The following is a 93,851-nucleotide window of genomic DNA, read 5'->3' on the forward strand; positions in this document are numbered from 1 at the left end:
CCGCCCAGCGAACCCGCACTCCCCAGTCGTTGAGCTGGTCGCGGCGCCGGTGCAGGACGTCGCGGTTGAAGCCCATCAGGAAGCGGACCTCGTCGGGCGAACGCTTCCAGTTCTCGGTCGAGAACGCATAGACGCTGAGGTGCTTGACACCGATCTGGATGGCCCCGGCGACGACGTCGAGGAGCGCGGCCTCGCCCGCCTTATGGCCTTCGACCCGCGGGAGCCCGCGGGCGTTCGCCCAGCGGCCATTGCCGTCCATCACAATCGCTACGTGCTCCGGAACGACCTTGGCGGGCAGCGCAGGCGGGTACTGTCCGGTCCAGTCGAGCGGGCGGAAAGCCACCGCGTCCTTGTGCGTGAACGGCTTCGGCGCGAACGGGTTCAGGGAAGGCTTCGGGGTCATCGACTGACGTGCTCCAAGGATCGGAGGCCCCGGCCGAGGTGCCACTGCGTGTATGCGGCGACGACTCCGTTGGCCTGGTTCCTGGTCTGTTCTGGCATGGATTCGGCCTGTTCCCAGTCTCCGGCGAGCAGGGAGCCGAGGAGAAGGATGGTCGCCTTGTCGAGCCGGGGCGAACCGGGGGCCGCGCAGTCGTCGCAGACGATTCCGCCCACCTGCACGACGAGCGCGGAGTGGTCGCCGAGTGCGCCGCAGCGTGCGCAGCCCTGGAAGCTCGGTGCCCAACCGGCCATCGACAGGGCGCGCAGGAGGTAAGAGTCGAGGGTCAGGCTCGCGCCGTGTTCCATCCGGGAGAGCGAGCGCAGCGCCCCGACCAGAAGCAGGTACTGCTGCAGGGAACCTTCCGCTTCGGTGAGCTTGTCCGCCGTCTCGACCATCGCGCTCGCCGCGGTGTAACTCGCATAGTCCCCGGAGATCAGGGCGCCATACGAGCCGATCGACTCGGCCTGGGTGACGATGTCGAGGCTGCGGCCCTCGTAGAGCTGCACGTCCGCGACCATGAACGGTTCGAGCCGGGCGCCGAATTTGGAGGCTGTGCGGCGGACGCCCTTGGCGACGGCACGGACCTTGCCGTGCTGGCGGGTGAGCATGGTGACGATCCGGTCGGCCTCACCCAGTTTGTGGGTGCGCAGCACGACGGCTTCATCACGGTAAACAGGCACGTCCCATTCTCCCACCTGGGCGGGCGTTGCGGGTCCGGTTCCGTCCGGCGCGCCGGTCGTGCGGGTTCCTGCCGGAACGGGCACCGTCCACGGTCAGGAAACCCTGCTGCGGGTGGTTTCATTGGAGAATGCCTCCCATCCTGTTCACGATCCCGCTCTGGATCGACCTGACGGCGGTCGCGATCGGCGCGATCCAGGGGGCCATGTTCGCCGGACGATTCACCGATCGCCGCTTCGACCTGCTCGGCATCGCCATCATCGGCGTCACGGTCGGCCTCGGCGGCGGACTCCTGCGCGACATCCTGCTCGGCGGGGTACCCGCCGCCCTGCAGAGCAACTGGTACCTGCCGATCGCGGGTGGATCCGCCCTCCTGGGCATGCTGTTGCAGAGTCTCTTCAATCGCCTCGGCCCATTCATCATCGCGCTCGACGCCGTGACGATCGGCCTGTTCGCCGCCCTCGGGACGAGCAAGGCGCTCGCGCACGGCCTCCCGGAGATTCCGTCGTTGTTCGTGGGCGTGATCACGGCCGTCGGCGGTTCGGCCCTCCGCGACATGATGCTCAACGTACCGATCGCCGTCATGCACGTCGGTTCGTTCTATGCCATGGCCGCCGGATTCGGCAGCGCCCTCCTCGTCGTGCTCTTTGAACTGCACGTGGACATCACGATCGCGGCGATCGCCTGCGTGATCGTGACCACGGTCATGCGGATCCTCGCGGCCCGGTACGGCTGGAGCCTTCCGGAACAGCGTGCGATCGGCAGCTGGCCGCGCTGGCGTCGTCGTGTCCGCCCGGTCACCCTCCGTCGCCGCCGAACCCACGACTGACTCCCCCTCCCCACCCACAGGGCGTCGGACGGATGGCGAAATCTGCCGGTATTCCCTCTCGCATTTGTGGGCCCGCGGGGCGACACTAGTGAGAAGAACTCACATGTCTGGAGGATCCATGAATATGCTGAAGTGCAACTCGCCCGATCCGATGCCGGTGCCCAGCTTGATGCCGGTCCTGTCCCGCGGCAAACACCGCACGCCGCGCTCCGGAGCCTGCTTCATGGAGTTCGCGTCCTACCTCGCCGGCGAGGCGTGGAGTGACCATCCGGCGTGCACGCACCCCCTGGTCGCTTCCCTCGCCCGCATGGTCAATGACTGCACGTCGGACAGTTCCCGTGCCCGCCTGGTACCCCTGATCCCGTCCGTCATCGGCCTCAAGGGCGACAACCCCCGGGTGCGGCTACTGATCGCGGTCAGGGCGGCGACCGCGGCGCTCCCCGTGAGCAGCTCGGATCACCAGCGTGCCCTTGCGGTCGGGATCCTGAACTGTGAGCGCCAGTTGGAGGGGCTCGACGGCGAATTGCCCGAAGGCCTCGAGGCCCGCATCCGCACCGCGTTTGATGCGGCGCCGGAGACCGAGCGGTGGGCGCGCGAGTTCATCTCCTCGATGGGGGCATGGTCGCGCACCAAGTTCACCGATCGCACGGCGGAGACGATCATCCGGGTATCGGTCCAGGGCATTGCAGAAGCGTGCACCCCGAACCCCGACGACCGGCTCTTCGAGTTGCTCTCCGGGGTGATCGAGGACGCCACCCGGGTGCTGGCTCCGGTTGAAGCCGAGCCCGCCCCGGTCGCTCCCCCGGTCGACCGGCGATCCGACAGCGCCCGGCCGGTCCCGGCTCACGCCCGCGGCTGACGCAGGCTGATCTCCAGGCCCAGACAATCGGGGCGATCTGCCAAGTGGCGGATCGCCCCGATTGTCTGTCTTGACGTCTGTGTGGCCTTGATTTCGGAGGTCGTTTTGACTTCGGTGCTGTCGTGACCGCTGTGATGTCCTGACCTCTGTGCTGTCGTGACCTCTGTGCTGGCCGTGGAGCGGCTAGGCCGGAACGCCTGCCAGGGCGAGGTCGCCTGCCGCCGCACGGATTCCGCGGTTGACGGCGGAGACGACGGCCTTCAGTGAGGCGGTCGAGATGTCGGCGTCGATGCCGACGCCCCAGTAGCGCCGGCCGTTGACGTCGAGTTCGACGTAGGACGCGGCGAGGGCGTCTCCGCCGGCGGACATGGCGTGTTCGACGTAGTCATAGAGGGTGATTGCGATGCCGCGCTCCGCCATGATGCCCAGGAACGCCGCGATCGGACCGTTGCCCGCGCCTTCGACGCGCTCGACCCCGTCGTCATCCCGGAGGTCGACGGTGAGGTCGACGCGGCCGCCCAGGTCGCTCGACGTCCGGGTGGAGAACAGTTCGAACCGGCCCCACTTGTCGTCGGGGTGCCCACTGGAACTCGGCAGGTACTCGTCGTTGAAGATGTCCCAGATCTGTTCGCTCGTGACTTCGCCGCCCTCGGCGTCCGTCTTGGACTGGACGACCCCGGAGAATTCGATCTGGAGCTTGCGGGGCAGGTCGAGGGCGTGGTCGGTCTTGAGGAGGTAGGCGACGCCGCCCTTGCCGGACTGCGAGTTGACCCGGATAACGGCTTCGTAGCTGCGACCGAGGTCCTTCGGGTCAACGGGCAGGTAAGGCACCGCCCACTGCAGTTCGTCGACGGACCGGCCTTGCGCCGCGGCATCCGCCGCCATGGCCTCGAAGCCCTTCTTGATGGCGTCCTGGTGCGAGCCGCTGAAGGCGGTGAAGACGAGGTCTCCTGCCCAGGGGCTGCGTTCGGGAACGGGCAACTGGTTGCAGTATTCGGCGGTCCGCTTGACCTCGTCGATGTTGCCGAAGTCGATCTGCGGGTCGATGCCCTGGGTGAACAGGTTGATGCCGAGGGCGACGAGGTCGACGTTTCCGGTGCGTTCGCCGTTGCCGAAGAGGCAGCCTTCGATCCGGTCCGCGCCGGCGAGGTAGCCGAGTTCCGCCGCCGCGATCGCGGTGCCGCGGTCGTTGTGCGGGTGCAGGGAGATCAGGAGGTTCTCACGCTGGTCGAGGTGCCTCGACATCCATTCGATCGAGTCGGCGTAGACGTTCGGGGTGGCCATTTCGACGGTCGCGGGCAGGTTGATGATGACCTTCCGCTCCGGGGTCGGCTCGAGGACAGCGATGACCTGGTTGCAGACCTCGACCGCGAATTCGAGTTCGGTGCCGGTGTAGCTTTCCGGAGAGTACTCGTAGTAGATCGTCGTGCCGGGCACGGTCGCTTCGAGGGCGCGGCAGGTGCGGGCCCCGAAGAGGGCGATGTCGATGATGCCCTGCTTGTCCTCGCGGAAGACGACCTCGCGCTGCAGAACGCTCGTGGAGTTGTAGAGGTGCACGATGGCCTGCTTGGCGCCGGCGATCGATTCGTAGGTGCGCCGGATCAGGTGTTCCCTGGCCTGGGTGAGTACCTGGATCGTGACGTCGTCCGGGATGGCGTCCTCGTCGATGAGGCTGCGCACGAAGTCGAAGTCGGTCTGGCTGGCCGACGGGAAGCCGACCTCGATCTCCTTGTAGCCCATGCGCACGAGCATGTCGAACATGATGCGCTTGCGCTCCGGGCTCATCGGGTCGATCAGCGCCTGGTTGCCGTCGCGCAGGTCGACGGCGCACCAGCGCGGCGCGACCTCGATGTGCTTCGAGGGCCAGGTGCGATCGGGCAGGTCGACCGCGAACTGCTCGTGGTACGGACGGTACTTGTGGATCGGCATCGTCGATGCGGACTGGGTGTTTCTCATGGTCGTGATCTCCTCGCTGGGGTTGGGATAGCCAACAACAAACGCCGCGACGAGGGAGGCCTCAGATTAGGACTCGTCGCGGCAGCGAAGGAGGAGCTGACCGAACAACACACAGGAATGCTAACACCGATTCGCGGCCGGCATCCTGAAAATCGGCTGAAGCGGCACACGACGGATGCCGCGCACCCGCCGAGTGCGCGGCATCCGCCCTGGGGCAGCCAGCTTCAACCGGCCGCGAGGGCCGCGACCGGCGGTATGGACACCGCCCGGCGGGTGGGCAGGATCGTCGCGCCAACGGCGAGAACGGCGGTCCCTGCCACGCAGAGGGCGACAAGCACCCAGGGAATCGACGGCGCCACCAGGCCCGCATGGGTGACGGAGCCGAACAGCGATTGCGCTGCAGCCCAGCCGTATGCGACTCCGAGCACGAGGCCGAGCGCGACGGCCGCGACGGTCATCTGCACGCTCTCGGCGAGGATCATCGCGCGCACCTGCCGTCCGGTGAAACCGAGGGCCCGGAGCAGACCGATCTCGCGGGAACGCTGCAGCACGCTCAGCGCCAGGTTGTTGACCATGCCGATCGCGGCGATCAGCGCGCTGAAGCCGACGAGCACCGAGATCACGGCGAGGCTGGTCGACAGGGTCTCCGAGATGTCCGCGCGCGCAGCGGGGTCTTCCATCAGCGGCTGCATCATCGTTTCGAAGGTCGAGCCTGCCACGGCGAACATGGTGATGAGCGTCACCCCGATGACGAGTCCGATGGTGGTGCGGGCGGCACGCTCCGGATGTTGCCTCGCGTTGGCGACGGCGAGCTTTGCCGGTGCGCTGCCGCCCAGGAGCGCACCGACCAGGCTCAGCATGGGAGGCATCACCAGGTGCGACCCCAGCGCAAGGCCGGTGAACGAGAGCAGCCCCCCGACGAGTCCGAGCAGGACGCCGTATTCGGTGACCTGCCCGACCCAGACTCCCCCTGCGAGGAACAGCACGCCCGTGGCCATCAGCACGATCGAGAACACGGTGCGGACCGGGCGCCTGGTCGACTCCTCGAGGGAGCGCTCCTCTGCCGCGCCGACGGCCTGCATCGGGCTGACGGCGAGCACCCGGCGAGACCCGACCCACGCAGCGCACCAGGTGGACAACACGACGATCACGACGGGCAGGGCGAGCAGGGGCTCGAGGAGCTGGTAGCCGAGATCGGGGATCAGCGCGGCGCCGAAGGCGATCCGGACCCCGACGAAACTCAGCAGGATGCCGACGACGGCGCCCAGAACGGCTCCCGCGAGCCCCACCTTCAGCCCGTCGAGGGCCACGGCGCGGCGCTGGTCGCCGGCGCTCGACCCGATCAGGCGCATGAGCGCGATCGTGCGGGTCCGACCGGCGATGACGGTGGCCACCGTGTTGGTGGTCACGATCGCACTCACGTACACCGCAATCGTGATGAACAGGAATGCGACGATCGATAGGGCGGAACGAACCGCGGACAGCTGGGACAGATCATTGCCGCTGACAACCGTGGCGAGCACGCTCGTCGTCTCCAGGAGAACGACCCCTAAGGCCGATGCGAGCGCCGCCACGAGCAGGCTTGCCCCACGGCCGGCGTGCCCGGTGGCGCGGGCAGTTTCGCTGCCGCTCATGCGCGCTGCTCCATGCCGAGCATGATGCCGGAGATCTCTTCCGCGGTGGATCGTTCCCGGTCCTCGACGACCCTGCCGTCGGCGAGGAAGAGGATGCGGTCGGCGAAGCTCGCCGCGATGGGGTCGTGGGTGACCATGGCGATCCTCTGGCCGTAGCCGGTGCTCGCCGCCTTGAGCAGGGTGAGCACTTCGCGCCCGCTCCGGGAATCGAGGTTTCCGGTCGGCTCGTCGGCGAAGACCAGTTCGGGCCGGGTGGCCAGCGCGCGCGCGATGGCCACTCGCTGTTGCTGGCCACCGGACAGCTCGTGCGGGCGGTGGGTGAGCCGGTCGCCCAGGCCGAGGGAGTCGGTGAGCTGGTCGATCCAGTCCTTCTCCGCCGCATCCGGCCGCCGCCCGTCGAGGGCGAACGGCAGGGTGATGTTCGCCCGCACGTCCAGCGTCGGGACGAGGTTGAACGACTGGAAGATGAAGCCGATCCGGCGGCGGCGCAGGACCGTCAGTTCCGAGTCGCCCAGGCCGGTGATCTCGGTTTCACCCAGCCAAACCCGACCGGAGCTTGCCTCGTCCAGTCCCGCCATGATGTGCATCAGGGTCGACTTGCCGGAGCCACTCGGCCCCATGATCGCGGTGAACTGGCCGCGACCGATTCCGATGGACACGTCGTCGAGCGCCGCTACCGAGGTGGTGGCTGATCCATAGTTTTTACAGAGGTTGGTGACTCTGGCCGCGAGGCCGAGTTCTGCAGATGTGATTTCCATGCTTCAACGTTAGGAATCGCTCCCCCAGCACCGCATCGGGCAGCAGAGGTATCCCGGACACCGAGGGGATGACTCCCGGCCGGACCGGGTCATCCGCTCGTTACTCCGTGAGGCCGTGCTGGAAGGCATACACGACGAGCTGAACCCGGTCGCGGAGGATGAGCTTCGAGAGGATGCGGCTGATGTGCGTCTTGACGGTGGCCTCACTGAGGAATTCCCGCGCCGCGATCTCCGCGTTGCTGAGGCCCAGGGCAGCGAGGGCGAAGATGTCACGTTCGCGGCTGGTCAGCGTGCCGAATGCCTCGGGTTCCACCGGTTGCGCGGGGGCCGGTGCGTCGAAGTGGGCGAAGAGTTCGCGGGTCGCCGACGCTGCGATGACGGCGTTGCCGGCGTGCACGGTGCGGATTGCGGCCAGCAGGAACTCGGGATCCGCGTCCTTGAGCAGGAAGCCGCTCGCCCCGCCCCGGATGGCGCGGCTCGCGCTTTCGTCGAGTTCGAAGGTCGTGAGGACGACGATGCGCGGCGGCATCGCGCCGGCGGCCTCCGCCGCGGCCAGAATGGCGATGGTCGCGTCGATGCCGTCCATCACGGGCATTCGGATGTCCATCAGGATCACGTCCGGACTGACCGCGGCGGCCATGGAGACGCCCGCAGCACCGCTGCCCGCCTCGCCGACGAACTCGAGGTCGGGCTGCGAGGACACCAGCATCCGGATCCCGGCACGGAAGAGCGCCTGGTCGTCGACCAGGGCGACACGGATGCGCGGGACGTCCGCCGCCGCGACCTCGCTCATGCTCGCACCTCGGGTACCGGTGCGGGGAGCACGCCGGCCGTTTTCGTGGCCGTCGGCAGACGTGCGGCGACGCTGAAAACCCCTCCTATCGGCCCGGCCGTCAGACTACCGCCGGCGAGGAGCGCCCGCTCCAGCATCCCGGGCAGGCCGTGGCCGTTCTCCGCGCGCGGGGCCGGCGCCGCCGGAAGCCGCAGGGCATTGTCGATCGTCACAGCGACCCAGTCGGGGGTCCAGTCGAGACGGAGGGCCACGGTCCGGCCGGTGTCCCCGTGCCGGAGGGCGTTCGTGAGCGCCTCCTGCACGATCCGGTAGACCGCGAGCTGGGCGCCGGAGCCGAGGGCGGCGGGTGTGCCGGTCGTCGTCCAGTCGATGTCGAGTCCCGTCCCGCGCATCTGTTCGACGAGCCGGTCGAGGTCGGCGAGCACGGGTTGCGGTCCGGTGACCGAATCCTGGCGCAGCCGGGCGAGCAGGATCCGGACGTCTCCGAGGGCCTCACGCGCGGTCGTGGAGATCGTGGTGAGCGCCTCGTCGACGGCCTCGGGGTTCTGCAAGCGTGCGTAGCGCGCTCCGTCGGCCTGGGCGATCACGACGGCCAGCGAGTGCGCGACGACATCGTGCATGTCCCTCGCGATGCGGTTGCGCTCCTGCTCGACGACCACGGCCCGCTCTGCCGCCCGCTGCTCTTCGAGGGCACGGTATTGGGTGAATTTGCTCTCCCTCGCGGTCTGCCGGGTGCGCTTCAGCAGGCCCAGGGTCCAGGACAGGCCGAGCACGGCGAGGCTGACGAAGGACAGCATCGCCGTCGACCACGCCAGGGCGCCGATGGTCCCCTGCGCGAGCGCTGTGCCGAGGTATGCCAAACCGTGCTGCGCGACCGCGAGGTACACCCCGGCCACCACGGCGCCGACGCCGACGGAGATCAGGCCGGCCCTGCGCGTGGCGGGTCCGGCATAGGCCGCCGTGACGTAGAGCACGGCCAGGACCGCGACGTCGCCGCCGAGCACCGGCTCGCCGGCCAGCATCTGCACGGCCGCGGCCAGCCACGCGAGGGTCAGGGCCAGGGCGGGCGAGAACCGGCGCACCGCGAGAGCCGCAGCGAACGTGATCAGGACGACGACGGTCGCGGGGCTGCCCGAGTCGGCCAGCAGGAGGAGAAGGAAGAAGAGGCCGGCGATGACGATGTCGAGGGCCAGCGAACGACGGGGAATGTCGCGAATCCAGCGGTACCGCGCCGCGCGCGTGGACACTCCCGGCTCGGTCATCCTCCCAGCGTACGGCTCTCCGCGCGTCGGGCAGGGGCGGCGGCCGAACCCCATCCGGAAGAACACCCGAAATCCTCCGTGCGATGTACGCGCGAGCGGTCTGATCGGGTCAGGCAGGGTCGACCCAGGCCAGGCCCGGCCTGTTAAGGTCAGGTCAGGCCAGGCTCCTGGCGAAGGCGAGGGCCTCCCGCACCGAGAGGGCCGGCAGGTATGCCCGGGCGAGTGCGAGTCCGATCGCGGGGAGAGCGACCGGGTCCGGGTATGCCATGAAGAGCGGGTGAAACTCGGGCTGGAACTTGCGCTTGAAGGCGAGAAGCGAGCGGAACCCGTATACGGGCTCGAGGCTACGCCCGAGGAAGTCGATGAACCGGGAGGCCAGGCTTGACGCCCGTTTGTCCCCGTCACCCGAACCGGTCTGGGCGAGCGGGGCCGCGGAGAGGCTCAGGAATTCGATCTCGGGCTGTTCGCTCATCTGCCGGGCAGTCTGCGCGATCAGGAACTCCATGACACCGTTCATGCTCTCCGGGCGGCGCCGCATGAAGTCGAGCGTCCAGCCGATCACCTGCCCGTCCCGATAGCTCGGGAGCCAACTGGTCACGGCGTGCACGACATCGCTCTCGTCGATCGCCAGCATGAGCCGGACGGCCGGGTCGCGGAGCTCGTCGAGACCGCCGAGGGTGAATCCGAGTTCGGGGAGCTCCTTTTCCTGCACCCAAAGCTCCGAGATCTCGGCGATCTGCACGCTCTCGAGCACGGGCAGCGCCCGGTAGCTGGTCCATTCCGCGCGCACGCCCGCGCGTTCCGCCCGGTTGATCGACGAGCGGATGTCCTGCCACTTCTTCCCGGTCGTGTCCCAGGTCTTGGGCCTCAGGATCGTCTCTTCGCCGATGCCCATGGTCTGCCAGCCCATTCGCGCGAAAGTCGCCTGCCAGCTGCCGTGCAGGCTGTAGAAGACCGGGACCCAGCCGTGGTCGTCGCACATGATGGCGAAGTCGGCGATCGCACGCGCGGCGTCTTCGACGGGTCCGACCGGCTCGGTCGTGGTGATCGCCACGCCGGTCTCCACCCGGTACGCGATGGCGGTCGAGCCGGAGGCGTTGAACCAGAGCGAGTTCCCCTCCCACGTGGTCATGTATGCGAGGGACCCGCCGCCTCCCTTGGTGAGGATCTCCCGGAGCCGCGCTGCATCGTCGCTCAGGCCACCGGCGACGGTGCTGCGCATGCACTGGATCGCACCGATGATGACGATCGTCCAGAACACCGGCCCGACCCACTGGTAGAGCAACGTCGACGCCCAGTCGGTCGGCAGGAACGAGAGTCGTTCGAGACGCAGGAATCCGACAGGGATGAATCGCTCGGGGACGTCGCTGATGAGGTCGACCAGGGAAACGGCCGGGGTGAATCGGTCGCTGAGGGCCAGTCCGCCGATGACGTACGCGGCCGCGAGGGCGAAGAAGGAGACCACGGTCGTCAGGAAGAAGCGGCGCAGCCGGCCGGGCCTGCTGTGCACGGGGAAGCGGCGCAGGTTCACCACGATGAGCACCGCGGTCGCGAGCGGAACCAGCACGGAGACGACGAGCACGACGGCGACCTCCCAGTACTGGAAGGACCGCCAGTGCCAGACGTACGGCTGGCCGGAGATGGGCAGGAGGCCGTAGTACCAGGCGCCGAGGACGGCCATACCGGCGTTCACGACGATCGCGAGCCAGGCCGCGAATCGTCTCCCCCGCACGATCCCGAAGGCGGCGACGATCAGGGTGAGGAGCGGCAGCAGCGAGACGAGCACCGGCCCCACGCCGGCGACGCGCTCGAGAGTCAGTTCGTGCACGCACTGCCTGGTGATGTCGCCCAGGAGGCACCGGTCCACGACATCGGTGACGGAGGGCACGTCCTGGGTGAGCAGGAGCCCGAGCGGTGCGAGCAGGCCGAACCGGGTTCCAGAGAAGATCGTGATCACCGGTCCGACGGCAAGGATCCCCAGCACGGAGGCGAGAAGTGTCCGCGTCTCGCGATGCGAACTGCGGCGCCAGGTCAGGTCGATCCGCCGGGGCCGGAAGACGGCCCCGAGCGCCAGCCCCGCGAGGGCCCCGAGGAGGCGGTAGAAATCGGAAGGCTGGCCGGAGTAGAGCACGAGCACGAGGGCGACCACGAGGGTGAAGACGCGAATGCGTCGCCGCCAGAGCGGCCCTGCGAAGCTGCTCGCCGCCATGATCGTGCCGAAGATCGGCGTGAACGGGTCGAGCGCCCAGAGCTCGCTGACGCCCCTCGACCACATCTCTCCGGTCGCGACCCCGGCATCCTGAAGCAGGAGACCGATCCCGGTGCCGAGGATCGCCGTCGACAGGAAGGCGACGACCGTTCGGCCGCTCCCGAGAAGATGCTCGGCATAGCCGAGGACCACGAGAGTCGCGAGGATCGCGAGCAGGAGTTCCGCGAGGTTGTCCACGAGGAACACGCTCGTGATCGGAGACCACCAGTGCCCGCTGTCGATGACCGATTCGTAACCGGTCCCGAACCAGAGCCGGATCCACCGTGACGGACCCTGCACGATGCCCGTCGCGAGGGCGAGCGCGACCAGGATGACCGCGTAGCCGAGGGACACTGGCTGCTTCCTGAGCCGCCGCCAGACGACTCGGCCGGTGAGGACGAGACCGGCTCCGGCCCGGGCAAGCCGCCCGGCTTCTGCCGTTCCGGCAGGACTGTGCGGGCCTCCTGTGGACGTCGACGTCGTACTCACGGCGTCACCGCGAGTCCGGTCCGGGCAGCGATGAGCGGCAGGGCGGTCGTCCAGGCGAATTGCACGGTATGCCAGTCGTGTGCGGTCCCCGGTGAGACGATCAGGTCTGTTCCTGCGCCGGCGGCGGTCGCCGCCGCGTCGAGGGTGTTGGCCCAGGCCAGGAACCGCGTGTCACCGGCGCCCACGGCGAAGATGATGTGCAGGTTCGAATAGGGGGCGTGCGCGGCAAGGACGGCGGCTGGCGCGGCGGCGGCGTACGCGGCGGAATTGCCGGCGAATCCGGTCTGGACCGTGTGGGCGGCATCCCCGTTCCTGGGCGCAAGCTCGCCGGAGATGTCGAGAATGGTGCCGAAGAGCTCCGGATGCGCGGCACCGAGCTGGATCGAGCAGGTGCCTCCCTGGGAGAACCCCGCGATGGTCCACCCGGCCGGGCTCACGGCGACGGAGAAGGTAGACCGGATCCAGGCCGGCACGTCGACAGTGAGGTAGGTGGCACTGTTGCCGAGTGCTGAGTCGACGCACATCGGGTTGCGGTCCGCGGCCCCCAGCTGATCGGGAACGACGATGATCGGCGTCTCGCCGGAATGGGAGGCGGCGTACGTGTCGAGGATGGTGTCGAGTTTTCCGGCAGTGAAGACGTCGGCCGGTGTCCCAGGCTGACCGGAGAGCATCACGACGACCGGGAGCACGGGCGGATGTGCAGTACGTGCGGCGGCGGGCAGGTACACCATTGCGGGGCGCGCATCGAAGCCGGACACGGTTGCCGGAATCGTAACGGTCCCGACGCTTCCAGAGATCTGCCCGACGTTGCTCGCGGTCACTCCGCTCCCGGAGAAGTCGAGTGCGCCGTAAAGCGGAACGCCGAGCGCCGCCCGCACCGTGGTGTACTGACCGAAGTCGGCGTTGACGCCCGCGGCCGCGGAGAGGAGGCAAAGCGGGATCACGGCGATCGCGAGGCCGCGCCGCCAGCCGCGCCCGGCCAGCGTGTTGATCGCAAGGCCGATCCCGGCGAAGGCGGCCACGACCCAGCCGCGGGTCACCATCGACAGGGACACCCCGAACAGGTCCCAGACATCGCTTGTCAGCCAGGCGAGGACCCAACCGAGGAGCGCCCCTGCCGACAGGCTCACGGCGACGCGGAAGAAGGCGATCCCGCTGTACCGGCGGGCGAGCACGAGGACGATGGCCAGGGCTGTGAGGACGTAGAGCACCACCACGACGGGTCCAGCAACGATGCTGGTGTCAAGCAATGCAGCCATTTCGGTTTCCTCCCTCCCTACCCTCACACTCGGAGGCGGGCCCGGCCCGCCAAACCGCCGGGTTCTGAGGAAGGCTTCAGGGAATGGTGCTGGCGGGCACGCCCTTCCCCAGCAAAGGGTCAGGGCGCGGCACGATCAGAAGCCGAGGCGGCCGAGCTGCTTCGGGTCGCGCTGCCATTCCTTGGCGACCTTGACCCGCAGGGAGAGGAAGACCCGCTTGCCGACCAGGGGTTCGATCTGCTTGCGCGCGCGCACCCCGACGTCCTTGAGCCGGCTGCCGGACTTACCGATGATGATGCCCTTCTGGCTGTCCCGCTCGACGAACAGGTTGGCGTAGACCTCGACCAGTTCCTGATCGTCCCGTTCGATGATGTCGTCGATCGTCACGGCGATGGAGTGCGGCAGTTCGTCGGTGACGCCCTCGAGCGCCGCCTCACGGATGTACTCGGAAATGCGCGATTCGAGGCTTTCGTCCGTGACGGCATCCGCCGGGTAGAGCGGGGCGTCGGAAAGCGGCAAGAGGCGCAGGAGCTCGGCGGCGAGGATGTCCAGCTGGATGCGGCTCGTCGACGAGATCGGCACGATCGCTTCCCAGTCCCGGAGCGCGGACACCGCGAGCAGCTGGTTGGCGACGCTCGTCTTCGAGGACAGGTCGATCTTGGTCACGATCGCGACCTTGCGGGCCCGCGGGAAGTTGTCGAGCTGCTCGTTGATGAACCGGTCTCCCGGGCCGATCGGCTCGTTGGCGGGGATGCACAGGCCGACCACGTCGACACCGGCGAGCGTGGACTGGACGAGGCTGTTGAGGCGCTCGCCGAGCAGGGTCCTCGGCTTGTGGATGCCGGGCGTGTCCACGAGGATCAGCTGGCCGTCCTTCTGGTGCACGATCCCGCGGATGGCCCGCCGTGTCGTCTGCGGCTTGGAGGAGGTGATGGCGACCTTCTCGCCGACCAGGGCATTGGTGAGGGTCGACTTGCCGACGTTGGGTCGACCGACGAACGATACGAACCCCGCCCGGAAATCATTTTCTGTGGTCATGACCGTTTACTCCCTCATCGTCCGTCACTCCGAGGAATGCGGCCTGCGCCTCGATCAGCGCTTCGTCTCGTTGGACCAGCACTGTGCTGATCCGTTTGCGGCGGCCCTCCGTGCGTTCAGCGGTGAGGACCAGCCCGCTCGTGCGTGCGACCGACCCGGCTACGGGCAGTCGTCCGAGGGCCTTTGCCAGCAGTCCGCCGACCGAATCGACCTCGTCGTCGTCGAGTTCGAGGTCGAACAGTTCGCCGAGTTCATCGACCGGGAGCCGGGCGCTGACCCGGAACCGGCCGTGGCCGAGGTCTTCAACCTCGACGACGTCACGGTCGTACTCGTCGGAAATGTCGCCGACGAGTTCTTCGATCAGGTCTTCAAGCGTGACCAGGCCCGCTATGCCACCATACTCGTCGACGACCATGGCAAGGTGGTTCGACTCGAGCTGCATCTGCCGGAGCAGCTCGTCGACCTTCTTCGACTCGGGGACGAACACTGCGGGCCGTGCGAGGTCGCCGACGGTGAGGCTCTCGATGTTCGGCGGTCGCTCGTAGACGAGCCGGGCGACGTCGCGGAGGTAGACAATGCCCGTGACGTCGTCGACTTCGCCGTCGATGACGGGCACCCGGGAGAAGCCCTTGCTCAGGAACAGTCCCATGGCTTCGCCGAGGGACGCGCCGACCTCGATCGTCACCATGTCCGTGCGCGGAATCATGACCTCGCGCACGACGGTGTCGTTGAACTCGAAGATGGAGTGGATGAGTTCCCGGTCGTCCTCTTCGAGCACGTCGAGCTCCGTTGCCTCGTCGACCATGCTGAGCAGCTGGTCCTCGGAGGTGAAGGTGGCGAGACGCGTGCGCCCGGGGGTGACCCGGTTGCCGAGTGCGACGAGGGCGTTCGCGATCGGTCCGAGCAGCACGCGCAGGAAGTGCACGAGCGGCGCCGTGCCGGTGAGCAACCCGACAGGGTGCGCCCGCCCGACGCTGCGCGGGCTCGCACCGACCAGGACGAAGGAGACCGCCGTCATGAGGGCGGCCGACAGGATGAGGGCGAGCCAGAGTTGTTCGATCGTCGTCGCGAAGACGAGGGTCACAAGCACCGCAGAGGTCGTCTCGGCGATGATCCTCATGAAGCTGATCGCATTGAGGTGGGCGCCGGTGTCCGCGGAGATCGCGCGGAGGGACCGCTTCGCCCGGTGGGTCTCGGCGAGTTCATTGATGTCGACCCGGGAGAGGGCGAGGACGGCGGAATCGACGGCGGCCATCAGGCCGCCGAAGGCGACCAGGACGATGGCCGCCAGGAGAAACCACCCGATGCTCATCGGGTTCGGCGGCGTTCCTGCATGGCGAAGCCGATCAGGATGTCGCGCTGGATGCCGAACATCTCCTTCTCCTCTTCGGGTTCGGCGTGGTCGAAGCCGAGGAGGTGCAGGATTCCGTGCGCGGTCAGCAGGAGGAGCTCGTCGAGCGTCGAATGGCCGGCCGTCTCCGCCTGACCCTGGGCGACCTGCGGGCAGAGCACGATATCGCCGAGCAGGCCCGCGGGCGTTTCGGCGTCCTCGGTGCCCGGCCGGAGTTCGTCCATCGGGAAGCTCAGCACATCCGTCGGCCCCGGCTCATCCATCCACTGCACGTGCAGCTGCTCCATCGCGCCCTCGTCGACGAGGAGGATCGCGAGGTCGGCGTCCGCGTGCACGTGCATGGTGTCGAGGGCGAAAGCCGCGAGGCGCTGGAGCGCGACCTCGTCGACCGGGATGTTCGATTCGTTGTTGATTTCAATGCTCATGAGGGTCTCCGTTTCGGAAAGCGGTCGCGGATGCCGCCGGGGCGTTCTGGGCCGCGTTTGACGAATTCGTGGGCCTGTTCGCTTTCGATGCGCTGGGCCTGCCTGAGTGCGTCGTATTCGGTCCAGGCGTCGACGATCCTGCCGACGAGGGAATGGCGCACGACATCCGCGCTCGTCAGGCGCACGAAGCGGATGTCGTCGACCGCGTCGAGCACCCGGGTCACGAGCCGCAGTCCGCTCGTTCCGGCCGGCAGGTCGATCTGGGTGACGTCGCCGGTGACGACCATCTTCGACCCGAAGCCGAGCCGGGTGAGGAACATCTTCATCTGTTCCGGCGTCGTGTTCTGCGCCTCGTCGAGGACGACGAAGGAGTTGTTCAGGGTACGGCCACGCATGTAGGCGAGCGGGGCGACCTCGATCGTGCCTGCCGCGAGCAGTTTGGGCAGGAGTTCCGGCTCCATCATCTCGCCGAGCGCGTCGTAGAGCGGACGGAGATAGGGGTCGATCTTGTCGGTCAGGGTGCCGGGAAGGAAGCCGAGTCGCTCCCCCGCTTCGACGGCCGGGCGGGTGAGGATGATCCGCTCGACCTCCTTGCGCTGCAGCGCCTGCACGGCCTTCGCCATGGCGAGGTAGGTCTTGCCGGTTCCGGCGGGGCCGATCCCGAACACGATCGTGTCGGTGTCGATGGCGTCGACGTATTCCTTCTGGCCGATCGTCTTCGCGCGGATGCTCTTGCCCCGTGAGGTGAGGATCGGCGGCCCGAGACGGACGGAGGGGCTCGAGGCGCTGTCTTCGCCGAGCATCCGGGCGCTCGACACGACCTCGGCAGGGGCGAGGTCGCGGCCCTCGCGGATCATCACGAGCAGTTCTTCGATCAGACGCTGGGCGGCGGCGACCTGGGTCGGCTCGCCGGAGAGCGTCATCTCGTTGCCGCGGACGTGCACGCTGACCGCGGGGTGTTCCTTCTCGATCGCTCCGAGCAGCCGGTCCTGGGCTCCGAGGAGGCGCACCATGGCGACCCCGTCGATGAGGATCCGGGTGTCGACGGTCGCCGCGGGAGGCACGGCACCGGACGGCTCCGACCCGGGGAGCCCGTCGCCTCTGAACTCAGACGGAGCCAAGTGTGCCCTCTCCGAGTGAGCCGGTCGCCGGGTCCGTCGCGGGCTTCTGGGCGAGCACGTGGGCGTGGACGTGGAACACGGTCTGGCCGGCGGAGGCGCCGGTGTTGAAGACGAGGCGGAACTGGCCGTCGGAGAGGTCGGTGGCGACCTGTCCGGCCACCGCGACGAGCTCGGCGAGCAAGCCGGGATCGCCGGCTGCGAGTTCGACGACATTGCGGTACGCCTCGGTCTTCGTCGTGACGACGATGTGCACGGGGGCCTGCGGGTTGATGTCCGTGAATGCGATGATGCGGTCGGTCTCGGCGACGATGGTCGCCGGGATTTCCCGTGCGACGATGCGGCTGAAGACGGAGGGTTCTGCGCCGGTTTCTGACATGGTCCTATCTTAAGCGGCAGGTCGCCCGGCAGGGGTCACCAGCGGACGGTCACCAACGGGCGAGGGCGGCGTTGAGCAGGGCGAGGGCGGCCGGCCCCGCCGTCGAGGTGCGCAGCACGGTGTCGCCGAGGCGCACCCGCACGGCACCCGCGGATTCCAGCAGCTCGAGTTCCGAGGCCGCGATGCCGCCTTCCGGGCCGACGACGAGCACGATGTCCCGCGCCGCTCCTGCCTGATCGTCGGCCCCGGCGTCGTGCGCGGGAAACCGGGTCAGCCGGAGCTCGGCGGTGGGCTCGAGGAGCAGCATCCGGGTGTCCCGCGCCAGCACGACGAGTTGTTTGGTGCTCGTGAGCTCTGCGACCTCGGGAAGCCAGGCCCGGATCGACTGCTTGGACGCTTCCCGCACGATGGCACGCCAGCGATCCCGGCCCTTGGCGATCTTGGGGCCCTCCCACCGCGTCACCGAGCGGGACGCAGCCCACGGGACGACACCGTCGACCCCGAGTTCGGTCGCGGCCTGCACGGCCATCTCGTCGCGGTCGCCCTTGGCGAGTGCCTGCACGAGGCGGATGCGCGGGCTCGGCCTCTCGATGTTTCGTGCGCCGTCGATCCGCAGGGCCAGCCGGCCGGGCTCGGCGTCCTCGACGGTCGCCTCGAGGAGCAAGCCGGACCCGTTTCCGGCGAGCAGGTGTTCCCCCGGCCGGACCCGGCTCACGGTGACCGCGTGCCTGGCCTCCGCACCGATGATGGTCGCGAGGGCCCCGACGGGGCAGTCCTCCGCCCGGAGGGACTCGTCGATGAAGAAGTGAGCCATTCGGTTAGACGCGGAACCGGTCGCGGAGCTTCGCGAAGAGTCCCTGCTGCACCGCACTGAGCGCGGGCGCCGGAGACTTGTGCCGCGCGGCGAACTGTTCGATCAGTTCCCGTTCCTTGTGGTCGAGCTTGGTCGGCGTCACGACGTGGATTCCGACCTTCAGGTCGCCGCGGCCGTTGCCGCGGAGGCGCGAGACTCCGCGGTCCTTGACCGTGATGACCTCTGAGCCCTGCACTCCGGCACGGATCTCGACGGTGATGTCGCCGTCGAGGGCCTTGACCGTTGTCGTCGTGCCGAGGATCGCATCCGTCATGGGCACGTCGAGGGTGCAGAGCAGGTCGTCACCGTCGCGGCTGAACACGTCGTGGTGGCGAACCTTCATCTCGAGGTACAGGTCGCCGTTGGGGCCGCCGGCGGGGCCGGCTTCTCCGCTGCCGGGCATCTGCAGGCGCAGTCCGGTGTCGACGCCGGCGGGGATGTCGACGGGAACCGTGCGGCGCGCGCGGACGCGGCCCTGGCCCTGGCAGGTCACGCACGGGGTGGCGATGATGGTGCCGAAACCGCGGCAGGAGCCGCACGGGCTCGACGTCATGACATTGCCGAGCAGGGAGCGCACGGCGCGCTGGATGTTGCCGGTGCCGTGGCAGATGTCGCACGTGACGGGGGCGGTGCCCGGCTGGCAGCAGGTGCCGCTGCAGGTCGGGCAGACGATGGCCGTGTCGACCTCGAGGTCGCGGTGGGTTCCGAAGATGATCTCGTCGAGGTCGAGTTCGACCCGGATCAGCGCGTCCTGGCCACGTTCCCGGCGGGATCGGGGCCCGCGGCTTCCGCCGCCGCCCCCTCCGCCGAAGAAGGTCTCGAAGATGTCGCCGAAGTTGCCGAAGTTGCCGTCGAAACCGGCGTTTCCGCCCGTTCGGCCGTTGCCGCCGTGGTCATAGTTCTCACGCTGCTTCGCGTCACTCAGCACGTCGTAGGCGTGGGTGACGTGCTTGAACCGCTCCGACGCATCTGCGCCGGGGTTCACGTCGGGGTGGAGCTGGCGGGCGAGGCGGCGGTACGCCTTCTTGATCTCGTCGGTGGAGGCATCGCGTGCGACGCCGAGTACTTCGTAATGGTCAGCCAAAGCTGGCTCTCCTAGGTCTGTTTTCGTAGGTGTGCGGCGTGGGGGCTGGTCGGGAGACTCGCCTATTCGAGCAGGCGGGACAGGTAGCGGGCGACGGCACGAACGGCCGCCATGTTGTTCGAGTAATCCATCCGGGTGGGGCCCAGGACGCCGAGGCGGGCAAGGTCTCCACCCTGCGAGCTGTAGCCGCTCGTCAGCACGCTGGTCTCGGAGAGGCCGAAGGGGGCGTTCTCCCTGCCGATACTCACCGACACCCCGTGCTGGTCTGTGGCCATCTCTCCGAAGAGGCGCAGCAGGACGACCTGCTCCTCGATGGCCTCGAGCACCGGGTAGATGCTCCCGGTGAAGTCTTCCTCTGTGCGCACGAGGTTGGCGGCTCCCGCCATCACGAGCCGCTCCTGCCGGTTCGCACCGACCTGGTCGCGGAGGGTGAGGGTGACGAGGGACACGAGGTCGGGTTGCTCGCCGGCCAGGTCGGCGGCATCCGTGAGCACGGTCGCTGCCGCGCTCATGCTGAGGCCCACCACGGCGGCGTTGAGACGGGCGCGGAGACGGACGAGCAGGTGTTCCTCGAGCGGCCGGGGAAGCTCGATCACGCGTTGTTCGACCCGGCCGGCATCCGTGATCAGCACGGACAGGAGCCGGGTCTCCGAGAGCGGTACGAGCTCGATGTGGCGCACCTTCGCGCGGGACAGCGAGGGGTACTGCACGAGCGCGACCTGGTGGGTGAGCTGGGAGAGGAGCCGGACGCTGCGGGCGAGGACCTCGTCGAGGTCGGCGGACTGCCCGAGGAACGTTTCGATGGCCTGGCGCTGCGCCGCGGACAGCGGGCGCAGATCGGCGAGGTGATCGACGAAGAGGCGGTACCCCTTGTCGGTCGGGATCCGCCCTGAGGAGGTGTGCGGGGCGATGATGAGCTCCTCCTCCTCGAGGAGAGCCATGTCATTGCGAATGGTCGCCGCGGAGACGCCGAAGGAATGCCGGTCAACGATGGTTTTTGAGCCGACGGGCTCGCGCGAGGCGACGTAGTCTTGGACTATGACCCGCAGAACTTCGAGGCTGCGATCCGAAACCATGACTGAATCGCCTCCTTTCCGGGTGACTGGGTGCCGGCGACTTTGGCACTCACAGCGTTTGACTGCCAATCATATCGCGACACACGGGGACACCCCCATTGCTAGCGGATCATTGGGCGCAGTACCTTGAGTCTTGTAATGGTCCCCCATCCGCATGGAAAGGCACGATGATGAGCAATTCAACCGGTAACAGCGGCGAAGATCCGAACCTGGGCCAGCGGCCCCCGCAGCAGCCGTACCAGCCGGCGGCACCCACTCCCGTTGCCGCCGTTCCCCTCACCGAGACCGAGGACCGCCAGTGGGCGTCGTTCGCGCACCTCGGCGGCATCATCAGCTTCCTGCCGTCGCTGATCATCTGGCTCGTGTTCAAGGACCGCGGTCGCTTCACCGACCAGGAAGCGAAGGAGGCGCTGAACTTCCAGATCACGATCGGGATCATCTACGTGATCGGCTGGATCCTCACGGTCGTCCTGATCGGCGGCCTGATCAACCTCGCGGCGTTCGTCGTCTCCATCATCTTCTCGGTCCTGGGCTTCCTGAAGGCGAAGGACGGCCAGGCCTACCGCTACCCCTTCGCCCTGCGTCTGATCAAGTAGCCCGGCGCACGGCGGAACCCACAAGCCCGGAGTACCTCGCGGGACCAGCACAACCGACAACGCGCACAAGGAGCCCGAATGTCTACCACCCCACCCCCCGCCAATTCCTACCAGCCCGTCACTCCGATGAACCCGTCGGACGAACGGCTGTGGGCCACCCTGATCCACGTGGGCGGAATCCTCTTCGAATTCCTGCCTGCGCTCATCGGTTACCTCGTGCTCAAGGACCGCGGCCCGTTCATCCGGGCACACGCGGCGACGGCGCTCAATTTCCAGATCACCCTGCTGATCGCGTACGTGGTGGCGAGTATCCTTCTTTTCGCGTTCATCGGCCTGCTGCTGCTGCCGGCGATCTGGGTTCTCAGCGTTGTGTTCAGCATCCTCGCCGCCCTCGCGGCCAACAAGGGCGAGTACTACACCTACCCGCTCACCATCAAGTTCGTCAGCTAGACCGCAGAACCTTAGTCCGCGAGCAGCCGCCGCACGACGGCGTCCGCGAGAAGCCGCCCTCTCCTGGTCAATTCGACCGTCCCGGAGAGGGCGGCTTTCGCGTTGATGAGCTCATCGGCGATGAGACCGGCAACCTCGCGGCGACCGAGCTGCGAGAGCGTGTCGATCCGGATACCCTCCCGGATGCGGGTGAGCAGCAGGACTCTCTCGACCTCCCGGGTGGTCGCGTCGAGGGTTTCCCGCCCGGCCGCCGGCGAATCACCGGCGAGCATCCGGTCTGCGTATGCCGAAGGGTGCTTGACGTTCCACCAGCGCACGCCGCCGACGTGGCTGTGCGCACCGGGTCCGACCCCCCACCAGTCCTGGCTGCGCCAGTACGCGAGGTTGTGCCTGGACCGGTGTGCGGCATCCGTCGCCCAGTTGCTGACCTCGTACCAGCCGTAGCCGGCGGCTTCGAGGAGCTCGTCGGCGAGTTCGTAGTACTCCGCCTGGGTGTCCTCGTCGACGGGCGCGAGCTCGCCGCGGCGGATCTGCCTCGCGAGCTTCGTGCCGTCTTCGACGATGAGCGAGTATGCGCTGATGTGGTTCGGGGCGAGCCCGATGGCCTGCTCGAGGCTCGCACGCCAGTCGGCGCGGGTCTCCCCCGGTGTGCCGTAGATCAGGTCGAGGCTCACGTCGAGGCCGGCGTCGCGCGCCCAGCCGGTCACGAGCGGGATCCGCTCCGGATCGTGGGTGCGCTCGAGGGTCGCGAGCACCCGGGGCACGGCGGACTGCATGCCGAACGAGACCCTGGTGAAGCCGGCGGCGGCGAGGGCGTCGAGGTAGGCGGCGTCGACCGAGTCCGGGTTGGCTTCTGTGGTCACTTCGGCGCCGGACTCGAGGCCCCAGGTGTCGCGGACGGAGTCGAGCATCCGCACGAGGTCCGCGGCGGGCAGCAGTGTGGGGGTGCCGCCGCCGAAGAACACCGTCGCGGCTTCCCGGTCGGGAACCCCGGAGTCGCGGAGGATTCGTCCTGCGGACTCGACCTCGGCGACGGCCTGTCCGGCGTAGTCATGCTGGGAGGCTCCGCGCAGCTCTGTCGCCGTGTAGGTGTTGAAGTCGCAGTAGCCACAGCGCACCCGGCAGAAGGGCACGTGCAGGTACACGCCGAAGTCGCGCTCGTGGGCTCCCACGGCGGCGGATGCCGGGAGCAGCCCGTCGCGCGGGGCGGGGTCGCCGAGAGGCAGGGCGCTGCCCACCGTCAGACCGCGCCGACCGGGTGCAGGGCGCGCAGGTACCTGGCGGTGAACTTCGCCTGCTGCAGCCGGACGACCGGCCAGGCGAGCCGGTAGAACCAGGTACTCGGGCGGGAGAATGCCCGGATCGTCAGCCAGACGGAGTCGTCGTCGTGTCGTTCGACGATGAACGCTTCCTCGCCGCTCGCGGGGTGGCCGGGCAGGGTGCCGTAGCCGAAGCCGATCCGGTCGGCCTCGTCGATGACGTAGACGACGCGCACGGGCGAGTCGACGGTGAACGGGCCGACCGCGACCGAGAGGCGCGCGGACATGCCGTTCACGATGTACGGCGTGCCGTCGTCGGCGAACGTCGCCTCGTCGACGGGATGCGCCTGGTTCGTCGACGGGGTGCCGTCCTGGTCGAACACGATCCCGGTGTACTGCACGCCGGTGCCAGGGAGGAGGTCGGTGACGGTCATGCCGCTGCCGAGCTGCACCCCCCAGGTCATCAGGAGCGCCGCGGCGGTGCGGAACCGTTCAGCGCCGCTGCCGAGGCGCACGGTGCGTTCGAGCGGCCGGTAGCCGCGGGGCGGGTAACGGAGCAGGTCGGGGGCGAGGGTGCCGCCGATCGCCGTGTACGTCACGGCGGCGTCGGTGAAGGTGGACCGGCGCATCCGCCTACTTCTTCTCTTTCTTGGCCGGCTCGTCGCCCGAGAGCGCGGCGATGAAGGCCTCCTGCGGCACCTCGACGCGGCCGACCATCTTCATGCGCTTCTTGCCCTCTTTCTGCTTCTCGAGCAGCTTGCGCTTGCGCGAGATGTCGCCGCCGTAGCACTTGGCGAGGACGTCCTTGCGGATCGCGCTGATCGATTCGCGGGCGATGATGCGTGCGCCGATCGCGGCCTGGATCGGAACGTCGAACTGCTGCCGTGGGATGAGCTTCCGCAGCCGCCCGGTCATGAGCACGCCGTAGTCGTAGGCCTTGTCGCGGTGCACGATGGCGCTGAACGCGTCGACCTGTTCGCCCTGGAGCAGGATGTCGACCTTGACGAGGTCCGCCTCCTGCGAGCCGATCGGTTCGTAGTCGAGCGAGGCGTAGCCGGCGGTCTTGCTCTTGAGCTGGTCGAAGAAGTCGAAGACGATCTCGCCGAGGGGCATCGTGTAGCGGATCTCGACCCGGTCCTCACCGAGGTACTCCATGCCGAGCAGGGTGCCACGACGGCCCTGGCAGAGTTCCATGATGACGCCGACATAGTCCTTGGGCGCGAGGATCGCGGCCTTGACGATGGGCTCCTCGACCTTGGCGATCTTCCCGTCCGGGAACTCGCTCGGGTTCGTCACGGTGACAGTCTTCTTGTCGTCGGTCGAAACCTCGTAGATCACGCTCGGGGCGGTCGTGATCAGGTCGAGGTTGAACTCGCGGTCGAGGCGCTCGGTGATGATCTCGAGGTGGAGCAGGCCGAGGAAGCCGCAGCGGAACCCGAAGCCGAGGGCGACGGATGTCTCCGGCTCGTAGACGAGGGAGGCGTCGGAGAGCTTGAGCTTGTCGAGTGCTTCGCGGAGGGCGGGGTAGTCGCTGCCGTCGATCGGGTACAGGCCGGAGAACACCATCGGCTTGGGCTCGGTGTAGCCGGGCAGGGCCACGGTCGCGGGGCGCAACGCGGTCGTGACGGTATCGCCGACCTTGGACTGGCGGACGTCCTTCACGCCGGTGATCAGGTAGCCCACCTCGCCGACGCCGAGACCCTTGCTCGGGGTCGGTTCCGGGCTCGTGACGCCGATCTCGAGGATCTCGTGGGTCGCCCGGGTCGACATCATCTGGATCTTCTCGCGCGGGCTGAGCTTGCCGTCGATCATGCGGACATAGGTGACGACGCCGCGGTAGCTGTCGTAGACCGAGTCGAAGATCATGGCGCGGGCGGGGGCGTCCGGGTCTCCCACGGGGGCCGGGATGAGCCGGGTAGCGCGGTCGAGCAGCTCGGCGACGCCGATGCCGGTCTTGCCGGAGACGCGCAGCACGTCTTCCGGCTTGCCGCCGATCAGGCTCGCGAGTTCCTTCGCGTACTTGTCCGGGTCCGCGGCGGGGAGGTCGATCTTGTTGAGCACCGGGATGATCGTGAGGTCGTTCTCGAGGGCGAGGTAGAGGTTCGCGAGCGTCTGGGCTTCAATGCCCTGGGCCGCGTCGACGAGCAGGATGGCGCCCTCGCACGCAGCGAGGCTCCGGGAGACCTCGTAGGTGAAGTCGACGTGACCCGGGGTGTCGATCATGTTGAGCGCGTAGGCCTGGCCGTCGAGTTCCCACGGCATCCGCACGGCCTGGCTCTTGATGGTGATGCCGCGTTCGCGCTCGATGTCCATGCGGTCGAGGTACTGGGCCCGCATCAGGCGGTCGTCGACGACGCCGGTGATCTGCAGCATCCGGTCGGCGAGGGTGGACTTGCCGTGGTCGATGTGCGCGATGATGCAGAAGTTACGGATGAATGCCGGCGGTGTTGCGGCCGGCAGGAACGCCGTGAGGGGTCTGGGTGACATGATCCGGTAATTCTCCCATAGCTCGGGCCCGCCGCGGATTTCGCCCGGGGACAATGCGTCGCGCGCGAGTATGCTCTCCCGTTATCGACCGGTCGCCCCGAACGTCGGGAGGAACGATGACGGAAGCCACCCCGCTGCTGTTCGTGCACGGCATCCGGGCCTCGCGCACCATGTGGCGGCAGCAGCAGGCGCGCCTCAGCGAATCAGGACATCCATCGCTGGCGATCGATCTGCCCGGCCACGGATTGCGCAGCGACGAAGAATTCACGGTCGCGGCGGCACTCCGGGCGATCGACGAGGGTGTGACCGCACTGGGCGGCCGGGTGCTCCTGGTCGGGCTGTCCCTGGGCGGGTACTACTCGATCGCATACGCCGCCGCCCGTCCCGAACGGGTGATCGGCCTCGTCGCGGCTGGGTGCAGCTTCGTTCCGGCCGGGCCGGGGCTCGCAGCCTACCGGAGCCTGGCCCGGGCGATCCGTCTCCTCCCCGACCACGGCCTGTGGCTGCACACAACCCTCGTGCGCGTCCTGCTGCCCCGGGAAGGTGCGCTCGACGCCCTCGCCGGCGGGGTTCCGCTCGGCGTCATGGATGCCGGACTCGGCGCGACGGCTACGCTGAACCCGCTGCGGAGCCTGGCCGAATACCCGGGGCCGGTCTGGCTAGTCAACGGTGCCTTCGACCAGTTCAGGTTGCACGAGAAGCGATTCCTCTCCGCGTGCAGGGACGGCCGTCTCATCATCGTCCCCCGGGCAACGCACCTGGTCTGCCTTGCCCAGCCGGAACGCTTCGCGGCCGTGCTCGCCGGGGTCCTGACCCGGCTCCCCTGACGTTCCCCGACCCGATTATCGACCGGACCGATTAACTGGTATCGTTGCCTGTTGGCTTGCGTGTTGGGTCCCACCCCACCACGATTTTGCCGTACGGCGCCCTCTACCGCCACGCGGCCCATCCGAACAAGAACCTAACGAAAGCGTATAAACGTGGCAAATATCAAGTCGCAGATCAAGCGAATTGGCACCAACAAGAAGGCCCAGGAGCGCAACAAGGCGGTCAAGAGCGAGTTCAAGACCGCCGTTCGCGCTGCGCGCCTCGCTGTCACCTCCGGCGACAAGGACAAGGCTGTCGCCAGCCTCGCGATTGCGTCGAAGAAGCTCGACAAGGCCGTCAGCAAGGGTGTCATCCACCGCAACCAGGCTGCAAACAAGAAGTCGGCGCTCGCCAAGTCCGTCGGCGCGCTCGTCTAGTCTCCGCATCACCCGGCCGAATTTCCGGCTCGCGAAAAAGCCCCCGCCTACCCGGCGGGGGCTTTTTCGTGTTGTGCAGTCAGCGCACGGACTTGCGCTCGTAGAGCGCCATCGACCAGGCGTAGCCGACGAGAGCCAGAACGGCGCACCATCCGATCGCGAGCACCGGGTTCCAGCCGGGCAGGGTGCCGAGGAGCAGCCCGCGCAGGCTCTCGATGAACGGCGTGAACGGCTGGTACTCTGCGAACCACTGCAGCCACCCCGGCATCGAGGCCGTCGGCACGAAGCCGCTGCCGAGGAGCGGCAGGAGGGTCAGGAGCAGGGGCAGGTTGCTGGCCGTCTCGACGGTCTTCGACTGCATTCCCATCGCGACGCCGAGCCAGCTCACCGCGAACGAGATGAGCACGATCAGGCCTGCCGCCGCGAGCCATTCTGCCGGGCTCGCCGTGGGCCGGAATCCGATCAGGAGGCCGACGCCGAGCACGAGCGCGACGGCGATGACGGCCTGGAGGGTGTTGCCGACGACGTGTCCGGCGAGGACCGCGGCCCGCGAGATCGACATGGTGCGGAAGCGCGCCGTGATTCCCTCCGTCATGTCCATGGCGACGGTGATCGAGGTGCCGCCCGCGCTGCCGGCGATCGTGATGAGGAGGATTCCGGGCATCACATAGGCCAGGTAGGCGTCGCGCCCGCCGGAGGGGTCGACGCCGGGCAGGCCGGCCCCGAGCGTTCCACCGAAGACGAACACGAGGAGCAGCAGCGCCACCACGGGTCCGAGGATGGTGAACAGCGAGAGGCCGGGGTAGCGCACCATGTGCAGCAGATTGCGCTGCAGCATCGTGATAGTGTCTGCGATCACATGCGACCTCCGGCCAGAGGCCGGTGCGTGCGTGGCGGTGAGTGTGGTCATGACTCCGTTCCCTTCGTTCGAGCCGGTTCGGCCTCAGCGGCCCGCGCGGACCGGGCGGACCGGGCGGACCGGTTTGTGGTGGCGGTGAGGGCGAAGAAGACGTCGTCGAGATCAGGCGTGTGGATGCTGAGGTCCTCCATCTCGACGCCTGCGTTGTCGAGGCGGTCCAGGATGCCCCGCAGCGCGCCGACCGTGCCGTCGCCCGGCACCGTGAGCGCGAGCCCTGCCTCATCGCGAGTGGAGTCGCCGAGCAGCCGGGCGGCGGCGTCGAGCGCCGCGGCATCCGTGAATCGCAGCCGGATGTGCCCGCCGGGGACGAGGCGCTTGAGCTCGTCCGGCGTGCCGTTCGCGACGATCCGGCCGCCGTCGAGCACCGCGATGCGGTCGGCGAGCTCATCGGCCTCGTCGAGGTGCTGGGTGGTGAGGAGAACCGTCGTGCCGTCCGATACCAGGCCACGCACGATGTCCCACATCGTGTGACGACTGCGCGGGTCCAGGCCGGAGGTCGGCTCGTCGAGGAAGAGCACCCTCGGCGCCGCGACGAGGGTCATGGCGAGGTCGAGGCGGCGACGCATCCCTCCCGAGTAGGTCACGAGCGGCTTCCGCGCGGACTCGACGAGGTCGAACTGCTCGAGGAGTTCCGCCACCCGCTGGGCCCCGCGTTTCGGCCCGAGGTGCCGCAGCCTCGCCATCAAGCGGAGGTTCTCTTCGCCGGTGAGCAGGCCGTCGACGGCCGAGAATTGGCCGGTGAGGCCGATCGCGGCGCGCACGCCGTCATGGTCGCGCACCACGTCGCAGCCGTTGACGACGGCGGTGCCGCCGTCCGGTCGCACGAGCGTGGACAGGATGTGCACGGTCGTGGTCTTGCCCGCGCCGTTCGGGCCGAGCAGCGCCGTGACGGTGCCCGCCTCGACGCTGAGGTCGACCTGGTCGAGCACGGTCTTTCCGCCATAGGCCTTACGGAGCCCCTGGACGTCGATCGCCGGTCTGGTCATGTCTGTCATTCCCTTCTGCTGGTTGACTGCCCTGCTGTTTCTGTTGCTGGGTGCTGTGCTTCACCGGGTCAGCGGGCCCGTTCGACGGCAATGTCGCCGAAACGGGTGCGCGCACGGACCGAGACGGTGTGCTCGGCGGAGTCGGGAGCCCGGTCGCCGGCCAGTTCGTTGTGCACCCGTCCTTCCTTCGTGGCGAGATCGAGCCAGGCGGGGATGCCCGGTCGGACGCCGACGGTCACCTGGCCGAAGCCGCTGTCGAGCTGGACCGAACCACTCGACACCTCGTGCAGGTGGATGCTGCCGTACGCGGTCTTTGCCGAGACGGAGGCGAGCGCCGTGGTGATGTCGAGGTCGCCGTAGGAGAGCTTCGCCTCGAGGTCGCCGCCCGATTCACCGATCAGGATGCTGCCGTGCGACGCCTTGAGCACGGCGTCTCCGGTGACGGTGCCGATCCGGATCTGACCGTGGTCCGCCGTGATGTCGATGCCGCCGTCTGCGGTGGTCACCGACGCGTTGCCGTGGGAGGCGCGGAGCCACAGGTCGCCCGTGGCGTCGAGGTTCACGGCGCCGGTCGACGCCTTGACGCGGGTCGCGCCGAGCCGGCCGACGGTTCGCACGCCGCCGACGCTGATCTCGACGGTCAGCCGCGAGCCGGTGGGCAGCTCGACCTTCACGTCGACGGACTCGGTCGGGCCGATGACGCTGAAGCGGGGCTTCGGCCCGGTGATGGTCAACCGGCTGCCGTCGAACTCGACCCGGGTCTCCTCCGCTCCCCTGCGATCGACGGCCTTCGCCGGGTTTGTCGGCGCCACCGTCACGATGGTGTCGGGGCGGTCGCCGGCGAGCACCTCGACGATGCCGACGGGCAGGTTGATGGCGAGGTCGATGGGGCCGGGGGTACTGTATGCGGGCATGCTGGCGCGTCCCTTTCTGTGGGCTGGTGTGAGACCGGTGCGTGTGTGTGGCGCGAGTCCGGTGTGTGTGGTGCGTCGGGGTGATGCTGGTGGATGCCGGGGCCGGGCCGGTCAGCGCGCCCAGCCAGCGAAGTTGTCCCCGGTGCGCAGCGTGCGTTGCGCTGAGCGGCGCTGCCGGGGCTGGAGGGCGGCCGCGATCGCGCGGACGAGCCAGGTGTTGACAGAAAGCCCGTCGGCCGCCGCCGCCTCGTCCACCCGGGTCTTGAGGGCGTCCGGGAGGCGGAGCGTCGTGCGCGAGGTGCTCGTGTCGTCGAGGTCGACGGCGGCGGGCTGACGTTCCTCGGCGTCGGACTCGGAGTTCGGCTGGGTGACCACGAACTCGATCTCGCGGCCGCGGAGCCGCAGGTCGACCGAACCGGGCGCGAGGTCGCGGGTGATCTCGCCGACCGCGGCCGACAGGACGTCGAGGAGCACGAGCCTCGTCGCGGCATCCAGTCCGGCGGCGAGCCGTTCCGCGACGGCACGGGTGTCCTCCGCGCCGTTCGCCGCGGTCTCCGCCAACTGGCGCTGCAGGTCGGTGACGTACTGTCCGAGTTCCATGTCACCATGGTGACACCAGCGTGGTGTCATGTCAAGCGATTATGGTGTCACACTGGGAATGAAGCCGTTACGGGCTGGCAGGGGTACGTTGGCAGGTCAGTCCTCGCCGCGGCGGGCGATGACCCCGATCAGGCGTTCGAGGGCGAAAACGGGATCCCGTTCGGCGCCCTTGACCGCGGCATCCGCTTCGGCGAGGGCGACGATGCACCGTCCGAGGCCCTCATCTGTCCAGCCGCGGAGGTCGCGCTGGGCGCGTTCGACCTGCCAGGGCGCCAGGCCGAGCTGGCCGGCGAGCTGGCCGGACCCGCCCCGGGCACCGTAGACCTTGGCCATGGTGCGGATCTTCATCGCGAAGGCCGCGACGACGGGCACCGGGTCTGCGCCGGAGGTGAGCGCGTGCCTCAGAATGACGAGAGCGTCGCCGTACTTGCCGGCGATCGCCGCGTCGGCGACCTTAAACGCGTTCGCCTCGACGCGGCCGCCGTAGTACCGGTCGACCGTGGTCTCCGTGACCTCGGAGGTCGAGTCCGCGATGAGCTGCTGGCACGCAGCAGAGAGTTCGGCGAGGTCCCCGGAGAAGGCCGCGACGAGGGCGCGCAGGGCGCTGCCGCTGACCCGCTTGCCCGCCGTGCGGAATTCGGCCGCGGCGAAGTCGTGCCGGTCGGTGTCCTTTTTGAGTTCGGCGCAGACGATCTCGATGCCGCCGCCGAGGCCGGACCGGATGGTGTCGAGGAGCTTCTTGCCGCGCACGCCGCCCGCATGGCGGAGCACGACGTAGGTGTCGTCCGCGGGGTTCTCGAGATAGTCGAGGGCCTCGGCGAGGAAGGTGTCGCTGCACTTTTCCACATTCGTGACCCGGATCAGGCGCGGTTCGCCGAACAGCGACGGGCTCGCCATCGTGAGGAGTTCACCGGGCGCGTAGCTGTCTGCGAGCACGTCGCTGATCTCGAGGCTCGGGTCCTCGAGCTTGAGGAAGTCACGCAGCTGCCGGATGGCCCGTTCGGCGAGGAAGGTCTCGGTCCCGGAGACGAGCACGATGGGCGCCGGCCGGACCTCGTGCCAGGCGAGTTGCGGGATCGCGACGGCCTTGCCGGCGCGCGCGGTCTTGGCGGGTGCTGCGCTGCGGACGGCCACGCGAGTCCTCTCCCCTGACCGGCTCAGGGGCGGGCTCAGGGTTTCCAGCCTAACCGGCACCGGGGACACTCACCCTCGGCACGTGATCGGCGTCAGCCGCCCTTCTCCGTCCAGACAGCGAGGGCGCCTCCCCCGGCGGCGTCCGGCGCGACGACCGAGAGCCCCTGCCGGTCGGTGCGCACGGCGAGGGTGCCCACCGAGCGGAGCAGGTCGAGCAGGGAGACGGTCGGGTGACCATAGCGATTGTCGGCGCCGACGGAGATGAGGCCCACCGTTGCGTGCAGCTCGGCATAGAACTGGGGGCTTTGGTCGCGGCTGCCGTGGTGGGCGACCTTGACGACGTCGACCCTGCCCGGAGCCGACACCCGGTCGAGCGCGTCCTGGGCGTCCTCTCCGAGGTCGCCGAGAAAAACCGAGCGGATGCCGCGCCCGTCAAATTCGATCGTGACGCTTCCCGGGTTACCGGTCTGCATCTCCGATCCGCCGCGTACGGGCCAGAGCACGTCCCAGCGCAGGCCGCCGAGCGTGCCCGCGTCGCCTTTCGCTGCCTGTCGGACCTCGGCGCCGCCCTCGGCGAGCCGGGCGTGCAGACGCTCGTCCTGCGCGTTTTCGGGGATGCCGACGAGCGCGGTGCCGACCCGGCCGATCACGGCCGCGATTCCGCCGATGTGGTCCATGTCGTAGTGGGTCAGCACCAGGAGGTCGATGCGGTCGATCCCGAGCGAACTCAGGCAGCGTTGCAAGGGCTTCGGGTCCGGTCCGACGTCGACGAGCGCGAAGCGGTCCCGGTCAGCCCCGTGATCCCTCACGACGACGGCGTCACCCTGACCGATGTCGCACGCGGCGATCTGCCAGTCGGCGGGAAACGTCACGGCCCGGCCGACGGCCTGTCCGATCAGGGTGCCCGCATACCCGCCGACGAACAGCACGAGCACGACGAGCGCGGCCGCCGACCAGCCATCGAGGGCCGAACGGGTCCGGCCGGTTCCACCTGCACGCGGCCGTCGAGGGCGCCGGGCCCCGCTTCCCTCACCCTGCCGTGATCGAGACGTGCCGTCGCGGCCAGGGCGGAGGCCGAGGCCGCGCTCCCCGATTCCGGCCCGCGCCCCGGTCGCTGTGCCCCGGCGAAGGAGCAGCACGAGCACTGCCGCGGTGAGGAGAACGGTGACGGCCACACCGAACGGCCCGCCGACCCAGGGCAGGCTGCTTCCCGGCAGCGCGGCCGTGGTCCGCGCGACGGCCGCGATCCAGGCGGAGGGAACCCACGCCGACCAGAGCACGACGCCCGCCAGGCCGGGAAACCAGCCCAGGAGCAGGCACGCGGCGAGGCCGAGGACCGTTCCGAGCGGGGCCGCCGGTTCTGCGAGCAGGTTGGCCGGCACTCCGTAGAGCGGAAAGGTGGGGCTCAGCAGCACGAGCACGGGCTGGCAGGCGAGCTGGGCGGCGAGCGGAATCGCGATCACGGCCGCGAGCCCGGTCGGAAGCCACCGGGCCAGGGACCGGGTCAGCGGGCCGGCGAGCACGAGAAGACCGCCGGTGGCGAGCACGGAGAGCGCGAACCCGTAGCTTCGGGAGAGCCAGGGGTCCGTCGCGAGCAGCACGACGACGGACAGCGCGAGCAGGGGCAGTCCGCGACCAGGCCTTCCGACGCCCACTCCGATGAGGAGCACCGCCGCCATCACCGCGGCGCGCAGCACGCTCGGTTCCGGGGTCACGAGCACGACGAATCCCACCAGCGCCGCGAGCGACAGGGTGATCCGCGCGCCACGACCGAGTCGGAGCCGGCCGAGCCGGAACCGACCGCCGAGCAGCATGATGATCGCGATCAGGACCGCGCAATTCGCGCCGCTGACCGCGGTCAGATGGCTGAGCGCGCTGATACGTCGTGTGTTACCGTCATCATATGAAGGCCATCATCTACACCAGACAGTCGCTCGACAAGACGGGCGAAGAGGCCGGCGTGACTCGCCAGCTCAAGGATTGCCGTGCCCTGGCGAAGCGTAAGAAGCTCGACGTGGTAACGGAACTCAGCGACAACGACATCTCAGCGACAACGGGCGTTCGGCGTCCCTCGTTCGAGAGTCTCCTTCAGATAGTTGAGAGCGGCGGCGCTGACACGGTTATCGTGTGGCACCCCGACCGCCTCTATCGCAAGCTCACCGACCTCGTGCGGATTACAGAGGTTGCCAAGCGCCACGGGCTCACAATCGTCTCTGTCCAAGCGGGCGACGTTGACCTGAGCACCCCCACGGGCCGCATGGTCGCTGGAATTCTGGGCTCCGTTGCCACCCAAGAGGGCGAACACCGAACCGAGCGCCAAAAGAACTCCTATAAGCAAAGGGCCGAGGCCGGAGAGTGGCACTTCTCCCGTCGCCCGTTCGGTTACAAGCGCGAGGGCGGCAAGGTCGTGCAGGTGCCCGAAGAGGCCGAAGTGTTGAGCGACGTTCTGATCCGCTACTACGCGCAGGCCACACCGCGTCACGCGATCATGCGCCACCTGAACGACCTAGGCGTTCTGACGCCCGTAGGCAAACCGTGGGGCATCATCCAGGTCCGGGACCTTCTCACGAACAGTCGCTACGCGGGCATATCGTCCTACAACGGCGTGGAGGTCCAAAAGAAAGGCGCGTGGGAACCGATCGTGGACGAGGCCACATGGCGTTCGTGGCAGAGCGGTGCCGCTAAGCGCAAGCGCAAATCCACCTTCACAGCCGCCAAGTACCTTCTCACGGGCATCGCGCGCTGCGCCGAGTGCGGAAGCGTCATATACGTGAAGCACCGCGGCGACTCACAGCGGTCGTATTTTTGCAGCGTGAACGGATGCGTTCAGCGGTCAGTCGTTAAAGTCGATGAAGTCGTGGAGAGAATCATTGTCGCCCGGCTACAGCTGCCCGATGCCGTCGAGTCACTGCGCCCGAAGGCCGCGCCCATGGAGCACTTATACGCCGAGCGTGAGGCGGCTCAATCGAGACTCGATGATCTTGCCGAGTTGATTGCAGACGGCACCCTGACGGCTCAGGCGGTAAGGGATGCTGCGAAGCCGCTACGGGCGAAGATCAAACGCATTGACGAGAAGACCGCCGCGAGCGATACCGCAGCAGCCATCCCCCTCGACCTGCTCACGGGCGACATACCGGCCAAGTGGGCGGCGCTCACGCTTCCCGCAAAGCGCGCCGTTGTCCGAGCACTTCTCGCGGTGCGAATTTCCAGACAGGGAAACACGCGAGTGTTTGACCCCGAAACTGTAGCTATCGAGTGGCTGTCATAGGTCACTGGTAGTTATGAAAGAACCCCCGGACTGCGCTAGAAGTCCAGGGGTAACCACCGATACACAAAACGAAAAGGAATATCGATATGAGTATCACTGTAAACCACAAGCCCCTCACCGAGACCACCCACGACGCAGCGCTCGCCGACGCCCAGAACACGCCCTGTGGAGTCGAGGGTTGCAACGGGTGGGCGCACGACCCGAACGAGTCCGACAGCACCAAGTGGTCGCACGAGGTCGTGAAGGAAAAGTTCGACGGCAGTACCGTCGAGGCGACCATTTGGTCGAGCAGACACGGGGTCGTCGGGGATATCCAGTACGAGGGCTACGGCGAGATGACCGCCGCCGACTTCCGCGCCGAGGCCGACAACTACGAAGCGTTCCCTGCATGGCTCCGCAGCATGGCTGACCGCATGGACACGCTGAGCGCGCAGGCGTGGATGGAAGCGCACCCTAACTGGGACACGATCCGTGTGTCGGAAATCATGAGCACCGTCCCGCTGTCAGTCGTCGTGTTGATACTTGCACTGATCCAGACCGCAGAAACCGCCTGACCCAAGCTCGACAACGCCCCGGCCTGCGAGAGTAGGCCGGGGCGCACAACGCCGGAGAGGGCCGATCTAAATGAATGATCCACTGAGTGGCAAGCGTCCAGGTTCCCGTAGGTACAGCGTATCGGCGCAAAAGGCGAGGCGGGACGGGCACGTTTGGGTGGGCGAGCGCGACGCTAAGGGAACCCCCATTCTCGAGGACGATGCTGTCGGTATCGACTTCATTTGTCGTAATGGGCATGGAATCCTCGGTCAGTTTCGAATGTCGACGATGCCGGGCAGCGCTCGCACCGTGTTCACCTATGCACTGCCGGACGGGACCACGCCATCCGACCAGGGACGACCACAAGGCAAGCAAAAGGCTCTCCTGATGTGCAATAAGTGCCCCACGGATCGGCAGATCACCGAGGCCAAGATCGAAGAAGCGTTAAACGAGCTTTGGAAACCGAATTCCCGGCGCGTCGTGTCCTACGAGGTGTGAGCGCTAGTGCTAGGTTGTACTTGCAAGACCGGGGCGTCGAATACCCCGAGATAAACAAGTTCGGCGCTAAAAGCTCGCGTGAGTAGCAGGGCGTAGATTCACACGCCCCTGCGAGGACTCCATGAGTGACTGGACAAAGACGCGATCCAAGATCGCGCACACGATCAAGAAGAACCCTTCCGCCGACACTACGGAGCTGCGACGACAGCTCAAGGCGGAGCGCCTTGAGGAACACGTCGCCCGCGTAGTCGCCTCGGCTCCCCCGCTCACTCCTGAGCAGCGAGACCGGATCGCGGCTCTGTTGCGCCCGTCTGTCGGTGCATCCGCGTGAGCGCAGAGAAAAGCTGCCCCACGGCAAATGGAGCGGCCCAAGAGCTCACCAACGCAACCACTGTAAGCCTAAAGCCGGATCAGTCCAACCCGGCAAAACCCGTGACACTCATCGGCGCAAGCGTCGAGAATCGCCTAGCCGTCGAGCTGGCACGCCTGCAGAGCGACGAAATCAACCTCGACGACCTCACCGGGGCGCTGCAAGGATTCGTGCTGCATGGGCACCGCCTCGCGCTCGCCTCACTGCTGCCCGAGTACACCCGCCTCGAGACTGCTCTCGCCCAGGCTAATGCGGATGCGGGGCGCTACTACTCGGCGCTCTTTAACCCTCGCCAGCCGATCAAAATCGGCCCGTCACGCGCCGATCTGGAAATCACCCGCGCCGAGATCTACTCAGGCGGTGCACGATGAGCGCCGTCGGTTCCGTCGGTTCCGTCGGCTCCGTCGATTCAATGGAGAGGGTGCTCGACGATGTGCGCGGCTGGCTCGCCCGGTTCGTATGCGTCATGGAGGACCGGGACCTAGACCTGCTCACCCTCTGGGCAGCGCACACGCACCTATGTTTCGAGACGTACTCAACCCCGCGCCTCGTGCTCGACTCCCCCATGCACGGCTCAGGCAAGACGACCGTGCTCGAGCACCTTTCACGTCTCTGCCTCAACCCCGTGCAGGCTGCATCGTTGTCCTCCCCCGCGCTCCTAACGCGGATGCTCAACGCGGGTATGCGAACGATCCTTATCGACGAGGTAGATCGATCGTTGGACCCGAAGAAACCAGGCGTCGAAGACCTCATCGCGGTACTCAACTCCGGGTACAAGCGGGGTGCAACTCGACCGGTACTCGTGCCGGCAAAGGGCGGCACCTGGGAAGTCTCGGAGATGTCTACCTTCAGCCCCGTGGCAATGGCCGGCAACGCCCCTGCGCTCCCCGACGACACGCGCTCGCGCTGTATCCGTGTACTGCTCCTGCCTGACCTCGAGGGCGTCGTCGAATCGTCCGACTGGGAAGAAATCGACGAGGACGCACAAGCGCTAGGGGCGCGTCTAGCGGCTGCAGCAGAGGTAGTGCGGGAGACGGTCAGGTCCGCTCGCCCATCGATCCCAGAGGGCACCATTGGGCGCATCAAAGAGCGTTGGTATCCAATCAAGCGCGTCGCTTCATCTGCAGGGGAGAAGTGGGCATCTATCGCGGACGAACTCATCGTGCGCGACATCGAGGCAACCGCCATGGACAAAGAGGACGGTATCGCAAACGTGCCTCCCGCCGTCTCTCTGATTCGAGATGTCTACGCGGCATGGCCCGACGACGCCGGCTTCATCGCCACAACGGATCTTGTCTCGAGGCTCATCCGTCACAACCCCCTCATGTGGAGCTCCGAGAGTTTCTTCGGAAAGGACCTCACCGTGCAGCGACTGGGCCGAATGATGGTTACCGGATTCAAGATCCACTCCCAGCGGCAGGGTGACAGCGCGCGGGGGTATCACCGGGCAACCCTCGCTGCAGCATGGCGGCGCATGGGCGTTACCCCTCGCATTCAAACCGACGGAACCGCCAAGACCGACGGAACCGACGGGATGCAACTCAGCCACCCCTCACAGGTCACGAACGAGGCCGAGGGGCTGGCCTGCCGAGTGTGTTCGCGCCCGCTTATGGCTCCACAATCCCGAGCGGTTGGTATCTGCGGCATGAGAGACGACGACCACCAGGCAGCACGGCAGGCGGTGGCCGCATGACCAAGGCAACGGATGCGTTCGAGCGCCTGCAGTTCGCCATGTTCACCACCGATCCCGCTTGCAAGGACGACGACCGCTTCATCTCGGATGTCGTACCCGCGGCAACCCTCGCGCCCATCTGCCGCACATGCCCCGTGTACGACCTCTGTGCAGCCTATGGGGAGCTCGACCGCCCCAAGGCTGGCATCTGGGCAGGCAAGCGATACAAGACGAACACCAAGAAAGGGAACTGAAAATGACCGAACAGCCGCACGACATCGACCCCCGCCTCGTCAACAAGGTGCTGCAACGGGTGCTCAACCTCGTCGCGCTCGACCAGGAGCAACTGCAAGTGTTCGCGGTCATCCGCGGGCTAGCTCTCGAGGATGCCGCGAACACTTCGCCCAAGGTTCGCGCGCACTACCTCGACGAGTCCGTGCGTGCCCTGGCTTGGATCCTCGATCCTGAGCCCGGGCGCACGGCCGAGGTGGACTTCGTTTCCAAGCCCGAGACCGTCTTCGTCTACTCGGACGAGTCGAAATGACGGGCGCGGCGACGAGTTTTCCGGTATTCACCACGGCATCCGGTAGAATCAGCGTAGCTGGTTTGTTGCGACACTCGCCCGGAGGGGCACCGCGAACAGGTCAGGCTCACGCCCCCGAGATGCCGTGGATTCGGTTACCGGGTACGACAGGCCGCGTTGGATGACGCCTAAGGCCCGCCGCTTACCTTCCATCCACACCAGCCGAGGCCTGCCCGGCGAATCTCCCAGGAGTACACAGCATGACTACTGATCCTTCCCTTTACGAAGCAACACTGCTCGAACAGCGGGACGCCGCCAATGGCCTCGTCACGGAGCTTGCAGCTCGAGCGCAGAAATTTGACCGCCAACTCAGCGCTAACGAAACACGCGACCTCGACGACGCACTGAGGACCGAGGCCACGCTCACCGGCCGGATCGAGGAGAATCGCGCCCAGATCGCCCTGGCCGTTGCCAACGAAAAGCGCAGGGCTATCGTCGACATCGCTAAGACAGGTCGTTTCAACGAGTCTCGATCCGGATACGAGTACCAGACGCAGACCAACGACGGGGGCGTGTACGTCCAGAACGGACGAGAGTCCTACTTCAAGGACCTCCTCGAGGCCCGTAGCGGCAACAGCGGAGCCTGCGAACGGCTCGACCGCCACTCCCGCCAGTTCAACGACACGCTCCGGCAGAAGAACATCACCGAGCTGCGTGCCATCAACACCAGCGCAGGCTCAGGCGGAGAATTCGCCCCGCCGCTCTGGCTGATCGATGACTACGTCGCAGCGCTTCGCCCGGCCCGGGCAACGGCGGATATCCTCACCAAGCTCGAGCTGCCCGGCGGCACCGACATCATCAACATTCCCAAGGTCAACACCGGCACCGCGACCGCCCTGCAGGTCACGCAGAACACCGGGATTCAGCAGACCGACCTGACCTCGACCACCGTTCCCGCGAGCGTGTACACGATCGCAGGCGGTCAGGTACTCTCGCTGCAGCTCTTCGACCAGTCGCCAATGGCCGGCACCATCGACCGGGTCATCCTGGGCGACCTGATCGCGGACTACGCCCGACAGGTCGGCAACCTCGTCCTCAACGGCACCGGCACCGCACAGCCCTACGGGTTGCTGAACCTCCCCGGCACTACCGCAGTGACCTACACCGACGCCGCCCCCGCATTCATGGGCGTGGGCAAGCTCTACTCCAAGATCGGTCAGGCAGTGCAGGCCGTGCAGACAGCCCGGTTCCTGTCCCCGACACACATCGTCATGCACCCCCGCCGCTGGGCATGGGCCGCAGTCCAGGTCGACGGGGCCAACCGGGCCGTGATCCTGCCCGCAGCAGGCGGACCCCTCAACGCCTCCGGCATCAGCTCCACCGGTGCTGCGCAGGGCGTCGTCGGTGAAATGTTCGGCCTCCCGGTCGTTATCGACCCGAACGTGCCCACCAACCTGGGCGCGGGCACCAACCAGGACCCGATCCTCATCGTGAAGGCCGACGACTCCTGGCTCTACGAATCGAGCATCCGGGCCGAAGTTTTCCCGCAGACCTACGCCAGCCAGAACAGTCTCTACGCCCGCGTCTACAACTACATGGCACTCGCTCACAGGCTCCCGCAGTCCGTCGCCGTCATCAACGGAACGGGACTCATCACCCCCACCTTCTAGCCCACCCGCCAGGGGTGTGGACCCACGGGAATGATCCCCCGCCACACCCTTACCGGGTTCCCCGCGTCAACGTCACGAAGCCACGCCCGGACACCGTGTGGCCTAGAACGAAGGTGGCCGAGAGCATCCCTCTTTGCTGCTCTATGACACCACCTGCGCACCGCACCACCAGACAACCCCGGCCCACCACACAGCGGGCCGGGGTTGTCTATATCTACTCGCGGAACACACGCCACCACCTACCCCGCCACACACGCCCAGCACAAGGCACGGGGTGTGGATAAATACAAGCGCACCCCGCCACGGCAACGGCGCTCACACGGGGCGCACATGGGCTGTCAGAGGCATGCGAGGGGTAGGGGCTCGAAAAGTCCAGCGCCCTAGGGGCGCACAGGACCCGCGTCAAGAAAAATCCCCTCCGAGTGGCCCCGGCGTCACGTGACATGTCACGCTAACGACGTCGCCACCCGATACCGTGACACGCGAATAGCCCGATAGGACAGAAGTACGCCCATCTCACCGCTAGTTTGGAGTCACCCTCAACCAGTGAAAGGTGCGATATGAGCGAATGGTTCAAGCTCGATACAAAAAAGCGAGACTCGGCGATAGTGACGACTCTGAAACTTCGGTTTCCGGAGGCTGCGGAACGAGGGTTAAACTGGGATGAGTCGCGATGGTCTGCAGCCTGGATAGACATCGTGACGGGCAACCTTGTCCTCGTGGAGCCGGTTGGAACAGGCCCGCTCGAGACGGGCACCGTCAGCGCGAACCTTTGGGTCGCTGCGACGGAAACGCATGTCCCGTTGACCTTCGATCGATCACTGGGATATTTCGGCATTATCGACGAGGGCAAAAACGTCCCAATGTTGAACGAAGTGCTGTCTGCGACCACTGAACTCGTCATCAAGAAACTCTCTCTGCCCGTCCAATAGCAGGACGAATACCGCGCCGATTGACCTCGGGCGACGGAGAGATCGGCGTCAACTCCACAGCACCAGAACATGACCTGAACAAATGCGGTTTACAAGTATTCCGCACGATATGACCGTCACCGAAGTACTCCACTAGTAGGACGGTATTCGTGTCGGCAGTATCCTACGGCCACAGCGCCGCCGAACTCTGCTCGTCCAGCATCTCAGCGCAGAACGTCGGGTAAGTCTGCACGAAACAACGGCCCGCCCCGCGATATGCGAGACGGGCCGTTTTGTATGTGATCTAGGAAAGAAAAGGCTTTATGACCGACCAGATGCTGGCAAAAGATCCAAGAAACACCCCTAGGCCGATGAAAAAGAAGTCCCGCCTCGCGGCCTTTGGTCGGTCAAGTGTCGTGCGTTGAAGACTTTCCACCATGACATTGAATTTTCCGATGCTCACCTCTTCGTCGACGCCCGTACCCGGCGCGCTCTTGTACCGATTCGCATCGCTGACGGCCGTTTGATACAGGCCCCACAAGCCGAATATCGGCAATAGAAATGAAACAACGTAGAGGCAAATGATCGTGCAAATATCCCAACTCATGGTTCGGACTATATCGACCCAGATCACATGCATTTCTAGTGGTCCCGAATCACATCTTCACCAACCGACATACCGGGCACTCCCAAACCGTTGCCCTCACCTTCTCCACGGGCTCCATGGGTACCAGACAGTATGGGCAATTCGGCGTGTCCAAGTAGTCGAGGTCATCCATGCCCACAGTATAAACATGCGGCGCAATAGCGGTTAGTAACGACGGATTAGCGCGCTGGACTTCATCGCCGCGTCGAGGTCGTCGCCGACGGCGCTCATGTCCCCGATTGCAAGCCCGGGCAACAGCGCTCCCCCGTCTCCCGGCAGCTCCTCGGCCGCGGCGGCGAAGCGCGAGCGCAACGCATCCGCCCAGTCCAGCCACCACGGCGCCGCGGCGACCGGCACCGGTCGCCCGTCGCCGAAGACCAGAAGCGCGGCGGCGTCTCCCGGTTCCGTGGCCACGAGTGTCGCATCCAGGCTCACGGTCGCGCCGATCCGCAGGCCGTCCGCCGCTGCCGCAGCGGCGAACACGAGGACGGGCACGGACAGTCCCTCACGCGCCCCGGGAGTCACCGCCGCTGTCGCAGTCGATGTCGCTGCCCGTGCGGTCACCGTACGCACCGCGACGAGGGTGCCCCTGAACCGGATGCGCCTGCTCCCGGCGTCTGCACCGCCGACGGCGTCGGAACCTGTGCCGCCGAAACCCGACAGGGCCGGAGCGCTCGCCGGAACCGAACGGACCACGATCCGGGCCGTGACGGTCGAATGAGTCGCGGCGATGCCTGCGATCTCGGCAGGCAGGCGGTCCGTCGCCGCGACCGCGACGAGCGACGCCAGGAGAGCCGCGGCCGTCACGCAGACCAGGACGGTTGCGGCCAACGACACCCGGGCAGCACGCCATCCGGTCGTGCGCCATCGCGGCGCGCGTCTCCAGGCGGGCGGGTCGGACTCCCTGTCGGACTCCCTGTCGGACTCCCGGGAGGAAGCCGGGCGGGACGCCGGACGGGAGTGCTCCCTGTGCGCCGCGGAGACCGCGTCCGCGGCGATGGAGATGGCGACGGCGACGGCGATCGCGGCCACGAGCGCCCACAGGAGTGTGGCGACCCGCCCGGCGAACGCCGGGGCACCCGTGAGCCACCAGGCCGTCGCCCAAGCCAGTGCCGCAGGCGCGACCAGCCGCGCATCCGTTCCCGCCGAGCCTGCCGGACCTGCCGGACCTGCCCGACCTGCCAGACCTGCCGCGGACCTCATTCCGTCACGACCTCGCACCGTCACGCCCTCACACCGTCACGCCCTCACACCGTCACGAGGTCTTTCAGGGCCTCGAAGGTCTTGTCCCCGATGCCTGTCACGTTCCGCAGGTCTTCGACGGAGGCGAACGGACCGTTGGCGGACCGGTAGTCGACGATGCGCTGCGCCATGGCCGGTCCGATCCGCGGCAGCGCATCCAACTCGGCCGCCGTCGCCCGGTTGAGATTGACCTTCACGGCGGGAAGCCCGGCACCGCCACCCGAACCTGCCCCGCTTCCGCCGGGGCCACCCGTTCCAGCCGCACCGCCAGGCACCGTCTCACCGATCGCGGGCAGGTAGACCTGTTCGCCATCCGCGAGCGGCCTGGCGAGGTTGGTCCCCGCCGGATCAGCCGCCGCTGTGAATCCCCCAGCTGCGGACACGGCATCGACCACGCGAGCACCGACCGGCAGTTCGAACAGTCCCGGCCGGAGAACGGCGCCGAGAACATGCACGAGGATGACGGGGGCAGTGGTGGCCCCCGGAAACGGCGAGGCCCGCGAGGTTCCGGAGCCGGCCGCTCCGGACGCGGGACCGGACGCGCCCGAGTTGGTGCCGGGCGAACCGGACGGACCGGACGCTGAGCCGGCGCCTGGGGAGGCTGTCGACGTTCCGCGGCCCCCGGCTCCGCTCGGCGCGGGGACGAGCACGTGCTGTCCGGCCTGCGGCCCGATCGCGGTGACGATCACCGCAATGAGGAGAGCGGCGAGCAGGAGCACGACCGCCGCGCCCAGGCCGATCCGGAGCCGAGCCCGGTTCGGCCGGCGGGCAGCGGGCGCGAGCGTGTCGAGCGGCGACATGCGGCCACGGAACGGGTCGGCCCCGTCGGCGGGCGCCCGCCGCTCGACGTGCCCACGGTCGCGATCCAGGCCGGAATCACGGCCGGAATCCATGCCGGAATCGTGGCCATGTTCTGGCTCTGATTCCCATTCCGGCCAGGCCGATGGCCCTGGAGTCTCCATCCGGGCAGGCTAAGCGCGCCACCGGGCGGGGCGCCGCTCGAGGACCGGACCGGTGGACAACCGGCCCGGCCCCGAGCCTGTCGAGGGCCCGCCAGGCGCATCGGCGGGCGCTCCGAGAAGCCTCAGGGCCCTTCAGTGCCCCAGGGCTTCCCGCCGTCAGGAGCTCAGACGGGCTTGGTGACGATGCTCACGAGCTTCGGCGCCCGGACGATCACGTGGACGATTTCCCGGTCCCCGATCGCGCGAATGACCGAAGCGGACGCCCGGGCGAGGCCCTCGAGGTCGTCAGCGGCGATCTTCGGCGAGACCTCGAGGCGCTCGCGCACCTTGTTGTCGACCTGCACGATGGCCGTGACGGATTCCTCGACGAGGAGCCGCGGGTCGGCCTTGCGCCACTGAGCGAGCGCGACGCACGGCTCATAGCCGAGGCGCTGCCACATGTCCTCCGCCGTGTACGGCGCGAACAGGTTGAGCGCCATGGCGGTCGCCTCGGCGGCCTCGCGCACCGCGGCATCCGCCGGGCCTGCGCCCGTGTCGATGACCTTGCGGGTCGCGTTCACGAGCTCCATCAACCGGGCGACGACGACGTTGAACTTGAACGATTCGATCAGGCCGGGCGCGTCGGCGAGGAAACGGTGCGTGACGCGGCGGAGGGCCGGGTCGCCGGTCTTCCACAGCACGTCCGGTGCGCTTGTGACGTCCTTGGCCATGCGCCAGGCGCGGGCGAGGAACTTGGCGGAACCGACCGGGGACACGTCGGCCCAGTCGATGTCGTCCTCCGGCGGGCCGGCGAAGGCCATCGTGAGGCGCACGGCGTCGACGCCGAACTGGTCGATCTCCTCGGTGAAGTAGACGAGGTTGCCCTTGCTCTTGGACATCTTCGTGCCGTCGAGGATGACCATGCCCTGGTTGAGCAGTGCGGTGAACGGCTCGGTGAAGGTCACATAGCCGAGGTCGAAGAGCACCTTGGTGATGAACCGGGCGTACAGCAGGTGCAGGATGGCGTGCTCGACGCCGCCGACGTACTGGTCGACGGGAGCCCACTTCTCGGCTTCCTTCGGGTCGAACGCCTGGGTGTCGTCGTTCGGGTTCAGGAACCGGAGGAAGTACCAGGAGCTGTCGACGAAGGTGTCCATGGTGTCCGCGTCGCGGCGGGCCGGGGTGCCGTCGATCGGGTTCGGGACGTTGACCCAGTCCGTGGCGCCGCCGAGCGGGGAGGTGCCCTTCGGCTTGAGGTCGAGGCCCTCGGTCGAGGGCAGCAGCACCGGCAGCTGGTCTTCGGGCACGGGGATCTCGGCGCCGTCCTGGCCGTGGATGATCGGGATCGGGGTGCCCCAGTAGCGCTGGCGGGAGATCAGCCAGTCGCGCAGCCGGTAGTTCTTGGCGGACCTGCCGGTGCCGTCCTGGGTGAGCTGTTCGACGATGCGCTTGATCGCGTTGTTCTTGCTGAGCCCGGTGAGTGCTCCGGAGTTGATCAGGCGGCCTTCCCCGGCCAGCGCGACGCCGGTTTCAGCGGGGTCGAGCGGCGCGGGAGTGGTTGGCAGCTCCTCCGTGCCGTCGATCATGCCTGGGGTGATCACGGGCAGGGTGCCGGTCAGGGGCGCCGTCGTGTCCACGACGACCCGGACGGGCAGGCCGAACTTCAGGGCGAAGTCGAGGTCGCGCTGGTCGTGCGCGGGGACGGCCATCACGGCGCCGTGGCCGTAGTCCGCGAAGACGTAGTCCGCTGCCCAGATCGGCAGGCGTTCGCCGTTGACCGGGTTGATCGCGTAACGCTCGAGGAAGACGCCGGTCTTGGGCCGGTCGGTGGCCTGGCGCTCGATGTCGGTACTCTTCTGCATCTGCACGAGGTAGTCCTGGAAGCGCTCGCGCACCTCGGGAGTGGAGTCGGCGACGAGCTCGGCTGCGAGGTCAGAGTCCGGGGCCACGACCATGAAGGTCGCGCCGAAGAGCGTGTCCGGGCGGGTCGTGAAGACGCTCACGACCGCCTCTCGGCCCTCGATGGCGAAGTCGACGTCGGCGCCGATGGAGCGGCCGATCCAGTTGCGCTGCATGTTGAGCACCTTGGCCGGCCAGGTGCCTTCGAGCTGGTTCAGGTCGTCGAGCAGGCGGTCGGCGTAGTCGGTGATCTTGAAGTACCACTGGGTGAGCTTCTTCTTGACCACGATCGCGCCGCTGCGGTCGCTCGTGCCGTCCGGAAGCACCTGCTCATTCGCGAGCACGGTCTGGTCGATCGGGTCCCAGTTGACCCAGCTGTCCTTGCGGTAGGCGAGGCCCTTCTTGTACAGCTGGAGGAACAGCCACTGGTTCCACTTGTAGTACTCGGGGTCGCTCGTGTGCAGTTCGCGGGACCAGTCGAAGGAGGCAGCGTAGAGCTTCATGCTCTTCTTCTGCTGGGCGATGTTGTCGTAGGTCCAGCCGCGCGGGTCGATGCCGCGCTTGATGGCGGCGTTCTCCGCCGGGAGCCCGAAGGAGTCCCAGCCGATCGGGTGCAGCACGTTGAAGCCCTGCTGGCGCCAGTACCTGGCGACGATGTCGCCGAGCGCGTAGACCTCGGCGTGGCCCATGTGCAGGTCGCCGGAGGGATACGGGAACATGTCGAGCACGTACTTGCGCGGACGGGTGTCGTCGGGGTCGCTCGTGCGGAACGGTTCGAGCTCGTCCCAGATGGGTTGCCACTTCGCCTGGATCGCGGCGAAGTCATAGACGTCCTCGTCGATCTCTACGCCGTATGGGGTGCGGTCGTGCTCGTGTGCCACGGGACTCTCATTCTGGTGATTCGGGCGTGAACGCTTCACGGTCCAAGCTTCTAGGTTACTCAACCCGCGCTGGTAACGAGGTCAGGGTCGCAACCCAGCGCAGCCAGGAGCGCCGCGGCCTTGATCCGGGTCTCCTCAACCTCCTCCGCAGGGACGGAGAGGGCCGTGATTCCGCCGCCGGTTCCGATCGAGGCGCCCGACGGGTCGAGCACGATGCTGCGGATCACCATGGCGAGGTCGACGGCGCCGTCCCGGCCGAAGTAGCCGAAGGCACCGGAGTAGATGCCGCGGGGACCGTCCTCGAGTCCGCGGAGCAGGCTGACGGCGCTCCGCTTGGGCACCCCGGTCATCGAACCGGCCGGGAAGCACGCTTCGACGGCATCCGTGCCGGTCAGCCCTGCGGCGAGGCGCGCCTCGACGGTGCTCACGAGCTGGTGAACGTGGGCGTAGCTCTCGATGTCGAGGAGGCGTGTGACGGCGACGGTGCCGAGTTCGGCGACCCGGCCGATGTCATTGCGCATCAGGTCGACGATCATCAGGTTCTCAGCGCGTTCCTTGTCGCTCGAGCCGAGTTCGGCGCGGAGGCCGGCGTCGGTCGCGGGATCCGCGGAGCGCGGCCTGGTGCCCTTGATCGGCGTGGTCGAGAGGCCGCCGTCGGCCCCGACGGCGAGGAACTGTTCGGGAGAGGCGCTCAACAGGGCGGTGGAACCGAAGCGCAGCAGGCCGCCGTGGTGGCTCGGGCTGCCTGCCCGCAGGCGGTGGTAGGCCAGGACGGGGTGCGGGCGCACGTCGACGGTGATCTCGTTGGTCAGGCAGAGCTGGTAGGCGTCTCCCGCGGCGATGAAGGCCTGGCAGCGTTCGATCAGTTCGGCGTAGCGGGCTGCGTCGTGCCGCCACCGGGCGCGGGGCGGTGATGCCGGGTGCTCGCGCGTGGCATCCGCCGTGGTCACGGCAGTCACTGCAGTCACGGCAGTCGTTGTGGTCGCTGTGCCGACTGCCTGCAGCGGATGCCGCGCCGCACGAGTACTTTCCCGGTGCGCCCGCACGGTGCGGGCCCAGTCCTCCGCGAGCCCGACCGGCTCCCCCGGCTGCCTGCGGGCGAGCAGGGTGACGGTGCGGTTCTCGTGGTCGAAGGCGAGCATCCGGTCGATCTCGAGCAGGGCCGCGTCGGGGTAGGGCGAAGACGGTTGCGGCACGCCGAGGGTCTGGGCACCGAGCTCGTACCCGAGCCAGCCGACCCAGCCGAGGTGGAAGCCGCCCGGTCGCCGGCTGCCTGGTTCCGGATCGTCTGACTCGTTCGCCTCGTGCGGCTCGTTCGACTCGTGCGGCTCGGACGCTCCTCCAGACGCGCCGATGGGCGCAGCGAGGTCGTCCCGGAGGAAGTCGAAGATCGTGCCGCGGCTCGTGACCGGTGCCGCGAGCGGGTCTCCGGGCACGGTGACCGTCACGGTTCCGTCTGGCACGGAGGCGCTCACGAACCGGGAGCGTTCGGTCGGCCCGGCGAGGTAGCTGAAGCCGGTGCGTGCGCCAGGGCCGGCATCGAGCCAGATGGAGTGTCCGCTCTCGCGGTATAGCGCGTCGAAGGCCTCTGCCGGGTCCCACCAGCCTGCCAGTTCCCAACGTCGGTGGTCGCCCCGGCCGGGACTGCGGCGAGGGCGGGAGGATGCGGACACGCCCCTAGCCTAGGAGCCCGCCGTTTCTTCGCGGCACTGCGGGCGTCCCGGCCCAGTGTCAGGAGTCTTCTGAGCGGGTTATCCACAGGTCTTGTGCGGGGCGTGCGGATGCCGGTGGCATGTCGGTGGTCATCCGTAGAGTTCCCGGCATGACAGCTGATAATTCCTCAGAACCACTCATGGACAGCACGGCGGAACCTCCGCCCGGGACCCCTCCCGACATCCCTCCCGATAGCTACCTCAAGGCACAGCACCTGAACATCGTGGAGCCGTCGCTGGCCGAGGTCTATGACGCGATCCGGGACGCGGACCGCGAAATGAATCGGGCCGCCGCGAAGCGGGCCGACGCGATCTATACCGCCCAGCGGGTGCTGGCCGATGTCGGCCGGGCCCGCGCGGAAGCGGCAGAGCGCGCCGGTGGGAGACGCCCGCTGTGGTCGCCGGAAGAGGCCACGAAGGAGGAGTTCGCCTGCGAGGTCGGGGCCCTGCTCCGGTTGCCGCGGCGCACGGCCGAGACCTTGATCGAGGCCAGCCGCACCCTCGCCGAGGACCTCCCCGCCACCCGGGAAGCCCTGTCGTCCGGGTCGATCAGTTACCGGCTCGCCCAGGTCATCATGGACCAGGCCTGGGGTATCCGCATGGGAGATGACCCGGAGGCGGCCGCCCGGGCCCGCGCGGTGTTCGAGGACGTGCTTGTGCCGGTCGCGGAGGTGCTGACCGTGGCGAAGCTGTCCGACCGGGCCCGCCGGGTGCGGGAACGCACCCACCCGGAAACCATCACCGCGAGGCACCAGAAAAGCGTCGAGGACCGGCACGTGGTCTTCCAGGCCCTCAACGACGGCATGGCGTCCCTGTATGTGACCGGGGACGCCGAGAAAGTGCAGGCCGCCTACCACCGCACCCTCGACACCGCCCTCACCCTGCAAGGGCCGGACGAAACCCGCACGCTGACCCAGATCGCCGCGGACGTGCTCACCGACGTCCTGATCGGCGGCGTCACCCCGGACGGACTCGGCCAGGGGGTGGCCGCGCAGGTGAACGTCACCGTTCCCGTCCTGACCCTGCTCGGCAAAAGCGCGGAACCCGGGTACCTGGCCGGGTACGGACCCATCGACCCCGACACCGCCAGGCGTCTGGCGGCCGGGGCACCGAGCTTCACCCGGCTCCTCACCCACCCGGAAACCGGGGTCGTGCTCTCGATGGGACGCGACACCTACAAGGTCCCGGCCGCGCTCAAGAAATGGCTCGAGGTGCGGGACGAAACCTGCACCTTCCCCGGCTGCCGCCGCTCCGCGAAACGGTCTGACCTGGACCACAGCGTCGAGTGGCAGCACGGCGGCGAAACCGACGCGATGAACCTCGCCCACCTGTGCCCGTACCACCACGCGGTGAAGAGCTACACCCGGTGGACACCAAGACACCTCGGCGACGGTCGCATCGAATGGACCTCACCGGCCGGATACCGCTACATCGTCGAACCCTCCGCCGACATGAGACCACCCCGGAAACCCACACCCGCACCCAAACCCCCGGTCCCGGTCGTGGACGTCTGGAACCTCGACCCCACACCCAACGAGCCCGACAACCCGACACCCTTCTAACAGAGGCGTTCTACCGGAGGCCTGGGGCGTTCTCCGGGACGCACAGGCAGGGCCTGCACGTCCATACCCACAGAGTCAGGCGGGAAGGGTCACCCGGGCGGTGATGAGCTCGTCCGGCACCGGGGTATGCGAGATGAGCAGGACCGCTCTGCCGTCCTCCGACGCCGCCTCGAGGATGTCCCGAACGAGACGGTCGCCTTGGGCCTCGTCGACGTTCGCGGTGGGTTCATCGACGACGAGCACGGGGAAGTCCGCCAGGAGTGCCCTGGCGAGGGCGATCCGCTGGGCCTGGCCGCCGGAGACGAGTGCGCCGCGTTCACCGACCCTCGCATCGAGGCCGCCGCGCTGCGCGGTCCAGTCGGCGAGACCGACCCGGTCGAGTACGGCGAGCAGGTCGTCGTCGCTCGAGGTTTCCCGGGCGAAGAGCAGGTTCTGGCGGATGCTGTCGTCGAAGAGCCAGGGTTGCTGCTCGCACAGCCCGACAAAGCGGCGCACGGCGGAGGGCGTGAGGGAGTTCGCCTCGACTCCGTCCAGCGTGTACGAACCGGTGTAGTCGAGGAAACGGACGAGGACCTGCGCGAGCGTGGTCTTGCCGGCCCCGCTCGGGCCTGCGAGGTGCACGCGCTCACCGGGGCCGAGGCGCAGGGTCACGCCGGAGACGCCGGGCTCGGTCGCGCCGGGCCAGAACGCGCCGACGCCGGTCAGTCGCAGCACCGGCTGTGCGGAGACGGCGGATGCGACAGCGGGTGCGACAGCGGGTGCGACAGCAACCGCCGCGGTATCAGCGTCGCGCTCGATCGGGATCTCCCGTGGGACCGTGGTCGGCACGGCGTCCGCAACGCGTTCCGCACTCGAACGCACCTGGCGCCAGGCGCCGAGGGCGGCGGGCACGACCGCGAAGACCTCGAAGACCGCCATCGGGACGAGCACGATCACGGCGAAGTCGGGGCCGGGCAGGCTGCCACCCGAGAGCCCCCCGAAGCCGGCGAGCAACGCGGCGACGGTCGCGGCGCCGGCGAACAGGGAGAGCACCGCGCCCTGGATGCCGACGCCGACGGACCGGCGCAGGGTCGCCCTGCGCAGCCGGTCGTCCGCAGTGGCCAGCCCGTCGAGACGGGCATCGAGCACGCCGAAGGCCGTGAGGACGTCGATGTTCTCGACCAGTTCGAGTACCCGGTCGGCAAGGTCTCCGCGGAGCGGAGCGAGCTCGCGCTCGGAGCCGGCGGCGACGCTTCCCGAGGCGGCTGTGCCGAGCACTCCGGCGAGCACGAGGCAGACCGCGAGTCCGAGGGCCGCGAGCGGCGAGAGCAGCCAGACGCCCGCGACACTCAGTACCGCGAGCACCCCGGCCGTCGCGAGCGGCTGCACCACTCGCAGAGGGAAGTCCTGCAGGTCGTCGACGTCCCGGACGAGCCGAGTGAGCAGGTCGCCGCGGCGGGTGTTCGCGAGCCCAGCGGGGGCGAGCGGGAGGATACGTTCGAAGACGCCGACGCGGAGGGCGGCGAGCTGGCGGAATGCAGCATCGTGGCTCGTGAGCCGGTCGAGGTAGCGGAACGCGGAACGGCCGAGGGCGAAGGCGCGCACGCCCACGATCGCCACGGACAGGTAGAGGATCGGCGGCTGTTCGGCGGCGCGGGTGATCAGCCAGGCGCTCGTCGCGAGCAGGGCGACGGCCGAGAGGGCGCTCGCGACGCCGGCGGCCAGCCCGGGCAGGAAGCGGCGCGCGGGCGGCTGGGCCAGCCTGAGGATCGCGCGGACCCGGGTGGGGGGCAGGAACTCAGACATGGGCGTCCTTCCCCAGTGACACGACGGATGCCGGGCTTGCGGCCACCGGGACGACAGACAGCACGAGGTCGGCGGCTTCGACGACGGCCGGGCGGTGGCTCACAACGATCACGATCGTTCCGGCCGCCGCGAGCTCTCGAAGTCCCGCGATCAGCCGGCCCTCTGCGGCCTCGTCGAGGGCGGAGCTCGGTTCGTCGAGGACGAGCACCGGGCATCCGTCCGACAGGGTGCGGTAGATGGCCCTCGCCGCGGCAACGCGCTGCGCCTGCCCACCCGAGAGGCCGTCCCCGTTCACGCCGAGGGCGGTCGCCGGCTGCAGGTCGCCGCCGCCGGCGAGGTCGAGTGCGCGAGCCACCAGGGCCCGGTCGACGACGGGGGCGCCGAGCGCCACGTTGTCCGCGATGGTCCCCGAGAGCAGTCCCGGCCGTTGGCCCGCCCAGGCGAGCCAGGGTCGTGGCCCACCGGGCACGAGGGTCGTGTCGCCGAGGGTGATCGAGCCGGTGTACGGCACGAAGCCTTGGAGCGCCGCCACGAGTGTCGACTTGCCGGCGCCGCTCGGCCCGGCGATGACCGCGAACCGGCCCGGTGCGACCGTCGCGCTGAATGCGGGGAGAGTCACGTTCGTGCCGCGGCGCACGGTGACCCCGTCGAAGCGGAGCGATCCGGCCGGCGTCGTGGCCGGTGCGTGCGTGGCCGGCGCGGCGGCATCCGCCGGGTCTGTCGCCGTTCCGACCGCCATACCGCCCGCCGGACCGCCCGCCGGACCGCCCTCGATGATCAGGAAGACTTCTTCCGCCGCGGCGAGCCCGTCGGCGGCGGCGTGGAACTGCACACCGATCTGGCGCACCGGGAGGAATGCCTCAGGCGCGAGCAGCAGCACGAAGAGCCCCACGCCGAGGCCGAGCGACCCGTCGACGAGCCGCAGGCCGATCGACACCGCCACGAGCGCGACCGAGAGGCTGGCCCCGAGCTCGAGCACGAAGCCGCTCAGGAACGACACCCGGAGCACCTTCATCGTGCGCACGCGGTAGTCCTCGGTGATCGTGCGCACCCGGTCCGTCTGCCGGCGTTCCCTGCCGAAGATCTTCAGGGTGCCGAGGCCGCCGACGAGGTCGAGGAAGCCGACGCCGAGCCGCTGCAGCGACTCCCACTGCTGCTTCTGCACGGCCTGGGTGGCCTGGCCGATCAGGATCATGAACAGCGGAATGAGCGGGAGCACGATGATCACCGTGATGCCGCTCGGGAGGTCCTGCCAGAGCATCACGAGCACGAGGATCGGCGTGGCGATCCCGGCGAGCAGCAGCTGCGGAAGGTACCTGGCGAAATAGTTGTCGAGGGCGTCGAGCCCCTGGGTCGCGAGGGTGGACACGCGAGCGCCCTGTTGGCCGGCGAGCCAGTCCGGCCCGTGCTCGGCGACGCGGCGCAGCACCCGGGTGCGCAACTGGCTCTTGACGGATGCCGCGCCGCGGCTCGCCGCGACCTCGAGCAGCCAGACCAGCGCGGCCCGCAGGACCACGACGGCGGCGAGACCACCGACGTACGGTGCGAGCTCCGCCTGGCCGTGGCCGGCCACCGCGAGCGTGATCACCTGGCTGAGCAGCCAGGAGAACGCGATCACGACGAGGGTCTGCGCGAAGCCGAGCACCGCCCCGATGGCCAGGAACCACCGCGCGGCAGAAGCGTAGCGGAGAAGCCGGGGGTCAAGGGGACGCATGTGCTCGTTCTGTTCGATAGCGGTGCCGGACCGCGGGCGTGCGGGTCGCTCGGACCGGCCGTGCCTCGGGACGGGCAGATAGGTCGGGGGCCCCCCGGTGCGGCGGGTTGGGGGGGGGCCCCCGGACGCTCCTAGAGCGCTGCGGCTTCGATGCTACTGCGACTGACCCGCTTGCGCAGAACCCAGTAGGTCCAGCCCTGGTACAGGAAGATCACCGGAGCTGCGATCACCGCGGTCCAAGTCATGACCTGGAGCGTGTACGGCGTCGAGGAGGCGTTGTCGATCGTGAGGCTGTTCGCGGCGTCATTGCTCGCCGGCATCACGTCCGGGAACAGTGAGGCGAACAGGGTGAGCACGGCGAGGCCGATCGTCGCGGCCATGAGCGTGAACGCCCAGCCCTCCGATCCGCGCAGGTTGAGCAGGAAGGACCCGATCAGGGCGACGGCCGCTGCCGCGGCGAACAGTGCGGTGAAGAGGCTGCCGAAGGCGAGCACGGTCCAGAGCAGGAATGACGCGGCGACGACGATCGTCACGAGCCCTGCCTTGGTCGCGAGCTTGCGGGCACGGAGGCGGATCTCCCCGTCCGTCTTCAGGGAGACGAACACGACGCCGTGGGTGAAGAACAGGAGCAGTGTCGTCACCCCGCCGAGCAGTGCGTACGGGTTCAGCAGGTCGAAGAAGGTTCCCGTGTAGTTGTGCCCGGCGTCGAGCTGGACGCCCTGGACGACGTTCGCGAATGCGACACCCCAGAGCAGGGCCGGAATGGCGCTTCCGACGACGATCATGCCGTCGAACCACTTCTTCCACTCGGATTCCGGCCGCTGGTGCCGGTATTCGAAGGAGACGCCGCGCACGATGAGGGCGAGAAGGATGACCAGCAGGGCGAGGTAGAAGCCGCTGAACATCGTCGCGTACCACTCGGGGAACGCGGCGAAGAGCGAGGCGCCCGCGACGATCACCCAGGTCTCGTTGAGGTCCCAGACGGGGCCGATCGAGTTGATCAGCACGCGGCGGTCGGTGTCGTCCTTGCCGAGGAACGGCAGGGACATGCCGACTCCGAAGTCGAAACCGTCGAGGACGAAGTAGCCGATGAACATCACGGCGATGATCCAGAACCAGAGAATGTTGAGTTCCATCAGTTGCTCCTAGTAGACCGTGACGCGCTGGGGGGTGACGCCGGTCTCCGCGTCCGGCACCGGGGCATCCTCTGGGCCCTTGCGCACGGCGCGGGTGATCAACCGGAATTCGACGACCGCGAGCACGCCGTAGACGAGGGTGAATGCGATCAGGGAGATCAGGATGGTCAGGCCGGTCACGTTCGGCGAGACGCCGTCCTGGGTCTTCAGGAGCCCGAACACGAGCCAGGGCTGGCGTCCCATCTCGGTGAAGATCCAGCCGACGCTCATCGCTGCGAGGGAGAACGGGAAGGACCAGATGGCGACCTTCCAGATCCAGGTCGCCTTGGGGCTGCGGCCCTTCCGAGTGAGCCAGAGGCCGACAACGGCGACCAGGATGTGCGCGATGCCGAGGCCGATCATCCAGCGGAAGGCCCAGTAGGTGACCCAGATCATCGGTGTGTAGTCCCCGGGCCCGTACAGCGTCGTGTACTGGTCCTGCAGGTTGTTGATGCCCTCGACGGTGCCGTCGAGGGTGTGCGTGGAGAGGAACGAGAGCAGGTAGGGGATGCGGACGGAGAACAGTTCGCTCACGCCGTCCGGGGTGCCGAGGGTGAAGAGCGAGAAGGACGCGTTGGCGCCCGTCGCCGTGTGGTACATCGCCTCGGCCGCGGCCATCTTCATCGGCTGGGCCTTGACCATCGCGAGGCTCAGGGAGTCGCCGAAGAAGGTCGTCAGGGCGCCGGAGATGACCATCATCCACAGGCCGAACTTGAGCGCAGGGCGCATCGTGTCGACGTGCTGCTTGCGGTAGAGGTGGAAGGCGGCGACCGAGATGATCAGGCCTGCGGACACCATGAAGCACGCGAAGATCGTGTGCGGGAAGGAGGCGAGGGAGATCGGGTTGGTCAGCAGGGTGCCGATGTCGGTCAGCTCGGCGCGGCCGCGCTCCTCGTTGATCCGGAAGGCGATCGGGTTCTGCATGAAGGCGTTCGCGGCGAGGATGAAGTAGGCGGAGGCGATGGACCCGACCACGGTCAGCCAGATCGTCGCGAGGTGCAGCCCCTTGGGCAGCTTGTCCCAGCCGAAGATCCACAGGCCGATGAAGGTCGCCTCGAGGAAGAATGCGGTGATGCCCTCGAAGGCGAGCGGGGCGCCGAAGACGTCACCGACGAAACGGGAGTACGTCGACCAGTTCATGCCGAACTGGAACTCCTGCACGATGCCCGTGACGACGCCCATGGCGAAGTTGATCAGGAACAGCTTGCCGAAGAAGTGCGTGAGCTGGAGCCACTTGGTCTTGTCGGTGCGCACCCAGGCCGTCTGGAAGATCGCCACGGTCAGCGCGAGGCCGATCGTGAGCGGGACGAACAGGAAGTGATACACCGTTGTGAGTCCGAACTGCCATCTCGATAGCAGCAGCGGGTCAAGCCACTCGTTCATGCGCCCTCCCGGCGATCGTCATTTCTACGGTACGTAGAAAACATACACTTCTACGGGCCGTAGAAGAAGACGAATCGGCATACTAAACTCCCTGACTATGGGAAGCCTCGGTGCGCTGGAGAGATTGTTGATGGATGTCCTGTGGGACTCCGGCGAATCGCTGCCCGCGAACGAATTGCGTGACCGCCTGCTCACACCGGCGACGAGTGCCGCCAAGTCCAAGCCGCTCGCCACCACAACCGTGCTCACGGTGCTGTCCCGGCTCGAGACCAAGGGCTTCGTCGCCCGTGACCGGGGCAACCGCCCACATCGCTACCACGCGGTGACGACGAGGGCAGAACACACCGCCGGCCTGATGCACGAGGTCCTGGGGTCAGCTCCGGACCGCCAGGACGCGCTCGCGCGCTTCATCGGAAGCGTCAGCCCCCAGGAAGCGGAGACCCTGCGACGACTCCTCGAGCCGATCACCGTTCACCCGAAGTGACGGGGCCCCGAGCGGAACCACGGTCGCCATGCTGATCACAGCGCTCTGCCTCGGGCTTCTCGCGGTCGTGCTGGCCTGGCCGGTTCCGGTGCTGCTCGCGCGGGCGGCCTGGCCGGCGGGCTCCCCCGGCGTCGCCCTCGTGCTCTGGCAGTCGATCGCCCTCGCGGGCGGGCTCGCGATGATCGGGGCGCTCTTCGTCTACGGGCTGATCCCGTTCGGTGCGAACCCGGTCGCCGGCATCCGTTCGCTGGCAGACCACCTCGTGACGGGCTCTGTCCCGGCGGGCACGTCACTCGATCATGTGCTCGCCCTCTGCGGTGCCCTGCTGCTCGGCGGCCATCTCGTGCTCAACCTCGCGGTGACGTTCGTGCACGCCGAACGACAGCAACGCAGGCACCTCAACCTTGTGCGACTGTTGAGCGAGCCGCTCGAGGGACGGCCGAGCACCCGGGTCATCGACCACGCCGCTCCCGTCGCTTATTGTCTGCCGAGCGTGACGCACTCGGCGACGGTGCTCTCCCGCGGCCTGCTGAGCCTGCTCGACGCGGATCAGGTGCTGGCCGTCGTGGCGCACGAGGAGGCCCACCTCGCCCAGCGGCACCACCTTGTTCTCGTGGCGTTCAAGTCCTGGCACAACGCCCTTCCGTGGTTCCCGATCGCGAACCGGGCCGAGAACGCCGTCGCCCTGCTCGTCGAAATGCTCGCGGACGACCAGGCCAGGCGGGCCGTGGACGACCACACCCTGGCGACGGCGATCGCGCTCGTGGGCTCCGCCGGACTCGGCCGCGAGCCAGAGGCGCGGTTCCCCACCGAGGCAGCGGATGCCGCGGCGTTCGTTTCCTCCGACCGTCCCGCCGATCTCGTCACGCCCCGGGTCCGCCGACTGCTGGCCCCGCCGCCCCGACTCTCGACAGCGGCCTGCGTCGCCGTTGTCGGCTCTGCCGCCGCCCTCCTCGTGCTGCCGACCCTGCTCCTCGCCCAGGCCTGAGCGTCCTTGACAGAGAAATGACCGCCCCGGGGGGGGGGGCAGCCGGGCGGTCATGGGTCATTCCTGTGGTGTCGGTCAGGCTAGAACAGCTTGGCCTGTGCGAGCCACGCGGAGGCGATCTTGTCAGCCGACTCCTTGTCGTTGACACTCTGGGCGTTGAGGCTCACGAGGTCCGCTGCCGTCATCGCCGCACTGATCTTGTTCAGAACGCCGGTCGCCTTCTCGTCGACCTTGCTCGAGACGATGGGCACGACGTTGTCTGGGAAGAACAGTCCGTCCGGGTCGGCGAGGGCGACGAGGTTGTTCGACTTGATGTTCGGGTCGGCCGTGTAGATGTTGGCGAGCTGGATCTTGTTGTCGACGAGCGCCTTGACCGTGAGCGGTCCGCCGTTGTCCTCGACGGGAACGAAGCCGGCGATCGTGATGCCGTACTTGTCCTTGAGCGCCGTCGGCCCATAGGGACGCGTCTCCAGTTCCGAGTTGCCGCCGACCGTGATGGGCTCTGTGACGTTCTTGAGGGACGCGATGTCGGTGAGCTTGTACTTGTCGACAAAGGCCTTTGTCGCAGTCCACGAGTTCTGGTCGCTCGCATCGGACCTGTTGAGCGCGGTCAGACCGCTGGGGAGCACCTTGACGAGCTGGTCGTGCACCGCATCGCTCGTCCCGCCGGCCGCGGCCTTGTCGAGCGCCTGCAGCAGGCTGCCGGTGTACTCGGGGAAGACGTCGATCGACCCGGACTTCAGCTCGGGGAGGTAGACCTCGCGCTGCCCGATCCGGAACTGGCGGTCGACGGTGAAGCCGTTGGACTCGAGCGCCTGGGCGTAGATCTCGGCGATGATCTCGTTCGAGTAGTAGTCCTGGGAGCCGACGACAAGTGTCGTCGGTGCGCTCGACGCGCTACTTCCGGTGCCCAGTGGGTTACTGGACGCACACCCTGCAAGGGCTACGACGGCCCCAACCGCGACCGCGGCGACTGCCGCGAGCCGGCCTTTTTTCGCTGTGAACATTGTCAGATTCCTTTCGTGATGGCGGGTTCCATCCCCGGGCGACGTCGGGTCGACGCCTTCCGGTCGACTGGCGGGCGTCCTGCTGCGACGCCGCGGGGCACGACGAGTTTCTGGAGACCGGCGAAGAGGCCCTCGAGCACGAGGGCGAGCAGGATCACCAGGATCGACCCGCCGAGCATCTGGGCGTAGTCGTTGGTCTTGAGCCCGGCGAAGAGGAACCGGCCGAGCCCGAAGTCGGCGACGTATGCGGCCAGGGTGGCCGTTGCGACGACCTGCAGGGTCGCTGACCGCAGCCCCCCGATGAGCAAGGGAAGTCCGAGGGGTATCTCGACGTGGCGCACGATCTGCAGCTCGGTCATGCCGACGGCCCTCGCCGCGTCGATCGTCGCGCGGTTGACCGCCTCGAACCCGGTGTACGCGCCGGCGAGGATGGGCGGGATCACGAGCACGGTCAGCGCAACATAGGGGGCGCCGAGGCCGATTCCGATCCAGAGGGCGACGAGGGTGAGCAGGCCGAGGGTGGGGATGGCGCGCAGCCCGCCGGAGGTCTCGACGGCGATCCCCCGGCCACGCCCGGTGTGCCCGATCAGGAATCCGATCGGGATGGCGATGACCGAGGCGAGCGCGAGGGTCACAGCCGTGAAGAGGAGCTGCTCGCCGAGCCGGGTCGGGATCCCGGTCGGGCCGGGATAGTGCGAAGGGTCGAGGAGCCACGCGACGGCATCCGTGAAGTAGTTCATGCGGTACCCCGGACGACTGTCATCGGGCCGAGCGCTGCGACACTCGCCGGGCGGATGCGCCGGATCCGGCGGGTCCACGGCATCAGCACCCGGCCGAGCAGCACGACCGCCCCATCGAGCACAAGGGCGAGCAGCACCGTTGCCACGATGCCGGTGATGATCTCGACCTGGATGCCGCGCTGGAAGCCGTCGGTGAACAGGCTGCCGAGGCTCTTTGCTCCGATCACGGCGCCGACGGTCGCGAGGCTCACGGTACTGACGGCGACCACACGCACCCCGGCGAGGAGCACGGGCCCTGCGAGCGGGAGTTCGACGAGCCAGAACCGGCTCCAGGCCGAAAAGCCGACGGCGGTGGCGGACTGGCGCACGTCGGGATCCACGGATGCGAGCCCGTCGGCGACGACACGCACCATGAGCGCGAGCCCGTAGAGGGTGAGGGCGGCAATCAGGTTCGCGGGCGAACGGAGGCTGGTTCCGATGATCACCGGCAGGATGAACAGGAGCGGCAGGGAGGGGATGGCGTAGAACAGCCCCGCGATCGAGAGGATCGCCCCGCGGGTCGGCCGGTACCGGTTGGCCAGCCAGCCCAGCGGGAGAGCGATCACGAAGCTCAACACGATCGGCGGCAGGCTCAGCACGATGTGATCGAGGGTGCGAAGCCAGACCAGGTCGAGATTCGACCAGAGCCAGGTCACAGTGGCGGTCCTTCCGCCGTCACAGCGAGCGAATCACCGGACAGCGCCCGGCCGGACGAGCCGGTGCTCGAGCGCTGGCCGACGAGGACCCCGGCGGGCCTCCCGTCCGCGTCGACGAGCACGTCCGAGCCCTCCTGGCTTTCGATATGCAGGGCGCGCTTGCCCCGGTCGGCGCCGATGAAGCTCGCAACGAAGTCGTCGGCCGGGTTGGCGAGGATCTCGGCCGGGGTGCCGAGCTGGGCGATCCGGCCGCCCTCACGCAGGATGGCGATCTGGTCGCCGAGCAGGAAGGCCTCGTCGATGTCGTGGGTCACGAAGACGACGGTCTTGCCGAGTTCATGCTGCAGCCGGATGAGCTCCTGCTGCAGCTCCGCGCGCACGATCGGGTCGACGGCGCCGAAGGGCTCGTCCATCAGGAGGATGTTGGGATCGACGGCGAGGCCGCGGGCCACGCCGACGCGCTGTTGCTGGCCGCCGGAGAGCTGGCTCGGGTACCGGTCGGCGATGGAACGGTCGAGCCCGACGGTGTCCAACAGGTCGAGGGCGTCCGCCCTGGCCTTCCGGCGTGGCACGCCGCGCAGGAGGGGCACGGTTGCGACGTTGTCGACGACCGTGCGGTGCGGGAGCAGGCCCGAATTCTGCATGACGTAGCCGATGCTGCGCCGCAGCTTCACGGGTTCGAGGGACGCGACGGAGACGCCGTCGATCTCGATCGTGCCGGACGTCGGATCGACCATGCGGTTGATCATCCGCAGCAGGGTGGTCTTGCCGGAGCCGGAGGACCCGACGAGCACGGTGGTGCGGTGCGAGGGAAGCGTGAGGCTGAAGTCGTCGACCGCAAGGGTGCCGTCCGGGAATTCTTTCGTCACCGATCGGAACTCAATCATGGAAGTGGCCCATTCCTCGCTTGAAGTCGAATCAACACGTGCCAGCGATCTCCCACCCAATCAGGAAAGCCGCCGGATGCCAAGCTCTACTCAGCAGATTCCAAGACTGGGACCCCGGCGCCGTCCTGCTCGAGGTCTTCGCCGTAGTAGCCGGCGAGGTACACCTCGATGACCCGTCTCGCCTCTGCGATGTATCGTTCGTCGCCCAGGACGTTGGACTGGAACCCTCTGGACAGGACCGCTGCGGCCATCTCGACCATGACCTCGAGCCGGAACAACAGCTCCGGCCCGTACGGGAGGCCGAACCGTTCGGAGAGAACGACCGCGAGCTGGCCGGCCAGGAAGCCGACCTCGATCCCGTCGGCCGGGCTCGCGGAGCTGATCGGCAGTCGTTCCCGTTCGGCGAAGTGCATGATCCGGAAGCCCGGTTCCGTCCGGTACATTTCGACGAATGCCGTGATGGCACAATCGATCGTCTCCCAGGCGGTCTTCGGGTCTGCAAGCCTGATGTCCCTCGCGACGCGGAGACGATAGCGCTGGATGGCCCGCTCCCGCAGGGCATGCAGCACTGCCACCCGGTCGGGGTAATAGCGGTACACGGTTCCGATGGATGCCCCCGCGCGTTCCGCGACCATCGCGGTTGTGATCCGGTCGAAACCCACCTCGTCGACGACGATCGCCGTGGCATCGAGCAGCCCGGACAGGCGTGCCGTGCTGCGTTGCTGAATGGGTTCGATCCGGACCTGCGCGCCGGCCTCAACGATGTCCCCCTCGAAAAGGTCACTGAGTGACAATTGTCCTCCTTGAAGTAGGTCCCAATCCTACGGGTCTTGACCCGCGGGCTGTGCCAGATCCGGGCCCGGCATCACCTGGTCCACCCGAAAGGGGCCGCACATGACAAACTAGGAGGTGTGCCGAAGCCTTCCAGAACGACGAATACGGGCCGACCTGCGAAAATGATGCATCGCGCAGCACGGATCGAAGACTGGATGCACGAACGTCGTGAACGCAGCGCCCGCAGACGCGGCTATCTGCCGACGGTCATTCCCTACGCGGGGTACGGCAGCACCGAATGGGTGCGCATTCTCTGCCGGGTGCTGCTGGCGAAGCCGACCCGCGCCAAGAAGGCCCTCACGCGCAGGCGCTGGCGCGCGGAACGACGCGAGGCCGGCATCCGTGGGTGGCGCAGTTTCACGGCCGTTCCCGTGCACGACGTCACCGTCACGATCGAGATCAACGGCTTCACCCACCAGGTGAGCGCCGACCGCGGCGGCGTCGTCGACACGGTCATCCGGCTGCCGCTCACGCCGGGCTGGCAGGTCGCCAGGCTCAGCACGGACGCCTCGGCTCCCGTCGACGCGCCGCTCTTCATCGTCGCCCCGCAGGTCGATCGCGGCATCATCTCGGACGTCGACGACACCGTGATGGTCACGACGCTCCCCCGGCCGCTGCTGGCCGCCTGGAACACGTTCGTGCTCGACGAACACGCGAGGGTGCCCACCCCGGGCATGGCCGTGCTCCTCGACCGTCTCACCGTGACGGCGCCGGGGTCCCCGGTGATCTACCTGTCGACGGGCGCCTGGAACGTCGCGCCGACCCTGACCCGTTTCCTCTCCCGCAACCTCTACCCCGCCGGCGCACTGCTGCTGACCGACTGGGGACCCACCCACGATCGGTGGTTCCGCAGCGGCACCGACCACAAGCGCGCCAACCTGCGCCGCCTGGCCCTGGAGTTCCCCGGGATCCGCTGGATCCTGGTCGGGGACGACGGCCAGCACGACGAGGACATCTACAGCGAGTTCCAGCGCGAGTTCCCCGGCAGTGTCGAGGCGGTAGCCATCCGCGAGCTCTCCCCGAGCGAGGCCGTGCTCGCCGGCCGACGGGCGAAGGATGCCGCCCTCGAGTCCACCGATCCCCGCTGGGTCTACGGGCCGGACGGTGCGAGCCTCGCGAGGCAGCTTGTAACGCTCGGGCTACTCCCTCCCGGTGCGCCCATCGCCTGAGCCGGCCGGAATCGGGGGCCGAACTTACTCAGCCGCCGACGTCCGGCAGGGGAGGTTGGAACGCCGCTGTCGCGAACTCGACGACGAGGACACCGAGCGCGATGCCGGCGAGGGGGGCGACCCACGCCCAGCGGCGCGTGGTCGGGGCCGCGAGGAGGGCGAGTGTCACGATGAAGCCCAGGATTCCGACTCCGGCGATCGAGAAGATGCCGAACCCGGGGCTCGAGCCGAGTTTGATGAGCTCGTCCTTGCTGCTCACCTCCCCGCCTCCCGGAATCGACGCGGCGAAGGCGTATGCATTGCCGACCAGCTCGAAGACCAGGGCCACGCTGGCGAGGAAATGGACGAGCACGGCGGCGGCCGCTGCCACGATCCACTTCACTGTGCTGGGTGCTGCCTGCTGTCGCGTGCCGGTCATGATCTCGACCCTAGGGGTGGAGGCAGCAGAATGCGAGTGACGGAAGCGGCTTCGCGCGGCGGGACCGGCGCCGGGGCCATGACCTGACCCGGGAACGACTAGGCGCGGAGCCGGTCGAGGCCGCGGTTAACCTGGCGCGCCCAGAGCGGTCCGCGGTAGAGGAACGCCGTGTAGCCCTGCACGAGGGTCGCCCCCGCGTCGAGCCGCTCGGCGACGTCGGCGGCGGTCTCGACCCCGCCGACGGAAATCACGCACAGGCCGGCGGGAACGCTCGCCCGGATCAGGCGCAGCACCGCGAGGGAACGGGCCCGGAGCGGGGCGCCCGACAGGCCGCCTGCCCCGATGGCCTCGACCCGCGCGGCATCCGTCGTGAGACCCTCGCGTGAAATGGTCGTGTTGGTCGCGATGATTCCGTCGAGGCCGAGCCGTACGACGAGTTCGGCAATGCGGGTGACCTCCTCGTCACGGAGGTCCGGAGCGATCTTGACGAGCAGGGGGGTGCTCCCGGATGCCGCACGGACGGCGGTGAGGAGCGGGGCGAGCTGATCGAGTTCCTGCAGGCCGCGGAGGCCGGGGGTGTTCGGTGAGCTCACGTTGACGACGAGGTAGTCGGCGAGCGGCGCGAGGGCCCTGGCGCTCACAAGGTAGTCTGCCGTGGCGTCTTCCACAGCGGTTGCGCGGCTCTTGCCGATGTTGATGCCGAGCACGGGCCGGCCGGCGACGGCGCGCACCCGGGCGAGACGCACGGCAGCGGATGCCGCGCCCTGGTTGTTGAAACCCATCCGGTTGATCACGGCGCGGTCGGGGATCAGCCGGAAGAGCCGCGGCTTCGGATTTCCCGGCTGCGGCAGTGCCGTGATCGTGCCGACCTCGACGTGGCCGAACCCGAGCCTGCCGAGGCCGATCACGGCGAGACCGTCCTTGTCGAAGCCCGCAGCAACGCCGAACGGGGAATCGAAGCGCAAGCCGAGGGTCAGCACGGACTGGTCGGTTCGCGGCCGGGTGAAGCGGTGAGTGAGCCGGCCGAGACCGATTACCGGGAGGAGCCGGATCACGGTGAAGGCCAGGTGGTGGGCGCGCTCGGGGTCCAGCCGGGCCAGCACATGCCGGAAGAAGAAGGGATACACCGGCTACAGTTCGGGCTCGTCGTCGAGGGCCTCGATGCGGAGGCTCTCCCGGTGTTCGCTGCGGAGCTGGTCGATCGCGCTCTCGAAGTCTTCGAGGGAGTCAAAGGCGCGGTAGACGCTCGCGAAGCGCAGGTAGGCGACCTCGTCGAGTTCCCGGAGCGGCGGGAGGATCGCGAGGCCGACGTCGTTCGCGGCGACCTGGGACGCGCCGGTCTGGCGGATGGTCTCCTCGACACGCTGGGCGAGGAGGGCGAGATCGGAGTCGGTCACGGGTCGACCCTGGCATGCCTTGCGCACGCCAGTGACGATCTTGTCCCTGCTGAACGGCTCGACGACGCCGCTGCGCTTGACGATGTTGAGGCTCGCCGTCTCCGTCGTGCTGAAGCGCCGACCGCATTCGGGACACTGGCGGCGGCGGCGAATCGAAAGTCCGTCGTCGCTCGTGCGCGAGTCGATGACTCGGGAGTCCGGGTGGCGGCAGAACGGGCAAAACATCGTGCTGCCAGCCTAGTGCCCCTTTCCGGGGGATTCGCCGTCGGCCCGGGCGCGTCGTTTCACACGGTCGGCCCCACGTCCTGACGAATTCGACGGAGATTCTGTCTGAAAGACCCCGAACGAGCGCTCCCAGGTGCTCTTCGGGCAAAATCTCCGTCGAATTGGTTCGGGTCTGGTCGGCTCGGGTCTGGTCGGTTCGGCTCTGGTCGGCTCGGGTCAGGCGGGTCAGGCGAAGCGGGCGGTCACGGCTGCCCCGTGCGCCGGGAGGTCCTCGGCGTCCGACAGCGCCGCGATGTTGGCGGCGACACCGCGGAGGGCGTCCCTGCTGTACTCGACGACCTGCTGCGGGCGGAGGAAGGTGTACGCCCCGAGGCCGGACGAGAACCGGGCCTGGCCGCCGGTCGGCAAGACGTGGTTGGAGCCGGCCGAGTAGTCGCCGAGGCTCACGGGCGAGTTCGGGCCGAGGAAGATGGCGCCCGCGTTCTCGATGAGCGCGAGTTCGACGTGCGGGTCCCTGGTCTGGATCTCGAGGTGCTCCGGGCCGAAGGCGTTGCTGAACGCGGCGGCGGCGGCGAGGTCGTCGACGAGCACGATCGCGGACTGGGTTCCGGAGAGCGAAGCGGTCACCCGCTCACCGTGGGGGGTTGTCACCGCGAGCACGGCGAGTCGCGCAGTGACGGCGTCCGCGAGCTCGGCCGAATCGGTGACGAGCACGGCTGCCGCGAGTTCGTCGTGCTCGGCTTGGCTGACCAGGTCGGCCGCGACGAGCAGCGGGTCTGCTCCGGCATCCGCGATCACCAGGATGTCGGTGGGACCGGCTTCCGAGTCGATCCCGGTGACGCCGCGCACGAGCCGCTTGGCGGCGGCGACGTAGACGTTGCCGGGGCCGGTGACGAGCTGGACGGGGTCGAGGCCGAGGCCCGGCACCCCGTACGCGAAGGCGCCGACGGCTCCGGCGCCGCCCATCGCGTAGATCTCGGTGACGCCGAGGAGACCTGCGACGGCGAGGATTGTCGGGTGCACTCGTCCGCCGAAGGCCTGCTGCGGCGGGGACGCGAGGGCGATCGAGGTGACCCCGGCGACCTGTGCCGGCACGACGTTCATCACGACGCTCGAAGGGTAGACGGCCTTGCCGCCGGGCACGTAGAGGCCGACGCGACGGATCGGCTGCCACCGCTGGGTGATCACGGCTCCCTCGGCGATCGTCGTGGTCACGCGCGGCGGTACCTGGGCCTCGCTCGCGAGCCTGACCCGGCGGATGGTCTCCTCGATGGCGGTGCGCACCTCGGGCGAGAGCGCGGCGAGTGCCTCGGCGATGTCGCTCTCGGGGACCCGGAGCGCGTCAGGGCGCACCCGGTCGAGCCGTTCGGCCTGGTCGTAGAGTGCCGCCTCGCCGCGCGCACGCACGTCGGCAATGAGCTCGGCGGCCACGCTGCTCGCGGCCGTCACATCGGTGACGGCGCGGGGAACGGTGGCGAGCAATTCGGCCGGCGTCGGCCGGGTGCCTCGTAGGTCAAGTCTCTGGATCATGTCTGACCAGCCTAGCCACCAACATCCATCACACGGGAATAGGGTGGCCTTCACAGACCTTGGGGCAAGTGACATGAACGAACTGAACGACATTCGCGACGCGCCGAGCGTTCCCCGGCTCGAGGGCGATCCGAACGCCCCTCTTGATCTCGCCGCGTTCAAGCAGGCATTCCGGCGCCACGCGGCCGGAGTCGCGTGCGTGACGGCCCGGCAGGCCGACGGCACGCCCGTCGGCTTCACGGCGACCTCCCTCGCCTCGCTGTCCTCGGTGCCGCCGCTCGCGACCTTCAACATGGCCCGCACGGCCAGTTCCTGGCCTGCCATCGCCGAAACGGAGCGCGTCGTCATCCACACCCTCGGCGCGCGCAACCGTGCCCTGGCCGAGCGGATGAGCGGACCGAACGCCCTCCGCTTCGTCGGCGACCACTGGCATGAGGGGCCGCACGGCCTGCCCGTCCTGAACGACGTGACCAGCTGGATGGTCGGTCACATCGTCGACCGGGTGACCGTGCACAACGGCGCCGTGATCGTAGTTCAGATCGAGGAGGGCGGCCTCGGCGACGAGGATGAGGCGTTGCTCTACCACGAGCGGATGTACCGGGTACCGGGGCCGGAAGCGGCGCTCTGAACCCGGGCGCGCAGCCCGTCGTCAGGGTCAGGCGTCGTCGCGGCCGGCCGTTTTGCGGTCAGCGGCCTTCGGGGTCGCCGCTTCCCGGGTGGCCGCTTCGCGCTTGAGCGCGCGGAGCCGCTGGCGTTCGGCCTCGACGACCGCAGCCTGCTCCGGGGTCGGAGCCGTGCCGCCGAGATGGCGCGGCTGCCACCACTGCCCGGTACCGTCGACGGGATACCCGGCCTGGAGTTCGTCGACCATGGCCTGGAGCGTACCGTGCAGCTGCCCGGTGAGTTCGACGGCGTCCCTGGCAGGGTCGAGCACGAACGGCGCGCCGAAGGCGAAGCGGATCGGCACGCCGTAGGCCTGCCGCAGGGTGGGCTTGTGATTCTTGGTGAGCAGCCGGTGGCCGCCCCAGACCGCGACCGGGATCACCGGGACGCCGGCTTCCCTCGCCATCCGGACCGCGCCGGACTTGAGCTCGCGCACGGTGAAGGACGCGTTGACCCCACCCTCGGGGAAGACGCCGAGAATTTCGCCGGCCCGAAGGGCTGCGACGGCCTCACCGTAGGCCGCGGCCCCCGCCTGCATATCGACACTGATGTGGTGCATGCCGCGCAGCAGCCAGCCGACGACGGGCTTGTCGAAGGCGCCCTTCTTGGCCAGGAAGCGGATGTGGCGGCGGTTGTGTAGCCAGGCCTGCCATTCGACGAGGGCGAAGTCGGCATAACCGAAGTGGGTGATCGCGAGGACAGCTCCCCCGGTGTCGGGCAGGTTGTCGAGGCCGGTCGCGGCCGCCTTGATCCGGAAGGCCCCGAAGATGCCCCGCCCGGCCACGATCGCCGGGGTGTAGAACGGTTCGCTCGTTCGACGTGTCATGGTCCAAGGCTATGCCGGTGCGCATAGCCGTCCAGCCATGCGCCGCCTCAGCTGAGGCAGAACGGGCCGAGCAGGCTCTTGAGCTCGCCGAACAGGTCCGCGCTGATCGTGACCTGATACGGCAGCTCGAAAACACGGGCCGAATCGTTCTTGATCAGCTTGAGCCGTACCTCGGAGGACCCGCGGTGCCGGATCAGCACGTCGCCGAGCGCCGTGACGGTGTCCGTCGTCGCTCGCGCCTCTGTGAGGGTGATCGCGAGGGTGCCGGAATCTCCGGTCTGGCCCAGGTCGGGCGCGAAGAGGCTATAGGCGTGGATGTTCATGCCGTCGTCCCGCAGGCTCACCCGCCCGCGCACCACGACGATCGAGTCGTTGATCAGCGCGGGCGCGAACTCCTGGTACGCCTTGCCCATGAACATCACGTCGATGTCGCCGCCGAAGTCCTCGACCTGGATGATGCCGTACTGGTTGCCGCTCTTCTTGGCGATCCGGTGCTGCACGCTCGTGATGAGTCCTGCGATCGTGACGGTGTCGGCATCCTGGGTCTGCTCGGAGGCCAGAAGGTCGGCGATCGAGGTCGACGCGTGCTTTGCGAGCGGGATCTCGAGCCCCGCGAGCGGGTGGTCGGACACGTAGAGGCCGAGCATGTCGCGCTCGAAGGCGAGCTTCTCCTTCTTGCTCCACTCCGGTCGGTCGGGGACCTGCTCGGTCTCCTGCGGGTCGTCGAAGAGGCTGTCGAAGTCGAAGCCGACCATGCCGTGTTCCTCGTCGCGCTTGATCTTCACGGCGGACTCGACGGCACCCTCGTGGATCTCGACCATGGCCCGGCGGGTCGCCCCGAGGGAGTCGAACGCGCCGGCCTTGACGAGCGATTCGACCGTCCGCTTGTTCGCGACCTGGATCGGCACCTTGCGGAGGAAGTCATGGAAGGACTCGAAGCGGCCCTTCTCGTCGCGGGAGGCGCGGATCGCGTCGACGACGTTGAAGCCCACGTTGCGCACGGCGCCGAGACCGAAGCGGATGTCCGGACCGACGGCCGCGAAGTAGCCGATCGACTCGTTGACGTCCGGCGGGAGCACCTGGATGCCCATTCGGCGGCACTCGTTGAGGTAGAGCGCGAGCTTGTCGCGGGAGTCGCCGACGCTCGTGAGCAGCGCCGCCATGTACTCGGCCGGGTAGTGCGCCTTGAGGTAGGCGGTCCAGTAGCTGACCACGCCGTACGCCGCGGAGTGCGCCTTGTTGAAGGCGTAGTCGGAGAACGGCAGGAGGATGTCCCAGACGGTCTTCACCGCCTCCATGGAGTACCCGTTGGTCTTCATTCCGGCGGAGAACCCGGCGAACTGCTTGTCGAGCTCCGACTTCTTCTTCTTTCCCATGGCCCGGCGCAGCAGGTCGGCCTGGCCGAGCGAGAAGCCGGCGAGCTTCTGCGCGATCGACATGACCTGTTCCTGGTAGACGATCAGGCCGTATGTCGTGCCGATGACGTCCTTGAGAGCTTCCTCGAGTTCGGGGTGGATCGGGACGATCTCCTGCTGCCCGGTCTTCCGCAGCGCGTAGTTGGTGTGCGAGTTCGCGCCCATGGGGCCCGGACGGTAGAGCGCGATGACCGCGGAGATGTCCTCGAAGTTGTCGGGTTTCATCAGGCGGAGCAGCGCACGCATCGGGCCGCCGTCGAGCTGGAAGACGCCGAGGGTGTCTCCGCGGGCGAGCAGTTCGTATGCGATCGGGTCGTCGAGGCCGAGGTCCTCGAGCACGGGCCGGTGGCCGCGGTTGACGGCGATGTTGTCGAGGGCGTCGTCGATGATGGTGAGGTTGCGGAGCCCGAGGAAGTCCATCTTGATCAGGCCGAGGGACTCACAGGCCGGGTAGTCGAACTGGGTGACGATCTGGCCGTCGGCCTCGCGCTTCATGACGGGCACGATGTCGATCAGCGGGTCGGACGACATGATCACGCCGGCCGCGTGCACGCCCCACTGGCGTTTCAGGTTCTCGAGGCCGAGGGCGGTGTCGAAGACCGTGCGGGCTTCGGCATCCGTCTCGATGATCGCTCGGAAGTCGACGGCCTCGCGGTAGCGCGGGTGGTCCTTGTCGAACATGCCGGTGAGCGGCATGTCCTTGCCCATGATCGGCTGAGGCATGGCCTTGGTGAGCTTGTCGCCCATCCCGAACGGGAAGCCGAGCACCCGGCTGGAGTCTTTCAGCGCCTGCTTGGCCTTGATGGTGCCATAGGTGACGATCTGGGCGACGCGCTCGGAGCCGTACTTCTCGGTCACGTAGTGGATGACCTCGCCGCGGCGCCGGTCGTCGAAGTCGACGTCGAAGTCAGGCATCGAGACGCGGTCCGGGTTGAGGAACCGCTCGAAGATCAGGCCGTGCACGAGCGGGTCGAGGTCAGTGATGCCCATCGCGTACGCGACCATCGACCCGGCTCCCGAGCCACGCCCCGGGCCGACCCGGATGCCGTTCGTCTTGGACCACATGATGAAGTCGGCGACGACGAGGAAGTAACCGGGGAAGCCCATCTGGGCGATGATGCCGACCTCGTAGTCCGCCCGCGTGCGCACCTCGGCGGGAATGCCGTTCGGGTACCGGCGGGCCAGACCGAGCTCGGTCTCCTTGACGAACCAGCTTTCCTCGTTCTCGCCCTCCGGGGTCGGGAAGCGGGGCATGTAGTTCGCCTGGGTATCGAACTTCACCTCGCACCGCTCGGCGATCAGCAGTGTGTTGTCGCACGCCTCCGGGTTGTCGCGGAAGAGGTGCCGCATCTGGGCAGCGGTCTTGAGGTAGAACTCGTCTGAGTCGAACTTGAACCGGTTGGGGTCGTCGAGCGTCGACGCCGACTGCACGCAGAGCAGGGCGGCGTGCGCCGTCGCGTCGTGGGCGTGGGTGTAGTGCAGGTCGTTCGTGGCGACGAGCGGGAGGTTGAGTTCCTTGGCGAGGCGGAGCAGTTCGCTCATGGTGCGGCGCTCGATGTCGATGCCGTGGTCCATGATCTCGCAGAAATAGTTCTCGGGGCCGAAGATGTCGCGCAACTCCCCCGCCGCCTTCTTCGCCTCCTCGTACTGGCCGAGGCGCAGACGGGTCTGTACCTCGCCGCCGACGCAGCCGGTCGTGCCGATCAGTCCGTTCGAGAACTCGCTCAGCAGCTCGCGGTCCATCCGGGGCTTGAAGTAGTACCCCTCGAGCGAGGCCTTCGTCGAGAGCCGGAACAGGTTGTGCATGCCCGCGGTGTTTTCGGCGAGCAACGTCATGTGCGTGTATGCGCCGCTGCCGCCGACGTCGTCACGGTTCTGGCCGCTCGTGCCCCATTTGACCCTGGTCTTGTCCCGCCGGTCGGTGCCGGGGGTGATGTAGGCCTCTGTGCCGATGATGGGCTTGATGCCGGCGTCCGTCGCGGACTTCCAGAAGTCGAACGCGCCGAACATGTTGCCGTGGTCCGTGATGGCGACCGCGGGCATGCCCTGTTCGACGGCCTCTTTGATCAGCGGCTTGACGCGGGCGGCCCCGTCGAGCATGGAGTATTCGCTGTGCACGTGCAGGTGCACGAAGGAATCGTTCGATCCGTTCGCGCTAGTGGTATTCGACACGGATGCTCCGGTAGATGGTGGGTTGTGGTCCTAGCCTAGACATCCCTGAGCACGGTCAGGGCATGCTCGAGGTCCGCGGGGTACTCGGCGGAGAAGGTGACCCATTCCCGGGATTCCGGGTGGAAGAAGGCAAGCTGTTTGGCGATCAGCCACTGCCGGGTCAGGCCGAGCCTGGCCGTGATCGAGGGGTCTGCGCCGTACATGGCGTCGCCGACGCACGGATGCCGCTGGGCGGCCATGTGAACCCGGATCTGGTGGGTGCGTCCCGTTTCCAGGTGCACTTCGAGCAGGGACGCCGAGGGGAAGGCCTCGAGGGTTTCGTAGTGCGTGACCGAGTCCTTGCCGCCGGCGATGACGGCGAATTTCCAGTCTGAGCGCGGGTGCCTGCCGATGGGCGCGTCGATCGTGCCCGCGCTCGGGTCGGGGTGGCCCTGCACGACGGCATGGTAGATCTTTTCGACCTCGCGGTCGTGGAAGGCCTTCTTGAGGGCGACGTAGGCCGTCTCGGACTTCGCGACGACCATGAGGCCGCTTGTGCCCACGTCGAGGCGGTGCACGATGCCCGCACGCTCCGAAGCGCCGGACGTCGCGATCCGGTAGCCGCCTGCGGCAAGGGCGCCGAGGACCGTCGGGCCGGTCCAGCCGACGCTCGGGTGAGCGGCGACACCGGAGGGCTTGTTCACGACGACGATGCTCTCGTCGTCGTAGACGATCGTGAGGTCGGGAACCTCGATCGGCACGATCTCAAGGGCGTCCTTCGGCTGCCAGTTCACCTCGAGCCAGCTGCCTGCGTGCAACCGGTCGGACTTGCCGACCACGACGCCGTCGATGGCGACACCACCGGCTTCGGCGACCTCGGCAGCGAAGCTGCGGGAGAAGCCGAGGAGCTTGGCGATGCCGGCGTCGACGCGCACGCCGGCGAGGCCGTCCGGAAGGGGAAGGGAACGGGTTTCCATGGGGGAATCAGGGTGCTAACTGGGTGGGTGTTGCGGGAGTGCCGTCTGCGGCCACGGGCGGTGCCGTTCTGGGGCCGGGATCGGCCGCATCGGCCGAATCGGCGCCAGCGATGGTGGCATCGGCGGGCTCGGCCGGTTCGCGCACGGACCGGCGACCGTCGAGGCCGATGCCGCGGATGGTAAGGATCATGAAGATCACCATGCTCGTGACGATCGACGCGTCCGCGACGTTGTAGATCGCGGGGATCAGCCAGGGGGTCGTGATGAAGTCGACGACGTGGCCCAGTCCGAAGGACGGCTCCCGGAAGAGACGGTCGGTGAGGTTTCCGAGCACGCCGCCAAGGAGCAGTCCGAAGACGAGCGCCCACGCCAACGAACGGATGCGCCCGGCGAAGATCACGATGAACACCACGACAGCGGCGGCGATGATCGTGAAGATCCACGTCATGCCGGTGGCGAGGCTGAACGCCGCGCCCGGGTTCCGGACGAAGTGCCATTGCAGCACATCCCCCAGAACCCGGACGGTACTTCCTTCGGTCAGGTAGCTGACGACAAGGAACTTGGCCGTCTGGTCAAGCGCATAGACGCCCAGCGCGGCGAGGCCCAGAACGATGAGCGCGCTGGATCGCCCTTTCGTTCGGACCTTAGGAGCCAAAGCCCTGGTAGCTAGGCTTCTGCGCGCTCTCGGCGCCGACCGGTGAGGCCGCATCGAGGTCGTGCAGCTGGCCCTCGATGTAGCTCTTCAGCTTCTGGCGGTATTCGCGCTCGAAGGTGCGGAGCCCGTCGATCTTGTCCTCGAGGACGGAGCGTTCCTTGTCCAGGATCGTGTTCTGTGCGCGCTGCTTGGCTTCGGCCTCTGCAACGAGGCGGGCCGCCGTTGCGTGGCCCTCCGCGATGAGGGCGTCGCGCTTCTCGGCGCCTTCCTTGACGTGTTCCTCGTGCAGGCGGCGGGCCAGCTGCAGCAGGTTCGTGGTGCCGGCGGTCTCATCGATCGGTTCGGGCACCGGCGCCGCAGCGGCGACAACGGCGGGAACGACGACGGGCGCGGGAACGACCTCGGGAGCCTTGACGTCTTCGACGGGAGCGACAACGGGGGCGCTTCCGGCCTCGGTGCTGACACCGGCGCGGAGTTCCTCGTTTTCGGCGGTCAGGCGGCGAAGCTCGACGACGACCTCGTCGAGGAAGTCATCCACCTCGTCCTGATCGTATCCTTCACGGAACTTGGTCGACTGGAACCGCTTGTTGACTACATCTTCCGGAGTTAGCGCCATGGCTTTCCACCCTTAAAACTCAGTTGAGAACTTTTTGTCGAACGAATAGTTGACGCTACCGGAATGTGCGTGGTGCACACGCGCACCCGGGACGCCTCGATCAAGAATACATGCCGCACTCCGGAACGGACGCGAGAACCTACCGGATGGCTCCGACGATGCCCATAGCGACGATGGTGCAGAGCATGGTCAGGCTCCAGCCGAAGTCGAAGGCGATCGGGCCCACGCGCAGTGGCGGCAGGATGCGACGGAAGAACTTCACCGGCGGGTCTGTGACCACGTAGATGAATTCGACGACGACGAGCGTGGCTCCCTGCGGTCGCCAGGAGCGGTTGACGCTGCGGACGAGGTCGACGATGAAGCGTCCCCACATCACGAAGAAATACAGCAGGAGCGCGTAATAGAGGATCGAGGCGAACAGTGTGACGACGAACACGGCCGAGACTATGACTGCGCGAAGAAGGACGACTCCGTGTCGGACTCCTCGGCGGCGTTGTCGCCCGAGACGACGATGTGGGACGGCGACAGCAGGAACACCTTCGCGGTGACCCGTTCGATCTTGCCGTAAAGGCCCTGGGAGAGGCCGCTCGCGAAGTCGATGAGCCTGCGTGCGTCCGCATCGCTCATCTGGGAGAGGTTGATGATCACGGGAATGCCCTCGCGGAAGGACTCCGCGATCAGCTGGGCGTCGCGGTACTGGCGCGGGTGGACGGTGAGGATTTCATTCATTTCGGAGGCAGCCACATTCTTGGGAGTGGAGGTCTTGCGCAGCGGGGTCACCGGGGCGCGGCCATTGGTGCCGTGAGAGCCCTCGACGCGTGTCGCGGACGGACCGGTCTGGTGCGGCGCGGCGGTCTTCGGCAGCGCGGAGTTCGAGACGGCAGTCTGATCGGCCGCGGGTGGGGCGACGGGCGCCTCGTACTCCAGCTCTTCGTCTGCCAGCCCCAGGTAAACCATGGTTTTCTTGAGCGGGTTGGACATCTCGACCTCCGTGTTGGTGATTCTTCGTACTCAGATTAACCGAGAATCGGGCGATTCCCGGTGATTGCGGTGCCAATTCGAAGGTGTGTCGCCCCTTCGCGGATGGCTTCCGGATAGTCCTGCGACATGCCCATCGACAGGAATCGCGCCTCTGGTGCGACCCCACGGATGCCTTCACCGAGTGACCGGACCCTGGCGAACTCCGCTGCGGGTTCGGCTCCGAGCGGAGCGACGGCCATGAGCCCCAGAAGGCGCAGTCCCGGCGTCTCGAGCACGTGCTCGACGAGGGCGTCGAGCCCGGAGGGATCGACCCCTCCGCGTGCGGGGTCGTCCGTGAGGTTCACCTGGATGAAGCAGTCGATCGACGAGTCGCCGGAGCCGAGAGCGGCCGCAAGGGACTCCCGGTCGACGGAGTGCACCACGTTGGCGTACGAGCGCACCTGCCTGGCCTTCTTACCCTGGACCTGTCCGACGAAATGCCAGGTGAGATCCCGGCCGGCCAGCGCAATGGCCTTGCCTTGGGCCTCCTGGTGGCGATTCTCGCCGAAGTCGCGCACGCCGAGCCGGAGGAGTTCCTCGATCAGCGTGACGGGATGGAACTTCGTCACGACGATCGTCGTCACGTCGGCAGGGTCCCTGCCGGCGTTCCTGGCGGCCGCGTCGACCCGTTCCCGCACGACGTCGAGCCGTCCGGCGATGCCGGACGGCTCTGGACGCGATTCGGTCACGATGGGTTACTTGAGGAAGTCGGGGATGTCCAGGTCATCGGGGTCTTCTTCGAAGGCAGGGTCGGCGACGGCCGTCCCTGCTTCACCGGCAGACCAGGTCGCAACGCTCGGCTCGTCCGTGCCGAAGACGCCGGCTGAGCCACTGGTTGCGGCATCGGCCGTCGCAGAAACGGCACCGGCGGCGACGCCGGCCGCCACGAGGTCCGCGTGGCGAACCTCGACGGCCTTGACGCCGGGTTCGCCGCCGTCGAAGCCGGCTGCGATGACCGTCACCCGGACCTCGTCACCGAGGGTGTCGTCGATGACGGCACCGAAGATGATGTTGGCTTCGGGGTGCACGGCCTCCTGGACAAGGCGGGCCGCATCGTTGATCTCGAAGATGCCGAGGTTCGAGCCACCCTGGATCGAGAGGAGCACTCCGTGTGCGCCGTCGATGGATGCCTCGAGCAGGGGCGAGGCGACGGCCAGTTCGGCCGCCTTGATGGCGCGGTCTGCACCGCGTGAGGAGCCGATGCCCATGAGCGCGGAGCCCGCGCCCTGCATGACCGACTTCACGTCGGCGAAGTCGAGGTTGATCAGTCCAGGCGTCGTGATCAGGTCGGTGATGCCCTGCACGCCGGCGAGGAGGACCTGGTCGGCGGTAGCGAAGGCCTCGAGCATGCTGATGCCGCGGTCGCTGATTTCCAGCAGCCGGTCGTTCGGCACGACGATGAGCGTGTCGACCTCGTTCTTGAGGGAGGCGACACCCGCCTCGGCCTGCGCCTGGCGGCGCTTGCCCTCGAAGCCGAACGGCTTGGTCACGACGCCGATGGTGAGCGCGCCGATGGACTTCGCGATGCGGGCGACGACGGGTGCGCCGCCGGTGCCCGTGCCGCCGCCTTCGCCGGCGGTCACAAAGACCATGTCTGCTCCCGCGAGGGCTTCTTCGATTTCTTCGGCGTGGTCCTCGGCGGCGCGACGGCCCACCTCGGGGTCCGCGCCGGCGCCCAGGCCGCGGGTGAGGTCGCGACCGACGTCAAGCTTGACGTCGGCGTCGCTCATCAGCAGCGCCTGGGCATCGGTGTTGATGGCGATGAACTCGACGCCACGGAGGCCGAGCTCGATCATGCGGTTGACAGCGTTGACGCCGCCGCCGCCGATTCCAACAACCTTGATGACAGCGAGGTAGTTCTGGTTTGTTGTTGACACGTCCGGCCTCCGGTGGAACCCTAAACCTCTGGTCGAAGTTTAAAGTTATGCTGAGTATGCAATTCCTGATTTCGAAGGTAAGCGCCACGCATCCCCCTCCGGGGAGGCGCGCCCGCGTGTCGCGAACAACGCGGGAAAAATACCCTGCCCACATGCGCGGCGCGGGAGGACTCGGGTTCGCGGGCGGGACGACACTGGTCCGCGGGCGACGGATGACCCACGGCTCAGCGCAGGACGGCGCTGTCCGGAGAAGAGACGTCGTATTCCTTGACGGTGCCGACCGGATGGCTCACGATGAGTGCGGCGAGCACCACGGCCTTGTATTCCGACCGTTCCGCGCTCCCCCACACCACCCGCGCCCCGCCGGTCAGGACCAGCGTCACGTCGTCGGTCGTCGCCGCCGTGACCGTGTCGAGCTGCTGGCGCACGGCAGCCGGGACGGCAGCGATGACGGCCGTCGCGGCCTGGAACCCGGCACTGCCGACGCCTGCCCTCGCGTCGATCACGGGATAGCCGACCACGCGCGCCGTACCGCCCTGGATCACCACGCCCGCCGCATCGACAAGGTTGAACCCGCCGGGAACGACGACTGTGCCGACGGGCGTCCGTTCCACGATCCGGACCACGAGGGTGTCCGGCGGCCGGCTTTCCGTCACATAGCTCTGGATCAGGGGGAAGGTTCCGAGGTCGGCGCGAATCCGCGCGAAGTCCACCAGGGGCAGCGGGGTGCCGAGCTGGTCGCCGAGCGCAGCCTGGACCTGGTCGGCGGAGATGCGGCTGGTGCCGACGACCTCGACCGTGCGGAGCGCCATCAGCGGGGAATAGGCGCCGACGAGCACGAACCCGACGAGGGCGGCCACGGTGCCGAGCACGGTGAACCAGACGGTGCGGCGACGGCGCGAGCGCCACGTGAAGCGGCGCACTTCCTCGCGTTCGTAGCGCTTGCGTGCGCGGCGGGCGGCGCGGAACCTGCGCCTGGCCGTAGCGGGGGTCAGCGCGGGTTCTGCGCGCTCACCGGCCTGCCCGGCGATGACCGGTTCCGCGTCGGACGCGCGCGCCTTCGGCACCCGAACGCCCGGCGTCTTCGCCGGAACGGTCGCGATCGGTTCGGTGACCGGATCCGCCGGTTGGGCCCCCGGCGTATGCAGCGGAGAGACCGAGGCGAGGTGCGGCTGTTCGGGCTCGTGTTTCGGGAGTGTGATCGGTTCGGTGCGGGTGCCGTCTGTGGTCCCACGGCTGCGCGCGGTGGCGGCGGAGGGAGGGGCGGAGTCCGCTGGACGCCGCGACGAGCGCTTCGTGCCCCGGCCGCCGGGGGTGGCTGCAGCGCCGGGCGGTGTGCCGCCCCTGGTCGGCGGCTGCTCCGGCCGGTCGAAGCCCTCTGGTCGCCTCATTCCCCGGGGTTATCCCTGGGCCTGGACGCGGTTGCCGAGCGATTCGAGCAGTTGGGGGACGATCCGGTAGACGTCGCCGCAGCCGAGGGTCACGACGAAGTCGCCCGGTCGGGCGATGCGAGCCACGTAGTCTGCGGCCTCCTGCCAGTCGGGAACATAGGCGACCTTGGACCCATCGTGGAATTTTCCGGAGACGAGGGCGCCGGTCACGCCGGGTTCGGGATCCTCGCGGGCGCCGTAGACGCCCAGCACGACCGTCTGGTCAGCGGTGCGCTCGAGGGTGTCCGCGAACTCCTGCGCGAACAGGCGGGTGCGACTGTACAGGTGCGGCTGGTGCACGGCGATGATGCGCCCGGTCCCGACGACGGTCCGTGCGGCGGTGAGTGCGGCCGCGACCTCGGTCGGGTGGTGGGCGTAGTCGTCGTAGACGCTGACGCCGTCGACGGTGCCGTGCAGTTCGAAGCGGCGCTGGGTGCCGCCGAAGGTCGCGATGGCCGCGAGCGACGCCGCGGGGTCGTAGCCGAGTCCGACGAGCACGGCGAAGGCGCCCGCCGCGTTGATCGCGTTGTGCCGGCCGGGGATCCGCAGGGTCGCCGAGTAGTCCTGGCCCGCGTAGGCGACGGAGAAGCTCACCGGACCGTCTGTGACGACGGAGTGCACCCGGAACGTCGCGTCCTCTGCCTCGCCGAAGGTGACGACGGTCTGGCCGGTGAGGCTCGCGATGACGCGCACCGCGCCGGGGTCGTCTGAGGAGATCAGGACGCGTTCGGTCGCGGCGTGGGCGAACTGCACGAAGGCGGCTTCGAAGGCCTCGAGGGACCCGTAGTGGTCGAGGTGGTCGGGGTCGACGTTCGTCACGAGAGCGATGGCCGTGTTGTACAGCAGGAAGGAGCCGTCGGATTCGTCGGCTTCGACGACGAACAGGTCGTCGGTGCCTGCACCCGCGGAGACGCCGAGCGATTCGATGACGCCCCCGTTGACGAAGCTCGGGTGTGTGCCGAGGCCGAGGAGGCCGGTGACGATCATCCCGGTCGAGGTTGTTTTACCGTGGGCGCCGGCGACGGACACGAGGCGGTGCTTCTGGATGAGCCAGGCGAGGGCCTGGGCCCGGTGGAGCACGGGGAGGCCGCGCTCGAGAGCGAGGACGTACTCGGGGTTGTCCTGCCACAGTGCGCCGGTGACGACGAGGGAATCGGCGTCGCCCACGTTCTCGGCCGCGTGGCCGATCGCGATCCGGGCGCCGAGGGCGCGCAGGGCGAGTACGTTGTCGGACTCGCGCACGTCGGAGCCGGTGACGGTGTGGCCTGCGGCGAGGAACAGCCGGGCGATGCCGCTCATTCCGGAGCCGCCGATGCCGACGAAATGAACCGTGCCCAGGTCCGCGGGGATGACGAGGTTCAGGTCGGGCTTGATCACGTGGTGCCGCTCTTCTCGGTGTCGAATCAAAGTGTCGGAATCGGGTGGTGCGGCCTCTACGTTACGCGCCGCGACGGGGGATCGCCGGATTGACGCCCCGGCCTGCTCGCCCGGGTGCCGGATAGGTCAGGGTCGCGGCCGGGCCGTCGTCAGCGCCTCGCGGACCAGCTCGGCCATCCGCTCGGCGCCGTCGAGCACGCCGACGGATGCCGCGCGCTCCCCCATGGCCAGCACCCGGGGTCGGTCGGAGAGGAGCGGAACGAGCTCATCCGTCACCCAGGCCGGCAGGAAGGCCGCATCGTCGACGAGGATCCCTCCGCCGGCCGCGACGACGGACGCCGCGTTGAAACGCTGTTCGCCGTTTCCGACCGGGTACGGCACGTAGACGGCCGGGATGCCGAGCGCGCTCAGCTCGCAGACGGTCCCCGCGCCGGCCCGGGAGACAGCGAAGTCGGCAATGGACAGGGCGAGGTCCATCCGGTCGCAGTATGCGATCATCCGGTAGTGCGGGATGCCGGGGTCTGACACTTCGGCTTTCTGTCCGGTGATGTGCAGGACCTGCCAGCCGGCCGCCACCAGTGCCGGTGCGGACTGTACGATCGTGCCGTTGAGGCGGCGCGCTCCGAGCGACCCGCCCGTGACGAGGAGGGTCGGGCGGCCGGGGTCGAGGTCGAAGAAGCGCAGCGCCTCCGGCCGGGATCCTGCGCGGTCGAGGTTCTGAACCTCCGGCCGCAGCGGCATTCCGACGACCCGGCCGTGGCGGATGCGGGTTCCGGGGAAGACGACGCCGACCCGTGTGGTCAGCCACGCGCCGAGGCGGTTCGCGAGGCCGGCACGGAAGTTCGCCTCGTGGATGGCGATCGGGATGCCGGCCCGGCGGGCGGCGAGGTAAGCGGGAGTCGACACGTAGCCGCCGAAGCCCACGACGACGTCGACCTTCCTGGCGCGGAGCACCGCGGCGAGGTCGGTGACCGCGCGGTTGAATCGCGGCAGGAACAGCACGGCCGCACGGTTCGGCCGGCGAGGGAACGGGAGGCGCGGTACGAAGATCAGCTCGTAGCCGCGGGCGGGCACGAGGCGGGCCTCGAGTCCCTCGCGGGTGCCGAGGACGATCATTTCTGCTTCGGGTTCGCGGGCGCGGATGGCGTCTGCGACCGCGAGCAGGGGGTTGACGTGGCCGGCGGTGCCGCCGCCGGCCAGGAGGTATGTGGTCACTCGGATGCTCGTCTCGGTTCCGGCCGTGCGGCCGGGTGCTGTGTGCCCGCCGGGGTGGGTCCGGCCGGTTCATGGTGTGCGCGGGCGAAGGACAGCACGATTCCGATCGCGATCAGGGTCGAGAGCAGGGCTGTGCCTCCCGCGGAGACGAGCGGGAGGGGCACGCCGAGGACAGGGAAGACGCCGAGGACGACGCCGATGTTGACGAGGGCCTGGCCGATGACCCAGACCATCACGGCGGCCGTCGACACGCGCGCCTGCACGCTCGTGCTCGACCGCATGATCCGGAGGAAGGCGAACGCGAGCAGGATGAACATGGCGAGCACGACGATCGCGCCGATCAGGCCGAGCTCCTCGCCGATGATCGCGAAGATGTAGTCGTTGTCTGCTGCGGGCAGCCACGACCACTTGGCCTTGGAATTGCCGAGCCCCACCCCGAAGATCCCGCCGTTGGCGAGGGCCCAGGTGCCGTGCAGCGGCTGCCAGCACGCAGCGGAGATGGTTCCGGTGTGGTCATCGCAGCCGGTGTTGAGGAAGGAGAGGATGCGGGTCATCCGGTTCGCGCTCGAGATCGCGACGAGCACCCCGGCGACGGAGCCGATCAGGAGCGGAAGCGCGAGCATCCGCAGCCGGACACCCGCGAAGAAGAGCGCACCGAAGAGGATCCCGGCCATGATGATGACGGTTCCGAGGTCGCCGCCGATCAGTACGAGCATGATCGATCCGCCGCCGACGCCGAACACGGGAATGTAGACGTGGCGCCAGTCGTCGAGCAGGTCCTGCTTCTGGGAGAGGATCATGCCGAGCCAGATGACGAGCGCGAGCTTGATCGCCTCGGACGGCTGGAACTGGACGCCGCCGAGGGACAGCCAGTTCGTGTTCCCTGCGACGGTGATGCCGAGCGGGGTGAAGACGACGAGGCACTGCAGGAGGCACGCGATGATCAGGGTCGGCCAGGCCACCCGTCGCCAGAACTTGACCGGCATCCGGCTGACGACGAGCATCAGCGGGACGCCGATGGCCGCGAAGCCGCCCTGGCGGAGCACGACGCCGAAGAAGCCGGCGTTTTCGAGGTAGGAGTCGACAGACGACGACGAGAGCACCATCACGAGACCGAAGGCGACGAGGAAAAGGGTCGTGCCGAGCAACAGGAAGTAACTCGTCGATTCCGCTTTGAACACGCGTCCGAGGTGGATGCGGGTGGCGGGGTTGTGCGCCTCGGGCGCCGGCTGGTGGGGGGCTGCGGTCCTAGGCGTTCGGCCCTGGGGCAGTCTCGCCATCCGCCTCACCTCCCAGATAGTCGTGAACGGCCTGCGCGAAGAGGCGGCCGCGTGCTGCGTAGTCGGAGAACTGGTCCATCGATGCCGCCGCCGGTGCGAGCAGCACGACGTCACCTGACTCGGCGATTCCTGCCGCGGCAGCGACGGCGTTCGGCATCACCTCTCCAGTGTCGGCGGCATCGATCTCGAATACGGGCAACCCGGGGGCGTGTCGCTGGAATGCCGCCCGCAATACGTCCCGATCCGTGCCGATGATGACGGCGCCACGGAGCCGGGGCACGTGGGTCTGGACGAGGTGGTCGATGTCGACGCCCTTGAGCAGACCGCCGACGAGCCAGACGACGGAGTCGAATGCAGCGAGCGACGCATCCGCTGCGTGCGGGTTGGTGGCCTTCGAGTCGTCGATCCAGCGGACGCCCGCGGCATCGGCGACGATCTCGATGCGGTGTTCGTCGAGCTGGAAGGTTTCGAGCACGTCGTGGATGATCAGCGGGTCGACGTCGAAGGACCGCGCGAGGGCGCTCGCGGCGAGGATGTCTGCCACGAGGTGGGCGGCGGCGAGGCCGCGGACGCGGAGCTCCGGCACGGTGGTCAGTTCGATCGCGGTGTCGAAGCGATCCTCGAGGAATGCGCGGTCGCAGAGGATTCCGTCGACGACGCCGAGGTCGCTCGGACCGGGGACACTGAGGCCGAAGCCGATGGCGCGGGCGCCCTCGCGCACTTCGGCGTCCTCGACCATCGTGCGGGTGGCCTCGTCGTCCTTGTTGTAGACGCACGCGATCTTGGTGTTGGCGTAGACGGTCGCCTTGGCCTCGCGGTAGGCGGCGGCGGAACCGTGCCAGTCGAGGTGGTCGTCCGCGATGTTCAGGCAGACGCTCGCCCAGGGCACGAGGGCTCCTGGCCCGGTGCGCGGCAGATGGTGCAGCTGGTAGCTGGAGAGTTCGACGACGAGCACGGCCCAGCCGAGCGGGTCACGGACGGCGTCGAGGACGGGCACGCCGATGTTGCCGCACGGGGCGACCCTGTGGCCGGCGGCCGCGAGGATCGTGGCGGTGAGCTGGACGGTCGTGGTCTTGCCGTTGGTTCCCGTGACGAGGATCCACTCGGCCGGGGCTCCGACCTTGTCGCGCAGGCGCCAGGCCAGTTCGATGTCGCCCCAGACCGGGATGCCGGACGCGGCGGCCCAGAGCAGCAGGGGGTGATCGGGGTGGAAGCCCGGACTCACGACGATCAGTTCCGGTCGGTGCGCTGCGAGTTCGGCCGGGACCTCGCTGAGGTCGGCCTGGACGAGCCCGGCGCCGATCACGCCGAGGAGCCTGGCCCGGTCGTCAGGTGCGTTGCCCGCGACGACGAGGACGTCGGCGCCGAGTTCGGCGAGCGTGTCCGCTGCGGCGAAGCCCGTGACGCCGAGGCCGAGGACGGCGACCCGGAGCCCGGACCAGTCGGCGTGCCAGCTGACGAGCCCGTCGAGCCGGCGGTGCCCCGAGTGAGTGTTGTAAGGATCGGTGCTCATCATGCGGTCAGCCATTCGAGGTAGAACGAGCCGACGCCCGCCGCGACGAGGAGTCCGCCGACGATCCAGAACCTCACGACGACGGTGACCTCGGCCCAGCCCTTGAGCTCGAAGTGGTGGTGGATGGGGCTCATCAGGAAGATCCGCTTGCCCCGGGTGACCTTGAAGTACGCCCTCTGCACGATCACGGAGCCGGCTTCGATCACGAAGAGCCCTCCGAGGAGCACGAGCAGGAGCTCGGTGCGGCTGAGGATCGCGAGTGCGGCCAGCGCCCCGCCGATGGCGAGGGACCCGGTGTCGCCGAGGAAGATCTTGGCCGGTGAGGTGTTCCACCAGAGGAAACCGATCAGGCCGCCGACGATCGCCGCGGCGACAATGGCGAGGTCGAGCGGGTCGCGCACGTTGTAGGAACGGTAGAGGTCGCCGATGTCAGCTCCCCCGTACCTGGCCTGGTTGGACTGCCAGAAGCCGATCACGATGTACGCCCCGATGGCGAGGATCGATGACCCCGTCGCGAGGCCGTCGAGGCCGTCCGTCACGTTCACGCCGTTGGACGTCGCCGCGACGAGGAAGCAGATCCAGATGATGAAGAGGGCGATCCCGACGATGGTCCCGAGCTTCATGAAGTCGAGGGGCAGGTCGCGCAGCAGCGAGATCTTGGTGGATGCCGGGGTGAGGCCGTGCCTGTTCGGGAACTGCAGTGCGAGCACGGCGAAGATGCCGGCGACGAGCACCTGTCCGCTGATCTTCTGCCAGCCGCCGAGGCCGAGGCTGCGCTGATTCCGGGTCTTGATGAAGTCGTCGAGGAATCCGACGAGCCCGAGCCCGACCATCATGAACAGCACGAGCAACGGAGACGCCGTGATCGGGGTGCCCGTGAGCCACATCGCGAGGAAGTAGCTGATCAGGGTGCCGAGGATGATGACGATGCCGCCCATGGTCGCGGTACCGCGCTTGGCGTGGTGGCTCTTCGGCCCGTCGTCGCGGATGAACTGGCCCCAGCCGAGCTTGTGGAAGAGCCGGATGAACAGCGGGGTCAGGGACAGCGTGAAGACGAGCGACATCGCGCCGGACATGAGCAGTGCCCTCATGAGAAGTACTCCCCGAGACGGTCGCCGAGGAACCGGAGGCCCGCCGAGTTCGACGACTTCACGAGCACGGTGTCACCGGGACGGACGGTTGCCGTGAGGAGTGCGAAGGCGTCGTCCTGGTTCTCGACGAAGAGCGATTCGCCGTCCCAGGACCCCTCGTTGATCGTGCTGATGTGCATCCTTCGGGCGGCGCGTCCCACCACGATGAGCTGGGAGATGTTCAACCGAACGGCGAGCAGTCCGATGCGGTCGTGCTCGTCGCCGGAGAATTCGCCGAGTTCGCTCATTTCTCCGAGGACGGCGACGGTGCGCTGTCCCGGCTCCCTGATCTGGGCGAGGGTCTTGAGGGCCGCCGTCATCGAATCGGGGCTCGCGTTGTACGCGTCGTTGATGATCGTGACCCCGTCACGCCCGCCGAGGACCTGCATCCGCCAGCGTTCTGCAGTGACGACGGACTCGAGTGCCGCGACGATGTCGTCGATTCCGACCCCGAGCACCTCCGCGGTGGCCGCGGCGGCGAGGGCGTTCATCACGTGGTGCTCTCCGAGCACCTGGAAGGTCACCGGCCGGGTGTCGCCGCCCGCGAGGTGCAGGGTGAAGGTCGTGCCGCTGCTCGAGACCTCGATGCCGGTCGCGTGAACGCCGGAGAAATCCGTTCCGTCCGGTGCGCGCGAGGCGCCGGTGGCGTCCTGGCCGAACCAGACCACCCTGGCGCGGGTGTGCGCCCGCATTCCGGCGACGCGGGGGTCGTCGGCGTTCAGCACCGCGACATCCGTTTCGAGGAGGTCGGTGACCATCTCGGTCTTGGCGGCGAGAGTCGCTTCGATGCCGCCGAATTCGCCGGCGTGGGCGAGGCCGACCTTGAGGACGACCCCCACATCGGGACGGACCATCCGGATCAGCCTGGCGATCTCTCCGATGCCGCTCGCGCCCATTTCGGCGACGAGGAACCGGGTGTCGAAGTCGACGGCGAGCATCGTGATCGGTGCGCCCACCTCGTTGTTGAACGAGGCGCGGGCGGCGACGGTCGGGCCGACCCGTCCGAGGATCGCGCGGAGCAGGTTCTTGGTGGTGGTCTTGCCGTTGGACCCGGTGACGCCGATCACCCTGAGCCGGCCCTCCGCGCGTACGCGGTCGACGACAACGGTGGCCAGGTCGCCGAGGGCGACAACGGCGTCCCCAACGATGATCTGGGCGACGGGAAGGTCGAGCGCGCGCTCCACGATCAGGAGTGCGGCGCCGTTCTCGATCGCGGCGGGGGCGAAGAGGTGACCGTCCGTGGCCTCCCCCGGCTTGGCGACGAAGATGCCACCCGCCCGGATCTCCCGGGAGTCGGTGTCGACGGCCCCGGAGACGACGGTCGCCGGCGTTGCCGACGTTCCGTCGGCGTTCACGGCTCCGTCAAGGTGCAGGACGCCGTTCACGGCGTCGGCGATCTCGGAGAGGGAGAGGGCGATCATCACTGCCACCCCGCTTCTCGCAGGGCGAGCCGGGAATCGTCGCGGGCCGAGTATGGAATCTTGACGCCGTTCACTTCGTGGTAGTTCTCGTGGCCTGGGCCGGCATAGAGGATCGAGTCGCCCTCGACGGCGAGGCCGAGTGCGGTGCGGAACGCGGCGTGCGGGTCTGCGACCTCGTACAGCTCGACGTCGGGGACGGCCTCGCGGGCGCCGGCGATGAGCGCGGCCCTGATCGAGGCCGGGTCCTCGTAGCGGGGGTGGAAGTCGGTGATGACGACGACGTCCGCGCCGCGGGCCGCGATGGCGCCCATGGCCGCGCGCTTCGTGGTATCGCGGTCGCCGTCCGCGCCGAAGACCATGAAGAGCCGGCCGGGCGTGAACCTGCGGATTGCCGCGAGGGTGTTGAGGAAGGCATCCGGGCTGTGCCCGTAGTCAATGTAGACGAGCGGTCCGCGGTCGCCGGAGATGCGCTCGGTGCGCCCCGGGATGTAGACGTCGATGCCGCCGTCGCGGTCGAGGGTGTGATTGATGGCCTCGAGGTCGTAGCCGGACTCGACGAGCATCAGGATGGCCAGTGCCGCATTCGCGGCCATGAACCAGCCGATCAACGGGACGCGGGTCTGCAGCCTGCGGCCTTCCGGCCCCTCGAGCAGGAACTCGGTGGAGAGGGCGTCCTCCGAGACGATCGAGAGGTGCCAGTCGGCGTCGACCTCCGGGTGGATGCTGAGGGTCGTGACCGGGATGCGGCACTCCGCGACGATACGCTGGCCCCATTCGGAGTCGACGGTGATGACGCCGCGTCGGGACCGGTCCGGTTGGAAGAGTTCGAGCTTGGCCTGGAAGTACTCGTCGAGGCTGGCGTAGTCGTCGAGGTGATCGTGGCTGAGGTTGGTGAATCCGGCGACGTCGAAGACGAGGCCGTCGACACGGTGCCTGCTGAGCGCCTGCGCGGAGACCTCGATCGCGACGGCGCGTACCTCGGCTTCGCGCATCCTGGCGAGGAGGGCGTGCAGTTCGGTGGCCTCCGGCGTGGTGAGCGAGCTCACCACGGCGAGGTCGCCGATGCGGCGCTCTGCCGTCGACGTGAGGCCCGTGACGACACCGAGCTGGTTCAGGATGGCGACGAGGAGGTAGACGACGCTCGTCTTGCCGTTCGTCCCGGTCACGGCGAAGAGGGTCGCCGGGTTCTCGTCGGTCCGGTAGATCCAGGCGGCGACCGCTCCGAGGGCGGCGCGGGCGTCGGGGGTGACGAGAACCGGAAGGCCGCTTCCGGCAGCGAGGAGTGCGCCGGCCTCATCGGTCAGGATGGCGACCGCTCCGGCCTCCCTGGCGTCCGCGGCGAAGCTCGCGCCGTGGAACGCGCGCCCGGGTACGCCGACGTAGAGGTCGCCCGGCTGAACGGAACGGGAGGAGATGCTCACGCCGGAGACTTCGAGACCCTCGATGTCGCCGCGCAGGAAAAGTTCGAATTCATCAACCATGCCCGACAACGACCGCGGTACCGGGTGCTGAGGACGGAGAGCCGATGGTGCCAACTCGGTCACGGGGCTCGCTTTCTTACCAGGTACCGGGAAGGGCAGGCGCTGGAGCGCCCGATGGAACTGCCCGGTACTTCTTCAGCACCTGGCTCATGACCTCTTGGAAGATCGGAGCGGGCGCTGCAGACGAATTCAGTTTAACAGGATCGGCGAGACTGACCGAAACGACGTACTCGGGGTCGTCCGCCGGCGCGAAGCCGGAGACCGACACGAGGTACCCCTTGGTGTATCCGCCGTGGCCGTCCGGCATCTGTGCCGTACCGGTCTTCGAGGCGACCCGGTAGCCGGGAATGTTCCAGACCTTGGAGAGCCAGGCCTTCTGGTAGACCATCTCGAGCATCTCCGACGTGTCGTTGGCGGCGGAGGCCGACACCACCTGGGTTCCGGTGGCCGCCGGCACGTTCGTCATGGTGCCGTCCGCCTGGCGGCAGCCGGCGACGAGCTGGACCGGCAACCGGACGCCCTTGTTGGCGATGGTCTGGTAGATGCTCGCGATCTGGAGCGCCGTCGTGGTCAGGCCCTGGCCGAACATCGTGGCGTACTTGGTCTGGGGGTCCCATTCGTCGTAGGGATGCAGGATTCCGGAGTCTTCGGCGGGGAACCCCGCCTCGGTCGCGGTGCCGAGGCCGAACTTGGTCATGTAGTCATAGCGCTGCTGGTCGGTCAGCAGTTCGCCGAACTTGGACATGCCGGTGTTCGAGGATTCGATCAGCACGCCGGTGAGGGTGAGGTGCAGGTCGGCGTGGCCGGAACTGTCGTTGATGTTCGCGCCGTTGCCCGGCAGGTACCGGTACGGGGCGGTGATCTTGGTGCCGACCGTCGCCTTGCCGGCGTCGAGCACGGATGCCGCGGTGAGGGCCTTGAAGGTCGACCCCGGTTCGAAGGAGGCAGTGAAGGCGCGCGAGCCACGGTCATCGGGGTTGGCGGTTCCGTTGACGTTGTTGGGGTCGACGCTGGGATAGTCGGCGACCGCGACGAGTTTCCCGGTCTTGACCTCCTGCACCACGACCGTGCCCCACGCCGCGCCGGTGGCCTGGGCCTGCTTGGCCAGTGCCTGCTGGACGAACCACTCCAGGTCGGAGTCGATCGTCGTCACGACGTCTCCGCCGTCGACGGCGGCCTTCTCCGTGACAGTGCTCTGCGGCAGCCGGACGCCGTCCGCGCCCTTTTCGTAGGTCTCTGTGCCGTTGGTACTCGCGAGGCAGGAATCCTGGCCGAGTTCGAGGCCGGCCTGGGCTTCACCCTCGGACGACACGAATCCGACGAGGTTGCCGGCGACCGCGCCGTCCGGGTACACCCGGCCCGGCTTCTTTTCGAAGTAGATCCACGGGATCTCGAGCGCGTCCACGGCCCGGAACACCGAGACATCCACCGCCTTGGTCACGATGGCGTAGTCAGAGGCTGGGTCGGCGGCGAGCGACGAGGAGATGATCGCGAGGATCGCGTCTCCGGTCTGACCGGTGATGGCGCCGACTTCCGCTGCGGCCTGGGCGACGGTGACGGTCTGGTCCCCCGCGGCCGTGGTGCGGGTGAACTCGACGGCGTTGCGCGGCGAGAGCGTGATGTTGTAGCGCATCACCGTTCCGGCGAGCACGACGCCGTTGGCGTCGACGATGTCGCCACGGGAGCCGTAGACGGGTTGCTCGACCGATCGGTTGCCCAGTGAGTCTGCGCTGAGGGTGTCGGCGCGGACGACCTGGATGTCGACCAGCCGGACCACGAAGAGCGCGACGATCGCGAAAAGGAGAACGACCGTGATCGCGATGCGGCGCTTGCCGCTGCGCGTCGACCTGGCACTGACACCCACAGTTTCAGTTCCTTACTGCGGACGGGGCCGCGGTTGTGGCACCCCGGCTCTGGCGGGAGTGCGGGCTAGCGAGTCGTGGGAGTCGGGAGTCCGGTGCCAGGGGCTGGCACGGCGGCGGTCGGGGCTGCTGGGTTCGTCTCGGTGGCTGGGGTCGTCGCGGCGCCGGAGACACTCGCGCCCTGCCCGGTGGACTGGGCAGGCTGTGTCACCAAAGGTACGCCGGTGAGCAGCGCGTTCGGCACGAGACTCGCCGCACCGGCCTGACTGCCAGTCGCGGAACTCGGGGCGCCGAGGACGGCGGAATCGGAGAGGCGCAGGTAGACGGGGTTGGAATTGCTGATCATGCCGATGGCCTCGGCATTGGCCGCGAGACTCTGCGGGGACGAGACCCTGACGAGGTCTTCCGTCACGCTTTCGGCCGTACGGGTGAGTTCCGTCTGGCTGGCCTGCAGGCGGGACACCTCGTATGCGCCCTGGGAGATCCCGACGCTCAGCAGGAGCTGGGCGACGATGATCACCGCGACGCCGGCGACGGCGGACAGGGCGAAGGCGATCTTGGGCCTGGCCCTGCGCTGGCTGCGCGTCGCGACGATCTCGATGTGGCGAAGCCGCGAGCCCGGCTGGCCCGCTGGAGCGTCCAGCGGCTTCTGGTCGGGGGTGTCGTGCCGGGGGGCACTCTCCCAGTTCGGTCGCAGCACGCGTGCGAGATTGTCGCTCATCCGGCTCTCCTCAGTCGCTCGGCGGCGCGAAGTCTGACCGACGTCGCACGGGGGTTTCTCGCCTTTTCTTCTTCCGAGGCGAGTTCGGCGCCCCGGATCAACTGTGTGAACAGTGGCTTGTGTTCCGGCAGCTCGATGGGCAGGCCGGCGGGGGCGCTCGAGGTGGATACCCGGGCGAGCGCCTTTTTGACGATCCGGTCCTCGAGCGACTGGTACGCCTCCACGACGATCCGGCCGTGCACGGCGACGGCGTCGAGCGCGGCGGGGATCGCCCGCTCCAGCACGGAGAGTTCCTGGTTGACCTCGATGCGCAGGGCCTGGAAGACCCGCTTCGCCGGGTGGCCCGTGCGCTGGACGACGACGGGGGTGACCTTGGTGAGGATCGCGACGAGCTCAGCGGAGCGGAGGAGCGGCGCGGTCGCCCTCGCCTCGACGATCGCCTTGGCGTAGCGAGCCGCCAGCTTCTCTTCGCCGTACTCGTGGAAGATACGGCGCAGCTCGGACTCGCTGTAGGTTGCCAGGATCTTTTCCGCCGTCAGGTCGCTCGTGTTGTCCATCCGCATGTCGAGCGGGGCGTCCTTGGAATAGGAGAAGCCGCGTTCGACCCGGTCGAGCTGGAGCGAAGAGACGCCGAGGTCGAAGAACACGCCCTGGACCTCTTCGATGCCGAGGGTGTCGAGGGCGTCCTGAATGCCGTCGTAGACGGTGTGCACGAGGTGGATCCGGTCGCGGAACGGTTTGAGGCGTTCCTCGGCGATCGAAAGCGCCTCGAGGTCGCGGTCGAGGCCGACGAGGGTGAGCCCTGGGAAGCGAGTGAGGAAGGCCTCGGAGTGGCCGGCCATGCCGAGGGTCGCGTCGACAAGTACGGCGCCGGGCTGGTCGAGAGCCGGAGCGAGGAGCTCGACACAGCGTTCGAGCATTACGGGGGTATGGATTTCGTCGATGTTCATGGTCCCGGGGAGTAGTTCCTGGATCCTGATCCCCATCCGGCAGTCCTGGCACCGGGGAAGTGTGTCAGGGCGTACGGCTGGGAGTCAGGCGCCAGGTTCTAGAAGAGTCCCGGAATCACCTCCTCCGTGGTGTTGGCGAACGAGGTTTCCTGCTCGGCGAGGTACAGGTCCCAGGCCTCGGTGTCCCAGATCTCGACACGGTCGCCCGCGCCGATCACTGTGAGTTCTCGGTCGAGGCCGGCATAACTGCGGAGGTTGGCGGGGATCGTGACGCGGTTCTGGCTGTCGGGAGTTTCCGCACTGGCTCCGGAGGTGAACACCCGGAGGAAGTCACGGCCCTGCTTGCTCGTGATCGGGGCCTGCTTGATCTTTTCGTGCAGTTCCTCGAACGCGCGCGTCGTGAAGACGTAGAGGCAGTGTTCCTGGCCGCGGGTCATCACGATGCCGGTGGAGAGTTGCTCACGGAACTTCGCGGGAAGGATGACGCGTCCCTTGTCGTCGAGCTTGGGGGCATAGGTCCCGAGGAACATTCATCACCCCTTCTCTTCCGGCCAAGTTCAGGTGTTACTCCACTTTACTCCACTTTGAGCCACGAAAACGGGAAATGCCACGATCAACCTGTGTTTTCTTAGAAAAATACCAGATGAAACGGTGAAGCTACAGGTGGAGGAAAACTGCAGGCCTATCGGGTGGCGAGGTCGATTTTGGGCACAAAAAAAGGGCCGATCTGTGATCGGCCCTACTTTTGTTGAGTTATCGGTCGTGCTGTGGAGGATGGAGCAGGAAGGCTAGTTGCCGTCCTGGCGGCGATCCCAGCGGTCGTTGAGACGATCCATGAACCCGCGCCCGGACTTGCCTGAACCCGAAGGACGGGAACCGTTCGTTCCGGACGATGACTTCCCCGAAGACGAGAAGCCGGAGGAGGACAGCCTGCGGGCCGCCTTGCCGGGTGACGTGGCGAGCAATACTCCTGCGAACATGACGACGAAGCCGAGGATCCCGATCCAGAGCTGCTGCACTGCAACTCCCGCGATCAGTCCTCCGATACCGGCGACCACCGCGAGGACGCCGAGGGCGATCGAGCGGTAGTTCGGGCGAAGCGATGAACCGCCAACGGTCGCGACGAAGTCGGAGTCGTTGTGGTAGAGCCCGCGCTCCATTTCTTCAAGGAGTCGCTGCTCTTGTTCCGAAAGCGGCATCTCATTCCTCCTCTGTAGGATCACCGGTGAATCCCAATTCTAGCCCCGCCGCGATAGCTAGGCTAGGCGGGTGGCTGAAAGCAATCAACTGGTCGATCTGGTTCAAACGCGCATCGACGAATTCCTGAAAACCCGTCAACTAATTGTGACTACTGTCAGCCCGGATCTTAGCGCGCTGGTGAACTTCTCACGGCAGTTTCTCAGCGGTGGTAAGCGCTTCCGGGCGCAGTTCTGTCATCACGGCTGGCAGAGCGTCCCCGGTTCGGGCGAGCTCGATTCCGAACCGGTCATCGCGGCGGCCGCCGCCCTGGAGATTTTCCATGCCGCCGCCCTCGTCCATGACGACATCATCGACAATTCGGACACCCGCAGGGGCTCGGCATCCGCCCACAAACTCTTCGAAACCCTGCATGCCTCGGGCGGCTGGGCCGGCGCCCCCATCGAGTTCGGCCGGGCCTCCGCCATCCTGCTCGGGGACATGCTCCTCGGGTGGAGCGACGAGCTCCTCGACGAGGGGCTCCAGGCGTCAGCCGATCCCGTCGCCGCCAGGCTGGGGCGCCACGAGTTCAACCAGATGCGCACGGAGGTGACTGCCGGTCAGTACCTCGACATCCTCGAGGAACGGGCCTGGCTCGTGCAGCCGGAAGAGGAACTGCTCGAACGCGCCATGCGGGTCATCGTCTTCAAGTCCGCGAAATACAGCGTCCAGGCTCCGCTCGTCATCGGCGCGGCGCTCGCGGGCGCGGACGCGGCCCACCTCGATGCGCTTCGCGCCTTCGGGCTTCCCCTCGGCATCGCATACCAGCTCCGGGACGACCTGCTCGGAGTGTTCGGCGACGCGGCCGTGACCGGGAAACCGAGCGGCGATGACCTGCGGGAGGGCAAGCGCACCGTGCTCATCGCCCTCGCCAGGCACGCGCTCGAACCGGCGGCGCGGGAGTACCTCGACGGACTCCTCGGAGATCCGGGACTCGATGCCGCCCAGATCCTGTCACTTCAGGAACTCATCCGGGCCAGCGGTGCCGTCGAAAGCGTCGAGACGCTCATCACGGATCAGGTGGCGGATGCGCGCGTCGCGCTCGATGCCTCTCCGATCGCCGCCGGGGTGCGGGTCCAGCTCGAAAGCCTCGCCGAGAGGGTGACGCGCCGGTCCTTCTGAGAAGGAGAGGAGCTGAGGGTCAGGCGAGCGCCTGAGCGACGCGGCGGACCTCGGCCTTGCGGCCGGCGAGGAGCGCCTGGATCGGCGGGACGCCGAGGCTGTCGTCGACCTCGAGCAGCCACTGCATGGCCTGCTCGTCGGTGAAGCCGTCATCGGCGAGCACGATCAGGGTGCCGCGGAGTTCAGGAAGCGGGGAACCGTCCTTGATGAATGCTGTCGGCACCGAGATCACGCCGTTGCGGCGGATCGCGAGGAGCTGCTTGTCATCGATGAGCTGGCGAACCCGGCTCTGACTGGTCCCGAGCAGGGAGACGAGGTCGGGAATGGTCAGCCAGGGTTGATCTGAAAACGAGTCGGTCACCCTTCAAGCCTCCCATGATTCCCGGGCCACGACAAACTCCTAATGCCCCGGTGCGGCTGCGGGACGGCCCGGACGGGGGTCATGCCGATTGACTCCGGCAGTCATGTATGCCAGCGTTGAAGGTCGTGGACAAGTTAACGCTCGTGGACACGGTGAAGGTTGTAGCGAGTCTCAAGCTCGAACGGCAGTTTTCGGCTCGACAGCATCTGAGTGTCAGACCAAATCTGAGTGTCAGACCAATCTGAATGGAGCGTCATGTCAGCGCAGTCCCGCAAAACGGTTCGACCGCCGAACGGTAGCGAGCTCTCCCCCGTCAGGCACCCCCGGCCCACCGGAGTCCGTTCCCGTGCGTTCGGCCTCTTCGCGGCCGTGCCGCTCGCCGTGGTGTGCTCTGTCGCCATCAGCCTCAACCTCGCGTCGCCTGCCGAAGCCGCGGCCCTGAGCCGGAAGCCGCTCAAGAGCCCCGCCCAGTTGCCGGCGTCCCCAGCTACCACCACCCCGGCGCACCTCGTCCAGGCCGAAGCCGCCCCCAGCCACTACACGGTCGTCGCCGGCGATACCGTCAGCGGGATCGCGGGCCGGTTCGGGCTCTCCACGGCGGCCGTCCTCGCACGCAACGGTCTCAGCCCGTCGACGACGATCTTCCCCGGCCAGCAGCTCACCCTCGCCGAG

90 protein-coding genes (1 of these 90 only partly in view) are annotated in these 93,851 nt (G+C 67.9%); 23 read left to right on the plus strand and 67 right to left on the minus strand.

Going from position 1 to position 93,851, the window contains the following annotated elements; genetic code table 11:
- Together QN350_RS00515 and recO are read right to left on the minus strand one after the other, a co-directional pair.
- Positions 1 to 403, minus strand: partial view of an isoprenyl transferase gene (locus QN350_RS00515; RefSeq protein WP_322139728.1) — the beginning only. 428 nt of this gene lie to the left of the window's left edge; only the first 403 of its 831 coding nucleotides appear in the window; the start codon lies at positions 401 to 403; the stop codon falls past the left edge of the window.
- Positions 400 to 1,122, minus strand: a complete 723-nt coding sequence (recO, locus tag QN350_RS00520; RefSeq protein ID WP_322139727.1) for a DNA repair protein RecO — start codon at positions 1,120 to 1,122, stop codon at positions 400 to 402. The genes QN350_RS00515 and recO overlap by 4 nt, the downstream gene beginning before the upstream one ends.
- Positions 1,123 to 1,250: 128 nt before the next feature.
- Here recO and QN350_RS00525 point away from each other — a divergent pair, with 128 nt between their 5' ends.
- Together QN350_RS00525 and QN350_RS00530 are read left to right on the plus strand one after the other, a co-directional pair.
- On the plus strand, positions 1,251 to 1,949 hold the full coding sequence (locus QN350_RS00525) for a trimeric intracellular cation channel family protein (protein ID WP_281534846.1): 699 nt from the start codon (positions 1,251 to 1,253) through the stop codon (positions 1,947 to 1,949).
- 118 nt (positions 1,950 to 2,067) lie between these two features.
- Positions 2,068 to 2,808 carry a hypothetical protein gene (locus tag QN350_RS00530; protein ID WP_322139726.1) on the plus strand — a complete coding sequence of 247 codons (741 nt, stop codon included), beginning with the start codon at positions 2,068 to 2,070 and terminating at the stop codon, positions 2,806 to 2,808.
- A gap of 183 nt (positions 2,809 to 2,991) precedes the next feature.
- On the opposite strand, the gene leuA is transcribed toward QN350_RS00530, so the two are convergent.
- From leuA to hrcA, 15 genes are all read right to left on the minus strand, one after another.
- The gene (leuA, locus tag QN350_RS00535; protein ID WP_281534844.1) at positions 2,992 to 4,764 is read right to left on the minus strand and encodes a 2-isopropylmalate synthase; all 1,773 of its coding nucleotides are present in this window, start codon (positions 4,762 to 4,764) and stop codon (positions 2,992 to 2,994) included.
- A gap of 224 nt (positions 4,765 to 4,988) precedes the next feature.
- Positions 4,989 to 6,398, minus strand: a complete 1,410-nt coding sequence (locus tag QN350_RS00540) for an ABC transporter permease (RefSeq protein WP_322139725.1) — start codon at positions 6,396 to 6,398, stop codon at positions 4,989 to 4,991.
- Entirely contained in the window at positions 6,395 to 7,156 is a 762-nt protein-coding gene (locus tag QN350_RS00545) for an ABC transporter ATP-binding protein (protein ID WP_322139724.1), read from the minus strand. Before QN350_RS00545 ends, QN350_RS00540 begins: the two co-directional genes overlap by 4 nt.
- Positions 7,157 to 7,256: 100 nt before the next feature.
- The gene (locus tag QN350_RS00550; protein WP_323515581.1) at positions 7,257 to 7,949 is read right to left on the minus strand and encodes a response regulator transcription factor; all 693 of its coding nucleotides are present in this window, start codon (positions 7,947 to 7,949) and stop codon (positions 7,257 to 7,259) included.
- On the minus strand, positions 7,946 to 9,211 hold the full coding sequence (locus tag QN350_RS00555; protein ID WP_322139722.1) for a sensor histidine kinase: 1,266 nt from the start codon (positions 9,209 to 9,211) through the stop codon (positions 7,946 to 7,948). Before QN350_RS00555 ends, QN350_RS00550 begins: the two co-directional genes overlap by 4 nt.
- A gap of 154 nt (positions 9,212 to 9,365) precedes the next feature.
- Positions 9,366 to 11,948, minus strand: a complete 2,583-nt coding sequence (locus QN350_RS00560; RefSeq protein WP_322139721.1) for a DUF2156 domain-containing protein — start codon at positions 11,946 to 11,948, stop codon at positions 9,366 to 9,368.
- On the minus strand, positions 11,945 to 13,207 hold the full coding sequence (locus QN350_RS00565) for an alpha/beta hydrolase (RefSeq protein WP_322139720.1): 1,263 nt from the start codon (positions 13,205 to 13,207) through the stop codon (positions 11,945 to 11,947). Before QN350_RS00565 ends, QN350_RS00560 begins: the two co-directional genes overlap by 4 nt.
- Before the next feature lie 135 nt (positions 13,208 to 13,342).
- Positions 13,343 to 14,245: a GTPase Era gene (gene era, locus QN350_RS00570; RefSeq protein ID WP_134533434.1), complete on the minus strand. Its 903-nt coding sequence runs from the start codon at positions 14,243 to 14,245 to the stop codon at positions 13,343 to 13,345.
- Positions 14,229 to 15,557, minus strand: coding sequence for a hemolysin family protein (locus QN350_RS00575; RefSeq protein WP_322139719.1), 1,329 nt, complete (start codon positions 15,555 to 15,557; stop codon positions 14,229 to 14,231). The genes era and QN350_RS00575 overlap by 17 nt, the downstream gene beginning before the upstream one ends.
- Positions 15,554 to 16,021: an rRNA maturation RNase YbeY gene (gene ybeY, locus QN350_RS00580; protein ID WP_322139718.1), complete on the minus strand. Its 468-nt coding sequence runs from the start codon at positions 16,019 to 16,021 to the stop codon at positions 15,554 to 15,556. Before ybeY ends, QN350_RS00575 begins: the two co-directional genes overlap by 4 nt.
- Positions 16,018 to 17,034, minus strand: coding sequence for a PhoH family protein (locus tag QN350_RS00585; protein ID WP_322140418.1), 1,017 nt, complete (start codon positions 17,032 to 17,034; stop codon positions 16,018 to 16,020). Before QN350_RS00585 ends, ybeY begins: the two co-directional genes overlap by 4 nt.
- A gap of 94 nt (positions 17,035 to 17,128) precedes the next feature.
- Positions 17,129 to 17,518 carry an HIT domain-containing protein gene (locus QN350_RS00590; RefSeq protein ID WP_281534834.1) on the minus strand — a complete coding sequence of 130 codons (390 nt, stop codon included), beginning with the start codon at positions 17,516 to 17,518 and terminating at the stop codon, positions 17,129 to 17,131.
- A gap of 49 nt (positions 17,519 to 17,567) precedes the next feature.
- Positions 17,568 to 18,332 (minus strand): 16S rRNA (uracil(1498)-N(3))-methyltransferase, encoded by a 765-nt coding sequence (locus QN350_RS00595; protein ID WP_322139717.1) that lies wholly within the window; start codon positions 18,330 to 18,332, stop codon positions 17,568 to 17,570.
- Positions 18,333 to 18,336: 4 nt separating this feature from the next.
- The gene (gene dnaJ, locus QN350_RS00600) at positions 18,337 to 19,455 is read right to left on the minus strand and encodes a molecular chaperone DnaJ (protein ID WP_323502300.1); all 1,119 of its coding nucleotides are present in this window, start codon (positions 19,453 to 19,455) and stop codon (positions 18,337 to 18,339) included.
- A 62-nt stretch (positions 19,456 to 19,517) separates the two neighbouring features.
- Positions 19,518 to 20,531 (minus strand): heat-inducible transcriptional repressor HrcA, encoded by a 1,014-nt coding sequence (gene hrcA / locus QN350_RS00605; protein WP_281534832.1) that lies wholly within the window; start codon positions 20,529 to 20,531, stop codon positions 19,518 to 19,520.
- Positions 20,532 to 20,701: 170 nt separating this feature from the next.
- On the opposite strand from hrcA, the gene QN350_RS00610 reads away from it, so the two are divergent.
- Together QN350_RS00610 and QN350_RS00615 are read left to right on the plus strand one after the other, a co-directional pair.
- Positions 20,702 to 21,127, plus strand: a complete 426-nt coding sequence (locus tag QN350_RS00610; protein WP_323507812.1) for a DUF4870 domain-containing protein — start codon at positions 20,702 to 20,704, stop codon at positions 21,125 to 21,127.
- Between the two features lie 78 nt (positions 21,128 to 21,205).
- Positions 21,206 to 21,577: a DUF4870 domain-containing protein gene (locus QN350_RS00615; protein WP_281534830.1), complete on the plus strand. Its 372-nt coding sequence runs from the start codon at positions 21,206 to 21,208 to the stop codon at positions 21,575 to 21,577.
- An 11-nt stretch (positions 21,578 to 21,588) separates the two neighbouring features.
- Here QN350_RS00615 and hemW read toward each other — a convergent pair whose 3' ends face one another.
- From hemW to lepA, 3 genes are read right to left on the minus strand one after another with little or no spacing between them, the layout of a single operon-like run.
- On the minus strand, positions 21,589 to 22,815 hold the full coding sequence (gene hemW, locus QN350_RS00620) for a radical SAM family heme chaperone HemW (RefSeq protein ID WP_322139714.1): 1,227 nt from the start codon (positions 22,813 to 22,815) through the stop codon (positions 21,589 to 21,591).
- Positions 22,816 to 22,817: 2 nt separating this feature from the next.
- On the minus strand, positions 22,818 to 23,465 hold the full coding sequence (locus QN350_RS00625; protein ID WP_322139713.1) for a DUF1990 domain-containing protein: 648 nt from the start codon (positions 23,463 to 23,465) through the stop codon (positions 22,818 to 22,820).
- 4 nt (positions 23,466 to 23,469) lie between these two features.
- Positions 23,470 to 25,323 (minus strand): translation elongation factor 4, encoded by a 1,854-nt coding sequence (gene lepA, locus QN350_RS00630; protein ID WP_134446061.1) that lies wholly within the window; start codon positions 25,321 to 25,323, stop codon positions 23,470 to 23,472.
- Between the two features lie 116 nt (positions 25,324 to 25,439).
- Here lepA and QN350_RS00635 point away from each other — a divergent pair, with 116 nt between their 5' ends.
- Together QN350_RS00635 and rpsT are read left to right on the plus strand one after the other, a co-directional pair.
- Positions 25,440 to 26,150, plus strand: coding sequence for an alpha/beta fold hydrolase (locus QN350_RS00635; RefSeq protein WP_322139712.1), 711 nt, complete (start codon positions 25,440 to 25,442; stop codon positions 26,148 to 26,150).
- 153 nt (positions 26,151 to 26,303) lie between these two features.
- Positions 26,304 to 26,567 carry a 30S ribosomal protein S20 gene (gene rpsT / locus QN350_RS00640; RefSeq protein ID WP_134446062.1) on the plus strand — a complete coding sequence of 88 codons (264 nt, stop codon included), beginning with the start codon at positions 26,304 to 26,306 and terminating at the stop codon, positions 26,565 to 26,567.
- Positions 26,568 to 26,646: 79 nt separating this feature from the next.
- Here rpsT and QN350_RS00645 read toward each other — a convergent pair whose 3' ends face one another.
- The 6 genes from QN350_RS00645 to QN350_RS00670 all read right to left on the minus strand — a co-directional run bounded on the left by QN350_RS00645 (position 26,647) and on the right by QN350_RS00670 (position 33,000).
- Positions 26,647 to 27,426, minus strand: coding sequence for an ABC transporter permease (locus tag QN350_RS00645; RefSeq protein WP_323515585.1), 780 nt, complete (start codon positions 27,424 to 27,426; stop codon positions 26,647 to 26,649).
- 47 nt (positions 27,427 to 27,473) lie between these two features.
- Positions 27,474 to 28,472 (minus strand): ATP-binding cassette domain-containing protein, encoded by a 999-nt coding sequence (locus tag QN350_RS00650; protein WP_322139710.1) that lies wholly within the window; start codon positions 28,470 to 28,472, stop codon positions 27,474 to 27,476.
- A gap of 68 nt (positions 28,473 to 28,540) precedes the next feature.
- The gene (locus tag QN350_RS00655; protein ID WP_323515588.1) at positions 28,541 to 29,386 is read right to left on the minus strand and encodes a DUF4097 family beta strand repeat-containing protein; all 846 of its coding nucleotides are present in this window, start codon (positions 29,384 to 29,386) and stop codon (positions 28,541 to 28,543) included.
- A 111-nt stretch (positions 29,387 to 29,497) separates the two neighbouring features.
- A complete protein-coding gene (locus QN350_RS00660) occupies positions 29,498 to 29,986 on the minus strand; it encodes a histidine kinase (protein WP_322139708.1) in 489 nt (162 codons plus the stop codon).
- 96 nt (positions 29,987 to 30,082) lie between these two features.
- The gene (holA, locus tag QN350_RS00665) at positions 30,083 to 31,120 is read right to left on the minus strand and encodes a DNA polymerase III subunit delta (RefSeq protein ID WP_322139707.1); all 1,038 of its coding nucleotides are present in this window, start codon (positions 31,118 to 31,120) and stop codon (positions 30,083 to 30,085) included.
- Between the two features lie 92 nt (positions 31,121 to 31,212).
- Positions 31,213 to 33,000 (minus strand): ComEC/Rec2 family competence protein, encoded by a 1,788-nt coding sequence (locus QN350_RS00670; RefSeq protein WP_323515624.1) that lies wholly within the window; start codon positions 32,998 to 33,000, stop codon positions 31,213 to 31,215.
- A gap of 23 nt (positions 33,001 to 33,023) precedes the next feature.
- On the opposite strand from QN350_RS00670, the gene QN350_RS00675 reads away from it, so the two are divergent.
- From QN350_RS00675 to QN350_RS00720, 10 genes are all read left to right on the plus strand, one after another.
- Positions 33,024 to 34,388 (plus strand): recombinase family protein, encoded by a 1,365-nt coding sequence (locus QN350_RS00675; RefSeq protein WP_323515590.1) that lies wholly within the window; start codon positions 33,024 to 33,026, stop codon positions 34,386 to 34,388.
- Positions 34,389 to 34,474: 86 nt separating this feature from the next.
- Positions 34,475 to 34,942: a hypothetical protein gene (locus QN350_RS00680; protein WP_323515593.1), complete on the plus strand. Its 468-nt coding sequence runs from the start codon at positions 34,475 to 34,477 to the stop codon at positions 34,940 to 34,942.
- A gap of 70 nt (positions 34,943 to 35,012) precedes the next feature.
- Positions 35,013 to 35,420 (plus strand): hypothetical protein, encoded by a 408-nt coding sequence (locus QN350_RS00685; protein WP_323502542.1) that lies wholly within the window; start codon positions 35,013 to 35,015, stop codon positions 35,418 to 35,420.
- Positions 35,421 to 35,541: 121 nt separating this feature from the next.
- Complete coding sequence (locus QN350_RS00690; protein WP_323502541.1) at positions 35,542 to 35,751, plus strand: hypothetical protein; 210 nt, start codon at positions 35,542 to 35,544, stop codon at positions 35,749 to 35,751.
- Positions 35,748 to 36,161, plus strand: a complete 414-nt coding sequence (locus QN350_RS00695) for a hypothetical protein (protein WP_323515595.1) — start codon at positions 35,748 to 35,750, stop codon at positions 36,159 to 36,161. The genes QN350_RS00690 and QN350_RS00695 overlap by 4 nt, the downstream gene beginning before the upstream one ends.
- Positions 36,158 to 37,483 (plus strand): DUF3631 domain-containing protein, encoded by a 1,326-nt coding sequence (locus tag QN350_RS00700; protein ID WP_323515598.1) that lies wholly within the window; start codon positions 36,158 to 36,160, stop codon positions 37,481 to 37,483. The genes QN350_RS00695 and QN350_RS00700 overlap by 4 nt, the downstream gene beginning before the upstream one ends.
- Positions 37,480 to 37,716, plus strand: coding sequence for a WhiB family transcriptional regulator (locus QN350_RS00705; protein ID WP_323515600.1), 237 nt, complete (start codon positions 37,480 to 37,482; stop codon positions 37,714 to 37,716). The genes QN350_RS00700 and QN350_RS00705 overlap by 4 nt, the downstream gene beginning before the upstream one ends.
- A 2-nt stretch (positions 37,717 to 37,718) precedes the next feature.
- Positions 37,719 to 38,006, plus strand: a complete 288-nt coding sequence (locus QN350_RS00710; protein WP_323515603.1) for a hypothetical protein — start codon at positions 37,719 to 37,721, stop codon at positions 38,004 to 38,006.
- 239 nt (positions 38,007 to 38,245) lie between these two features.
- Positions 38,246 to 39,655: a phage major capsid protein gene (locus tag QN350_RS00715; protein WP_323515605.1), complete on the plus strand. Its 1,410-nt coding sequence runs from the start codon at positions 38,246 to 38,248 to the stop codon at positions 39,653 to 39,655.
- Positions 39,656 to 40,215: 560 nt separating this feature from the next.
- Positions 40,216 to 40,587 (plus strand): hypothetical protein, encoded by a 372-nt coding sequence (locus QN350_RS00720; protein WP_323515607.1) that lies wholly within the window; start codon positions 40,216 to 40,218, stop codon positions 40,585 to 40,587.
- A gap of 283 nt (positions 40,588 to 40,870) precedes the next feature.
- On the opposite strand, the gene QN350_RS00725 is transcribed toward QN350_RS00720, so the two are convergent.
- From QN350_RS00725 to QN350_RS00745, 5 genes are all read right to left on the minus strand, one after another.
- Positions 40,871 to 41,173 carry a hypothetical protein gene (locus tag QN350_RS00725; protein ID WP_323515610.1) on the minus strand — a complete coding sequence of 101 codons (303 nt, stop codon included), beginning with the start codon at positions 41,171 to 41,173 and terminating at the stop codon, positions 40,871 to 40,873.
- 204 nt (positions 41,174 to 41,377) lie between these two features.
- Positions 41,378 to 42,415, minus strand: a complete 1,038-nt coding sequence (locus tag QN350_RS00730) for a hypothetical protein (RefSeq protein WP_323515611.1) — start codon at positions 42,413 to 42,415, stop codon at positions 41,378 to 41,380.
- 44 nt (positions 42,416 to 42,459) lie between these two features.
- Positions 42,460 to 43,347, minus strand: a complete 888-nt coding sequence (locus QN350_RS00735; RefSeq protein WP_322139705.1) for a helix-hairpin-helix domain-containing protein — start codon at positions 43,345 to 43,347, stop codon at positions 42,460 to 42,462.
- A 233-nt stretch (positions 43,348 to 43,580) separates the two neighbouring features.
- Positions 43,581 to 46,175: a leucine--tRNA ligase gene (gene leuS, locus QN350_RS00740; protein ID WP_322139704.1), complete on the minus strand. Its 2,595-nt coding sequence runs from the start codon at positions 46,173 to 46,175 to the stop codon at positions 43,581 to 43,583.
- Between the two features lie 59 nt (positions 46,176 to 46,234).
- Positions 46,235 to 47,848 (minus strand): anthranilate synthase component I family protein, encoded by a 1,614-nt coding sequence (locus tag QN350_RS00745; RefSeq protein WP_322139703.1) that lies wholly within the window; start codon positions 47,846 to 47,848, stop codon positions 46,235 to 46,237.
- Between the two features lie 149 nt (positions 47,849 to 47,997).
- Between QN350_RS00745 and QN350_RS00750 the strand changes: the two genes are divergently transcribed.
- Positions 47,998 to 49,449 (plus strand): HNH endonuclease signature motif containing protein, encoded by a 1,452-nt coding sequence (locus QN350_RS00750; RefSeq protein ID WP_323515614.1) that lies wholly within the window; start codon positions 47,998 to 48,000, stop codon positions 49,447 to 49,449.
- Between the two features lie 75 nt (positions 49,450 to 49,524).
- Here the strand turns inward: QN350_RS00750 and cydC are convergent, their stop codons facing one another.
- The 4 genes from cydC to QN350_RS00770 all read right to left on the minus strand — a co-directional run bounded on the left by cydC (position 49,525) and on the right by QN350_RS00770 (position 55,506).
- Complete coding sequence (gene cydC / locus QN350_RS00755) at positions 49,525 to 51,234, minus strand: thiol reductant ABC exporter subunit CydC (RefSeq protein ID WP_323502726.1); 1,710 nt, start codon at positions 51,232 to 51,234, stop codon at positions 49,525 to 49,527.
- The gene (cydD, locus tag QN350_RS00760) at positions 51,227 to 52,948 is read right to left on the minus strand and encodes a thiol reductant ABC exporter subunit CydD (RefSeq protein WP_322139700.1); all 1,722 of its coding nucleotides are present in this window, start codon (positions 52,946 to 52,948) and stop codon (positions 51,227 to 51,229) included. The genes cydC and cydD overlap by 8 nt, the downstream gene beginning before the upstream one ends.
- A 131-nt stretch (positions 52,949 to 53,079) precedes the next feature.
- Positions 53,080 to 54,084: a cytochrome d ubiquinol oxidase subunit II gene (cydB, locus tag QN350_RS00765; protein ID WP_322139699.1), complete on the minus strand. Its 1,005-nt coding sequence runs from the start codon at positions 54,082 to 54,084 to the stop codon at positions 53,080 to 53,082.
- Between the two features lie 9 nt (positions 54,085 to 54,093).
- On the minus strand, positions 54,094 to 55,506 hold the full coding sequence (locus tag QN350_RS00770) for a cytochrome ubiquinol oxidase subunit I (RefSeq protein WP_322139698.1): 1,413 nt from the start codon (positions 55,504 to 55,506) through the stop codon (positions 54,094 to 54,096).
- Positions 55,507 to 55,603: 97 nt separating this feature from the next.
- Here QN350_RS00770 and QN350_RS00775 point away from each other — a divergent pair, with 97 nt between their 5' ends.
- On the plus strand, positions 55,604 to 55,990 hold the full coding sequence (locus QN350_RS00775) for a BlaI/MecI/CopY family transcriptional regulator (protein WP_322139697.1): 387 nt from the start codon (positions 55,604 to 55,606) through the stop codon (positions 55,988 to 55,990).
- A 28-nt stretch (positions 55,991 to 56,018) separates the two neighbouring features.
- Positions 56,019 to 56,978 carry a M56 family metallopeptidase gene (locus QN350_RS00780; RefSeq protein ID WP_322139696.1) on the plus strand — a complete coding sequence of 320 codons (960 nt, stop codon included), beginning with the start codon at positions 56,019 to 56,021 and terminating at the stop codon, positions 56,976 to 56,978.
- Between the two features lie 80 nt (positions 56,979 to 57,058).
- On the opposite strand, the gene QN350_RS00785 is transcribed toward QN350_RS00780, so the two are convergent.
- The 5 genes from QN350_RS00785 to QN350_RS00805 form a co-directional block, all read right to left on the minus strand.
- The gene (locus tag QN350_RS00785; protein ID WP_322139695.1) at positions 57,059 to 57,985 is read right to left on the minus strand and encodes an ABC transporter substrate-binding protein; all 927 of its coding nucleotides are present in this window, start codon (positions 57,983 to 57,985) and stop codon (positions 57,059 to 57,061) included.
- 2 nt (positions 57,986 to 57,987) lie between these two features.
- Positions 57,988 to 58,725, minus strand: a complete 738-nt coding sequence (locus tag QN350_RS00790) for an ABC transporter permease (RefSeq protein ID WP_322139694.1) — start codon at positions 58,723 to 58,725, stop codon at positions 57,988 to 57,990.
- A complete protein-coding gene (locus QN350_RS00795) occupies positions 58,722 to 59,420 on the minus strand; it encodes an ABC transporter permease (RefSeq protein ID WP_281534792.1) in 699 nt (232 codons plus the stop codon). The genes QN350_RS00790 and QN350_RS00795 overlap by 4 nt, the downstream gene beginning before the upstream one ends.
- A complete protein-coding gene (locus QN350_RS00800) occupies positions 59,417 to 60,307 on the minus strand; it encodes an ABC transporter ATP-binding protein (RefSeq protein WP_322139693.1) in 891 nt (296 codons plus the stop codon). Before QN350_RS00800 ends, QN350_RS00795 begins: the two co-directional genes overlap by 4 nt.
- 86 nt (positions 60,308 to 60,393) lie before the next feature.
- A complete protein-coding gene (locus tag QN350_RS00805; protein ID WP_322139692.1) occupies positions 60,394 to 61,101 on the minus strand; it encodes a TetR family transcriptional regulator in 708 nt (235 codons plus the stop codon).
- 162 nt (positions 61,102 to 61,263) lie between these two features.
- Here QN350_RS00805 and QN350_RS00810 point away from each other — a divergent pair, with 162 nt between their 5' ends.
- Entirely contained in the window at positions 61,264 to 62,310 is a 1,047-nt protein-coding gene (locus tag QN350_RS00810; RefSeq protein ID WP_322139691.1) for an App1 family protein, read from the plus strand.
- 28 nt (positions 62,311 to 62,338) lie between these two features.
- On the opposite strand, the gene QN350_RS00815 is transcribed toward QN350_RS00810, so the two are convergent.
- From QN350_RS00815 to hisD, 4 genes are all read right to left on the minus strand, one after another.
- Entirely contained in the window at positions 62,339 to 62,728 is a 390-nt protein-coding gene (locus tag QN350_RS00815; protein WP_281534790.1) for a hypothetical protein, read from the minus strand.
- A gap of 98 nt (positions 62,729 to 62,826) precedes the next feature.
- Positions 62,827 to 63,855: a quinone-dependent dihydroorotate dehydrogenase gene (locus QN350_RS00820; protein WP_322139690.1), complete on the minus strand. Its 1,029-nt coding sequence runs from the start codon at positions 63,853 to 63,855 to the stop codon at positions 62,827 to 62,829.
- Between the two features lie 3 nt (positions 63,856 to 63,858).
- A complete protein-coding gene (gene nrdR / locus QN350_RS00825) occupies positions 63,859 to 64,350 on the minus strand; it encodes a transcriptional regulator NrdR (RefSeq protein WP_322139689.1) in 492 nt (163 codons plus the stop codon).
- 225 nt (positions 64,351 to 64,575) lie between these two features.
- Positions 64,576 to 65,880 (minus strand): histidinol dehydrogenase, encoded by a 1,305-nt coding sequence (gene hisD / locus QN350_RS00830; RefSeq protein WP_322139688.1) that lies wholly within the window; start codon positions 65,878 to 65,880, stop codon positions 64,576 to 64,578.
- A 73-nt stretch (positions 65,881 to 65,953) separates the two neighbouring features.
- Here hisD and QN350_RS00835 point away from each other — a divergent pair, with 73 nt between their 5' ends.
- Positions 65,954 to 66,508, plus strand: coding sequence for a flavin reductase family protein (locus tag QN350_RS00835; protein ID WP_322139687.1), 555 nt, complete (start codon positions 65,954 to 65,956; stop codon positions 66,506 to 66,508).
- Between the two features lie 27 nt (positions 66,509 to 66,535).
- Here QN350_RS00835 and QN350_RS00840 read toward each other — a convergent pair whose 3' ends face one another.
- The 22 genes from QN350_RS00840 to QN350_RS00945 all read right to left on the minus strand — a co-directional run bounded on the left by QN350_RS00840 (position 66,536) and on the right by QN350_RS00945 (position 91,659).
- Positions 66,536 to 67,369, minus strand: a complete 834-nt coding sequence (locus tag QN350_RS00840) for a lysophospholipid acyltransferase family protein (RefSeq protein WP_323502730.1) — start codon at positions 67,367 to 67,369, stop codon at positions 66,536 to 66,538.
- Between the two features lie 47 nt (positions 67,370 to 67,416).
- Positions 67,417 to 70,884: a DNA polymerase III subunit alpha gene (gene dnaE / locus QN350_RS00845; RefSeq protein WP_416173074.1), complete on the minus strand. Its 3,468-nt coding sequence runs from the start codon at positions 70,882 to 70,884 to the stop codon at positions 67,417 to 67,419.
- Between the two features lie 107 nt (positions 70,885 to 70,991).
- Positions 70,992 to 71,912 carry an RluA family pseudouridine synthase gene (locus QN350_RS00850; protein WP_322139684.1) on the minus strand — a complete coding sequence of 307 codons (921 nt, stop codon included), beginning with the start codon at positions 71,910 to 71,912 and terminating at the stop codon, positions 70,992 to 70,994.
- A gap of 7 nt (positions 71,913 to 71,919) precedes the next feature.
- Entirely contained in the window at positions 71,920 to 72,567 is a 648-nt protein-coding gene (lspA, locus tag QN350_RS00855; RefSeq protein WP_322139683.1) for a signal peptidase II, read from the minus strand.
- Complete coding sequence (locus QN350_RS00860) at positions 72,557 to 73,183, minus strand: DivIVA domain-containing protein (RefSeq protein ID WP_322139682.1); 627 nt, start codon at positions 73,181 to 73,183, stop codon at positions 72,557 to 72,559. Before QN350_RS00860 ends, lspA begins: the two co-directional genes overlap by 11 nt.
- Before the next feature lie 139 nt (positions 73,184 to 73,322).
- Positions 73,323 to 73,619: a YggT family protein gene (locus tag QN350_RS00865; RefSeq protein WP_281534784.1), complete on the minus strand. Its 297-nt coding sequence runs from the start codon at positions 73,617 to 73,619 to the stop codon at positions 73,323 to 73,325.
- Positions 73,620 to 73,627: 8 nt separating this feature from the next.
- Positions 73,628 to 74,164 (minus strand): cell division protein SepF, encoded by a 537-nt coding sequence (locus tag QN350_RS00870; protein ID WP_281534783.1) that lies wholly within the window; start codon positions 74,162 to 74,164, stop codon positions 73,628 to 73,630.
- A gap of 35 nt (positions 74,165 to 74,199) precedes the next feature.
- The gene (locus QN350_RS00875) at positions 74,200 to 74,892 is read right to left on the minus strand and encodes a YggS family pyridoxal phosphate-dependent enzyme (protein WP_322139681.1); all 693 of its coding nucleotides are present in this window, start codon (positions 74,890 to 74,892) and stop codon (positions 74,200 to 74,202) included.
- Between the two features lie 6 nt (positions 74,893 to 74,898).
- Positions 74,899 to 76,080, minus strand: coding sequence for a cell division protein FtsZ (gene ftsZ / locus QN350_RS00880; protein ID WP_281534782.1), 1,182 nt, complete (start codon positions 76,078 to 76,080; stop codon positions 74,899 to 74,901).
- 224 nt (positions 76,081 to 76,304) lie between these two features.
- Entirely contained in the window at positions 76,305 to 77,471 is a 1,167-nt protein-coding gene (locus QN350_RS00885) for an FtsQ-type POTRA domain-containing protein (RefSeq protein ID WP_322139680.1), read from the minus strand.
- A 9-nt stretch (positions 77,472 to 77,480) separates the two neighbouring features.
- A complete protein-coding gene (gene murC, locus QN350_RS00890) occupies positions 77,481 to 78,887 on the minus strand; it encodes a UDP-N-acetylmuramate--L-alanine ligase (RefSeq protein ID WP_322139679.1) in 1,407 nt (468 codons plus the stop codon).
- Positions 78,888 to 79,013: 126 nt separating this feature from the next.
- Positions 79,014 to 80,102 (minus strand): UDP-N-acetylglucosamine--N-acetylmuramyl-(pentapeptide) pyrophosphoryl-undecaprenol N-acetylglucosamine transferase, encoded by a 1,089-nt coding sequence (locus QN350_RS00895; protein WP_322139678.1) that lies wholly within the window; start codon positions 80,100 to 80,102, stop codon positions 79,014 to 79,016.
- Positions 80,099 to 81,382, minus strand: a complete 1,284-nt coding sequence (gene ftsW, locus QN350_RS00900; RefSeq protein ID WP_323502733.1) for a putative lipid II flippase FtsW — start codon at positions 81,380 to 81,382, stop codon at positions 80,099 to 80,101. Before ftsW ends, QN350_RS00895 begins: the two co-directional genes overlap by 4 nt.
- Complete coding sequence (gene murD / locus QN350_RS00905) at positions 81,351 to 82,895, minus strand: UDP-N-acetylmuramoyl-L-alanine--D-glutamate ligase (protein WP_322140417.1); 1,545 nt, start codon at positions 82,893 to 82,895, stop codon at positions 81,351 to 81,353. The genes ftsW and murD overlap by 32 nt, the downstream gene beginning before the upstream one ends.
- Entirely contained in the window at positions 82,895 to 83,986 is a 1,092-nt protein-coding gene (gene mraY / locus QN350_RS00910) for a phospho-N-acetylmuramoyl-pentapeptide-transferase (protein ID WP_322139676.1), read from the minus strand. The genes murD and mraY overlap by 1 nt, the downstream gene beginning before the upstream one ends.
- Entirely contained in the window at positions 83,983 to 85,446 is a 1,464-nt protein-coding gene (locus QN350_RS00915) for a UDP-N-acetylmuramoyl-tripeptide--D-alanyl-D-alanine ligase (RefSeq protein ID WP_322140416.1), read from the minus strand. The genes mraY and QN350_RS00915 overlap by 4 nt, the downstream gene beginning before the upstream one ends.
- Positions 85,446 to 86,990 (minus strand): Mur ligase family protein, encoded by a 1,545-nt coding sequence (locus tag QN350_RS00920; protein ID WP_416173037.1) that lies wholly within the window; start codon positions 86,988 to 86,990, stop codon positions 85,446 to 85,448. Before QN350_RS00920 ends, QN350_RS00915 begins: the two co-directional genes overlap by 1 nt.
- Before the next feature lie 13 nt (positions 86,991 to 87,003).
- The gene (locus QN350_RS00925; RefSeq protein ID WP_281534777.1) at positions 87,004 to 88,791 is read right to left on the minus strand and encodes a peptidoglycan D,D-transpeptidase FtsI family protein; all 1,788 of its coding nucleotides are present in this window, start codon (positions 88,789 to 88,791) and stop codon (positions 87,004 to 87,006) included.
- 65 nt (positions 88,792 to 88,856) lie between these two features.
- Entirely contained in the window at positions 88,857 to 89,510 is a 654-nt protein-coding gene (locus QN350_RS00930; protein WP_322139674.1) for a hypothetical protein, read from the minus strand.
- Complete coding sequence (rsmH, locus tag QN350_RS00935; RefSeq protein ID WP_322140415.1) at positions 89,507 to 90,460, minus strand: 16S rRNA (cytosine(1402)-N(4))-methyltransferase RsmH; 954 nt, start codon at positions 90,458 to 90,460, stop codon at positions 89,507 to 89,509. The genes QN350_RS00930 and rsmH overlap by 4 nt, the downstream gene beginning before the upstream one ends.
- A gap of 98 nt (positions 90,461 to 90,558) precedes the next feature.
- Positions 90,559 to 90,990 (minus strand): division/cell wall cluster transcriptional repressor MraZ, encoded by a 432-nt coding sequence (gene mraZ, locus QN350_RS00940; RefSeq protein ID WP_134446101.1) that lies wholly within the window; start codon positions 90,988 to 90,990, stop codon positions 90,559 to 90,561.
- Between the two features lie 258 nt (positions 90,991 to 91,248).
- Complete coding sequence (locus QN350_RS00945; RefSeq protein ID WP_281534774.1) at positions 91,249 to 91,659, minus strand: DUF3040 domain-containing protein; 411 nt, start codon at positions 91,657 to 91,659, stop codon at positions 91,249 to 91,251.
- 70 nt (positions 91,660 to 91,729) lie between these two features.
- Between QN350_RS00945 and QN350_RS00950 the strand changes: the two genes are divergently transcribed.
- Positions 91,730 to 92,818 (plus strand): polyprenyl synthetase family protein, encoded by a 1,089-nt coding sequence (locus tag QN350_RS00950; RefSeq protein ID WP_416173036.1) that lies wholly within the window; start codon positions 91,730 to 91,732, stop codon positions 92,816 to 92,818.
- Between the two features lie 19 nt (positions 92,819 to 92,837).
- Here the strand turns inward: QN350_RS00950 and QN350_RS00955 are convergent, their stop codons facing one another.
- The gene (locus QN350_RS00955) at positions 92,838 to 93,179 is read right to left on the minus strand and encodes an Rv2175c family DNA-binding protein (RefSeq protein ID WP_322139672.1); all 342 of its coding nucleotides are present in this window, start codon (positions 93,177 to 93,179) and stop codon (positions 92,838 to 92,840) included.
- 255 nt (positions 93,180 to 93,434) lie between these two features.
- Here QN350_RS00955 and QN350_RS00960 point away from each other — a divergent pair.
- On the plus strand, positions 93,435 to 93,851 hold a 417-nt coding region (locus tag QN350_RS00960), incomplete at its 3' end, for a LysM peptidoglycan-binding domain-containing protein (RefSeq protein ID WP_323515618.1).

Source organism: Cryobacterium sp. 10I5 (assembly GCF_035019865.1).
Taxonomy (GTDB): domain Bacteria; phylum Actinomycetota; class Actinomycetes; order Actinomycetales; family Microbacteriaceae; genus Cryobacterium; species Cryobacterium breve_A.

What these genes read in the sequence shown, in the direction of transcription:
- QN350_RS00930 (WP_322139674.1), bottom strand. Translation starts at nt 89,510, where the DNA reads ATGAGCGACAATCTCGCACGCGTGCTGCGACCGAACTGGGAGAGTGCC.
- QN350_RS00945 (WP_281534774.1), bottom strand. Translation starts at nt 91,659, where the DNA reads ATGCCGCTTTCGGAACAAGAGCAGCGACTCCTTGAAGAAATGGAGCGC.
- rsmH (WP_322140415.1), bottom strand. Translation starts at nt 90,460, where the DNA reads ATGAACATCGACGAAATCCATACCCCCGTAATGCTCGAACGCTGTGTC.
- QN350_RS00545 (WP_322139724.1), bottom strand. Translation starts at nt 7,156, where the DNA reads ATGGAAATCACATCTGCAGAACTCGGCCTCGCGGCCAGAGTCACCAAC.
- QN350_RS00675 (WP_323515590.1), top strand. Translation starts at nt 33,024, where the DNA reads ATGAAGGCCATCATCTACACCAGACAGTCGCTCGACAAGACGGGCGAA.
- QN350_RS00835 (WP_322139687.1), top strand. Translation starts at nt 65,954, where the DNA reads ATGAACGAACTGAACGACATTCGCGACGCGCCGAGCGTTCCCCGGCTC.
- QN350_RS00810 (WP_322139691.1), top strand. Translation starts at nt 61,264, where the DNA reads ATGATGCATCGCGCAGCACGGATCGAAGACTGGATGCACGAACGTCGT.
- QN350_RS00685 (WP_323502542.1), top strand. Translation starts at nt 35,013, where the DNA reads ATGAATGATCCACTGAGTGGCAAGCGTCCAGGTTCCCGTAGGTACAGC.
- mraZ (WP_134446101.1), bottom strand. Translation starts at nt 90,990, where the DNA reads ATGTTCCTCGGGACCTATGCCCCCAAGCTCGACGACAAGGGACGCGTC.
- QN350_RS00775 (WP_322139697.1), top strand. Translation starts at nt 55,604, where the DNA reads ATGGGAAGCCTCGGTGCGCTGGAGAGATTGTTGATGGATGTCCTGTGG.
- QN350_RS00750 (WP_323515614.1), top strand. Translation starts at nt 47,998, where the DNA reads ATGACAGCTGATAATTCCTCAGAACCACTCATGGACAGCACGGCGGAA.
- QN350_RS00555 (WP_322139722.1), bottom strand. Translation starts at nt 9,211, where the DNA reads ATGACCGAGCCGGGAGTGTCCACGCGCGCGGCGCGGTACCGCTGGATT.
- QN350_RS00575 (WP_322139719.1), bottom strand. Translation starts at nt 15,557, where the DNA reads ATGAGCATCGGGTGGTTTCTCCTGGCGGCCATCGTCCTGGTCGCCTTC.
- nrdR (WP_322139689.1), bottom strand. Translation starts at nt 64,350, where the DNA reads ATGTTTTGCCCGTTCTGCCGCCACCCGGACTCCCGAGTCATCGACTCG.
- QN350_RS00565 (WP_322139720.1), bottom strand. Translation starts at nt 13,207, where the DNA reads ATGGCTGCATTGCTTGACACCAGCATCGTTGCTGGACCCGTCGTGGTG.
- QN350_RS00705 (WP_323515600.1), top strand. Translation starts at nt 37,480, where the DNA reads ATGACCAAGGCAACGGATGCGTTCGAGCGCCTGCAGTTCGCCATGTTC.
- QN350_RS00590 (WP_281534834.1), bottom strand. Translation starts at nt 17,518, where the DNA reads ATGTCAGAAACCGGCGCAGAACCCTCCGTCTTCAGCCGCATCGTCGCA.
- QN350_RS00610 (WP_323507812.1), top strand. Translation starts at nt 20,702, where the DNA reads ATGAGCAATTCAACCGGTAACAGCGGCGAAGATCCGAACCTGGGCCAG.
- mraY (WP_322139676.1), bottom strand. Translation starts at nt 83,986, where the DNA reads ATGAGGGCACTGCTCATGTCCGGCGCGATGTCGCTCGTCTTCACGCTG.
- QN350_RS00815 (WP_281534790.1), bottom strand. Translation starts at nt 62,728, where the DNA reads ATGACCGGCACGCGACAGCAGGCAGCACCCAGCACAGTGAAGTGGATC.
- QN350_RS00625 (WP_322139713.1), bottom strand. Translation starts at nt 23,465, where the DNA reads ATGCGCCGGTCCACCTTCACCGACGCCGCCGTGACGTACACGGCGATC.
- murD (WP_322140417.1), bottom strand. Translation starts at nt 82,895, where the DNA reads ATGAGCACCGATCCTTACAACACTCACTCGGGGCACCGCCGGCTCGAC.
- ftsW (WP_323502733.1), bottom strand. Translation starts at nt 81,382, where the DNA reads ATGGCGAGACTGCCCCAGGGCCGAACGCCTAGGACCGCAGCCCCCCAC.
- QN350_RS00730 (WP_323515611.1), bottom strand. Translation starts at nt 42,415, where the DNA reads ATGAGGTCCGCGGCAGGTCTGGCAGGTCGGGCAGGTCCGGCAGGTCCG.
- QN350_RS00615 (WP_281534830.1), top strand. Translation starts at nt 21,206, where the DNA reads ATGTCTACCACCCCACCCCCCGCCAATTCCTACCAGCCCGTCACTCCG.
- QN350_RS00840 (WP_323502730.1), bottom strand. Translation starts at nt 67,369, where the DNA reads ATGACACGTCGAACGAGCGAACCGTTCTACACCCCGGCGATCGTGGCC.
- QN350_RS00715 (WP_323515605.1), top strand. Translation starts at nt 38,246, where the DNA reads ATGACTACTGATCCTTCCCTTTACGAAGCAACACTGCTCGAACAGCGG.
- QN350_RS00850 (WP_322139684.1), bottom strand. Translation starts at nt 71,912, where the DNA reads ATGGAAACCCGTTCCCTTCCCCTTCCGGACGGCCTCGCCGGCGTGCGC.
- QN350_RS00725 (WP_323515610.1), bottom strand. Translation starts at nt 41,173, where the DNA reads ATGAGTTGGGATATTTGCACGATCATTTGCCTCTACGTTGTTTCATTT.
- QN350_RS00530 (WP_322139726.1), top strand. Translation starts at nt 2,068, where the DNA reads ATGAATATGCTGAAGTGCAACTCGCCCGATCCGATGCCGGTGCCCAGC.
- QN350_RS00650 (WP_322139710.1), bottom strand. Translation starts at nt 28,472, where the DNA reads ATGACCAGACCGGCGATCGACGTCCAGGGGCTCCGTAAGGCCTATGGC.
- era (WP_134533434.1), bottom strand. Translation starts at nt 14,245, where the DNA reads ATGACCACAGAAAATGATTTCCGGGCGGGGTTCGTATCGTTCGTCGGT.
- QN350_RS00540 (WP_322139725.1), bottom strand. Translation starts at nt 6,398, where the DNA reads ATGAGCGGCAGCGAAACTGCCCGCGCCACCGGGCACGCCGGCCGTGGG.
- QN350_RS00785 (WP_322139695.1), bottom strand. Translation starts at nt 57,985, where the DNA reads ATGTTCACAGCGAAAAAAGGCCGGCTCGCGGCAGTCGCCGCGGTCGCG.
- cydB (WP_322139699.1), bottom strand. Translation starts at nt 54,084, where the DNA reads ATGGAACTCAACATTCTCTGGTTCTGGATCATCGCCGTGATGTTCATC.
- QN350_RS00550 (WP_323515581.1), bottom strand. Translation starts at nt 7,949, where the DNA reads ATGAGCGAGGTCGCGGCGGCGGACGTCCCGCGCATCCGTGTCGCCCTG.
- QN350_RS00780 (WP_322139696.1), top strand. Translation starts at nt 56,019, where the DNA reads ATGCTGATCACAGCGCTCTGCCTCGGGCTTCTCGCGGTCGTGCTGGCC.
- QN350_RS00735 (WP_322139705.1), bottom strand. Translation starts at nt 43,347, where the DNA reads ATGGATTCCGGCCGTGATTCCGGCCTGGATCGCGACCGTGGGCACGTC.
- QN350_RS00870 (WP_281534783.1), bottom strand. Translation starts at nt 74,164, where the DNA reads ATGTCCAACCCGCTCAAGAAAACCATGGTTTACCTGGGGCTGGCAGAC.
- cydD (WP_322139700.1), bottom strand. Translation starts at nt 52,948, where the DNA reads ATGCGTCCCCTTGACCCCCGGCTTCTCCGCTACGCTTCTGCCGCGCGG.
- QN350_RS00525 (WP_281534846.1), top strand. Translation starts at nt 1,251, where the DNA reads ATGCCTCCCATCCTGTTCACGATCCCGCTCTGGATCGACCTGACGGCG.
- QN350_RS00710 (WP_323515603.1), top strand. Translation starts at nt 37,719, where the DNA reads ATGACCGAACAGCCGCACGACATCGACCCCCGCCTCGTCAACAAGGTG.
- QN350_RS00770 (WP_322139698.1), bottom strand. Translation starts at nt 55,506, where the DNA reads ATGAACGAGTGGCTTGACCCGCTGCTGCTATCGAGATGGCAGTTCGGA.
- QN350_RS00585 (WP_322140418.1), bottom strand. Translation starts at nt 17,034, where the DNA reads ATGGTGCGCCTCCTCGGAGCCCAGGACCGGCTGCTCGGAGCGATCGAG.
- QN350_RS00720 (WP_323515607.1), top strand. Translation starts at nt 40,216, where the DNA reads ATGAGCGAATGGTTCAAGCTCGATACAAAAAAGCGAGACTCGGCGATA.
- hisD (WP_322139688.1), bottom strand. Translation starts at nt 65,880, where the DNA reads ATGATCCAGAGACTTGACCTACGAGGCACCCGGCCGACGCCGGCCGAA.
- QN350_RS00885 (WP_322139680.1), bottom strand. Translation starts at nt 77,471, where the DNA reads ATGAGGCGACCAGAGGGCTTCGACCGGCCGGAGCAGCCGCCGACCAGG.
- QN350_RS00860 (WP_322139682.1), bottom strand. Translation starts at nt 73,183, where the DNA reads ATGGCGCTAACTCCGGAAGATGTAGTCAACAAGCGGTTCCAGTCGACC.
- cydC (WP_323502726.1), bottom strand. Translation starts at nt 51,234, where the DNA reads ATGTCTGAGTTCCTGCCCCCCACCCGGGTCCGCGCGATCCTCAGGCTG.
- QN350_RS00790 (WP_322139694.1), bottom strand. Translation starts at nt 58,725, where the DNA reads ATGAACTACTTCACGGATGCCGTCGCGTGGCTCCTCGACCCTTCGCAC.
- lepA (WP_134446061.1), bottom strand. Translation starts at nt 25,323, where the DNA reads ATGTCACCCAGACCCCTCACGGCGTTCCTGCCGGCCGCAACACCGCCG.
- leuA (WP_281534844.1), bottom strand. Translation starts at nt 4,764, where the DNA reads ATGAGAAACACCCAGTCCGCATCGACGATGCCGATCCACAAGTACCGT.
- QN350_RS00690 (WP_323502541.1), top strand. Translation starts at nt 35,542, where the DNA reads ATGAGTGACTGGACAAAGACGCGATCCAAGATCGCGCACACGATCAAG.
- QN350_RS00680 (WP_323515593.1), top strand. Translation starts at nt 34,475, where the DNA reads ATGAGTATCACTGTAAACCACAAGCCCCTCACCGAGACCACCCACGAC.
- hrcA (WP_281534832.1), bottom strand. Translation starts at nt 20,531, where the DNA reads ATGGTTTCGGATCGCAGCCTCGAAGTTCTGCGGGTCATAGTCCAAGAC.
- QN350_RS00915 (WP_322140416.1), bottom strand. Translation starts at nt 85,446, where the DNA reads ATGATCGCCCTCTCCCTCTCCGAGATCGCCGACGCCGTGAACGGCGTC.
- QN350_RS00635 (WP_322139712.1), top strand. Translation starts at nt 25,440, where the DNA reads ATGACGGAAGCCACCCCGCTGCTGTTCGTGCACGGCATCCGGGCCTCG.
- ybeY (WP_322139718.1), bottom strand. Translation starts at nt 16,021, where the DNA reads ATGAGCATTGAAATCAACAACGAATCGAACATCCCGGTCGACGAGGTC.
- QN350_RS00700 (WP_323515598.1), top strand. Translation starts at nt 36,158, where the DNA reads ATGAGCGCCGTCGGTTCCGTCGGTTCCGTCGGCTCCGTCGATTCAATG.
- QN350_RS00800 (WP_322139693.1), bottom strand. Translation starts at nt 60,307, where the DNA reads ATGATTGAGTTCCGATCGGTGACGAAAGAATTCCCGGACGGCACCCTT.
- QN350_RS00660 (WP_322139708.1), bottom strand. Translation starts at nt 29,986, where the DNA reads ATGGAACTCGGACAGTACGTCACCGACCTGCAGCGCCAGTTGGCGGAG.
- QN350_RS00655 (WP_323515588.1), bottom strand. Translation starts at nt 29,386, where the DNA reads ATGCCCGCATACAGTACCCCCGGCCCCATCGACCTCGCCATCAACCTG.
- dnaE (WP_416173074.1), bottom strand. Translation starts at nt 70,884, where the DNA reads ATGCTCGACGGGGCCGCCCGCGTCAAGCCGCTGATCAAAGAGGCCGTC.
- QN350_RS00595 (WP_322139717.1), bottom strand. Translation starts at nt 18,332, where the DNA reads ATGGCTCACTTCTTCATCGACGAGTCCCTCCGGGCGGAGGACTGCCCC.